Below are 90418 nucleotides of genomic sequence, written 5' to 3'. Positions count from 1 at the left end.
GACCTTGAGCGCGGCGAACCAGAACTCGAACTCGCCGAACTTCGTCACCGAGGCCAGGTTCGTCCCCAGGAACACCACCATGAACAGCGCCACCCAGGCCCACTCCGGGGTTCCCGGCAGCCAGCCCGTGACGATCTTCGCCGCGCCGATCCCCTCCAGGCCCACAAAGCGGCGGTTGGGGCGTTGGTGGGATTCTCACAAGGAGAGCCGCGCAATCATCGCGAGGCGTGATGCTTGTCACGGAGGTGAGAACGGATTCATCCGGGCCCGGCAGGGAAGGGACGCGAGGGCGGGACTGTGAACTCCCTCTAAACGCGCGGTACGTGACGCCGGCCCGTCGACCGCCGTCCCGTGGGCGCGCGGTGTGGACCCGGTGACCGTATAACGGACGATGGTTCCCGGTGACCGGGGCGCGTGGTCAGACTGGACGCAACCGCCCGTCTCACCGACCGAACAGAGTTCGTCCATGTCCCGGACCTCCGCGCCCTCCCCCACCGGCTCCCCGGCCACCGCGCCGGACACCGGCCCCGACTCGCCCCTGACGCACGGGCTCAAGCAGCGCCATCTCTCGATGATCGCCCTGGGCGGTGTCATCGGCGCCGGGCTCTTCGTCGGCTCCGGTGCCGGTATCGCCGCGGCGGGCCCCTCGATCGTCATCGCGTACGCGGTGTCGGGGCTGCTGGTCATGCTCGTGATGCGGATGCTGGGCGAGATGTCGGCGGCCAATCCGGCGTCCGGTTCGTTCTCCGTGCACGCCGAGCGGGCGATCGGGCCGTGGGCCGGGTTCACGGCGGGCTGGGCGTTCTGGGTGCTGCTGTGCGTGGCCGTGGGCCTGGAGGGGATCGGCGCGGCGAAGATCGTCACGGGCTGGCTGCCGGGAACCCCGGAGTGGGCCTGGGTGGCGCTGTTCATGGTGGTGTTCCTGGGGACGAACCTGGCCTCGGTGACGAAGTTCGGCGAGTTCGAGTTCTGGTTCGCCGCGCTCAAGGTCACCGCGATCACGCTGTTCCTGGTGCTGGGCGTGCTGGCGGTCCTCGGGGTGCTCCCGGGGACGGACGCGCCGGGTACCGCCAACCTGAGCGGCGCGGGCGGCTTCCTGCCGAACGGCCCGGACGGGCTGGTCATCGGACTGCTCGCCTCCGTCTTCGCGTACGGCGGTCTGGAGACCGTCACCATCGCCGCCGCCGAGTCCGAGGACCCGGTGGGAGGCGTCGCGCGGGCGGTGCGGACGGCGATGTGGCGGATCGCGCTGTTCTACGTGGGCTCGATGGCGGTCGTCGTCACGCTGGTCCCGTGGAGCGACCCGAAGGTCGTGGAGGTGGGCCCGTTCTACGCGGCGCTGGACCACCTCGGCGTCGGCGAGGCGGCGCAGATCATGAACGTGGTCATCCTGGTCGCCCTGCTCTCCGCGATGAACGCCAACATTTACGGCGCCTCGCGCATGGCCTGCTCGCTGGTGGCGCGCGGCCAGGGCCCGAAGCGGCTGGGCCGGGTCTCCGGCGGGGTGCCGCGCACGGCGGTCCTGGTCTCCTCCGTCTTCGGGTTCCTGTGCGTGCTGCTGAGCTACTGGCGCCCGGACGACGTCTTCCCCTGGCTGCTCAACATGACCGGCGCGGTGATCCTGGTCGTCTGGATCTTCATCGCCGTCTCCCAGCTGATCCTGCGCGCCCGTCTGGAGCGCGCGGCGCCCGAGAAGCTGGTGGTGCGGATGTGGCTGTTCCCGGGCCTGACGGTGGCGGCGCTGCTCGCCATGGCCGGCATCTTCGTGCTCATGCTCCGCCAGCCCGGCACCCGCGACCAGCTCCTGGCGTCGGGCGCGCTGACGCTCGTCCTGGCGGCGGTCGGGGCGGTACGGCAGCGCAGGCGCTCGGCGGCCTGAACCAAACCCTCGTAAAGCCGTACGAAACACCGGGTCCTAAGCCGAAGGGCTGACCCGGTGTTTCGCATTCCTGCTGTTAGCCTGCTCTTGCATAGAGGTCGCAATAACAACTTGTCAGCAGTTGGAGGGTTCGAAACCAATGGCCACGTACACGCTCCCGGAACTCCCGTACGACTACGCCGCGCTCGAACCGGTCATCAACCCGCAGATCATCGAGCTCCACCACGACAAGCACCACGCGGCCTACGTGAAGGGCGCCAACGACACCCTGGAGCAGCTGGAGGAAGCCCGCGACAAGGAGGCCTGGGGGGCGATCAACGGCCTCCAGAAGAACCTCGCCTTCCATCTTTCCGGCCACATCCTGCACTCGATCTACTGGCACAACATGACCGGTGACGGCGGCGGCGAGCCCCTCGCCGCGGACGGTGTCGGCGACCTCGCGGACGCGATCACCGAGTCCTTCGGCTCCTTCGCGGGCTTCAAGTCCCAGCTGACGAAGGCCGCCGCCACCACGCAGGGCTCCGGCTGGGGCGTCCTCGCGTACGAGCCGGTCAGCGGCAAGCTGATCGTCGAGCAGGTCTACGACCACCAGGGCAACGTGGGCCAGGGCTCGGTCCCGGTCCTCGTCTTCGACGCCTGGGAGCACGCCTTCTACCTCCAGTACAAGAACCAGAAGGTCGACTTCATCGAAGCGATGTGGGCCGTCGTCAACTGGCAGGACGTGGCCAAGCGCTACGCCGCCGCCAAGGAGCGCGCGGACGTCCTGCTGCTCGCGCCCTGAGCCGGCGCCCCGCACCGGGGCGCGCCGAACGTCCTGCCTCGTGATCGTCTTCTCAACCTTCACCGGGCGGGCGGATGAAGGGGAGGCCCCCGCCTGGACGTGACAGGCGGGGGCCTCTCTGTCGCATGCCCCGGCTGCCATGATGGCCGCCATGAGGAGCACATCATGACGATCACCGTCCACGCGCTGGTGTACTACCCGGTCAAGGGGTGCGCCGGGACCACGGTCGACTCCGCGCGGGTCACCGTCACCGGCCTCGAACACGACCGGATGTTCATGGTGGTCGACGCGGCCGACGGCGCCTTCCGCAGCCAGCGCACCCACCCCGCGATGGCGGCGGTCGGCGTCCGGGTCCTGGACGCCGGGGCCGCTCTCGCCCTGTCCGCCGAGGGTGCCGGGCCGCTGCGCCTGGAGGTGGCGCCGGACGGGCCGCGCCGCGAGGTCAGCATGTTCGGCCGGGACCTCGGCGAGGCCGTCGACCAGGGGGACGAGGCCGCGCAGTGGTTCTCCGAGGTGCTGGGAGCGGCGTCCCGGCTGGTACGGGTGCGGCCCGGCTTCGACCGCGACGGCTGGGGCGAGACCCCCGGCAAGGTCAACTTCGGCGACGCGCACGCGCTCCTGGTCACCTCGACGGCCTCGCTGGCCGGTCTCAACGCCCGCATCGCGGCCCGGGGCGACGCCGCGCCCGTGCCCATGGACCGCTTCCGCGCGAACATCGTGCTGACCGGTGACGACGAGCCGCACTTCGAGGACCGGGTGGCGCGGATGACCGTGGGCACCGCCGAACTCGCCCACTCGGTAAAGGCGATCCGGTGCAACGTCCCGCTCATCGACCAGCGGACCGGGCGCCGCGCCGGCCCGGAGCCGGTGCGCACGCTGGCCACGTACCGCAGGGAGCCGGAATTCGGCAACAAGCTCAGCTTCGGCGCGAAGAACGCCGTGGTCCGCGAGGGCGTGGTGCGAGTCGGCGATCCCGTCTCCGTCCACAGCCCGTGGGCGGCTGAACGCCCGTAAAATTGGCTGCCCCTGGCGGGCCGCTCTCCTATCGTCGACGTGAGGTGTGCCCGGAACGGGACGACGACGTGGAGGATGACTGTGCGCTACCGCGAGCTGGGACGCAGCGGACTTTCGGTGTCCGAGATCGGCTACGGGGCCTGGGGCATCGGTGAGTCCAGCTGGGTGGGGGCGACACGGGACGAGTCGCTGCGCGCCCTGCACCGGGCCATCGACCTCGGTGTGAACCTCATCGACACCGCGCGTGGCTACGGCGAGAGCGAGCGCATCGTCGGGGAAGTCGTACGGGAACGGGCCGGTGACGGGGTGCTGGTCGCGACCAAGGTGCCGCCGCTGAACGGGCAGTGGCCGGCGGCGGACGGCACGGACCCGGCGGAGACGTTCCCCGGCGAGCACATCCGCAGCAGCCTGGAGACCAGCCTCGCCGCCTCCGGCCTGGACCACTTCGACGTGCTCCAGTTCCATGTCTGGAACGACGAGTGGCTGGGGCGCGGGGACTGGCTGGAGACGGTCGCGGCGCTCAAGCAGGAGGGCAAGATCCGCCTGTTCGGGGTGTCCGTCAACGACCACGCGCCCGGGAGCGCCGTCGCGCTGGTGCGCAGCGGCGCGGTGGACAGCGTGCAGGTCATCTACAACGTGTTCGACCAGACGCCGGCCGACGAACTGCTGCCCGCCTGTACGGAGCACGGGGTCGGGGTGATCGTGCGGGTCGCGCTGGACGAGGGCGGGCTGACCGGCCGGATCACCGCGGACACGACGTTCCCCGAGGGCGACTTCCGCAACCGCTACTTCCGCGACGACCGCCCGGCGCAGGTCGAGCGGCGCGTCGCGGCGATCGTCGCCGACCTGGGCATCGGGCAGGACGCGCTCGCGGAGCACGCGCTGCGGTTCGTCCTGAGCCACCCGGCGGTCTCCACGGTCATCCCGGGCATGCGCAGCGTCCGCAACGTGGAGCGCAACGCGGCCGTCAGCGACGGGAAGCCGCTCACCGAAGCTCAGCTGGCGGTGCTGGCCGCGCACCGGTGGCCGCGCAACTTCTACTCCTGACCGGCACCCGCCGGGGTCTTCGTCCACGGGCCGACGCCGAGCCGGCCCGTGGTCCCGAGGTCGAGCTCCGGGGTGACCGTCACGGGCTTCGCGCCGGGCTTCGCGGTGACCTCGACGTACGGGGCGTTCACCGGGTCGCCCTCGGTGGTGGTGTTGCGCCAGGCGAGGTTGGCATACGCGCTCTCGCCCGGGTGCAGCGTGACGGGGCGGGGCGCGGCGTCGCCCCCGATGCCGGTGGAGATCGCGGTGGTGCCGTCCAGGATCTTCACCCCGGTCACCACGTGCCGGTCCTCGTCGAGGAGCCGGAGCGCCGGGTAGCCGTCGAGGCGGTAGTCGGCGGCCCCGCAGTTCTCGAGGTGGATGCCCACGACGCGCAGTCCCATCGCGGCGTCGCCCCGGTCGTTGGTGATGCGGACGCCCGAGGACGGGCAGTCGCCGCCCGTCCCGTCCGCCGGGACGGCCCGCACCTTCATGAGCCGGGCCCGGTACGCACGTGCCGAGCCCGGTCCGTCCGCCGCGTCCAGGGGCCGCCGTACGGTCTGGCCGGGCTTCACCGCCTCCACGGTGCGCGTGATGGTGTCCATCGCCTCACCGAAGCCGTTGACCAGGCTGAACGTGAGGGTGAAGGTGAGCGGTTCCTTGTCGGTGTTGGTGACCTCGTACCCGGTGGACGGGGCACCCGAGGGACCGCACTTGCCGCTGACGACCCGGACGTTGTCCCAGGTCCGCCCGTCGGGGTCCACGACCGGCTCGTCGGGCGCGCAGGTCGCCCCGGGCGAGGCCGGGGCCCCGGCCGTCTCCTTCCCGCATCCGGTGAGCAGCGCGGTGCTCGCGAGGGCGGCACACAGGGCGAGGGCGGTGGCGGGACGCATCCGCCCAGAAGATCAAAGGGCGCCGGGGCCGGGCTGTGCTCCAGGTCACATATCGCGTCACAGCGGCGTCACAGACGGCGGCGGGGAGCCCTCCCCGCCGCCGGGGCGTGCGCTCAGTCGAAGATCGGGCCCTGGGTGCGGGTGCGCTTGATCTCGTAGAAGCCGGGGATCGAGGCGACCATCAGGGTGCCGTCCCAGAGCTTCGCGGCCTCCTCCCCCTTGGGGGCGGGGGTGACGACCGGGCCGAAGAAGGCGATCTGCTCGCCGTCGGAGCCGGGGACGGCGATGACCGGGGTGCCGACCTCCTGGCCCACCTTGTCGATGCCCTCCTTGTGGGAGGCGCGCAGCTCGGTGTCGTAGGTGTCGGAGTCCGCGTGGTCCGCCAGCTCGACGGGCAGGCCGACGTCCTTCAGCGCGGCCTCGACGGCCTCGCGGGTGACGCCCTCGCCCCGGTTGTGGAAGCGGGTGCCGAGCGCGGTGTAGAGGGGGCCGACGACCTCGTCGCCGTGGAGCTGCTGGGCGGCGACCACCACCCGCACCGGGCCCCACGCCTTGTTCTCCAGCATGTCGCGGTACTCGACGGGCAGGTCGTCGAGCCGGTCCTCGTTGAGCACGGACAGGCTCATCACGTGCCAGCGGACCTCGACGTCGCGGACCTTCTCCACCTCCAGCATCCAGCGGGAGGTCATCCAGGCCCAGGGGCAGACCGGGTCGAACCAGAAGTCGACGGGGGTCCTGCCGGTCGTGCTGTTGTCAGACATGTCTCTCCTAGAACGGACGATCGCATCGGTACGCACGTCTGTGCGCGAGAACACCGGACGACGCTCCGGCCATTCCCGCCCGCGGGTCCCGGAGACGGCATGGGAGGATCAAACTATTCGAACGTGACACAAAGGAGTGTGCCGTGCCCGGCGAGAACCTGTCCCGAGACGAGGCCCGCGAGCGGGCGGAACTGCTGTCCGTCGACGGTTACGACGTAGAACTCGACGTCCGTTCCGCGATCGGCGAGCCCGGCCGGGACAACCGGGAGGACGGTCCGCTGACCTTCCGCTCGGTGACGACGATCCGGTTCCGCACGGCGCGCGGCGGCGCGTCGACCTTCGCGGACCTGATCGCCCCGTCCGTGAACGCGGTGACGCTGGACGGTGCGGAGCTGGACCCGGCGGCCGTCTTCGACGGGGCCCGGATCGCGCTGGCGAACCTGCCGGAGGGCGAGCACGTCCTGGTGGTCGACGCGCAGTGCGCGTACAGCCGCACCGGCGAGGGCATGCACCGCTTCGTCGACCCGGAGGACGGCGAGGTCTACCTCTACACGCAGTACGAGCCGGCCGACGCCCGCCGTGTCTTCGCCAACTTCGAGCAGCCCGACCTCAAGGCCCCCTACCGCTTCCGGGTGACGGCGCCCGCGGAGTGGACGGTGTGGAGCAACGGGGCGGAGGAGTCCCGCGAGGGCGGGGTGTGGCGGTTCGCGGAGACCGAGCCGATCTCCACGTACATCACGGCGGTCGTCGCCGGCCCGTACCACTACGTCACCGACTCCTACAGCCGGACCTTCGACGACGGCACGACGCTGGAGATCCCGCTCGGCGCGATGTGCCGCAAGGGGCTCGCCAAGCACTTCGACGCCGACGACATCTTCCTGATCACCAAGCAGGGCCTGGACTTCTTCCACGACAACTTCGACTACCCGTACCCGTTCGGGAAGTACGACCAGGCGTTCGTGCCGGAGTACAACCTCGGCGCGATGGAGAACCCGGGCTGTGTCACGTTCCGCGAGGAGTACATCTTCCGCGGCAAGGTGACGCAGGCGGCGTACGAGGGCCGGGCCAACGTCATCCTGCACGAGATGGCGCACATGTGGTTCGGGGACCTCGTCACCATGCAGTGGTGGGACGACCTGTGGCTCAAGGAGTCCTTCGCGGACTTCATGGGCGTCTTCGCGATGGTGGGGGCGACCCGTTTCGAGGACGGCTGGATCACCTTCGCCAACAACCGCAAGTCCTGGGCGTACCGCGCCGACCAGCTGCCGTCCACCCACCCGGTCACGGCCGACATCCGTGACCTGGAGGACGCCAAGCTGAACTTCGACGGCATCACGTACGCCAAGGGCGCCTCGGTGCTCAAGCAGCTGGTGGCGTACGTGGGACGGGACGCGTTCCTGGAGGGCGCCCGGCGCTACTTCAAGAAGCACGCCTACGGCAACACCCGGCTCGGGGACCTGCTGTCGGTGCTGTCCGAGACGTCCGGCCGGGACATGACCGCGTGGTCGCGCTCCTGGCTCCAGACCGCGGGCGTCAACTCGCTGACCCCGGTGGCGACGTACGACGCGGCCGGCCGGATCACCGAACTGGCCGTCCTCCAGGAGGCCGCCGAGTCCCACCCGGAGCTGCGGCCCCACCGCGTCGCCGTGGGCCTGTACCGGCGCGACACCGAGGGCGCGCTCGTGCGTTACGCGCGCGCCGAGGCGGACGTGTCGGGTCCGCGCACGGTGATCGGGGAGCTGGCCGGCGCCGAGCGCCCCGAGCTGATCCTCGTCAACGACGACGACCTGACGTACTGCAAGGTCCGCTTCGACGAGGTCTCCCTCGCCACCCTGCGGGCGCACCTGGGCGACATCACGGACCCGCTGGCCCGCGCCCTGTGCTGGTCCGCGCTGTGGAACCTCACCCGCGACGGGCTGATGCCGGCCCGCGACTTCGTCTCGCTGGTCCTGGCCTTCGCCGGGCGCGAGACGGACATCGGGGTGCTCCAGATGCTGCACGCCTGGACACGCGGCGCGCTCGTCCACTACGCCGCTCCCGCGTGGCGCGAGGAGGGCGGCCTGGCGCTGGCCGAGGGCGCGCTCGGCGAACTGCGGCTCGCCGAGCCGGGCAGTGAGCACCAGCTCGCCTGGGCCCGGTTCTTCGCGTCGGTCGCCGCGTCGGACACCGACTTCCAGCTGCTGTCCGGGCTGCTCGACGGCACGGCCAGGATCGACGGGCTCGACGTCGACCAGGAGCTGCGCTGGGCGTTCCTGTCCCCGCTGGTCGCGCACCTCGCGGCCGACGAGGCGGCCGTGGACGCGGAGCTGGCCCGGGACGACACGGCGTCCGGCAAGCGGCACCAGGTGCGGTGCCTGGCCTCCCGGCCGTCCGCCGAGGTCAAGGAGCGGGCGTGGGCGGACGTCGTGGAGTCCGACGCGCTGTCCAACGCCCTGGTGGAAGCGACGATCGCGGGCTTCGCGCAGTCCTCCCAGCGGGAGCTGCTGGCGCCGTACACCTCGCGGTACTTCGAGGCGATCGAGCGGGTCTGGTCCGAGCGGTCGATCCAGATCGGGATGGCCGTGGTGAAGGGACTGTTCCCGTCGCTCCAGGACGACCCGGCGACGCTGGAGGCGACCGACGCGTGGCTGGAGGCCCGGCCCGACGCGGCGCCGGCGCTGCGGCGACTGGTGCTGGAGGCCCGGGACGACCTGGCTCGGGGGCTGCGGGCGCAGGCCGCGGACTCGGTGGCCTGACCGGCCGGGAGCCCTTGCCCAGTTGACCCGGTCCCGGGCAGGGGTTCCGTCCTCACACGCCGGACGGGCTGGATCGTGGGGCGGACCCGGCCTTTTCGGAAGCCGAACGTCCGTGCTTTAGGACGGCGTTGTCCGGGTATGTCGACGGGCCTGTAACAAGGGTTAAGGTCCCGGCTTTCGGCGGGATACACCGGAGCATGACCCAGAACACCCCGCTCCCGCCCTGCCACTCCGCCACCACCCGTATCCACCAACGCGTGCTGTCCGCGACCCAGTTGAAGGTGATGGGGGTGACCTCCGGGCAGGCCGCCGAGCGGTGCCGGGACGGTGGTCCGTGGCAGCAGCCCTTGCCCGGTGTCTTCGTCCTGCACCCCGGGCCGCTCAGCGGCCCGGAGCGGCTTCGGTCCGCGCTGCTGTACGCCGGCCGGCCGCCCGCCTCCGGGCGGCGGCAGGCCCCCTCCCGGGTCGCCGACCCCGCGTACGGCGAGGCGATGCTCACCGGGCTCGCCGCGCTCGCGCTCTACGGCTTCGCCTCCGCACCGCCCGCCGCCGCCGTGGACCGGGTCGACGTGCTGGTCCCCCGGGTGCGGCGGCTGCGCTCGGCCGGGTACGCCCGGCTGCTGCGGACCGCCGAACTGCCGCGCCCGGAGCGGGTGGACGGGCTGCCGGTCGCCCCGGTGGCGCGGGCGCTGGCGGACGCGGTGGCCGGACTCGGGGACGCGGTCACCGTGCGCCGGCTGCTGACCGAGGCGGTGCGCGGCGGCCACTGCGAACCGGCCGTGGTGGTCGGCGAGCTGAACCGCGCCAAGGTGCTCGGCCGGCCCCAGGTGGTGCACGCGGTCGACACCCTGCTGGCCGAGGGCCGGGCCATGGCGGAGGAGCGGCTGTACGACATGGTGCGCGCGTACGGGCTCAAGGAGCCGCTGTGGAACGTGGACCTGCGGCTGCCCGGCGGGCCGCACCTCGGCGGGGTGGACGCCTACTGGCCCGACGAGGCGGTCGCCGTGGAGCTGGACACCAGGGCCCCGCGCCACAGCCGGCTCGACGGGGGCCGGCGCCAGGAGGAGCACGAGGCGGAGTGGTCCGCGTACGCCGCGCGGCGCGAACACCTGGAGCGGCTCGGCGTCACCGTCGTCCACCTCACGCCGAAGAAGCTGCGCGACGCCCGCGAGCAGCAGGCGGCCGTGGTCCGGACAGCGCTGATGGCCGCGGCGGACCGGGAGCCGGCGGCGTATGTGATGATCCTTCCCCGCTGAACCGGGCCCACACTCCCCCGGTGCTCCCGAACGGCCGGATTTACGTGCCGTATCAGCCCGTTCGTCCCCTCTGACGCTTCGGCCCCCGTGGCGGAATTCCGCCATGTCCGCAACAAGCCCCCCACAACTCTCCACAAACCCCTGGCATTTACGAAAGGGTGAGCGGTCATCCGGTACCGATTTCCGGACTCTCTCTTTCACATACAGGGATGCTGATGACCTCCGAATCCCCCGGTTCCATATCCGGAGCGAGACGAGCGGCCCGGGTGGCTGCCGCCGCCGGTCTGGTGGCCGCGCTGGCCGCCACCGGTGTGGCCCCCGTCTTCGCCGCCGACGACCCGGCCACCGCACCCGTCAAGGCCGCCGGCACCGCTCCGGCGGACAAGCTGGGCACCGCCGACGCCGACGTCCTGACCAAGGCCAAGGCCAAGGGCGAGAAGAACATCACCATGATGGTCGCGACCGCCCCGGGCGCGACCGAGCAGGTCACCAAGCAGCTGGACGCCGTCAAGGGCTCCGTGCTGGGGCGCGCGTACGACAAGCTCGGCTACGTCCGCGCGACCGTGCCGACCTCGGCCGCCGAGGCCACCATCAAGGCGGCGTCGAAGCTCAGCTCCGTCCACGGCATCGATCTCAAGCAGGAGATCATGCTGGACGACCCGACCCCCGCGGCCGACCGGGCGACCGGCAGCAAGGCCAAGGTGAAGTCGACCGGCAGCTACGCGGCACCCGGGAAGAAGACCCCGGCGAAGAACCCGTACAACCCGTCCTTCGAGACCGGTGCGGTCGACTTCGTCAAGCAGCACCCGAAGGCCGACGGACGCGGGATCACCATCGGGGTCCTGGACGCGGGCGTCGACATCGCGCACCCGGCGCTGCAGAAGACCACCACCGGTGAGCGCAAGATCACCGACTGGGTGACCGCCACCGACCCGGTCAGCGACGGCGACGGCACCTGGCTGCGGATGACGGACGCCGTGTCCGGTCCGGTGTTCACGTACAAGGACCGTACGTACAACGCACCCAAGGGCGCGTACCGGATCAGCCTGTTCGCCGAGGCCGCCACCAAGGGCGGCGACATGGCGGGCGACCTGAACCGCGACGGCGACACCACCGACACCTGGGCCGTCCTGTACGACCCGGTCACCGGTACCACCCGCGTCGATCTGAACAACAACGCGGACTTCTCCGACGACACCGCCCTCAAGCCGTACAAGGAGAAGCACCAGGTCTCCTACTTCGGCGAGGACGACCCGCGCACCGATGTGGTGGAGCGCATCCCGTTCGTCGTCGAGAACCGCAAGAACGTTGTCTACAACGCGGCCGGCGACACCTCCGACTACGTGTCCATCGGCGTCATCGAGTCCGAGCACGGCACCCACGTCGCGGGCATCACCGCCGCCAACGGCCTGTTCGGCGGCAAGATGAACGGTGCCGCGCCCGGCGCGAAGATCGTCTCCTCGCGCGCCTGCACCTGGTCCGGCGGCTGCACCAACATCGCGCTCACCGAGGGCATGATCGACCTCGTCGTGAACCGCGGCGTCGACGTCGTCAACATGTCGATCGGCGGCCTGCCGCCGCTGAACGACGGCAACAACGCCCGCGCCGAGCTGTACAAGCGGCTCGTCGACATCTACGGCGTCCAGCTGGTCATCTCGGCCGGCAACGACGGCCCCGGCGTCAACACCATCGGTGACCCCGGCCTCGCCGACCACGTCATCTCGGTCGGCGCGTCCATCTCCAAGGAGACCTGGGCCGCCAACTACGGCTCGAACGTCACCAAGAAGTACGACATGCTGCCCTTCTCCTCGCGCGGTCCGCGTGAGGACGGCGGCTTCGCGCCGACCCTGACGGCGCCCGGCGCGTCGATCAACTCGACGCAGACCTGGCTGCCCGGTTCACCGGTCAAGGAGGCGGGCTACTCGCTGCCGGCCGGCTACTCCATGCTCCAGGGCACGTCGATGGCCTCCCCGCAGGCCGCCGGCGCCACCGCGCTGCTGCTGTCCGCCGCGAAGCAGAAGCACATCGAGCTGCCCCCGGCCGACCTGCGCACCGCGCTGACCAGCACCGCGACCAAGATCAAGGACGTGCCCGCGCACGCCCAGGGCGCCGGTCTGATCAACATCGTCGACGCCTGGAAGCTGATCGCGAAGCAGGGCGCCCCGGCGCACGAGTACTCCGTCAAGGCGCCCGTCGACACCGCGATCGACTTCGCGCTGAAGACCCCGGGCTTCGGCACCGGCCTGTACGACCGCGAGGGCGGCCTCGGGGCGGGCCAGAAGAAGACCTACGACGTCACGGTCACCCGCACCACGGGCCCGGACAAGAAGGTCGAGCACAAGCTCTCCTGGAAGTACAACGACGGCACCTTCAAGCTCGTCGGCTCCGACAAGGTCTCGCTGCCGCTGGGCAAGCCGGTGACGGTCAAGGTCCAGGCGAAGCCGGGCAGCGCGGGCGTGCACAGCGCGATCCTGCAGCTCGACGACAAGAAGACCGCCGGGACGGACCAGCAGATCCTCACCACGGTCGTCGTCTCCAAGGAGCTGGCGAAGCCGTCCTACGCGTTCAAGGCGTCCGGCTCGGTGCAGCGCAACGGCACCACGTCGTACTTCGTGACCGTGCCGGAGGGCGCCAAGACCCTTGAGGTCGCGATGAGCGCCCTGCGCTCGGGCAGCCAGACCCGCTTCATCTCGATCCACCCGTACGGGGTGCAGATGGAGGACAGCGGTACGCCGTTCTGCTACCCGAACTACGAGAACCCGGCCAACACCTGCCGCCCGGACGCGCGTTCCTACGCCGACCCGCAGCCCGGTGTCTGGGAGATCGAGGTCGAGGCCCGGCGCACCTCGCCGCTGCTGGACAACCCGTACAAGCTCGACGTGGCGCTGCTCGGCGCGACCTTCGACCCGGCGGTGCGGACCATCCCCGAGGCGAAGATCGGCACCCCGGCGGCGGTCGACTGGAAGGTCACCAACAACGCGGGTCCCCTGGAGGCCCGGCTCAAGGGCGGCTCGCTGGGCTCGGCCGACGTCGAGCGTCCGTCGATCTCCACGGGCGGCGAGTACGTCAAGGAGGTCACCATCGGTGCGGGCGTCGAGAAGCTGGACGTCGCCATCGGCGGTACGAGCGACGCCAACGCCGACCTCGACCTGTACGTCTACAAGGGCAGCACCGAGGTGGGCGCCTCCACCACGGCGGGCTCCGAGGAGTCCGTCAGCCTGGTGAAGCCGGCCGCCGGCACGTACACGGTCGTCATCGACGGCTACTCCGTCCCGGCCGGGACCACCGAGTACGACTACCGGGACGTGTACTACTCGGCGTCGCTCGGCACGCTCTCCGTCGACGAGTCGAAGGCCGTGAACCTGGCCCCCGGCGCGTCGGCCACGGTCGGTGCCCAGGTGAAGGTGGCCGGCGCGGCCCCCGAGGGCCGGCAGTTCTTCGGCGAGGTGAGCCTGGTGAACGCCCGGGGCACCGCGGCGGGCACCGGCAGCGTCGTGATCGAGAAGGTCACGCCGTAGTCACACCGCGCTGAACATGTGATCCGTACGACAGCGGGGGCGGGCGCTCACGGAGCGCCCGCCCCCGCTGCGCTGCGCGCACGCCGTCCGCAGGTCGGACAATGGATTGGACAAGGCGGCCGTGGACATACGCATCATGGAGCGGCAACCGTGCCCGTTCGTACGTCTGAGGGAGTTCCTGTGAAGGTCGGAATCGTCGGCGCCACCGGTCAGGTCGGCACAGTCATGCGCAGCATCCTGGCCGAGCGGAAGTTCCCGGCCGACGAGCTGCGGCTGTTCGCCTCCGCGCGCTCGGCGGGCTCCGTCATCGAGTGGCAGGGACGCGAGATCACCGTCGAGGACGCCGCCACGGCCGACTACACGGGCCTGGACATCGTGCTGTTCTCCGCCGGCGGCGCCACCTCCAAGGCGCTGGCCGAGAAGGTCGCCTCGCAGGGCGCCGTCGTGATCGACAACTCCTCCGCCTGGCGCAAGGACCCCCAGGTCCCGCTGGTCGTCTCCGAGGTCAACCCGCACGCGATCACCGACCGCCCCAAGGGCATCATCGCCAACCCGAACTGCACCACGATGGCCGCCATGCCCGTGCTGCGCCCGCTGCACGAGGAGGCGGGGCTCGAAGCGCTGACCGTCGCCACGTACCAGGCGGTCTCCGGCTCCGGTCTGGCCGGCGTCGCCGAGCTGCACGGCCAGGCGTCCAAGGTCGTCGCCGACGCGGACAAGCTGACGCACGACGGCTCGGCCGTGGACTTCCCGGAGCCCGGTGTCTACAAGCGCCCCATCGCCTTCAACGTGCTGCCGCTGGCCGGCTCGATCGTCGACGACGGCTCCTTCGAGACGGACGAGGAGCAGAAGCTCCGCAACGAGTCCCGCAAGATCCTGGAGATCCCGGAGCTGAAGGTCTCCGGCACATGTGTCCGGGTGCCGGTCTTCTCGGGCCACTCGCTCCAGGTCAACGCCCGCTTCGCCCGCCCGATCGGCGTGGAGCGCGCGTACGAGCTGCTGAAGGACGCGCCGGGCGTCGAGCTGTCCGAGATCCCGACGCCGCTGCAGGCCGCGGGGAAGGACGCGTCCTTCGTGGGGCGCATCCGCGACGACGAGACCGTGGAGCACGGGCTGGCGCTGTTCGTCTCCAACGACAACCTGCGCAAGGGCGCGGCGCTGAACGCGGTCCAGATCGCGGAGCTCGTCGCGGCGGAGCTTGCCGGCTGAAGCCGGGGTGCCGTGGGGTTCGGGGGCGCTGCCCCCGGACCCCCGCTCCTCAATCGCCGGAGGGGCTTGATTTACGCACCTCGAAGTGCCAGCAGCCGTACTCCACCGCGCGTACGTGGACCAGGGCCACTGCCGGGTCCGTGAAGGCCTCCGCGAAGGCCTCGTCGTAGCCGTGCTCCTCGTCCTCGGGGATCTCCAGGAGGCGGCCTCCCACGATATGACCGTCCGCGTCGTAGCGCCGGACCGTGCGCAGGGCGCCCGCGCGCGAGAACGGGTAGCCGTTCCGGGCGGGGTCCGGGCCCTCGCACTCCTCGGCGTGGATGAAGACCGGGCCCTGTTCGTCGTACGCCCCCGGGCGGGCCCAGGTCTCCGCCGCCCAGCGGCGCAGCGGGGCGTACGAGACGAGCGCGATGCGCTCCCCCGGTTCGCTGCCGCGCAGGCAGCACCGCAGCGGGTCGCCCGCCTCGGTGGCGGTGTACGGGACACAGGGGCGGCCGGCGTCGTCGGTCTCCCGGAGTTCCTTCAGCGCGTCCGGTTCGATCGCGCGGGCCTCGTAAGTGGTCATGGTCCGAGCGTCCCGCGCCCCGACGCCGTGGTCCGGCGGAAAACGGACATCGCCCTGGGCGCAGGTCCCGTGGAAGGATGACGGGAAACATCACAGAGCAAGGAGATGACCGCGTGCCTGGCACGAATCTGACCCGCGAAGAGGCACAGGAGCGGGCGCGCCTGCTGACCGTGGACGCGTACGAGATCGATCTCGACCTCTCCGGAGCGCAGGAGGGCGGGACCTACCGGTCCATCACCGTCGTGCGCTTCGACTCCGCCGAAGCCGGTGCGGAGACCTTCATCGACCTGGTCGCCCCCGCGGTGCACGAGGTCGAGCTGAACGGCCGGGCGCTGGACGTCGCGGCGGTGTTCCGCGACTCACGCATCGCCCTGCCGCACCTGCAGGCCGGCGCCAACGAGCTGAAGGTCGTCGCCGACTGCGCGTACACCAACACCGGTGAGGGGCTGCACCGCTTCGTCGACCCGGTCGACGAGCAGGCGTACCTGTACACCCAGTTCGAGGTCCCGGACGCGCGCCGCGTCTTCGCGAGCTTCGAGCAGCCGGACCTGAAGGCGACCTTCCGGTTCACCGTGAAGGCCCCGTCCGGCTGGACCGTGATCTCCAACTCGCCGACGCCGGAGCCGAAGGACGACGTCTGGTCGTTCGAGCCGACGCCGCGCATCTCCTCGTACATCACCGCGCTGATCGTGGGTCCGTACCACTCGGTGCACAGCAGCTACGAGAAGGACGGCCGGACCGTCCCGCTGGGCATCTACTGCCGGCCCTCGCTCGCGGAGTACCTGGACGCGGACGCGATCTTCGACGTGACCCGGATGGGCTTCGACTGGTTCCAGGAGAAGTTCGACTACGACTACCCGTTCGCCAAGTACGACCAGCTCTTCGTCCCGGAGTTCAACGCGGGCGCGATGGAGAACGCGGGCGCGGTCACCATCCGCGACCAGTACGTCTTCCGCTCCAAGGTGACGGACGCGGCGTACGAGACGCGGGCCGAGACCATCCTGCACGAGCTGGCCCACATGTGGTTCGGCGACCTCGTCACGATGGAGTGGTGGAACGACCTCTGGCTGAACGAGTCGTTCGCCACCTACACCTCGATCGCCTGCCTGGCGTACGCCGAGGGCTCGGGGTGGCCGCACTCCTGGACCACGTTCGCCAACTCCATGAAGACGTGGGCCTACCGGCAGGACCAGCTGCCCTCGACCCACCCGATCATGGCCGACATCCGCGACCTGGACGACGTCCTGGTCAACTTCGACGGCATCACGTACGCCAAGGGCGCATCCGTCCTGAAGCAGCTGGTGGCGTACGTCGGCATGGACGAGTTCTTCAAGGGCGTCCAGGCGTACTTCAAGGCGCACGCCTTCGGCAACACCCGGCTCTCCGACCTCCTCGGCGCGCTGGAGGAGACCTCCGGCCGCGACCTGAAGACCTGGTCGAAGGCGTGGCTGGAGACGGCCGGCATCAACATTCTGCGCCCGGAGATCGAGACCGACGAGAACGGTCACATCACCTCGTTCACCGTGCTCCAGGAGGCGCCCGCGCTGCCCGCCGGCGCGAAGGGCGAGCCGACGCTGCGCCCGCACCGCATCGCCATCGGTTTCTACGACCTCGACGAGGCCGGGAAGCTGGTGCGTACGGACCGCATCGAGCTGGACGTCGACGGCGAGCGCACCACCGTGCCGTTCCCGGCCGGCACCGCGCGGCCGGCCGTCATCCTGCTCAACGACGACGACCTCTCGTACGCGAAGGTCCGCCTCGACGAGGAGTCGCTGCGGGTCGTCACGGAGCACCTGGGCGACTTCGCCGAGTCGATGCCGCGCGCCCTGTGCTGGGCGTCGGCCTGGGACATGACCCGCGACGGCGAACTGGCCACCCGCGACTACCTGGCGCTGGTCCTGTCCGGGATCGGCAAGGAGTCGGACATCGGCGTCGTGCAGTCGCTGCACCGCCAGGTCAAGACGGCGCTGGACCTGTACGCGACGCCGGAGTGGCGCGAGGCGGGGCTGACGCAGTGGACCGAGGCGACGCTCGCGCACCTGCGTGCGTCGGAGCCGGGCAGTGACCACCAGCTGGCCTGGGCGCGTGCCTTCGCGGCCACCGCCCGCACCCCGCAGCAGCTGGACCTGGTGCGCGCGCTGCTCGACGGCACCGAGGCGATCGAGGGGCTGGCCGTCGACACCGAGCTGCGCTGGGCGCTCGTCCAGCGGCTCGCGGCCACCGGGCTGATCGACGAGGACGAGATCGACGCCGAGTACGCGCGCGACCGCACGGCGGCGGGCGAGCGGCACGCGGCCTCCGCCCGTGCGGCGCGGCCGACCGAGGAGGCGAAGGCCGAGGCGTGGGCGTCGGTCGTCGAGTCCGACAAGCTGCCGAACTCCCTCCAGGAGGCGGTCATCGCCGGCTTCGTGCAGACGGACCAGCGCGAGCTGCTGGCCCCGTACACGGAGAAGTTCTTCGCCTCGGTGAAGGGCGTGTGGGACTCGCGGAGCCATGAGATGGCCCAGCAGGTCGCCATCGGCCTGTACCCGGTGCTCCAGGTCTCGCAGGAGACCCTGGACGCCACGGACGCCTGGCTGGCCTCGGCCGAGCCGGGCGCGGGTCTGCGCCGGCTGATCTCGGAGTCCCGCTCGGGCGTGGAGCGCGCGCTGCGGGCGCGGACGGCCGACGCGGCGGCCGCGACCGCGTAACGGAACGGCGCTGGGGGGCGTCCCACGATGGGGCGCCCCCTTCGTGACGCCGTCCCGGCTGCTTCAGTCGAGGCGGGCGGCGAGAAGGGCGATGTCGTCCGTCTTGCCCTGGCCGAAGGACGCCAGCAGCCGGTCGCACAGCTCCTCGATCCCGGCCGGTGCCCGGGAGAGGGTGTCGCTCAGCGACCGCAGGCTGGTGTCCAGATCCTCGCCGACCACCTCGATCAGGCCGTCCGTGACCAGCAGCAGCGTGGAGCCCTCCGGTACGTCGTGGGTGACGGCAGGCGGATGCGGGAGGTTGAGCCCCAGGAGGGGGCCGTGCTCGGTGAGATAGCGGGTGGTGCCGTCCGGGTGCCGGAGCAGGGGCGGGATGTGGCCGGCGTTGGCCACCTGGATGCGGCGTGCCCCGGGTTCGACCAGGACGAGGCAGACCGTGACCGTCATCGACGGGCGCAGGCGCACCAACAGCGCGTCGAGGTGCTTCAGCAGGGACTGCGGGTCGTGGCCCTCGATGGCGTAGGCGCGCAGCGCGTGCCGCACCTCGCCCATGATCATCGCGGCCTTGAGCGAGTGTCCCGCCACGTCCCCGATGGCGAGCAGCAGGCCGTCCGGGGTCTGGATGGCCTCGTAGAAGTCGCCGCCGATCTCGGCATCGTCGGCGGCTGGTTCGTAGCGCACGGCCAGGCCCACGCCCGGTATCTCGGGCAGCCGGTCCGGCAGGAAGGTGCGCTGGAGGGTGAGGACGAGCGCGTGCTCCTCGCTGCGGGTGCGCAGCGCTTCGAGGGCCAGCGCGCCCGCCTGGGCCAGCTGCGAGAGCAGTTCGCGGTCGTCCGCGCCGGCGAGGGCGTCGGCCCTGACCGCGAAGGCGACGGGCGGCCGCCCCCGCTTGGTGCGGGCGAGCACGAGGGCGACGTCCCCGGGGAAGACGTCCGCGCAACCGTCCTCACGGCAGGTGAGGGCCCGCCATTCGGCGCCGGTCAGCACGGCGGTCTCCGTCCCGGCCCGGTCACCGAGAACCTTTTCGGCGAGCAGGTCCAGCAGCCGCTCCTCCGGCTGTACCGTGCTGGTCCGGCCGCCGCTGAGGTCCGGCGCGGCGGCCACGTGCAGCACGCGGTTGTCGGGGCTGAGGCCGATGGCGACGGCGGGCGACTGCATGAGCGTCGCGGCCCCGGCCGCCGCGGCCTCGGTGAACGTCCCCCCGTCCTTCGCCGCATAGACGGCCAGGGTGCTGCTGTTGAGGGCCGCGACGCGGACGGCGAGCCGCTCGGCACGGCGGCGGGCGCGGGCGTAGCGCAGCGCGGCGGTGACGGTGGCCAGCAGCTCGTCCGGGGCGATCGGTTCGGTGAGGTAGGCGTCGGCGCCCCGGTGGAGGCCCTGCGTGCGATCGCTCAGCTCGATGGCGGTGGCCGAGACGTGGATGACTGGCAGCGAGGCGGTACGCGGGTCGGCCTTGATCTGCTCGCACACCTCGAAGCCGCTCATGTCGGGCAGTTTGACGTCCACGACGGCGAGCTCGGGCAGCTTCCCGTCGGGAGCCGCGGCCAGCAGGGCGAGCCCTTCGGTGCCATCGGCGGCCTCCACCACCGTGTGGCCCGCCCGGCGCAGCCAGCTGCCGACGATGTAGCGGTTCGTCTCGTTGTCGTCGAGCACCAGTACGGTCGCGGCGGCGCTGTCGTGATGCAGATGCGAGGTCATGCGGTGTCTCCCTTCCCGCTCGCCCGCGAGGGAGCGGACGGCCCGAAGCCGGAGAGCACGCCCGCCAGCACCGTCGCGTTCAGCGCGGACTTGTCCAGGACCGCCCGCGCGTGCGTGAGCCGGTTCCGGTCCAGCTCCGCGGCGGGCGTCGAGGTGAGGACGACGACGGGTACGGCGGCCAGCGACGGGTCCGACGCGAGTTCCGCGAGTACGGCGTACCCGTCGAGGTCGGGCAGGTGCAGGTCGAGGAGGACCGCGTCGGGTCGCTCGCGGCGCACCGTGGCGCTCGCCTGCCCGCCCTCGGCCACCTCGATCACGCGCCCGGCGATCCGTTCCAGGAGCGGCCGGATCGACGCGCGAAAGGCGTCGTCGTCGTCCACGGTGACCAGGACGGCCAGGCCCGGTGTGCCCGGTTCGCCCGGCTCGGGCCGGGCGTCGGGCCGTCCGTCGGCGGGCAGCATCACGGTAACCACGGTCCCTGCCCCCGGCTCGCTCCTCAGCGTGAGGCTGCCGCCGAGCAGCTCGGTGAGCCGGCGCGCGTAGGGCAGGCCGAGGCCGGTGCCGCTCCGGCCTCGCTGGTGGGTGCCGCGTACCTGGTAGAACTCCTCGAAGACCTGCTGCTGCTCCGCCTCCGGGATGCCGATCCCGGTGTCCGACACGGTGAATACGACCTGGTCGCGGCCGTCCGCCCGGTCCGCCGCCACGTCGAGGCGCACCGTCCCGGAGGGCGTGAACTTGAGGGCGTTGGACAGGAGGTTGCGCAGGACGCGGGTGAGCATGACCTCGTCGCTGACGATGCTCAGCCCGGACTCGTTCACGATCAGTTCGGCGGCACCCGGGGACTCGTAGCCCCGCAGGGTGCCGCGCAGCTGGCCGAGGGCGGCGCGCAGGTCCACGGGTGCCCAGTGGGGTTCCAGGCGGCCGGATTCCGCCTTGGCGACGTCCAGGAGCTCGTCGACCAGGGCGAGCAGGGTCGCGCCCGACGCGGAGATGAGCCCGATCTGACGGCGCTGCTCCTCGTCCAGCCCGTCCCCGTCGAATTCCAGGAGCAGCCGGGCCAGGCCGACGACCGAGTTGACCGGGGTGCGCAGCTCGTGGCTGACGTTGGCCCAGAACCTGGTCTTGGCCTCGCTGGCCTCGCGCAGCAGGCGGGACTTCTCCTCCAGCTCCGCGTAGAGGGCCACGACGCCCCGGTTGGTCTCCTCCAGCTCCTCCGACAGCTCGGAGTAGAGCGCCACGACGCCCCGGTTGGTCTCCTCCAGTTCCGCGTTCAGGCGACGCAGTTCCTCTCGCTGCGCCCGGGATTCGACCAGCGCGGCGATCAGGTCGCTGGTCTGGGCCCTGGTGTCGTCCAGTACGCCGGACTCCGTGTGGGCGAGTACGGCTTCGCGTGCCTGCTCGATCGCCTCGGCCGTCCTGCCGTCCGCGGTGAGCGGCTGCTCGACGGTCACCGCGTGCTCGGACGGGTTGTAGTGCACGGAGACGAGCCGGGACGCGGCCTTGACCGCCTCGCCGCCGAGGGCCCGGTCCTCCGTCCAGTCCATGCCGACGAGCAGCAGCGGAAGCGGCCGCCGGGCCACCCCGAAGACGACGGTGAGCCCGTCGGAGCCCAGCAGGTCCCGGCCGAGCTCGCTCAGCGCGGTCGCCAGCCGGATCTGGTCCTGCTTCTCCACTCCGAGCGCCTCGGCGGCCGACTTGCCGCTACGACGCAGCAGGAAGACGTCCTGCTCCGTGCTGAGGGGGAAGGACACGAGAGGGTCCGCGCCGAGGGCGGTGAAGCTGTTCACCAGAGGCCTTTCGCCACCACGACGCCGGCATCGTCCCTGCGTACGCCTGCCTCGCGCAGCAGCTGGGCGGCCGCGACCAGCGGGGCCCGGTCGAGGAAGCCGGGCATGGCGTCCGCCCGCCAGCGTTCCGTCAGGCCGTCGGAGTGCATGACCACCGCACTCTTCGGGGGCAGACCCTGGCGTACGGTCCGCAGGGTCGGCAGCTGGTGGCCCACGATGCCGGGCGCCGACGGCAGCGAGCGGCGGGTGCCGGTGGCGGGGTCCACCACGAAGGTGCTGACGTTGCCGACGCCGCAGAACGTGAGGGTTCCGGCGTCCGGTTCGACGCGGACGACGGACACGGCACCGCCCCGGCTCCCGCGCAGGGCCTGGTGGATCTCCCGCATGATCGCTTCGGGCGTCTGTGCGCGCGTGTCCCGGAACGCGGTCACCGCCGCCTGCGCGGCGCGCCCGGCGAGGGGGCCGTGGCCCAGGCCGTCGCAGAGGAGCACCAGCAGCGCCCGGCCGTCCGGGCCCTGCTGCCCGGACGCACCGTCCACGTGTTCCGGGCCGGTGGGAACCGGCCTGCGGTAGCCGGTGAGCTGGGCCCAGCCGAAGCGCTCGTCCGGCCCCGGGTGCGTCGCCGCGGGAGCCGGCGTGCGGCCGGGCCCCGTGGGCAGGCCGCCGGACGTGGGACGGGCGGCCCACGCGTCTCCGCACACCTCTTCCCCGGTGATGGTCCTGGTGAGCCCCTCGACCACGGGACGGCCCAGGGCGGCCATCCGGTCGGCGGCCTCCCGCCGCCAGAACCGGGCGGTCAGCACGGTGCCCCGGCCGGGCAAGGAGTGCAGGTCGAAGGAGTCGGCGAGGCGGGAGATGGTGCCGAGGCCGATGCCGAGCGTGCCGGCGGTGGAGGTGCCGTCGGAGAGGGCGTGCGCGATGTCCGCCATGCCGGGCCCTTCGTCCAGGGTGACGAATTCGAGCCCCGCGTCGCTGGGCGTGCGTACGGCGCGCAGCAGGAAGGAGCCCTCCACCGCGTGCTTGCGCAGATTGGAGGCCGCCTCGCTCACCGCGAGGGCGGCCTCGGCGCACCGCTGCTCGTCGAGGCCGATGCGCCGGGCCAGCGCCACGGCGGCGACACGGGCCGCCGCTGGTAGCGCTTCCTGGTCCCGGAGCCAGACGACGTCCTCGGCATCCGGGAGAGGCAGGTTCAGCGCGCCCATTTGGTCACCGCGACCTGGGTGCCGCGGCCGGGCTCGGTGTCCAGGGCGAAGTGGTCCACCAACCGGCGAGCGCCGCTGAGCCCGAGGCCCAGACCGCCGCCGGAGGTCCATCCGTCGACCAGTGCCTGTTCGATGTCCGGAATGCCGGGGCCGGAGTCCTCGAAGACCGCCGTCACACCGGTCCTGCCGTCCTGGCTCACGACTCCCGCGCGCATGACTCCACCGCCGCCGTACACCAGGGTGTTGCGGGCCAGTTCGCTCGCCGCGGTGACGAGCTTGGTCTGGTCGACCAGGGAGAGCTTGCAGCGCTGGGCGAGCGTGCGCACCAGCTGCCGGGCCCGGACCACGTCGTCATTGGTGACGATCGGGACGGTCTCGTGCTCGGCATCGGGGACGGGCGCGAAGCCGTTCATCGTCCAGCCGGACTGACGTCGTCGCGCCGGGCCAGGATTTCCAGACCCTTCTCCAGGGTGAGGGCCGTGCGCACGCCGCCCAGGGAGAGTCCCAGTTCCACGAGAGTGATGGCTACGGCAGGCCGCATGCCGACGACGACGGTTTGCGCATCGAGCAGGCGGGAGATGGACGCCGTGGTCGCCAGCATGCGGCCGACGAAGGAGTCGACGATCTCCACGGCGGTGATGTCGATGATCACACCGGTGGCGCCGGACTCCACGATCCGCGCGGCCAGGTCGTCCTGGAGCTCCAGAACGACCTGGTCCTCAAGCTCGACCTGGATGGAGACGAGGAGGACGTCTCCGATCTTCAGTACGGGTACACGCTCGCTCACGCCGCGCCGCCGGACAGCGTGACGTCCGCGCCGGTCCGGCGCAGAGCGTGCTTGAGGGCGTCGGCCAGCGACGACTTGGTGACGATGTCGCCGAACTGGATACCGAGGGCCACGATGGTCTGGGCGATCTGCGGGCTGATGCCGGAGATGATGCAGTCGGCGCCCATCAGCCGGGCGGCGACCACGGTCTTGAGCAGGTGCTGGGCCACCTCGGTGTCCACGGCGGGAACGCCGGTGATGTCGATGATGGCCTGGTCGGAGCCGGTGTCGACGAGGGCCTGGAGCAGCTTCTCCATCACCACCTGGGTGCGGGCCGAGTCGAGGGTTCCGACCAGCGGCACGGCGACGACGCCGTCCCAGAGCTTCACCACCGGGGTGGAGAGCTCCATCAGCTGTTCGGCCTGCGCGCTGATGACCTCTTCGCGGGTCTTCGCGTAGACCTCCAGCGTGAAGAGCCCGAGGGCGTCGATCACCTTGCTGAGCTGGAGGTAGGACTTGATGTCGTCGGACGGGGTGTCGTCGGTGGGCGCGAGGACGTCCTTGACCGCAAGGACGCTGGTGGCGGTCTCGGTCGGGGTGAACCCCTGGCGGGCCCGCGCCCGGGACAGCTCCGCGAGCAGCGCGCGCAGTTCGCCGTAGGCGTCGCCGTGCCAGTCCAGCCCGTCCCCGCGCAGGCCCTGGATGAGCGCTGTATAGAGCTCGCGCAGCTCCCGGTCGACTTCGGCGAGCGAGATGCGTCCGCGCAGGGTGCGCGCGACCGCCTCCACCCAGGCCCCGCCGAGCGTTTCCTGCTGTGTCGACAGCAGCTCGACCAGCCTGGCCGATATGTCTTGTTCAGTCACGGGTTGGCTCCCTCTGCCTCAGGCCCTTGGCTGTGATCAGTCGCAGCGTATGCCATCAGCTGAATGCTCCCCGCGCGGTACGCGGAAGGCGGCCGGAGGCGCCACGAGGAGCGTTCCGGGCCGGGCAAGGGGGGGCCGGGTGAGAGATGGTCGAAGGCACGAACACCCCTTTGCCCGTTCACCAGCTCTTCACACCAGGCAGTTTTCCCGGTGGGCGGTGGCGGGAGGAAGGAGATGGAAACCGCCCGGCGGACAGGCGCTGAAGCGCAGCCGTCCGCCGGGCGGGAGCAGGGGTTACGAGGCCGAGGCCTCGTATCGGGCGGTCAGTTCGGCGGCTCCGGACGCGGTCAGGGAGCCGTGCAGGCGCATCCGGGCGACCCCGCCGTCGGGGAAGGCGTCGAGCCGTACGTGGGTGACCACGGCCTCGGCCGGCAGCGGGAAGCGGTGCAGGGTGTCGGGCTGGAGCCGGGTGCGCGGGATGATCTCGAACCACTCGCCGCTCTCGCCGTCGCGGCCGTGCAGGGCGATCCAGCCGGCCGCGTTGCCCTTGAGGTAGGCGGTGTCGATCTCGACCGCGCGGACGGCGCCCTGGGCGGGCAGCCGGAAGCGGACCCAGTCGTTGGTGTCGCGGACCCGGCGGCGGCGGTTCTCCCAGCCGTCGTCCATCTTGCGGGAGGTGCCGGGCAGGATGATCTGGGTCGGCGAGGAGTAGAAGCGGTCCGAGGCGTCCTCGTAACTGCCGCCGTTCAGGACCGAGATCAGGTCGAACGTGCCGAGGGTGGCCAGCCAGGACGGGTCGGGGACGACCTCGCCGTGCACGCGCAGGCGGGCGATGCCGCCGTCGGGGTGCTGGCAGAGGCGGATGTGGGTGTAGCGGCGTCCGCCGGTGATCTCGAAGCCGTTGGCGGCGTGGCCGCGTACGGGGGTCGGGGGGACGATCTCCTCCCACTTCACGTCGTCGGCGAGGAGCTGCTCCGGGCCGGGCGAGCCCGGGACGCACGCGGCCTGGACCGAGACGCGCTGCGGGTAGTTGCCGCGGAAGTGGGCGGTGTCGACGACGATGCCCCGGATGACGCCGGGCGCGCCGAGGCGGATCAGCGCCCAATCGTGCTCGTCGACGGCCGGGAAGGGGTGTTCGGCGTCGGCGCCGCGCCGGCGGCGGGTCTCCCAGCCGTCCATGATCTTGCCCTTGTGGCCGAAGTGCTCGGGGTCGAAGACCGCGCGCTCCCGGACGAGGAGGTTCTCGCGCTGGGCGAAGAACTCGTCGTTGGCGGCGATGACGCCCGCGCCGAGGCGGCGGTCGGCGAGGTCGACGAGCTCGGTGAAGGGGAGGTCGGCGGTGCGGTAGTCGGCGTAGGGGTCGCCGCCGCCGTACGGGGCCGCGTCGTTGGCGTGGGGATCGTCGTTCCGGATCTCATTCTGTTCGGTGGTCATGCGTTCACTGTCGTACGACGGAAGCCGGTAGGTCCATCGAAAGTTTCCGCACGAATTGTTCAGCTGAACTGAACGGTCGCGTTCTCCCCGTACGGCTCCGCCGCCTCGCGCAGCGCCGTGAGGACCCGGGCCAGCGCCGGGGCGTCCTCGCTTCCGCGCCGGACGGCGGCGACGACATGGCGCCGGGGCCGGTCCGCGTCCAGGACCCGCATCACCACGCCGTCCCGGCCTTGCCGCTCCGCCGAGGCCATGCGCGGCACCAGGGCGATGCCCAGATCGGCGGCGACCATGGCGAGGATCGCGGTCCAGCCGGACGCGCTGTGCGCCTGCTCGGGGACGAAGCCCGCGGCCCGGCACGCGGAGACGGTGATCTCCGACCAGGGCTCCGAACCGCCGAAGATCCACGGCTCGGCGGACAGATCGGCCAGCCGCAGCCCCGGCGCGTCCGCGAGCCGGTGACCGGCCGGCAGCGCCACGTCGAGCGGGTCGGCCAGCAGCGGCAGTACGGCGAACCGGGGGTCGCGGGCCGTCGGGGCATGGGCGGCCAGCGACAGGGCGAGGTCCACCTCGGCGGCGGCCAGCAGTTCGAACGCGAGGGCGGCCTCCGCCTCCCGGACCCGGACGCCGGGGCCGGGGCGGCCGTCGGCGCGCAGCCGCTGCACCGCCGGGACGACGAGGGCGGGTACGGCGGTGGCGAAGGCGGCGACGCGCACCTCGCCGGCCTCGCCGCGCAGATAGCCGGTCAGTTCGGCGTCGGCGCGCTCCAGTTGGGCGAAGACGGCCTCGGCGTGGCGCAGGACGAGATGGGCGGCGTCGGTCAGGCGGACGCGCCGGCCCTGGGCCTCCAGGAGGGGCACGCCGAGCTGTTTCGCCAGGTTGGAGAGCTGCTGGGAGACGGCCGACGGGGTCATCAGCAGGGCCTCGGCGGTCGCGGTGACCGTGCCCCGGTCGCGCAGGGTGCGCAGGATGCGGAGCTTCTTGACGTCCCACTCGGTCATGGCCGCAACCTACCGCCGTGCCCCGCCCCGGACATGCGTGTGCGCCGCGCGGTAGTGACTACCGTGCGGCGCACCCGTGCTGCGCGGAGCGGGACCGGGGCGGGGCCCCGGCCGCCGGCCAGGTGGGTCAGGCCTGCTTCTTGGACTTGTCGAGCACCATGACCAGGCCCGCGATGACCGCGAACAGGACGAGGGGCGCCAGGACGAACAGGCCGAGCGTGTCGAGCACGCTCAGGCCGGGACCCGGGTCGTCGCCGTCGTCGCGGGTGAGCGCGAGCGCAGGGGACGACATGAGCAGCATCATCAGCGTCGTTCCGGCGGCGACGGCGCCGGCGCGCATAGCGTTCTTCTTGTCCACGGTGCAAACGTAGCGAACGCCCACGCGGGCCGCGCGCCCGGGGGTGCCGTACGGGGTCCGCCGGACAGGCCCTAAGGCGCTTCCCGCACCTCCGGGCGCTCCCCGGGGTTGCGCAGGACGTCCATCAGGCGGTGCAGCCGGGGCGAGGCGGCCAGCTGCTCCAGCGTCACCGGAACGCCCTCCGCGTCGGCGATGGGCAGCCGCCAGTTGGGATACTGGTCCCAGGTGCCCGGCAGGTTCTGCGGGCGGCGGTCGCCGATGGTGTCGGGCAGCCACACCCCGGCCATCCGGGCGGGGGTGCGCAGCAGGAAGCGGTGGACGGCCCGGACGGCCGCCTCCTCGTCCTCGGCGCCCTCCGGGAGCATGCCCAGCCGGGTCAGCAGGGCCAGCCACTCGGCGGTGTCCGCGCCGTCCTCCCTCAGCTCCTCGTCGAGCGGGCGGGTGAGCAGGCCGAGGCGGTGGCGCAGCGTCACATGGTCGCCGGTCAGCCGGGCAGCGGTGGAGGGCAGGTCGTGGGTGGTGGCGGTGGCCAGGCAGTCCTCGCGCCACCGCTCGGGGGCGAGGGGGCGCCCGTCGCCCGCCCAGTCGCGCTCGAACCAGAGCACCGAGGTGCCGAGGACGCCGCGACGGGCCAGTGCTTCGCGGACGCCGGGCTCGACGGTGCCCAGGTCCTCCCCCATGACGACGGTGCCGGCCCGGTGCGCCTCCAGGACCAGCACGGCGAGCATCGCCTCCGCGTCGTGCGTGACGTAGGTGCCCTCGGTGGGCGGGCGGCCCTCGGGCACCCACCAGAGCCGGAACAGGCCCATGACGTGGTCGATGCGCAGGGCGCCGGCGTGGGCGAGGAGGCCGCGCAGGAGGCCGCGGTACGGGGCGTAGCCGAGGGCGGCGAGCGCGTCGGGGCGCCAGGGCGGCAGGCCCCAGTCCTGGCCGCGCGCGTTGAAGGCGTCCGGGGGCGCGCCGACGGACATGCCCCGGGCGAAGGCGTCCTGCTGGGCCCAGGTGTCGGCGCCGCCGGGGTGCACGCCGACCGCGAGGTCGTGGACGATGCCGACGGCCATCCCGGCGTCCTGGGCGGCGCGCTGGGCCTCGGCGAGCTGGGTGTCGGTCAGCCAGGCGAGCCGGCAGTGGAAGTCGACCCGGTCCAGCAGTTCGGTGCGGGCGCGGGCGGTGGCGTCGGATCGGGGGTCGCGCAGGTCCTGGGGCCAGCCGTGCCAGTCGGGACCGTGCACCTCGGCGAGGGCGCACCACAGGGCGTGGTCCTCCAGGGCCCGGCCCTGGGCGGCGAGGAAGTCGCAGTAGGCGGCGTGCCGGCCGGGGGTGAGGGGGACGGCTACGAGCAGGTCGAGGGCCTGCCGCTTGAGGGCCCGGACGGCGTCCCGGTCGATGAGAGCGCCCTTGTCCAGGACGGCTTCGCGCAGTTCGGCACCCTTGCGGCGCAACGCGTCCAGGGCCACCGGGTCGGGGACGTGGCCGTACTCCGGGACGGACTCGATCCGCAGGTGCACCGGGTCCGGGAAGCGGCGGGAGGACGGGCGGTAGGGCGAGGGGTCGGTCGGGTCGCCGGGCACCGCCGCGTGCAGCGGGTTGATCTGGACGAAGCCGGTGCCCAGCCGGCGGCCGGACCAGGAGGCGAGGTCGGCGAGGTCACCGAGGTCGCCCATGCCCCAGGAGCGGGCGGAGAGCAGGGAGTACAGCTGGACGAGGAAGCCGTGGGTGCGGCCGGGCGGCTGCGGGACGCGGTCCGGGGCGACGACGAGCGTGCAGTCCTGCGGCTCGCGGCCCGGCGCGTGGGCGGTGAGCCGGTGGACCCCGAGCGGGGGCCCGGACCACCAGGCGCTTCCCGGTCCGGCCGGATCCGGCTCCCCGGCGGGCACCCGCAGCAGGACCGGCTCGTCCGTCTCGTCGGCCTCCTCCAGCCGGACGGCCAGCTCCGTGCCGGGCGGCAGGGCGCTCAGCGCCGGCGGCAGCGGCTCGCCGGACCACGCCACCAGCGTGGCCGGGAGCAGCCGGGCGCGGGCCGCCGATTCGGCGGCGGCGAGCGCGTCCCGTACCGCTTCGGGCGTGGTGGCGTCGATGCCGAGCGCACCGAGCACGGCGACGACCGTGGTCTCGGGGACGGACTGAGTGACGCCGGCGGACGGGGAGAAGGAGGTGGCGACGCCGTGCAGTGCGGCGAGCCGGGACAAGCCCATTCAGACTCCTGGGGACTCCGGGCCCCACGCGCTGCCGGACGCGGCCGGTTCGCTGGTCAGCGGGGCGAGGACGGCGAGCGGCGGCTCGCTGGTCAGGGGGGTGGCCTCGGCGAGCGGGGGCTCGCTGGTCAGGGGTATGGCGTCGGCGAGCGGCGGCTCGCTCGTGAGCGYGCCGGGCAGGGTGGCGGGGGACGCGCTGATCAGCGGGGCGGGACCGGATGCCTGTTTGGAGAGGGCGGAGAGCGGAAGCTGCGCGGTGGCGGGCATGGTGGCCTCCTGGCCGTGGAGAACAGGACAGAGACGGCCTACCCAGCGGGCGCCGCCGCAGACGTAGGCGTTACAACAACGAGTTCAACGTGCTCCGGGTCACAATCCGTTCCCGGAGGGCCGGTTGTCCGCAAGACGTTCGCCTTTTTCGGCCATTCGGCGCTGTCTTTCGCGTATCACCCCGTCGCACGCATCCCGTTCATCACACCGGTCACAACCGGGCATTTCCGCACCGATCGGCCCGCGCATTGACACTCTCGCGCGCGGGGTGGTGGGCTCGGAACCCACTGGTGGGAGCGAGGGGAGAGACCGGGATGCGGCTCAGTGGCAGGACGCGGGCGACAGCCGTCGCCGTGGCCGCGCTCGGCGGGCTGCTCGCCGCCGCCCCGCCCGCACCCGCCGCTCCCCCGGACCCGGCGTCGCGGTCCGCSGCGGACCGGGAGCGCGCCGCCGACCCCGCTCCCCCCGCCGTGTGGCCGCGCCCGCAGAGCCTGAAGGCGGCCGGACCGGCCGTGGCGCTGACCGGCGAGGTCACCCTGCTCGCGGACGCTCGGGCCGATCCGTACGCCGTGGACGCGCTGCGCAGGGTCCTGCGGGAGGCCGGGGTGCGTACGGTCCACGAGACGCTGCCGGGCGCCGGGCCGGTGATCCGGGTGGGCGGCGAAGGGGCTGGGGACGCGCTGCGTGCCCTGGGCGCGGCGGACCGGGCGGACCTGCCTGCGGGCGGCTACCGGCTCTCGGCGGGCCGGGCCGGGAAGCGGGACACCGTGGCCCTGGAGGGCGTCGGTGAGGACGGCCTGTTCCATGCGGTGCAGACGCTGGGCCAGTTGGTCCGGGGCGGAAAGGTCGCCGGGGTCACGGTCCGGGACTGGCCCTCGACCGCGGTGCGCGGGCTGACCGAGGGCTTCTACGGGCAGCCGTGGAGCCAGGAGGACCGGCTCGCGCAGATCGACTTCCTGGGGCGCACCAAGCAGAACCGCTATCTCTACGCGGCGGGCGACGACCCGTACCGGCAGGCCCGCTGGCGCGACCCGTATCCGGCGGCGCGGCGCGCCGGTTTCCGGGCGCTGGCCGAGCGCGCCGCGGCCTCGCATGTGACGCTCGGCTGGGCGGTGGCGCCGGGGCAGTCCATGTGCCTGTCCTCGGAGCGCGACCGGAAGGCGCTCAACCGGAAGATCGACGCGATGTGGGACCTGGGGGTACGGGTCTTCCAGGTGCAGTTCCAGGACGTCAGCTACAGCGAGTGGCACTGCGCGGCCGACGCGGACACCTTCGGCAGCGGCCCCGGGGCGGCGGCCCGCGCCCAGGCCCGTGTCGTGAACGGAGTGGCCCGGCACCTGGCGGAACGCCACCCGGACGCCGCGCCGCTGTCGGTGATGCCGACGGAGTTCTACCAGGACGGCGCCACGGAGTACCGCACGGCGCTCGCCGCGGAGCTGGCCGACGGGGTGGAGGTCGCCTGGACCGGGGTCGGGGTCGTGCCGAGGACCATCACCGGCGCCGAACTGGCCGCGGCACGCGCCGCGTTCGGCCACCCGCTGGTCACCATGGACAATTACCCGGTCAACGACTACGCCCAGGACCGGATCTTCCTCGGCCCGTACACCGGCCGGGACCCGGCGGTGGCGGTCGGCTCGGCGGCGCTGCTGGCCAACGCGATGGAGCAGCCCGCCGCCTCCCGCATCCCGCTGTTCACGGCCGCCGACTTCGCGTGGAATCCCAGGGGCTACGACTCCGAGGAGTCCTGGCGGGCCGCCGTCGACGACCTCGCGGGCCCCGCCGACGGCAGCGGCGACGCGCTGCGGGCCCTGGCGGGCAACAGCGCGGGCTCCGTCCTCGGCTCCACCGAGTCCGCGTATCTGCGGCCGCTGATCGCCGCGTTCTGGGCGGAGTACGCGGGCGACGACGGCAAGGCGCTCGACGCCGCGGCGGACCGGCTGCGGGCCGCGTTCGCTGAGATGCGCGGGGCCCCGGGGCGGCTCGCGGGCGCGGCCGGCGGCCGGCTCGGCGACGAGGTACGCCCGTGGACCGTGCAGCTTTCGCGCTACGGCTACGCGGGCGAGCTGGCCGTCGACCTGCTGCGCGCCCAGGCCCGGGGCGACGGGGCCGCCGCCTGGCGGACGTCGCTGGCGCTGGAACCGGTCCGCGCGGACATCGCGGCGGGCGGGGCGAAGGTCGGCGAGGGCGTCCTCGGTCCGTTCCTCGACCGGGTCCGTAAGGAGGCCCGCTCCTGGACCGGAACGGACCGGTCCGGCGGCGAGGTGACCGAGGCACCGGGCAGCTACACGGTCCGGCTCGACCGGGCCCGTCCGCTGGAGGCCGTCACCGCGACGACCGTGCCGGGAGCCGAGGCGGCGGCGGGCGCGACCGTCCAGGCGCACGTGCCGGGCGAGGGCTGGCGGACGCTCGGCCCGCTGTCGGCGAGCGGCTGGACGCAGGCGGCGGGCGAGGGGGTGCGGGCCGACGCCGTCCGGATCAGCTGGCCGGCCGCGACCCCGGTGGTGGCCGGATCGCCGCCCCTGATCATCCCGCCGCTGGCCGGCGCGTCGGTCGGCTCCGGGACCGCCCCGGACGTGCGCTCGCTGGTGCCGTGGTTCGGCGACGAGCCCGCCGCACGGCTGGACCTGGCACGCGGCGAGACGGACGCGGTGATCGGCGGCAGGGCCCAGGAGGTCCGGGCCCGGCTCTCCGGACGCCGGCCGGCCGAGGTGCGCGGCAGGCTGACCGCGAAGGCGCCCGAGGGCATCGAGGTCCGGGTGCCGAAGCGTACGACCGTGCCGCGCGGGACACGGACCGAGGTCCCGGTGGAGATCACCGTCCCGAAGGACACCCCGGCCGGGGAGTACGAGGTGCCGTTCTCCTTCGGCGACGAGAAGACCACGCTGACTGTCCGGGCCTACCCGCGCGCCGCCGGGCCCGACCTGCTGCGCGGGGCCACCGCCTCCTCGTCGGGCGACGAGACCGCGGGCTTCCCGGCGTCCGCCGCGTCCGACGGCGACCCGGAGACCCGCTGGTCCTCACCGGCCGAGGACGGGGCGTGGTGGCAGGCGGAACTGCCCGCCCCGGTCCGCCTCGGCAAGGTCGACCTGAGCTGGCAGGACGCGTACGCCTCCCGCTACCGCGTCCAGGTCTCCGCCGACGGCCGCACCTGGCGCACCGCCGCGACCGTCCGCGAGGGCGCGGGCGGCCGCGAGTCGGTGCGGATGGACGCGAAGGACACCCGGTTCATCCGCGTCACGGGCGACGAGCGGGCCACGAAGTACGGCATCTCGCTGTGGTCGGTCCGGGCGTACGCGGTGGCGAAGGGCGACTGACGGGGCCGGGGCGCGGCAGGCCGGGGCCCCGGACCGCGGGGACCGCCGCCGGGCACACCGGTTCGCCTCCCGGCGCGGCATACCGGCCCCGGAAAGCACACAGGCCCGGTCTCAGGCTGAGATGCCGTCGATCCGGGCCATCGCGTCGTCCGCGCCGAACGGTTGCAGATAAGGCAGCCAGCGCGGGTCGCGGTGGCCCGTGCCGATGATCCGCCAGGCCAGCCCGGTCGGCGGGGCGGGCTGCTGGTGCAGCCGCCAGCCCAGCTCCGGCAGATGGCGGTCGGCCTTGACGTGGTTGCAGCGGCGGCAGGCCGCCACCACGTTGTCCCAGGCGTGCTGTCCGCCGCGGCTGCGCGGAATGACGTGGTCGACGCTGGTCGCGGCGGCCCCGCAGTACATGCAGCGCCCGCCGTCCCTGGCGAACAGCGCCCGCCGGGTCAGCGGCACCGGACCCCGGTAGGGGACGCGGACGAAGCGCTTGAGACGGACGACGCTCGGGGCCGGGACGACCCGGGTGGCACTGTGCATGAGGGCGCCGGATTCCTCAAGACAGATGGCCTTGTTCTCGAGGACGAGGACGAGCGCGCGGCGGAGCGGTACGACGCCGAGCGGCTCGTACGACGCGTTGAGAACCAGGACATGCGGCACGGATGCCTCCTTGTACGCCGGCGGCGCGTGGCTCGCGCCGGGACGATCTCCGCTCTCAGTCTCCCCTCACGCCTGGTCGAAGCGCCACCACGTGCGGGTAACGGGCGGGAACGAATTTCCCCGCCGGAGCGGTCCGGGGGCGTGCCGGGGCGCCTTCGGCCCTTATCCGTTCCGTATCTCCGGGTGAGCCGCGTCTCTCCCCCCGGTCACGGCAACGGAGCACGGGTGATGCCCCGTTAGTGTGGTTGTTCAGCGCTCTTCCGCTCAGCGCCCGCCCCTGGAGGTTTCGCCGTGTCCCTGTCCGCCCTGTTGGCCGCAGCTCCGTCACCCGAGCCGGGGGGCTCGCTGGACGAGGCCGCGAAGCAGGCCGGCAACGCCGCGGGCTGGGTGGAGGAGAACTGGTCCACCTGGCTGAACACCAGCCTGCGGATCGTCCTCATCGCCGCGATCGCGCTCTTCCTGCGCATCGCGGTCCGCCGCGCCCTGACCAAGCTCATAGAACGGATGAACCGCAGCGCCCAGGCGGTGGAGGGCACCGCGCTCGGCGGCCTCCTGGTCAACGCGGAGCGCCGCCGCCAGCGCTCGGAGGCGATCGGCTCGGTGCTGCGTTCGGTGGCCTCGTTCCTGATCCTGGGCACCGCGGCGCTGATGATCCTGGGCGCGTTCCAGATCAACCTGGCCCCGCTGCTCGCCTCCGCCGGGGTCGCCGGTGTGGCGCTGGGCTTCGGCGCCCGCAACCTGGTCACCGACTTCCTGTCCGGGGTCTTCATGATCCTGGAGGACCAGTACGGCGTGGGCGACCAGATCGACGCGGGCGTCGCCTCCGGCGAGGTCATCGAGGTCGGCCTGCGCGTGACGAAGCTGCGCGGCGAGAACGGCGCGATCTGGTACGTCCGCAACGGCGAGGTGAAGCGGATCGGCAACCTCAGCCAGGGCTGGTCCACGGCCGGCGTCGATGTCCAGGTCCGCCCCACCGAGGACCTGGAGAAGATCCGCGCGGTGATCACCGAGGCCGCCCAGGAGATGGCCAAGGAGGACCCCTGGACCGAGCGCCTGTGGGGCCCGGTGGAGATCCTGGGGCTGGACACGGTGCTGCTGGAGTCCATGACGGTCCGGGTCAGCGCCAAGACGATGCCGGGCCAGGCGGTCGGTGTGGAGCGCGAGCTGCGCTGGCGCATCAAGGTGGCCCTGGACGCGGCGGGCATCAGCATGGTGACCGGTACCCCGGAGGAGGCTCCGGAGGGCGCCGACCCCACGGCCGGCGTGGCCGCCCCGTCCGCGTACGCCTCGGCGACCTCCCCGCAGTCCCTCGCGACGACCCCGATCCCGCCGCCGAGCACCACGAAGTAGGCCACCCGGCCGGGGACCCGCGCGGTCCCCGGCCGTTGTCGTTTCCGGCCAGGTAACGCTTTGGTTGCCACCGGCGGTCAGGTCATTGACGCCCCGGCGGCGCGGGACCTACCTTCCTCTCACCGAATAGGAAACTTTCCTAACAGAGGGGCAGGTGCCGAGCTCATGGCCGGAAACACGCCGGGCACACCCAGCGTTCTGCGCGCCATGAACGACCGGGCCGCGCTGGATCTGCTCCTGGAGCACGGCCCCCTCTCGCGGACCCGGATCGGGAAGCTCACCGGGCTCTCCAAGCCCACCGCCTCCCAGCTCCTGGCCCGCCTCGAAGCCGCCGGACTCGTCGTGGCCACCGGGACCGCGGCCGGGCGCCCCGGCCCAAACGCCCAGCTCTACGCCGTCAACGCCTCCGCCGCCCATGTCGCCGGGCTCGACGTGAACGCCCACCGGATCGTCGCCGCCGTCGCCGATGTGACCGGCGGGACGGTCGGGGAGTTCGAGCTGCGGACCCCCGGACGGCGCGCCGACAGCGTGGTGCGGCAGGTGACCGAGGCACTGGACGGGGCGGTCGCCGACGCCGGACTGACCCGGGCCGACCTGCACCGCGTGGTCATCGGCACGCCGGGCGCCTTCGACCCGAACACGGGCCGGCTGCGCTACGCCTCGCACCTGCCCGGCTGGCACTCCCCCGCACTGCTGGACGAGCTGGCGGCCCTGCTGCCGATGCCCGTGGAGTACGAGAACGACGTCAACCTCGTCGCCGTCGCCGAGCAGCGGAGCGGGGCGGCCCGGGGCCACGACGACTTCGTCCTGTTGTGGAACGAGGAGGGCCTCGGCGCCGCCCTCGTGATCAACGGCCGGCTGCACCGCGGCTTCACCGGGGGCGCCGGCGAGGTCGGCTTCCTGCCGGTGCCGGGCGCGCCGCTGGTCCGCCAGGTCGCCAAGGCCAACGCGGGCGGCTTCCAGGAGCTGGCGGGCGCCCAGGTGCTCGCGCGGCTGGCCCGGGAACTCGGCATCGAGGACGCGCCCGGCTCCGGCACCCATCAGGAGATCGGCGCCGCCCTGGTCGGCCGGGCCGTGGAAGCGGTGGAGGACGGGGAGGCGGACGGTCCGTACGGCCGGCTGCTCGACCGGTTCGCCACCGGCCTCGCGACCGGCCTCGCCTCCCTGGTCGCGGTCCTGGACCCCGAGATCGTCGTGCTCTCCGGCGAGCTGTTCTCGCGCGGCGGGGAGCCGCTGCGCGCCCGGGTCGCGGCCGAGCTGGCCGAGCTCGCCGCGTCCAGGCCCCGGCTGCTCGCCGGGGACGTCACCCACCGGCCCGTACTGCGCGGCGCGCTGGAGAGCGCGCTCGCCACCACCCGCGACGAAGTGTTCGACACCTCGCGCTGACACCCCTGCCCCTTCCGCTTCCCCGTAGACGTTCCGCCCTTCCCTGCCCACCCCTTCACCGGGAGACACCACCATGTCCGGAAACCGCCGGAAGCCGGCCGCCGCACTCGCCGCGACCGCCGCGATAGCCCTGTTCGCCTCCGCCTGTACCGGGCAGAGCAGTTCCGGGGCCAACGATGACGCGTCCAAGGAGACGACCATCACCTTCTGGCACGGCTGGAGCGCGCCGGGCGAGGTGAAGGGCATCCAGGACACGGTCGACGCCTTCGAGAAGGCGCACCCCAACATCCATGTGAAGGTCGTCGGCAACATGACCGACGACAAGATCAACCAGGCGCTGCGGGCCGGCGGTTCCAAGGCGCCGGACGTGGTCTCGTCGTTCACCACGAACAACGTGGGCAAGTTCTGCTCCTCGAAGGCGTTCGTCGACCTCAACCCGTTCCTGAAGAAGGACGGCATCGACCCCGAGGCCACCTTCCCGAAGGCGATGAACGAGTACACCCAGTTCGACGGGGTGCGCTGCACGGTGCCGCTGCTGGGCGACGCGTACGGGCTGTACTACAACAAGGACGCGTTCGAGAAGGCCGGGATCGCGAACCCGCCGAAGACGTGGTCCGAGTTCGCCGCCGACGCGAAGAAGCTGACGAAGACCAAGGGCGACTCGTACGAGCAGCTGGGCTTCATGCCGAACTACCACGGCTACGAGTCGACGACCGAGCACTACCTGGGCGGCTGGAACCCCACGTACTTCGACGCCGACGGCAAGTCGAACATCGCGAAGGACCCGGCGTTCGCCGCGATGCTCACCCAGCAGAAGAAGCTGGTCGACTCGCTCGGCGGCTACGCGAAGCTGGAGAAGTTCCGTACCGGCTTCGGTGACGAGTGGGGCGCCAAGCACCCGTTCCACACCGGCCAGGTGGCGATGCAGCTGGACGGCGAGTGGCGGCTCGGCATGGCCGAGGACACCAAACCGAAGTTCGAGATCGGGGTGGCCCCGATGCCCGTCGCGGACGACGAGGCCGACACGTACGGCAAGGGCTATCTGACCGGCACCATCGCGGGCATCGCCGCCACCTCCGGCAAGCAGAACGCGGCCTGGGAGCTGGTCAAGTTCATGACGACCGACACCGACGCGGTCGTGAACTTCGCCAACGCCATCCACAACGTGCCGTCCACCCTGGCGGCGCTGAAGTCGCCGAAGCTGAAGTACGACCCGCGCTTCAAGACCTTCCTGGACATCGCGGCCAACCCGAAGTCCACCACCACCCCGCCCTCGGTGAACGGCGGCGCGTACCTGGTGTCCCTGCAGAACCTCGGCTTCGACGTCGAGAAGGGCAAGCAGACGGACATCAAGGCGGGTCTGGAGAAGACCGCCAAGGAGATCGACGCGGCGATCGCCCAGGCGAAGTAGGACCGGCGCGATGAGCACGTACACACTCCGTTCGAAGCGCCGCAGGTCGGCGCTTCGGACGGCGGCCTTCATGTCGCCGTGGCTGATCGGGTTCTGCGTCTTCTTCGCCTACCCGCTGATCTCCACGGTCTACTTCTCCTTCACCAGCTACGACGGGTTCGCCGCCCCTCAGTTCAGCGGCTTCAAGAACTGGTCGTTCGTCTTCAACGACTACCCGCTGTTCTGGCCGGCGCTGCGCAACACGCTCTGGCTGGTCGTGGTGATGGTGGCCTGCCGGGTGGTGTTCGGGCTCGGTGTCGGGCTGCTGATCACCAAGATCAAGACGGGTACGGGTGTCTTCCGGACGCTGTTCTACCTGCCGTACCTGGCTCCGCCGGTCGCCGCCACGCTGGGCTTCGTCTTTCTGCTCAACCCCGGTACCGGGCCGGTCAATTCGATCCTCGGGGACCTGGGGATGGGGACGCCCGGCTGGTTCACCGACGCCACCTGGTCCAAGCCCGCGCTGACCGCGCTCGCGGTGTGGGGGGTGGGCGACCTGATGGTGATCTTCATGGCCGCGCTGCTCGACGTACCGAAGGAGCAGTACGAGGCTGCGGAGCTGGACGGGGCGACCGCGTACCACCGGTTCCGGTACGTCACGCTGCCGAACATCTCGCCGATCATCATGTTCGCCGTGGTCACCGGCATCATCCAGACGATGCAGTACTACACCCAGCCCCTGGTGGCCGGGAAGGTCGCGTCCGGTGTCATGGGCGGCTCGGGCCAGCAGTTCGAACCCGGCTATCCCGACAAGTCGACACTGACGCTTCCGCAGCTGGTCTACAACCTCGGTTTCCAGCGCTTCGACTACGGCTCCGCCTGTGTGGTCGCGCTCGTTCTCTTCGTCCTCGCCATGGCGTTCACCGCACTGCTGATGCGGCGCCGCAGCGGACTGATCCAGGCAGGTGAGTGACATGGCGCAGGTTCTCGACCACCCGAAGGCCGCCGGACCGGTGAGTGACCCCGTCACCCCGGCCCAGCGCGTGGCGCGCCGCAAGGCGCTGCTGCACTGGATCGCCGTCCACTCGCTCGGCGTGGCCGCCGCGCTCTTCTTCGTGCTGCCGTTCGTCTTCCTCGTGCTCACCTCGCTGATGAGCGACCAGCAGGCCCTCACCCGGGACCTGTGGCCGCACCCCTTCGAGTGGGCCAACTACAAGAAGGTGTTCGACACCCCGGGCTTCCTGACCTGGTGGAAGAACACCCTGCTGTACGCGGGTCTGGGCACCGTCCTGACGGTGGTGTCCTCGCTGCCCGTGGCGTACGCGCTCGCCAAGTTCCGCTTCCGCGGCCGGCATCTGTCGCTGATGCTCGTCATCTCGATGATGATGCTGCCGCCGCAGGTCGTGGTCATCCCGATGTACCTGTTCTGGGCCAAGCAGCTGGACCTGTCCGGCACGCTGTGGCCGCTGATCATCCCGATGGCCTTCGGCGACGCGTTCTCCATCTTCCTGCTGCGGCAGTTCCTGCTGACCATCCCCGACGAGTACCTCGACGCGGCGAAGGTCGACGGCTGCGGCGAACTGCGCACCCTGCTGCGCGTGGTGGTGCCGATGGCCAAACCGGGCATCGCCGCCGTCGCCCTCTTCCAGTTCTTCTGTGCCTGGAACGACTACTTCGGCCCCCAGATCTACGCCTCGGAGAACCCGGGCGCCTGGACGCTGAGTTACGGACTGGAGTCCTTCAAGGGCGCACACCACACCGACTGGAACCTGACCATGGCCGCGACCGTTCTGGTCATGGCCCCTGTGATCGTCGTCTTCTTCTTCGCACAGAAGGCCTTTGTCGAGGGCGTCACACTGACCGGAGTAAAGGGCTGAACCATGAAGCTCGCTGTAGTGGGTGGCGGGTCCACCTACACCCCCGAACTGATCGACGGATTCGCCCGGCTGCGTGACACGCTGCCGGTCGAGGAGCTGGTCCTCGTCGACCCGGCCGCCGACCGGCTCGACCTTGTGGGCGGCCTCGCCCGGCGGATCTTCGCCAAGCAGGGCCACCCGGGCCGCATCGTCACCACCTCGGACGTCGACGCGGGCGTCGCCGGGGCGGACGCCGTCCTGCTCCAGCTGCGCGTCGGCGGCCAGGCCGCCCGCAACCAGGACGAGACCTGGCCGCTGGAGTGCGGCTGCGTCGGCCAGGAGACCACCGGGGCCGGCGGCCTCGCCAAGGCCCTGCGCACCGTCCCGGTCGTCCTGGACATCGCCGAACGCGTCCGGCGCACCAACCCGGACGCCTGGATCATCGACTTCACCAACCCGGTCGGCATCGTCACCCGCGCCCTCCTCCAGGCCGGACACAAGGCGGTCGGCCTGTGCAACGTGGCGATCGGCTTCCAGCGCAAGTTCGCCCGGCTGCTGGACGTGGCCCCCGGCGAGGTGCACCTCGACCACGTCGGGCTGAACCACCTCACCTGGGAGACGGGGATGCGCCTCGGCGGCCCGCAGGGCGAGGACGTGCTGCCCCGGCTGATCGCCGAGCACGGCGACGCCATCGCGGACGACCTGCACATGCCGCGCGCGATCGTGGACCGCCTCGGCGTCGTGCCCTCGTACTACCTGCGGTACTTCTACGCGCACGACGAGGTCGTCCGCGAGCTGGGCACCAAGCCCTCCCGGGCGGCCGAGGTCGCCGCGATGGAGAAGGAACTCCTCGCCATGTACGGCGACCCGGCGCTGGACGAGAAGCCCGCGCTGCTCGCCAAGCGCGGCGGCGCCTTCTACTCCGAGGCGGCCGTGGACCTGGCGGCGGCGCTGCTCGGCGGCGGCGGTTCGGCGCACCAGGTGGTCAACACGTACAACAACGGCACGCTGCCGTTCCTCCCGGACGACGCGGTGATCGAGGTCCAGGCGAAGGTCGACGGTTCCGGCGCCACGCCGCTCGCCGTGCCGGCCCTGGACCCGCTGTACGCGGGGCTCATCGCGAACGTCACGGCGTACGAGGACCTCGCCCTCCGGGCCGCGCTGCACGGCGGCCGGGACCGGGTGTTCAAGGCGCTGCTCGCGCACCCGCTGATCGGGCAGTTCGAGTACGCCGAGGCGCTGACCGACAAGCTGATCGCGCACAACCGGGAGCACCTGGCGTGGGCGTGAACGGTTCGGTCCTCGCGATCGACGCGGGGAACAGCAAGACCGATGTGGCGCTCATCGGTGCGGACGGCACGGTGCTGTCCACGGCCAGGGGCGGCGGGTTCCAGCCGCCGGTGGTCGGTGTGGAGACGGCCGTCGACGTGCTCGGCGCGGCCGTGGAGAAGGCGCTGTCCCAGGCCGGCACCGACGCCGGGCAGGTCTCCCATGTGTCCGCCTGCCTCGCCAACGCGGACCTGCCCGTCGAGGAGGAGCAGCTGACCGAGGCGCTGGCCGCGCGCGGCTGGGGCCGCACGGTCGAGGTCCGCAACGACACCTTCGCGATCCTGCGGGCCGGGGTCGACGAGCCGCGCGGCGTGGCCGTGGTGTGCGGCGCGGGGATCAACTGCGTCGGCATGGTCCCGGACGGGCGCACCGCGCGCTTCCCCGCGATAGGCCGGATCTCCGGTGACTGGGGCGGCGGTTCGGGCCTGTCCGAGGAGGCGATGTGGTTCGCCGCACGCGCCGAGGACGGCCGGGGCGAGCCGACCGAGCTGGCCCGGACGCTCCCCGCGCACTTCGGGCTCGGTTCGATGTACGCGCTGATCGAGGCGCTGCACCTGGGCCGCATCGCGCCGGAGCGCCGGCACGAGCTGTCCCCGGTGCTGTTCGCGACGAGCGCGGCCGGTGACCCGGTGGCGCGGGCCCTGGTGGACCGGCTGGCCGAGGAGGTCGTGGCGCTGGCGGCCGTCGCGCTGACCCGCCTCGGGCTGCTCGGCGAGGAGGCGCCGGTGCTGCTCGGCGGCAGCGTCCTGGCGGCGCGGCACCCGCAGTTGGACGACCGGATCGCCGCACTGCTCGCGGACCGGGCCCCGAAGGCCGTGGTGCGCGTGGTGCAGCAGTCGCCGGTGCTCGGCGCCGGGCTGCTGGGCCTGGACCACACGGGCGCGGCGCCACAGGTGCACGCGAGGCTGCGGGCGCAGTACGCCTGAGCACGGGACGGCCGGGTTCCGGACCGTCAGGGGCGTCCCGTAGCCTGCGGGTTGCGGGGCGCCTTTCGCGTGCGGGAACCGATCGGCCGCCCCGGACGTGTTGATGGTGGGGAGGACGGTGCGGCGGGGGATCGTGCCGTTCGCCTTGATCAACGGCGCTTGTCTTGATCGAATGCCGTTGACCGCGGCCGGTCATGACCTGCCGCTGCGTGGTCCGGTGCCCGATCCGGTCGTTCCGGATGTGTGTGCCGGTCCCTGAGGCCATACTTCTGGCCGGGCACCAGTCCCCCGATCGGCCGGGGGGCGGGCCGCCGTCAGTGACCGAGGGGGAGGTCAAGTGACACACCCGCCGAGTGTGCGCCAGGCGCCGCACCGCGCACCGGAGCAGCCGCCCGCACCGGTGGCCGTGCCCGTGCCGCCGCAGCCGAGTGCCCGCGCCGCCGCGATCGGGCGGCTGCGTGCCGCGGCGACCACCGAACCAGGGCGCCTCCGGATCATCGGCGCCGTCCTGGCGCTGCTCGTCCTCGCGTTCGGGGCGGTGACGGCCTTCGAGATCAGCGGCCGGGCGGCCTCGGCCGACGACGTGGTGGAGCGCAGCCAGCCGCTCAGCGCGGACGCGGCGGGCATCTACCGCTCGCTGGCCGACGCGGACGCGGCGGCGGCGAGCGGCTTCCTGGCCGGCCCGCAGGAGCCGCGCACGGTGCACGACCAGTACGTGAAGGACATCGAGGAGGCGTCCCGCCTGCTGGTGAAGGCCGCGGCGAACACGGACGCGGCCACGACGTCCGGCCGCGAGATCACCACGCTCAACGAGGGCCTCCCGCGCTACACCGGCCTGATCGAGCGCGCCCGCGCCGCCAACCGGCAGGGGCTCCCGCTGGGCGGCGCCTACCTGCGGTACGCGAACCAGCAGATGTCCGGCGAGCTGCTGCCGGCCGCCGAGCGGCTGTACGCGGCGGAGACCGGCCGGCTCGACCGGGACCACCGCGCGGCGCGCGCCTGGCCGTGGTTCTCGCTGGGTGTCGGCGTCATCGCGCTGGGGGTGCTGTTCTGGGCGCAGCGGCGCAACTACCGCCGTACGAACCGGGTGCTGAACCACGGTCTGGTGGCCGCGACGGCCGCCGCGGTGGTGCTGCTGCTCTGGCTGGCGGTGGGACACATGGTGGCCCGGTCCGACCTGGCCGAGGCCGATTCGCACGGGCAGCGGTCCATGGACGTGCTCAACCGGGCGCGCATCGATTCGCTGAAGGCGCGCGCCGACGAGAACCTCACGGTGGTCGCCCGGGGTGCGGTGCTGACCGCGGACGGCAAGAACGACAAGTACGAGACCGACTACACCGCGGGCATGAAGGCGCTGGGCGAGGAGCTGGCCGCGGCGGCGAAGCTCGCCGACGACACCGGGGACGCCGAGGGCGGCAAGCCGGTCGCCTCCGCGTCCAAGGCGGTCACCGAGTGGCAGGACCGCCACCGGACCGCCCGGAAGACCGACGACGCCGGTGACTACGAATCGGCTCTGGAGCAGATCATCGGCCAGGAGAATTCGACGGGCGAGTCGTTCAAGAAGGTGGACGACGCGCTGCGCGAGGCCCTGGCGCACGAGCAGAGCGACTTCACCCGGGCCGCGCGGGACGGCCGCGGCGCCCTGGGCGGCCTGCCCGTCGGCGCGGCGGTGCTGGCGCTGCTCGGCGCGGTCGCGGCGATTGTCGGGGTCAACCGCAGGCTCTCGGAGTTCCGGTGACAGGGGGAGCGATGACATCGAAGGACCCGAGGACGGGGCGCGGCCGACGGCGCCGGCTGCGCGGCTGGGGCGGGGTGAGCGCCATGGCCGCGGCCTGCGCGGTGACGGCGTCGCTGACCCTGCTGCCGCTGTCCCACGAGGGCGACGACGTCTTCGGCCCCCAGGTGACGGGGCCGGGCGCGGCACACGCCGTCCAGGCGCGGGCCGACTCCTGCACGGACCCCGAGGCGAGCCTGCGGCCGGACGCGGTGGACGGGGACGCGGTCAGGAAGATCAAGGAGCGCGGCAAGCTCATCGCGGGCGTCGACCAGAACAGCTTCCAGTGGGGCTTCCGCAACCCGGAGTCCGGGGACCTCGAAGGCTTCGACATCGACCTGGTGCGGGCCATCGCGAAGGACATCCTGGGCGACGGCGACAAGGTGATCTTCCGGGCGATCCCGACCAACCAGCGCATCGCCGCGCTGGAGAACGACAAGGTCGACGTCGTCGTGCGGACGATGACGATCAACTGCGCCCGGCTGAAGCAGGTCTCGTTCTCGACGGCCTACTTCCAGGCCGGTCAGCAGGTCCTCGCCGCGAAGGAGGACCACTCGATCACCGGGTTCAACTCCACGCTGGGCGGCAAGCGCGTCTGCACCGCCGAGGGCTCCACGGCGTACGAGGCGCTGGAGAAGGAGTCGTTCGGCTCGGTCTTCAAGGACGAGCACGACGGCACGGCGGCCGACGAGGACCAGCTCACGGTCCCCAACCAGCTGGACTGCCTGGTGCGGCTCCAGCTGGGCGAGGTCGACGCGGTCGTCACGGACAACGCGCTGGCCGCCGGCCAGGCCGCGCAGGACCCGGCCGTGGAGCTCAAGGGCGCCCCCTTCACCACCGAGTACTACGGCGTGGCCACGAAGAAGGGCGCGGACGACCTGGTGTCCCGGGTCAACAAGGTGCTGGTCGACTACCGGGCGGGCGGCGCGGACAGCCTCTGGATGAAGTCGTACCGCGAATGGCTGGAGGACGGCCTGCCGGGGATCAAGGCGCCGCCGGCGCCGAAGTACCGGGACTAGGCCCCCGCCCGCGGGCGGCACTGATCCTGCGGGGCCCCGGCCCGGCGGGGAGAGCGGAGAGGTGATCGATGGGCGTCGCTGGCCCCTTCCCCAGCTACGCGGCCCGGCCCCCCGGTCCGGTCATGGACCGGGACGAGGCCGACCGCGCGCTGGCCCGGCTCGGCGCGGAGCACGAGGCGATCGAGACCTCGCTCCTCGCCCTCCAGGACCACGCGGGCCGCCGGCTCCTGGAGGGCGCCGAGCTGTCCGGTGTCACCCGGGAGCGGTGGGCCGTCACGGAGCGGTCGGTCACGCTGCTGTGGAGCTACTTCGACGCGTACGCGGGTGTGCTGACCGAGGCGCGCGCGGTGCGGGCCAGACGCCGCCACCCCAACCGCGAGGACCTGGTGGCCCTGACCGAGCTGCTGCGCGGCCAGGGTGTCACCGTGGCGCACGGCGCCGCCGGGCACGACCCGTCGGTCTCCGGACCGGCCCGGCTCTCCGAGCGGTTCACGCTGGAGGAGCTGGTCTCCCGGATGAACGGGCTGTACGCGAGCGCCCTGGACATGGTCGTGGCGTCGGACTCCGTGTGGTCCGCGATGCCCGCGCGGATAGACCTCCTCGCCGCCGAACTGCGCCGCACGCACTCGCTGGCGCACTCGGTGGGCGTACGGCCCGGTGAGCATCCCGCGGGCGACGACCTGGAGGCGATCACCGAGGAGCTGGCCACGCTGCGGGCGCAGGTGATCGCGGACCCGCTGGCGTTCTGGCTGCCGGGGCCGGGGAGCGCGGCGCCCGGCGGCGGGCGCCCGGACACGACCCGCTACGACCGGGCGGCCCGCGCGCTGGACGAGGTGCGGCGCGAGGTCGAAGCGGTGCTCGCCGTGCGGCAGGACGCCGAGCAGCGGCTCGTGCACCTGCGCGACGTGCTCTCCCGGGCCGACCGCACACTGGCCGAGGCCCGGGTGGCGCGCGGCGAGGTCCTGGCCAAGATCGCCGCGTCCGAGGTGCCCGTGGTCAACGGCCCACCGACCGCGCTCCAGGAGCGTCTGGCCGCCGCGTCCGAGTACCGCAGGCACGCCCGCTGGCACCGCCTCTCGCCGCTCCTGGAGACCCTGGAGCGGGAGGCCGAGGAGGAGTTGCTGCGGGCCCGCGAGCAGTTGACGGCGGTCACCGCGCCGCTGGCCGTCCGGGCGGAGCTGCGCGGCCGGCTCGACGCGTACCGGGCGAAGGTGGCCCGCAACGGGCTGGCGGAGGACCCGGTGCTGATCGAGCGGTACGACGCGGCGCGCCGGATGCTGTGGAGCGCCCCGTGCGATCTGCGGGTGGCGGCGGGCGCCGTGCAGCGCTACCAGGACGCGGCGCTGGAACTGCTGGGCGGCCGGGGCGCACCCGGCCCGCAGGACCGGCGGGGGTATTCGTGAAAGGGCCCGGGGGGCGTACAGCGGGCATGAGCAGGAATGACGGAACGTCGAGGCCGCCGAGGCGGCGGGGCGAAGAGGGGGAACGAACATGAGTACGCAGTGCCAGCGCCCCGCGTGCGAGGGCAGTTACGAGGACATGGGCGGCGGTGAGCTGTACTGCGACACCTGCGGTCTGGCACCCGTGGTGTCGCCCAACGGCATGGTCAGCTCGCCGCCCACCGGCATCGCGGGCGGCGGCCGGGGCAGCCGGGGCAGCAACAGCGCCTCGGCGCGCAGCAGTTCACAGGCCTCGTCGCGGGCGTCCTCGCGGTCCTCGTCGCGTTCGTCGACCTCCCGGCGTTCGGTGTCGGGGCGGCTCTCGCGCTCGCTGTCGGGCACGACGACCTCGCATTCCGTCTCGGTGCGCTCCTCCGCCAAGTCGACCAACGCCTCGGGGCGCAACCGGCTGGGCGCGGGCCTGGTGCAGGTGCCGGACGTGCCGCGGCCCGATCCGCGTACGGCCGTGATGGAGAACCCGGAGGTGCCCGAGCGCAAGCGGTTCTGCTCGCGGTCGGACTGCGGGGCGCCGGTGGGCCGGTCCCGGGGCGAACGTCCCGGCCGCACCGAGGGGTTCTGCACGAAGTGCGGCCATCCGTACTCCTTCGTGCCCAAGCTCCAGGCGGGCGACGTCGTCCACGGGCAGTACGAGGTCGCGGGCTGTCTGGCCCACGGCGGTCTCGGCTGGGTCTACCTCGCGGTGGACAAGGCGGTCTCCGACCGGTGGGTGGTGCTCAAGGGCCTGCTGGACACGGGCGACCAGGACGCCATGGCGGCGGCGATCTCGGAACGGCGGTTCCTCGCCGAGATCGAGCACTCCAACATCGTCCGCATCTACAACTTCGTCGAGCACCTGGACCAGCGGACCGGTTCGCTCGACGGGTACATCGTCATGGAGTACGTCGGCGGCAAGGCGCTCAAGGAGATCGCCAACGAGCGCCGCACCCCGGCCGGGAAGCGCGACCCGCTGCCGGTCGAGCAGGCGTGCGCCTTCGGCATAGAGGCCCTGGAGGCGCTGGGTCACCTGCACAGCCGCAACCTGCTCTACTGCGACTTCAAGGTCGACAACGCGATCCAGACCGAGGACCAGCTGAAGCTGATCGACATGGGCGCGGTCCGCAGGATGGACGACGACGAGTCGGCCATCTACGGCACCGTCGGCTACCAGGCGCCGGAGGTCGCGGAGCTGGGCCCGTCGGTCGCCTCCGACCTGTACACGGTGGCCCGCACGCTCGCGGTGCTCACGTTCGACTTCCAGGGGTACACGAACGTCTTCGTGGACTCGCTGCCCGACCCGGACAACATCGAGGTGTTCCGGACCTACGAGTCGTTCTACCGGCTCCTGGTGCGGGCCACCGACCCCGACCCGGCCCGCCGGTTCGCCTCGGCGGCGGAGATGGCGGAGCAGCTGACGGGCGTGCTGCGCGAGGTGGTGTCCCTCCAGACGGGGCGTCCGCGTCCGGCGTTGTCGACGCTGTTCGGCGCGGAGCTGCGGGTCACCGACACGGAGCTGTTCGCCGACCAGGCGGACGAGGTGTCCCGGCTGGGCGCCCGGACCGCCGGCTCCGGCGGGCGCCTCGGCCGCCGGCGGGGCGGGCCGGACGCCCGGACGCCGTCCGCGCCCGCCGCGGTGACCCCGCCCGGGGGTGTGCCGGGGGCGCTGCCCGCCGGGCCTCCGCCCATGGCGCCCACCGGCGCGGCCCCGGTGCCCTCCGCCGCCACTCATGTCCGCAGCCCCGGCGGCGCGGGCACCGGCTCCGGGCCCCTGCCGTACGCACCCGCCGCGAGTGTCCCGGCTCCCCGGAGCCCGGTCCCCTCCCCCGGTGCCCCGCAGGCGCCGGCGGCCGGACGGGCGCCCCGGCTGGCCGGGCTCGACGTGCGGGTGACCTCGCTCGCGCTGCCCGTGCCCCGGGTCGACGCGAGCGACCCCAACGCCGGTTTCCTGGCCGGGGTGATGGCGTCGGCGCCGGCCGAGCTGATCTCCGCATTGCAGGCGGTGCCGGCCGCCTCGCTGGAGACCCGGCTGCGCGAGCTGCGCGCCTACCTGGAGATGCGGGACCTCGCCGCCGCCGCGAAGACGCTGGCCGCGCTGGAGGGGCAGCACGCGGACGACTGGCGCGTCGTCTGGTACCGGGGCCTCACCTCCCTGGTGACCGGCGACAACGAGAACGCGGCGCTGTCGTTCGACGCGGTGTACGACGCGTTCCCCGGGGAGCCCGCGCCCAAGCTGGCCCTCGGCATCTGCGCGGAGGTCCTGGGGCAGCTGGACAACGCCGCCGAGTACTACCGGCTGGTGTGGCTGACCGATCCGAGCTTCGTGAGCGCGGCGTTCGGCCTGGCCCGGGTGCAGATCGCGGCCGGCGACCGGAGCGCGGCCGTCCGGACGCTGGAGTCGGTGCCGGAGGCGTCGATCCACTTCACGGCGGCCCGGATCGCCGCCGTTCGCGCCCGGCTGCGTGAACGCGCCCCCGACGAGCCGCTGCTGGCGGACCTGATGGCCGCGTCGGCCCAGGTGTCGGGGCTCTCGGGGCTCGGGCTCGACGCGGTCCGGCGGGAGCGCCTGTCGGCCGAGGTGCTGGGCACGGCGCTCGACTGGGTACTCTCCGGTAGCCCTTCGGGGCCGCAGCCGGCCGCGCACGCCGGGCCGCACGGCCCGGGGACGCTGCTCGGCAGCGAGCTGGACGAGCGCGGACTGCGGTTCGGCCTGGAGCGTGCGTACCGGATGCTCGCCCGGCTCGCTGAGCCCGGCGCCGAGAGGATCGAACTGGTGGAGCGGGCCAACCGCTTCCGCCCCCGAACGTGGGTGTGAACATGTCGCAGAACCACCAGGAGACGGCCTTGCCGAGGTGCCCCGGCTGCGAGGAGCCGCTGGAGCAGGGCGACCTGTTCTGCGGTGCCTGCGGGTACGACCTGTCGGCCGTGCCCGAGCCGCCCCACGACCGCCCGACGGTCGCCATCGCCACGCCCGGCGCGGGTGCGCCGGACGCGGGCGCCCCTGCCGGGGTCCGCTACGACGGGCCGGACGCCGCCGGGGACTTCGAGCTCGCCGCTCCGGGTGCCGCGCCCGATCCCCGTACGTCCCCAGGGCCGGCGCCGGCCCAGGCGCCCGCCCCGGCCCCGGCGGCCGGGGGCAAGGTCTGCGTGGCCTGCAGGGCCGGGCGGGTCGACGGCGACGGTTACTGCGAGAACTGCGGCCACGCGCAGCCGCGCGAGCGCGACCACATGGAGAAGGAGCTGGGCGCGGTCGCCGCGGTCAGCGACCGGGGGCTGCGCCACCACCGCAACGAGGACGCGTTCGCGGTGTCGACGACCGCCCTGCCGGACGGCTCGGCGGCCGTCGTCGCGATCGTCTGCGACGGGGTCTCCTCGGCCAGCCGGCCCGACGAGGCGTCGGCGGCGGCGGCGAGCGCGGCCAACGCGGCCCTGCTGGAGTCCCTGCCGCGCGGCACGCATCCGCAGCAGGCGATGCACGAGGCGATCGTCGCGGCGTCGGAGTCGGTCAACCTGCTGGCCCAGCAGCCCGGTCAGAGCCCGGAGCGCCATCAGAACGCCCCGGCATGCACCCTGGTCGGCGCGGTCATGGCGAGCGGCCTGCTGGTCGTGGGCTGGGTCGGCGACAGCCGCGTGTACTGGGTGCCCGAGGACCGCGCCACCGCGCCCGCCCGGCTCACCGAGGACGACTCGTGGGCCGCGCAGATGGTCGCGACGGGCCTGATGAACGAGGCGGAGGCGTACGCGGACGAGCGCGCCCACGCCATCACGGGCTGGCTCGGCGCGGACGCCTACGAACTGGAGCCGCACACCGCCTCGTTCAAGCCGGACCGCCCCGGCCTGGTGGTGGTCTGCACGGACGGCCTGTGGAACTACGCGGAGTCCGCCGCCGAGATGGCGGCCGCCGTGCCCGAGGACGCCCACCAACGGCCGCTGCACGGCGCCCAGGTGCTGGTCGGCCACGCCCTCGACGGCGGCGGCCACGACAACGTAACAGTGGCCCTGCTGCCGTTCGCCGTGTCACCGCAAGGGGCAGGCTCCGCCTGATACGGGGCGGTTGATCCCTCCCCGACTTCGCTGCCTTTGTCCGTACCGCTGGCTCCGTCCGACGCGTGGAGCCTCAAGGAGCCGATCAGATGGCCAACTTCTCCAAGTCGAACGTGCCGCAGTTCTCCGTCGAGGTGTACCAGAACGAGTTCCTGCCCGAGGGCGGCCGTGAGGTCAACGGCATCATCACGGTCACCTCGACCGGGGGCGGCACCACCGGCGGCGTTCCGCTGGCGGGGTCGCCGGTGCCGGGGCAGGCGACCGGTGCCGCCGTGGTGATCATGGTGGACTGCTCGGGTTCGATGGACTATCCGCCGACCAAGATGCGCAACGCCCGTGACGCGACGGCGGCGGCCGTGGACACCCTGCGCGACGGCACCTCGTTCGCCGTGGTCGGCGGGACGCACGTGGCCAAGGAGGTCTACCCGGGCAACGGCCGGCTCGCCGTCGCCGACGCGCGGACCCGGGCCGAGGCCAAGCAGGCCCTGCGCCGGCTGAGCGCGGGCGGCGGTACGGCGATCGGGACCTGGCTGCGGCTGGCGGACCGGCTGCTCGGCGCCGCCGACGTGGACATCCGGCACGGCATCCTGCTCACCGACGGGCGCAACGAGCACGAGTCCCCGGAGGACCTGCGCGCCGCGCTGGACGCCTGTGCGGGGCGGTTCACCTGTGACGCCCGCGGGGTCGGCACCGACTGGGAGGTGAAAGAGGTCACAGCCATCGCCTCGGCGCTGCTCGGCACGGCCGACATCGTCGCCGACCCGGCCGGTCTCGCGGCGGACTTCACGCACATGATGGAGAACGCCATGGGCAAGGAGGTCGCGGACGTCGCGCTGCGGCTGTGGACCCCGGTCGGCGTGGAGATCATGTTCGTGAAGCAGGTCGCGCCGACGGTCGCCGATCTGACCGCCCGCCGCACCGAGGCGGGTCCCAGGGCCGGGGACTACCCCACCGGTTCCTGGGGCGACGAGTCCCGCGACTACCACGTGTGCGTCCGGGTGCCGGAGGCCGGCATCGGGCAGGAGATGCTCGCGGCCCGGGTCTCGCTGATCCTTCCCGACCCTGCGGGCGGGGCGCCGCAGACCCTCTCGCAGGGGCTGGTCCGGGCGGTGTGGACCGACGACATGGTGGCGTCGACCTCGATCAATCCGCAGGTCGCGCACTACACGGGTCAGGCCGAACTGGCACAAGTCATCCAGCAGGGGCTCGATGCCCGCAAGTCGGGAGACTTCGACGGCGCCACGGCCAAACTGGGCCGCGCGGTGCAGTTGGCGTCGGCGTCCGGGAACGAGGACACTGCGAAACTGCTTTCGAAGGTGGTAGACGTCGTCGACGCGGCGACGGGTACTGTGCGACTGAAGGCGAAGGTCGCGGAAGCGGACGAGATGACTCTCGAAACGCGCTCGACGAAGACGGTTCGCGTCAAGAAATAATCGGACAGTCACCACGATCAGCCACCCGCCGGTTCAGGTCCGCCGGGCGGCGGAGCACGACAAGTAACGGCCTGCGGGCCGGAGAAGGAGAGGGGGAAGCGCCGACATGCCGACCTGCCCGAACGGACACCAGTCGGGTTCCGAGGACTGGTGCGAGGTCTGCGGCCACCGCATGACCGGGGCGGGCGCGCCTGCGGGTGCGGTTCCCCCGCCGCCTCCCCGCCGCCCGCGCGCGGTTACGGATACCCCCAGCCGCACGACCCGGACGCGACGGCCCAGGCCGAGCTGTGCCCGCAGTGCCGCACGCCGCGTGAGGCGATGGCGCCGTTCTGCGAGGAGTGCCGCTGGAACTTCCTCACGAACACGGCCACGTCCTACACCCCGCTGGCCCCCCGGCACAACCTTCCGGGCGACCCCGGCCCCGCCGGCAGCCGGCCGCCGGGCTTCCCGGCCCAGCAGCCGCCGCCCCCGCAGCAGGCGCGCGACCCCTTCGACTACCAGGGCTCGCGGCCCTCGCAGATGAACCGGTCCGCCGAGCCCCTGTCCACGGGCCCGGGTCAGCCGGGTCCCCAGGGCCCGGGTCAGCCGCCGTTCGGGCAGGGCCCGCAGAGCACCCCGCCGCCGTTCCAGCAGGGCCCCCCGGGCCAGCAGCAGGGCCGGCAGGGACCGCCGCCTCCGCCCCCGTACCAGCAGGGGCCCCAGGGCGGCCCGCAGAGCCCGCCGCCGTTCCAGCAGCAGGGCGCGCCGCCCGCCTTCCAGCAGCAGACGGCTCCCCCGCCGGCCCCGCCGCGTTCCGACGGCGACGACTGGCTGCTGTCCCCGCCCTCGCAGCCCGCGCCGCAGCCGGACCGGGGCCCGCAGTCCCCGATGCAGCAGCCGCCGTTCCCGGGGCAGCAGGGTCCGGGTCCGCAGGGCCCCGGGCAGCCCGGTCCGGGACAGCAGCACGGGGGACCCGGTCCGCAGCACGGCCAGCACGGTCCCGGTGCGCACGACCCCGGTCAGCAGCACGGCCCGGGGCCCGGCCGGCCCCCGCTGTCCAACAACTGGACGGCGTTCATCGCGCCCGACCGTGAGTACTTCCTGGCGATGATGCAGCGCAGCGGCCCCGAGGCCACCGGGCTCAACCTGCCCGCGTACTCCCCGGAGCAGCAGCTCGCGCTCACCGGCAGCCAGATCACGATCGGCCGCCGCCGGCACAGCACGGGCGAGTCCCCGGACATCGACCTGTCGGTGCCGCCGGAGGACCCCGGCGTCTCCCACCAGCACGCCGTGCTGGTGCAGCAGCCCGACGGCAGCTGGGCCGTGGTCGACCAGAACTCCACGAACGGCACCACGGTCAACGGCTCCGAGGATCCGATCCAGCCCTACGTCCCCGTCCCGCTCCAGGACGGCGACCAGGTGCACGTAGGTGCGTGGACCACGATCACGGTCCGCCGGGACTGAGCACCGCGTACGGCGAAGCGGCCGGTGGAGGGGGTGCCCCCGCCACCGGCCGCTTCGGCGTACGGTAGTTCGTACCGCGAATCTCCCGTCCCGGCGGGCCCGCACCGCTCCCGGCTGCCATATTCTGTTCACATGCGAAAGGCAGAGGACGGCCAGATGGGGATCGCCACCGCATTGGTGCGCTCCGCATTCCTGGTGAATGCCGTGTACGCGGATTCCGGCCGCGAACACGGAATCACCGCCCAGCAGGGCCAGCTGCTCTGCGTGCTGATGCTGAAGCCGTACGGCATGCGCGAGCTGGGCACCGTACTCGGTCTGGCGAAGTCCAGCCTCACCGGCCTCGTGGACCGGTGCGTACAGCGCGGCCTGGTGCGCCGGGAGCCGGACCCGGAGGACGGGCGCGCGGTGCGGGTCGCGCCGACCGAGGCCGGGAGCGCGCTCGCCGAGGAGTTCTACGCGGAGACCTGCCGGCGGGTCGAGGCCCTGGCCGAGGGCCTCGACGACGCCGACCGCGAGGTGCTGACCGGGCTGCTGGGCCGCCTGGTCCTGGAGAACAAGGTGCCCATGGTCTTCCGCGAGTCCTGCGAGAACGCCCCCACGGCCACCCCCGGCTGCTGAGGGCGGCCCCGGCGCGGCCTCAGCGCGTGATGCCGAACAGCTCGGCGAAGCGCCCGGTGAACAGGTCCTTCCCCTTGTACGCGCTGACCTCCTCCGCGGACAGCAGCACCGGGCCGCCCGGCGCAGGCACCTGCCCCACCCCGCCGCCGGGCCCGAGCGGGAGCAGGGCGGAGCGGACCGGGGACGGCAGATAGACGGCCGCCGGCTCCTCCCCGCGGACCTGGGCGAGGACGTTGGCCGCCACCACCTCGGCGTGCTTCATGGCGTACCCGGCCATCTTGGCCTCGGCCAGGTCGGTGAGGTCGCCGAGGGCGTAGATGTGGTCGTGGCCCAAGACGTTGAGCCGCTCGTCGACCGGGACCCGGCCCTGCTCGTCGCGGACGGCGACCCGGCCGTCGGCGAGGTAGTCGCCGTTGGAGCGCACGCCGTAGCAGCGGAACCAGATGTCGGCCGCGATCCGCTCGCCGTCGGCGGTGGCCGCCGTGAACGGCTCCAGCCGCCCCGGGACGGCCTGCGGCTCCTCGGCGAGCGCGGTGCCGAGCCGCAGCTCGACGCCGAGCGCGTCGAGCTGGCGCAGCAGTTCCTCACGGACCTCGGGCAGGAAGCCCGGCAGCAGTTCGCCGGCCGGGTCGGTGATGACCACGTGCTTCTCGGGCCAGACCGCCTTGATCTCGCCGGACAGCTCCAGACCGACCGGTCCGGCGCCGGCGATCAGGACCCGCCGCGCGCCGGCGAGTTCCTTGTGCGCCTCGCGTATCCGGGCCAGCGCCTCGTCGGCCAGATCGGTGTCCGTCTTGGCGGGGAAGGGGTAGTCCGAGCCCGTGGCGAGCACCAGGTAGTCGGCGGCGACGTGCTCGCCGTTCGCCAGGGTGACCCCGCCCGGGTCCAGGGCGACGGCCCGCTCGCGGCGGACGGTGCCGCGCTTCAGCAGGGTGTCGTACGGGAAGAAGATGTTCTCCGCCCAGTCGGGCCTGACCAGCGCCCGCAGGGAGCCCGCCGCGTGGACGAATGCGTCCCGGGGGTCGACGAGCACCACATCGGTTTCCTCGTCGAGCGCCTTGGCGACGGCCGAGCCGCCGTATCCCCCGCCGATGACCACGACGGTGCGATTCACTGTTCCGTTTGCCATGCCGGCCTCTTTCCTGAATGACTCACACGCATTTACACATCACTTCATTCGTTGCACGAACCATAGTAGTTCGCACAACGAACTGACAAGACGGAATGAGGGGATGCGGAGAAGATCCCCGGCGCCCGGGGCGCGGCGCGTCTGCGACCATGGACGGGTGACTGAGAATCCGCGCGACACGGTGCAGGAGCTGACCTTCTACGAGCAGGTCGGCGGCGAGGAGACCTTCCGGCGCCTGGTCCACCGCTTCTACCAGGGCGTCGCCGACGATCCGCTGCTGCGGCCGATGTACCCGGAGGAGGACCTCGGGCCGGCCGAGGAGCGGTTCGCGCTGTTCCTCATGCAGTACTGGGGCGGTCCGCGGACCTACAGCGACCGGCGCGGGCACCCCCGCCTGCGGATGCGGCACGCGCCGTTCCGGGTGGACCGCGCCGCGCACGACGCCTGGCTGCACCACATGCGGACCGCCCTGGACGAGCTGGGCCTCGCGCCCGAGCACGAGCGGCAGCTGTGGGACTACCTCACCTACGCGGCCGCCTCAATGGTGAACACCGACGGCTGACCCGCGGTCACGGACTGCCGATATCCGTGCGGAATCCGGTACTCCACGGCCGGATACCGGTCACGAATGCATCAAGTTGTACCCGTAAGCGGTTTCCACGAGCACCGGCGGTCTGACAGCATCCAGGCAACGCCGGGGGGCGCGCATGGGGTGAGTGGGGACTGGGGGACAGGTGACGGGGTTCGTCTTTCTGCGGGTGAGGGCGCACCGGCTCCTGCTCGCCGCGGCCGTGCTGGCCGTGCTCCTGACCACCTCGGTCCTGGCCGCGCTCACCGCCTTCTCCGGCTCCATCGGCGACGCCGCGCTGCGCCACACGCTCACCCACCGCTCCGCCGTCCCCGCCTCGCTGGTGGTCTCCGCGCAGCTGGAGCCGGACGAGCGCGAGCCGGCCGACGCGGCGGCGCGCGAGGCCGCCCGCGACACGTTCGACGGCCTGCCGGTGACCGTACGGAAGCTGGAGGCGTCCGGCCCGTACGCGCTGCCGCGCAGCCTCCAGGCACCCGCCGCCCGGCGCGGTGACCCGGACCTCACGCACTTCGCCTCGCTGGACCGCAGCCGCGTCCGCCTCACCGCCGGCCGCATGCCCGCCGCCGGGGCGGGGAAGAGCGGCAGCCCCGTCGAGGTCGCCCTGCCCGCGACCGCCGCCGAGGCGCTGTCGCTGAAGCCCGGCGCCCGGCTCAAGGTCACCGACCGGCTGGGCGGCAAGCCGGTGACCATCGAGATCACCGGGCTCTACAAGGCCGCCGACCAGGCCGACCCGTACTGGCAGCTCGACGCGCTCGGCGGGCGCGGCGTCCGCAAGGTCGTCTTCACGACGTACGGTCCGCTGCTCACCGACCCCGCCGTTCTCGGCTCGGGGCGGACCAGCGCGGGCGAGGTGTCCTGGCTGGCGGTCGCCGACTTTAGTTCGGTCACCACGGACCGGATGGCGGACCTGCGGCACGCGGCGACCACCGGCCCGAAGAAGCTGCTGGCCGCCCCCGGGTTCGAGGACGGAGGCAGTGCGCAGACGTCGCTGCCCACCGTGCTCGAACAGATCGACCGCGCCCTGCTGGTCTCCCGCTCCACGCTCACGATCGTGGCCGTACAGCTGGTCCTGCTCGCCGGGTACGCCCTGCTGCTCGTTGCCCGGCTGCTCAGCAGCGAGCGCGCGGGCGAGACCGAACTGCTGCGGGCGCGCGGCGGTTCACGGGCCCGGATCACCTGGCTCGCCGCCGCCGAGGCACTGCTGCTCGCGCTGCCCGCGGCCGTCGTCGCGCCGCTGCTCGCGGGCCCGCTGACCCGGCTCCTGGCGAACCGCGGCGAACTCTCCCGGATCGGGCTCCGCCTGGACACCGGTGTCACCGGACAGTTGTGGCTGATCGCCGCCGTCACCGCGCTGGCCTGCGCCCTCGCCGTCGTGGCGCCCGCTCTGGCCGCCAGTGCCGGGAGCCGGCGCGCCACGCGTTCCGCCGCGCTGCCCGGCCCGGTGCGGGCGGGCGCCGACCTCGCGCTGCTGCTGGTGGCCGCGGTGGCGTACTGGCAGCTGGACCGGCAGACCAAGGGCTCGGGGGGCGGCGCGCTCAGCGGCGACCGCTCGGGCGGGCTCGGGATCGACCCGCTCCTCGTCGCCGCGCCCGCGCTGGCGCTGCTCGCCGGCACCGTACTGACGCTGCGTCTGCTGCCGCCCGCCGCGCGGCTGGCGGAGCGCCGGGCGGCGGGCGGCCGGGGCCTGGCGACCGCGCTGGCGGGCTGGCAGTTCAGCCGCCGGCCGCTGCGGGGGGCCGGACCGGTGCTGCTGCTGGTCCTCTCGGTGGCGATGGGCATGCTCGCGATCGGGCAGAGCGCGTCGTGGAACCGCTCGCAGAGCGACCAGGCCGACTTCAGGTCCGGTGCCTCGGTCCGGATGACCGGCGGTATCAACGGGGACCCGGAGAAGTCGGGGGCGTACGGTCAGCTGCCGGGCGTGCGGGACGCGGCGCCCGCCTTCCGCACGACGCTCGACCTCTCCGGCGGGCGCACCGCCGACATCCTCGCGCTGGACACCGCGCACGCCGGCGAGCGGATGCTGATGCGCGACGACCTCGGCGCCGGCGCCACCGCCCGGCTGTTCGACTCCCTCGCCCCGAAGGAGGCCGCGCGCCCCGGGCTCACGCTGCCGGCGAAGAGCACCCGGCTCCGGTTCGACCTGGCCCTCTCCGCGCCCGCCGCCCCGCACAAGGCCTCGCCCTCGGGCATGGGCCCGCAGCTCACCGTCCTGCTGGAGGACCGCTACGGCCTCCCGTACCAGGTCGTCGCGGGTGCCGTGCCGGTGGACGGGAGGAAGCGGCCGTTCGAGATCAAGGTCGCCGCGGCCGGCGGTCTCGCCGTGACCGGCTTCGAGCTGGACGACAAGCAGCCCGTGGACGACGGCGAATCGCATCGGCTGGCCGTGACCCGTCTGCGCACCGTCACCGAGGGCGGCGCCGAGCAGCCGGTCCCGGTGCCCGGCGGCTTCCGCTGGCGCGCCGCCGTCTCGGCCGACTCGCTCGGCGAGGTCCGGCCCGGCGCCGCCGCCTTCCCCACCGCATCGGACGCCACCCCGCTCGGCCTGGACTACCTCACCGGCTCGGTCACCTCCGAGGACGCGGTGTACTCCATCCCCGGCCTCAACGTGCGGATCACCGCGGAACGGCCCAAGGCACCGGCCGTGATCCGGGCGGTCGCCACGGACGCCTACCTCAAGGCGACCGGGGCGCGGACCGGGCAGACCGTCGACGTCACCCTGGCCGGCGAGCGGGTCCGGGTGAGGATCGCCCGGACCGTGCACCGGCTGTCGACGACCGGACCCGGCGGCTCCGCCGAGACCACCACGGAGTACCGGCGGGCCAAGGACGGCGGGGCGCTGCTGCTCGACCTCCGGTCGCTGGGCCAGGTGTTCGCCGACCGTCCCACCGCCCGGCTCTCGGTGACCGAGTGGTGGCTGAGCACCGCGCCCGGCCGCACCGCCGAGGTCGCCGCCGCGCTGCGCGCCCTGCCGGACACCGACCCGGCCCAGGTGCTGGTGCGCGACGAGGTCGCCGACGAACTGGTCAGCGACCCGCTGGGGGCCGGCCCGCAGTCCGCGCTCCTGGCGGTCGCCGTGATCGCCGCGGCCCTGGCGGCGGTCGGCTTCGCGGTGGCGGCGGTCGGCTCGCAGCGGGAACGTTCCGCCGAGTTCGCCGTGCTGCGGGCGCTCGGCACCCCGCGCCGCCAGCTGGCCCGGATGACCGCGGCCGAGCAGGGCGTCCTGATCGCCATCGCGCTGCTCGTCGGCGGCCTGCTCGGGGCGCTGCTCACCCGGGCCGTCGTCCCGCTGATCGTGCTGACCGGGCAGGCGGCCCAGCCGGTGCCCCCGGTCCTCACGCACCTGCCGGCCGGGCAGGTCGCCCTGCTGCTGGCCGGGGTCGCCGCGCTGCCTCTGCTCATCGTCGCGGCCCTCGCCCTGCGCCGGGCCGACCCCGCGATATCGCTGCGCCACCAGGGGGACCACTGACATGAGCCCGCGTACGAGAACCCCCCGCGTGTCGGCCGCCTGCGCCCCCTGGGTGCGCACCCGGCTGCGGACCGCGCCCGGCGCGTCGGCCGCGTTCGCGCTGCTGGTGCTGGTGACGGCGTTCCTGGCCGCCGCCTTCCCCCGGGCCGTCGACCGCTACGAGGGCCAGGGGCTGCGCCACGACCTGGGCGTCGTCGAACCGAGGCGCGACGTCCTGGAGGTGAGCGGCCCGCAGCCCGGCCTCGAACTCCCCGTCCGGGCCCGCGAGAAGGCGGTGCGCGGCGCCACGATGGGCGCGGCCCAGCGCCGCATCCTGCGCACGCTTCCCGACCCGGTACGGGCCGACGCCGCCCAGTCCGCGTATGGGGTCAGGACCTCGAAGGGCATCCCGGCGTCGGAGACGTGGTTCCCCCGCCCCTACGGCCTCGACCCCTCGCTCACCTATGTCACCCAGTCCGGGCTCGCCGACCACGCCGTCCTGCGCACGGGCTCCTGGCCGAAGGTCCACGGCAAGGTGACCATGCGGACCCGCGAGGTCGAGGCGGCCGTCACCGAGGCGACCGCGAAGGCCCTGCACATCGAGCGGGGCGCGACCGTCGCCGTCCCGACCCGGGGCGGCGGGACGCTGACCGTACGCGTCACCGGCATCGTCGCCCCGAAGCAGCCCGAGGCGTCCTACTGGTCGGCCGAGCAGCTGCTGCGCACCCCCTCGCTGGTGCCGATCCCCACCAAGGAGACCCCGCGCTACTACTGGACGGCCGCGCTGCTGCTGCCGCCGGACGCCGCGCCCGCCCTGCTCTCCACCACCGGGCAGCCCGAGGTCTACTGGCGGCTCGCGCCGGACGGCTCCGGCCTCACCTCCCGTGACGTGCCCCGGCTCCGCACGGCGATCGCGTCCCTGGAGGGAGGACCCGGGCTGCTCGCCATGCGCGAACTGGCCGGGGACACGGTCACCGTCACCACCGACCTGGACGAGGTCCTGGCCGCGTACGAGGACATGCGCGCGGCGATCGAGCCGGTCGTCACGGTCGCCGCCGTCGGCATCGGGGCCGTCGCCGCCGTCGTGCTGCTGATGACGGGCGGCCTCGTCGCCGGCCGCCGGCACGCCGAACTCGCCCTGCTGCGGGCCCGGGGCGCGTCCCTGACCGGCATCGGGGGCCGGCTGCTCGCCGAGACCGCGGTGACGGCCGTGCCCGCCGGCGCCCTGGGGCTGCTGCTCGCGGTCCTCGCGGTGGGCGAGGCCCGGCTGTGGCCGGCCACGGTAGGGGCCGGCGCGGTCGTCGTGCTGGTCTGCGCCGCGCTTCCGCTGCGCACGGCCCTGCTGCACCGCAGGCACCGGGCGCACGGGGAGCGCGACGACCTCGCGACCGCCCGCCCCTCGCGGCGGCGCACCGTCGCCGAACTGACCCTTCTGGTGCTGGCCGTGGGCGCCGTCGTGGCGCTGCGCCGGCGCGGTACGGACAGCGAGGGCGGCACCGACCTGCTGGTCAGCGCCGCACCCGTGCTGGTCGCCCTGATCGCCGCCGTCGTCCTGGTCCGGCTCTACCCACTGCCGCTGCGGCTCGCGCTGCGCTCGGTGTCCCGGCTGCGCGGTGCGGTCGGCTTCCTGTCGCTGGCCCGCGCCGGCCGCTCGTCCGCCGCCGGCACCCTGCCCCTGCTCGCCCTGCTGGTCGCCCTGACGACGGCGGCGTTCGGCGGCTCGGTGCTCGCCGGGGTCGCGGACGCCCGGGACGACGCGGCCGTGCTCGCCACCGGCGCCGACGCCCGGATCAGCGGCCAGGGGGACGCCGTACCGTTGCCCGCAGGACTGATCCGCGCGGCCGGGGAGGCGGACGGCGTACGCGAGGTGGTGCGGGCCCAGATCGAGTACGGGGTGGCGCTGCCACCTGCGGCGGACGGGGCCGAGGACGCCAAGGGCGCCACGCTGATCGGCGTCGACCCGGAGGCGTACGCCCGGCTGGCCCGTACCGTCGGCCTCGGCACCTTCCCGGCGGACCGGCTGAAGGCCACCGGCGCGCGGCCCGTGAAGGGCGAACCGGCCGACAGGGAACGGGTTCTGCCCGTGCTCGCCTCGCCGTCCGTCGCCCAGCGGCTCGGCAGCCGGCCGCAGGACCTCCAGTCGCTGGCCGGGGACTTCCGGGTGCGGCTGGCCGGCACGGTGACGCGCACCCCTGCCGTCACCGACTCCTCGTTCATGATCGTCGACGCCTCCGCCCTCACCCACCGGCAGACCACCGCGCTGCTGCTCACCGGCGACCACCTGGACGCCCGCGCGCTGCGGGCGGCGGCCACGAAGGCCGGCGAGCACTTCTCCGTACAGCTGCGCTCCGAGGAGCGTGCCGCGTACGTCGACACCCCGATGCAGAACGGCGCCGAGCAGATCTATCTGGCGGCGATCGCGGCCGGCGCCGGGTACGCCCTGCTCGCCGTCCTCCTCTCGCTGCTGCGGACCGCGCCGGAGCGCACCACGCTGCTGGCCCGGCTGCGCACCATGGGCCTCACCTCCCGGCAGGGCGGGCGGCTGCTCGGCTTCGAGGCCATGCCGCAGGCGCTGCTCGCCGCCGTGGGCGGGCTGCTCGTCGGCCGGGCCACCATCGCGCTGCTCGCGCCGGGCATCGACCTGACGCACCTCGCGCTCTCGACCGGTCCCGGCTCCGGTCTGCTGGACACCGCACCGCTGCGGACCGACCCGTGGTCCCTGGTCCTGCCGGCGCTGGGCGTGATCGTGCTCGCCGCCGCGGTGGCCGGTGTGCAGGCCTGGTGGACCGGCCGCCGCGGATCGATCACCGAACTCAGGGCAGGAGACTCCCGATGACGACGCCGTCGACCGATTCCACGCTGGCGGAGCTCGAACAGCGGGCCACCGCCCGGCGCGACCGGCCCTCCTACGGGCACGACGCACTCATCGCCTGCGACCGCCTGGTCCGCATCTTCACCACGGACGGGGTGGAGGTGCAGGCCCTCCAGGGCCTCGATCTGCTGGTTCAGGAGGGCGAGTTGCTGGCCCTGGTGGGCGCCTCCGGCAGCGGCAAGTCCACGCTGATGAACATCCTGGCGGGGCTGGACGAGCCCACGGCCGGGGCGGCGAAGGTGGCGGGCTGCGATCTGCTGTCCATGGGCCAGAAGGAACGGCTCCGCTACCGCCGGGACGTCGTCGGCTTCGTCTGGCAGCAGACCGCCCGCAACCTCCTGCCGTATCTCACGGCGATCCAGAACATCACGCTGCCCATGCAGCTGCGTGGGCGCGGCCGGAGCCGCGAACGGGCCGCGCGCGCCGAGGCGTTGCTGAAGATGCTGGAGGTCGAGGACTGCCGCGACCGGCGTCCGCAGCAGATGTCGGGCGGCCAGCAGCAGCGGGTGGCCATCGCCGTCTCGCTCGCCAACTCCCCCTCGGTGCTGCTCGCCGACGAGCCGACCGGCGAGCTGGACTCGGCCACCGGCGAGCAGGTCTTCGCCGCGTTCCGCCGTGCCAACGAGGAGCTGGGCACAACCATCGTGATCGTCACCCACGACCAGGCCGTCGCCGATGAGGTGCGCCGTACGGTCGCGATCCGCGACGGCCGCACGTCCTTCGAGGTGCTGCGCCGCACCGAGGTCGACGCGGCGACCGGCCAGGAGTCCCAGGTGGCCCGCGAGTACGCGATGCTCGACCGCGCCGGCCGGCTCCAGCTGCCCGCCGACTACACGGAGGCGCTGGGCATGGAGCACCGCGTGATGCTGGAGCTGGAGCAGGACCACATCGGGGTCTGGCCGGACGGGCGCGGTCCCGGGACGGAATGACGGCCCCCGGGATCCGTCCGTGACCCCCCGTTAGGATCCGGCCATGACGACGTTCGAACGCGAGATCACCGAGCCGGTCGACCTGTGCCTGCCCGACGGCCGCCTCGACCCGGCGGCGGCCGGCTGGTCCCGGGTGCCGCTGCACCGCGCCAATCTGCGCGGCTGGGGCCGCACGAAGCGGTGGGAGTACTGGTGCGTGACGACGCCCACCCATCTGGTGGCACTGACCGTCAGCGATCTCGACTTCCTCGCGCTGAACAGCGTCTACCTGCTCGAATACGCGCCGGGCGGGCTGGAGATGGAGCGTACGGCGATCATCCCCGGCGGCCTCGGTGTCCACCTGCCCGACACCGTGGCCGGTGCCCCCGGCTCCCCGGACGTGGTGACCGGGCCCGCGCGCCCCACGGGCGGCAAGGTGCGCGTGGAGATCCGCGACGAGCCCGGCGGCACCCGGCTCAGGGCGCGCTGTCTGACCCCGGAGCGGGTGCCGGTGGAAGTGGACCTCCTGGTCGCCCGGCCGGCGGGCCACGAATCGCTCTCCGTGGTCGTCCCGTGGAACAGCCGGTGCTTCCAGTACACCTCCAAGCAGACCGCGCTGCCCGCCTCCGGCCAGGTCAGGATCGGCGGGGAGTTCCTGGACTTCGACGGGGACGACACCTGGGCCGTCCTGGACCACGGCCGGGGCCGCTGGCCGCGTACGGTCGACTGGAACTGGGGCGCCGCGTCCGGCCGCACCGACGGGCACACGGTGGGGCTCCAGCTCGGCGGGCGGTGGACGCTGGGCACCGGGTCCACGGAGAACGCCCTGTGCGTGGACGGCCGGCTCAGCAAGGTCGGCGAGGAGCTGGACTGGCGCTGGTCGGCATCGGACCCGATGGCCCCCTGGACGATCCGCACCCCGCTGACCGGTCAGATCGACCTGACCTTCACCCCGTTCCACAACCGCCGCACCCGCACCGAGGCCGGGCTGCTCGCCAACCGCACCGACCAGTGCTTCGGCCACTACGACGGCCGTGTCCGCGCCGACGACGGCACGGAGATCGCGGTGGAGCGGCTGCTGGGCTGGGCGGAGGACGTGCGCATGCGGTGGTGAGGGGCGCGCGGGGTCTCAGCCGTTGACGGAGACCGCGAGGTTCCCCAGGCCGCCCGCCGCGCCGGCCCGGCGCAGGGCGATGGAGCCGTACGGGGTGCGCAGGCGCAGCCAGCTGCCCGCCGTCAGGAGGGCCACCGGGAAGTCGGGGGCGGCGCGCAGGAAGCCGAGGGACTGCGCGGCGTGGACGGCGCGCAAAGGGAGTTCGGTGTCCGCGAGGGTCCGCGACCAGATGTCGTGGCCGATGCGGTCCCGCTCGGCCCGGGTGCGCCGCTCCTCGGGCAGGGCCTCGTCGCGGGCCCGGAATTCCGTGACGGCCGCGGTCAGCGCGGCGCGCAGGGCGGCGGGGCCGGGCAGCCCCGGCCGTTCGGTCCAGCCGCCGCGCGGCGGGAGGACGCCCGCCCAGGGCGGCCCGGTCACCGGTGAGGGCAGCGTGCCCGTAGCGGCGTCCGGCCCCTCGGCGGGCAGGGTCTCCAGGAGATCGCCGGCCGACACCGTGACGTCGATGTCGTGCGCACCGGCCAGCCGCACCGCGCGGATCGCCAGCACGTCGAAGGACGGCGGCCTGCCGAACACGGCGAGCGCGCCGCCGCCCGCCTGGAGGCGTACGGCGGCGGCACGGTCGTAGTGGAGCAGCCGTCCGAGGAAGGCCGCGAGATCCGCGGCCTCCCTCGCGTCGGCGAACCGCAGCGACTGCACGGACACGGTCATACCGCGGCGGGCTCCTCGGCCAGGTACTCCTGGAGGAACAGCTTCTCCTCGGCGGAGATCCGCCGGGGGCGCTCCGCCGCCAGGTCGTAGGGCACGACGACGGTCGAGGCCCGTACGTAGACCTGGTCGGGGTCCTTGATCTCGTAGGCGATCGTCAGCGACGCGGCGCCTATCTTCGTGACCCAGGACTCGACGGTCACCGGCCGGTGCCGGTGGACCAGCGGCCGCACGTAGTCGATCTCGTGCCGCGCCACCACGGAGCCGCCCGCGAAGGACGGCGAGCCGTCCCCCGGCGCCAGCCGGAACATGAAGTCGATGCGCGCCTCCTCCAGGTAGCGGAGGAAGACCACGTTGTTGACGTGGCCGAAGGCATCCATGTCCGACCAGCGCAGCGGGCAGCTGTAGATATGACGAGCCAAGACGATCAGCCTCGCGTGAGCTTCTTGTACGTGGCGCGGTGCGGGCGGGCCGCGTCGGCGCCGAGACGGTCGATCTTGTTCTTCTCGTACGACTCGAAGTTGCCCTCGAACCAGTACCACTTGGAGTCGCCCTCGTACGCCAGGATGTGCGTGGCGACGCGGTCCAGGAACCAGCGGTCGTGGGAGATGACCACGGCCGCACCGGGGAACTCCAGGAGGGCGTTCTCCAGGGAGGACAGGGTCTCGACGTCGAGGTCGTTGGTGGGCTCGTCGAGGAGCAGCAGGTTGCCGCCCTCCTTGAGCGTCAGCGCCAGGTTGAGGCGGTTGCGCTCACCACCGGAGAGGACACCGGCCGGCTTCTGCTGGTCCGGGCCCTTGAAGCCGAACGCGGAGACGTACGCCCGCGAAGGCATCTCGACCTGGCCGACGTTGATGTAGTCCAGCTCGTCCGAGACGACGGCCCAGAGGGTCTTCTTCGGGTCGATGTTGGCGCGGGACTGGTCGACGTAGGAGATCTTGACCGTGTCGCCGACCTTGATGGAGCCGCTGTCCGGCGTCTCCAGGCCCTGGATCATCTTGAACAGCGTGGTCTTGCCCGCGCCGTTCGGACCGATGACGCCGACGATGCCGTTGCGGGGCAGCGTGAACGACAGGTCGTCGATGAGGACCTTGTCGCCGAAGGCCTTCGAGAGGTTCTCGACCTCGACGACGATGGAACCGAGCCGCGGCCCCGGCGGGATCTGGATCTCCTCGAAGTCCAGCTTCCGCATCTTGTCCGCCTCGGCGGCCATCTCCTCGTAACGGGCGAGGCGCGCCTTGGACTTGGTCTGGCGCCCCTTGGCGTTCGACCGCACCCACTCCAGCTCTTCCTTGAGCCGCTTCTGGCGCTTCTCGTCCTTGCGGCCCTCGACCTTGAGGCGGGCGGCCTTCTTGTCGAGGTACGTGGAGTAGTTGCCCTCGTAGGGCAGCGCGCGGCCGCGGTCCAGTTCGAGGATCCACTCGGCGACGTTGTTCAGGAAGTAGCGGTCGTGGGTGACGGCGACCACGGCGCCCGCGTACTTCGAGAGGTGCTGCTCCAGCCAGTTCACCGACTCGGCGTCGAGGTGGTTGGTGGGCTCGTCGAGGAGCAGGAGGTCGGGCGCCTCGATGAGGAGCTTGCAGAGCGCGACGCGGCGCTTCTCACCACCGGAGAGGTTGGTGACGGGCCAGTCGCCGGGCGGGCAGCCCAGGGCGTCCATGGCCTGCTCCAGCTGGGCGTCCAGGTCCCACGCGTTGGCGTGGTCCAGGTCCTCCTGGAGCTTGCCCATCTCGTCCATGAGCGCGTCCGAGTAGTCGGTCGCCATCAGCTCGGCGACCTCGTTGAAGCGCTTGAGCTTGCCCATGACCTCGGCGGCGCCGTCCTGGACGTTCTCCAGGACCGTCTTCGACTCGTCGAGCTTCGGCTCCTGCATGAGGATGCCGACGCTGAAGCCGGGAGACAGGAACGCGTCACCGTTCGACGGCTGCTCCAGGCCCGCCATGATCTTCAGCACCGTGGACTTACCGGCGCCGTTGGGCCCCACGACACCGATCTTCGCGCCGGGCAGGAAGTTCAGGGTGACGTCATCGAGGATCACCTTGTCGCCGTGCGCCTTGCGCGTCTTGCGCATGGTGTAGATGAACTCAGCCAAGAGAAACCGTCCGGCAATCGATGTGTGGGCAGATACACCCCATCTTGCCTGACGGCCGCCTCTTGACGGAAACCGGTCCGGTGCGCGATACGCGCGATCCCGGGTCGCGGTACGCGCGGGCGGGACGGGGTGGTGCGGCCGGGGTACGCGAAGGCCCCGGCGGGCCGAAGCCCGCCGGGGCCTTGATCAGTGCGTGTGACGGTGTGCTACCGCTGGTCACTCACTGGCGGTGCGGCCCTTGCGCCGCAGGAGGACGACGGCGCCGCCGCCGACGACGACCAGGGCGATGGCGATGCCCGCGATCATCGGGGTGGCGCTGGAGCTGCCGGTCTCGGCGAGGTTGGTGTCGCCGCCCGTGCTGCCGCCGGCCGTGGCCGTGGTCGTGGTGGGCTTGTCGCCACCGGTCTGGGTGTCGGTGCCACCGGTGCTGCTGCCGCCGGTGCTGCTCCCCGTGGTCTTGCAGTCCAGGACGCCCTTGAACGTCTTGGAGAAGCCGCCGGGGCCGGTGACCGTGACGTCGTACGCCTGGTCCTCGGCGACGGGCACGGTGACGGTCACGGTCTTGCCGGCCTCGACGGTGTTCTCCTTGCCGGCGAGGTTGAAGGTGAACGCCTCGTCGCCCTGGTTGCCGACGGTGATGTCGACGCCGCCCTTGGAGCAGTTCTTCTCGGCGGTGGCCGTCGGGATCGGGCCCTTCTTGGCCCAGCCGGCGGTCGCGGTCGCGGAGACCGTGGAGTCGCTGGAGCCGGCCAGGATCTGGGTCTGGCTCTTGGTGACCCCGGCGAAGGCGCGGCCGACCGGGACGGAGGTGGTGGCCTGGACGCTCAGCGCGGCGGTGCCCTCCTCGGAGCCGGCGGGCACGTCGAAGTAGAGCTGGTCGCCGTCGGACGCCGTGGTGACGGGCTTGCCCGCCTTGTCGGTGACCTTCACGCCGCTGGCGAGGTCCGCCGGCGGGGTCACCGTGGCCTGGCCGGCGTTGGTGTGGACGGTGACCGGGCCGAGGCGCTCACCGGAGCGGCCGGAGACCGCGACCGGGTCGAGCGCCAGGGACGCCTTGGGCTCGGCGGTGACGGTGGCGGACTTCTCCAGCCAGTCCGCGAGCTTCTCCGCCTGCTCGTCCTGGGCGGTCACGTCGGCGTGGTCGGAGAAGCGCCAGATCGCGACCTGGGTGCCGGCCGCCGCGGTCTTCTCGGTGAGCGTGCCGGTGCCGGCCGCCTCGGCGAGCTTCGAGAGGTCGTTCACCTGCGGGTAGGAGTGCTGGAGGATCCAGAGGATCTTGCCGGCGTCGTTGTTGCCGCCGAGCGAGGTCTGGCCCCAGGGGGTCTCCAGGTACTTCGCCCGGTCCTGGGTCGGGTTGTGAATGTCGATGCAGTACGTCTTGAGCGTGCCGCCGCCGTCGACGTTCATCTCGAACAGGCCCGCCGACACCTTGCGCTGCTTGCCGTTGTCATTCAGGAGCGCGGTGTCGTAGGTCTTCAGGCCGTCCAGCACGGCGGTCGCACCGCCCTGGTGCGCGGGCACCTCGTCGGCCGCCGCGCTGCCCGCGCCGACGAGCGCGCCGGCCATAACCAGGCCGGACGCCAGCGCCGAGGCGGTCAGCCGGGCTATGCGCCCACGCCGTGCGCCAGGGGCCGTCGTCGTGGATGACGAAATGGTCGCTGAAGAAGCAGAAAACACTGATGTCCCCTCCGGGCGAGACCCTCGCGCCCGGTACGCGTGTGGGGATTGTCCCGCCTGCTTACTCAAGTGCCTTGTGAGTACGGGGAGATCCTATGGAGCAAGCCAAGGAGAGTCCCCCGTCATACCATCCGACAACCATTCCGAATCGCAATCGTTATCACGGGCCACTCCCGCCCCGGTGTGAGCACCGGCCACCGGCACGCCTCGTCATCACGCGGTCACCAGACCGGAGTCGGTCTTCCGGGGCGCTGCTCCGCCTTTCTGACGCACCGTCCGCCGCCGGGCGGCCGGGCGCTCCGGCGCCGGCTCCTCCCGCTGCGACGGCCGCTCCCCCGAGCGCACCGCTCCGTCCGCCGCGCCCCCGTCGTCCACCGCCTCCTCGCTCACGCCCCGCGCCTCCGGCGCGTCCCGCACCGCCCAGGGGTCCTCCCCCGCGCCGACCGGCGCCGGGCCGTACCGCGACGTCAGCCCCGGCTCGCCCCTGACCACCCGGCGGAACGCCGCCGTCCCCCGCGTCAGGTCGTGGCCCACCGCAACCGCCTCGATGTCCACGAACGTCCGGCGCTGCCCCTCCAGCTCCTCCTCGCGCACCTTCAGCCTGCCGTGCACCACCAGCGGCTCCCCCACCGCGACCGAACCCGTCAGATTGGCGGCCAGCGTGCGCCACGCCCACACGGTGTAGAAGCTCGTGTGCCCGTCGGCCCACACCTCCTTCACCCGGTCCCAGCGCCGGGGCGTCACCGCGAACCTGAACCGGGCCATACCCCCGGTCGTCGTGTCCCGGAACTCCACCGCCGTCGCCGCGTTGCCCACCAGCGTCACCAAGGTCTCGTTCATGACTCCGCCTCCCCTTCGCCAGGTCTCCGTGGCCGCACGGTGCGTGCGGTCACTGATCCCATGCTGGAGGGGAGGCGGATATCCCGCTGGGGGCTGTGGACTAACGGCCCGTTGTGGAGAACTCCGTCACCGCCACGTACCGTTCGCGCACTTCGCGGTAGCGCACCAGCTCGGCCGAGACCGGGTCGAGCACCCTGGCCCGTCCGCAGGCCGCCGCCGCCTCGCGCAGCCGCCGTTCGGCCTCCTGGCCGTACCGCCGCGCGGGCCCCCGGGCCGCCGCCGCGCACGACCACTCCACCAACGGGCCGCCGACGATGCCCGCCAGCATCACCAGGGAGGGCGTCAGCAGCCCCGGTTCCAGCACCCCGATGATCTGGCCCGCCAGCCACAGGCCCCCGAAGATCTGCAGCAGCGTCATCGCGACCTGAGCCAGCACGGCCGCCGGCCACCAGGCGGGACGCGGCGGTTTCCCGGCTGCCCGCCCGCCCCGGCCCTCACCCGCGCCACCGGCCGCCGGGCGACCACACCCCGCTCGCCGCTCCGCCCGAGGAACGGATCACGGCACGTCAGCGCGTGGAGCAGGCCGTGCGCACGGTGGCGGACGACGCCGCCGCCCACCCGGCCCGCCAGTTCGTCGAGCGCGTCGGGCAGCCCCTGCGCGCCGTGCACCGCCGCCTCGCGCACCGCCTGCGCCCAGGGCCCCGGCAGCCCGGCGGCGGCGTCGTCCGCCACCGTGCGCACGGCCTGCTCCACGCGCTGACGTGCCGTGATCCGTTCCTCGGGCGGAGCGGCGAGCGGGGTGTGGTCGCGGCTTCCGGGCTGCCGGGCGGACTCGTACCAGCGCCACAGCCGCAGCCACGGCGTGCCGCAGGCGCGCCCGGCGTTGCGGCGCCACTCGCGCTCCGCCGCCTGTCCCGCCGCCGCCGCGCCCACCGCCTCCGCGAGGCGGTCGGTGAACTCCTCCCGGGCCTGCTCCCCCAGCCCCGGCCGCCCCTCGGCGACGTACACCGGGCGCAGCCTGGCCGCCGCCGCGTCCACATCGGCGGAGAGGCGCCGGGTGGCCGCGGTGCGGTCCTGGACGAACCGGCCGAGCAGTTCGCGCAGTTCGCCGACGCCCTCACCGGTGAGCGCGGACAGGGGCAGCACGGTGGCTCCGGGCTCGCCGTGTTCGCCGAGGGCCATGCCGTCCTCGTCGAGCAGCCGGCGCAGGTCGTCGAGGACCAGATCGGCCGCCTCGCCCGGCAGCCGGTCGATCTGGTTGAGGACGACGAAGGTGACCTCGGCGTGGCCGGCCAGCGGGCGCAGGTAGCGCTCGTGCAGCGCGGCGTCCGCGTACTTCTCCGGGTCCACCACCCAGATCACGGCGTCGACCAGCGCCAGCACCCGGTCGACCTGGTCACGGTGGCCCCGCGCGGCCGAGTCGTGGTCGGGCAGGTCGACGAGGACCAGGCCCTGGAGCGCCTCGTCGGCGGCCGCCCCGGGCTGCGGCCTGCGCCGGAGCCTGCCGGGCACGGCCAGCCGGTCGAGCAGCCCGGCGGCTCCGTCGGTCCAGGAGCAGGCGAGGGGGGACGAGGTGGTGGGCCTGCGCAGGCCGGTCTCGGAGAGCTGGGCGCCCGCGAGCGCGTTGAAGAGGGCCGATTTGCCGCTGCCGCTGGCTCCGGCGATGGCGACGACGGTGTGCCGCGAGGAGAGCCGCTGCCGGGCGGCCGCCTCGTCCAGCACCCGGCCCGCCTCGGCGAGGGCGGCCCGGTCCAGGCGGGCCCTGGACAGCCCGACGAGTTCGCGCAGGGCGTCCAGGCGCGGCCGGAGCGGGCTGCCGGATTCGGTGTCCACGTAGGCCTCGACCGGAGGCGGCCCGTCGTCCTCCGGGGGGATCTCGTCCGGGGTCTGCTCGGCCTCCGCGCGGGCGGCCTGCGCGCGGCGGGCGATCAGACCGTCGTCCCAGCCGCCGGAACCGGCCGTCTCCCGGGGGCTCGCGGCCTCGTCGGCCCCGCCCCGTCCCTGTCCCGGATTCTCGTCAGTGACGGCAGTCATCGCTGCCACCTCTCCTTCTGCAGTAGGGACAGCGCTGCGATCAGTTCGGCCTGCGGTTCGGGGGCGACGTCGAGGGCGTCCAGAGGTGCGAGCCGCCGGTCGCGTTCCCCGTTGAGCACGTGGTCGAGGTACGTGGTGAGCAGCGCGCCGCCCTTGTCACGCAGCCGCAGCGCGCCCTGCGCCCCCATGCGTTCGGCGAGTTGTTCGCCCGCCGTACGGGCACGGCGTCCGCCGAGCAGGGCGGCGGCCAGCAGGGCGGCGACGGTCTCGGGGTCCGGGGGGGTGTTGCGCTCCATCAGGCGCAGCTCCTCCTCGGCCAGTTCCTCCAGGATCCGGCGCCACCTGCGTACGGTCATGTCGATCCGGCCCCGGATGTCCTCGGCCGGTCCCCAGCCGCCTTCCTCGCGGCCCGCCGCCTCGAAGGCGAAGGCCGCGGCGGCGGGTTCACGCCGCCAGACCGTGCGGATCTGCTCGTCGGCGGCGGCGACCGCGCACTCCAGGAGCGCGGCCAGGCTCTCGACGAGCGCGTCGAGGACCTCCTCGGAGGTGCTGTACGTGGGGTAGCCGCGCCACCGGGTCCGGGCGTCGCCCGCGAGCGCGCCGCCGTTCTTCAGCCTGCGGCGGACCCGGGCCCCCTCCTTCCCGTACGCGTCCTCGACGACACCGGTCAGCCGTACGGCGGCGGCGTACTGGGCGGCGACGGCCCCGGCGAGCGCGGGCATCCGGACGTCCAGGGAGTCGATGACCCCGGCGGCGGTCCGGCCGACCGCCTGCTGACGGGCCGCCGGGTCCTGGGCGCGGTGGGCGAGCCAGGCGCGCAGCGGGGCGACCGCGGTGGTGGGCAGCAGTCCGCGCCCGCCGCCGGCGGACTCGGGTAGTTCGGGGATGGTGAACCGGGGCACCTCGCCGAGGCCGGCCTTGGTGAGCAGGGCCCCGTACTGCCGGGAGACCTCGGCGATCACCTGGTGCGGGACGCGGTCGAGGACGGTGACGAGCGAGGCGTTGTACTCCTTGGCGGTCCGCAGCAGGTGCCAGGGCACGGCGTCGGCGTACCGGGAGGCCGTGGTGACCATGACCCAGATGTCGGCGGCGCAGATGAGTTCGGCGGCCAGGACGCGGTTGCGCACGACGAGGGAGTCGATGTCGGGGGCGTCCAGCAGGGCGAGCCCGCGCGGCAGCCCGGTGGCGGTCTCGACGCGCAGCGCGGTGCCTTCCTCGGCCGCGTGCCCGTCGGGGCCGTCGAGGTCGTCGCACTGGCCGGGGTCGGCGTACTCCTCGGGCGACAGCCAGACCCGGGTGAGCTGCGGCAGCACCCGTACGCCCGCGAACCAGTGCTGGTCGTCCGGGTGGCAGACGAGGACGGGTGTACGGGTGGTCGGCCGGAGCACTCCGGCCTCGCTGACCCGGCGCCCCACCAGGGAGTTGACGAGCGTCGACTTGCCGGCACCGGTCGATCCGCCGATGACGGCGAGCAGCGGCGCCTCGGGGTCCTTCAGCCGCGGCAGCAGGTAGTCGTCGAGCTGGGCGAGCAGCTCGGTCCTGGTCTGCCTGGCGCGGGGGGCCCCTGGGAGCGGAAGTGGGAGACGCACGGCAGCGACACGGTCGCGCAGGGCGGAAAGTGCGTCGATGAGCTGAGGCCGTACGTCCAAGGTCACCACATGCGAAGAATGCCCAATTTTGGAGCCTTTTTGAAGCGTATAGCCACCTCTGCGCGCCGGTTCCCCCGTCCGGGCAGAGGGGATGAGTGGGGCGCAGGCATAACGAGTGCACAACACCCGGTGCGCGAAGCGCCAAAAGCGGTGCGTGATCCGCACCTACCTGCGATTATCGTCTCGCTTCACCGAACCTCCACATCGTGCCACGCAGGTGAAGCAACGAGGTCGAGCCAATCGGAGCCCTATCCTTGTCCCGGCAAGGTCACGGACCGCCCGGGACCCGGGGCTCCGGATCACCGCAGCCACTACCCGGCCCCCGTAGCTCAGTGGATAGAGCAGGCGCCTTCTAAGCGCTTGGCCGCAGGTTCGAGTCCTGCCGGGGGCGCCTCAGCCCGGATCAGGCCCTCCCCAGGGAGGGCCTTTTCTCATGGAGCACAGCACGCTAGCGCGGACCATGTAGTGACCGTGTAAACACGGCCCCTCGCCGGGCTCCTTCAGACCGCCGCCACCACCAGCAGGACGAAGGCCGCCAGCGACAGCACGGTACGCACGCGGTGCAAGGCGTTCCAGCGCGCCTCGAACGCGGTGCGGGCCGCCGTGTCGTCGCCGCCGTCGGAGGCGGCGAGCGCGTTGTTCAGCGGGATGTTGCCCGCGACCGTGATCAGGTGCGAGACGACGGCGCAGGCCAGGGCGGCGATCAGCAGCGGCCAGGTCTTCTCGCCGGCCTCCGTGAACACCGGGACGGCCGGGAACGCGATGACGCCCAGGAAGAGCACCAGGAAGACCGGGCCGGGGACCTTCTCGTTGAAGCGGCGCATCGCCGCGGTGAAGCCGTCGTCGGGCAGAGCCGCCAGGCCGGGCATCACCGCGATCAGGAACGTCAGCAGGAAACCGGCGTAGAGGCCGGTCGTGATCACGGCGAGGGCGAGGAACAGGGAGGCCATGGGGTCATCATGGCCTGCGGGGAGCGGGCGCACAGCCGGATTTCGCAGACGTGTGCGAACCCGCTCCCCCAGGCTCCGGTCAGTCCATCTCGCCCTCGCGGGCGGTGTCCTCGGTCTGCCGGTCCCCGCCCTTCAGCCGGTCCGCGCGGCCGATCGCGTCGGCCAGCTTGGTGACCGAGGCGTCCTCCGTGCTCGCGGCCAGCTTCTCGGCCCGGTCGGCGAGTTCACCGAGGCCCGGCGCGCCGGGCAGACCGGTGCCGCGCAGGTTCTCCGCGAAGTAGGCGGCCACCGCGGTGACCTGGAGCCGGGTGCTCCGGCCGCCCCACAGCTTGCCGGTGATCGCGCCGGTCGCCACCGAGCCGGTCTTCTCGTGCGGCTTGCGGGTCTTCGGGTCGAGCCAGCGCACGGTCGCGGTGGCGACATGACCGGAGGCGCCGTCGCGCAGGTGCACCGCGTACAGGGCGGTGACGGTGTGACCGGGGCCCACCTCGCCGCCGTCCACGGTGTCGTCGCGGAAGTCCTCGTCGGCGACCTTGCGGTCCTCGTAGCCGATGAGCTTGAACTTCTCGACGGTCTTCGGGTCGAAGGCGACCTGCGCCTTGGCGTCCCGGGCGGTCAGTTCGAGGTGGGCGGGGAGCTGGTCGACGAAGACCTTGCGGGCCTGCTCCTCGTCGGCGATGTACGTGGTGTGGCCGTCGCCCTTGTTGGTCAGCTCCTCCATGAAGGCATCGCCGTAGTCACTGCCGACGCCCACGCCGAACAGGGTGATGCCGTACTCGCGGCGGGCCTTCTCGATCCGTTCGAGGATGTCGTCGGCCTCGGTGTCGCCGGTGTTGGCCAGCGCGTCGGAGAGCAGGACGACGCGGTTGTTGGCGCCCTTGCGGCGGCCCTCCACCGCTTCCTCGTAACCGCGCTCGACGCCCGCCCCGACATTGGTGGAGGCGGCGGGTTCCATGGAGTCGACCGCCTCGCGGATCTTGCTGCGGTGCCCGCTCAGCCGAGTCATGGGCAGGACGGTCTCCGCCTCGTCGCTGAAGGTGACCAGGCTGATGGAGTCGTCGTCGCGCAGTTCGTCGGTGAGGATGCCGAGCGAGGTCTTGACCAGGCCGAGGCGGTCGGGCGAGTTCATCGAACCGGAGATGTCGACCACGAAGGTGAGGGCGGCCGGGGGCCGTTCGGTGTTGCTGGGGGCGGCCCTGGTGGCGAGGCCGACCCGGACCAGCGACCAGTCGCCGTCCTGCGCACCGGCCCCGGCCCCGTCCATGGAGACCGAGAAGCCGTTGCCCTCGGGGCGGTGGTAGCCCTGGCGGAAGCTGTTGACGAACTCCTCGGGCCGTACGGTCTCCGGACCGGGCAGCCGGCCCTCGTCGAGGGTGCGGCGGGCGTAGCCGTACGAGGCGGTGTCCACGTCCAGCGCGAAGGTGGACAGGTAGTCGGGCGGAGCGGACTCCTTCAGCCGGTCCGCCTCGTCGCCGTTCTTCGCCCCGTCCTTGTCCGCACCCTGCGCGTCGCCCTTCGCCCCGCCGGTGTAGGCCGGTGCGGGCGCCCCCGCGCGCCGCTGGTCGGAGGTCGTTTTGCCCCCGCTGTCCTCCCCCGAGCAGCCGGTGAGCAGTACGCCTGTCGCAAGCAGGAGCCCGACGGCTCCTCGGTACTTCCGTGTGCGGTGTTCCATTCCGTTACCCCCTGTGTCGTCACGTCAGCACTTGTGAATGTGACGTGCGAGCAGGCGATCCGGACCGGCCGAAAGCGTTGCGGAACGATCTCGATGCGGCAACAACGAGCGCTTCGGCGGCGGAATGTCAAGGTCAGGACACGATGTCCTTACGGCTGAACCCACGGAAGGCGAAAGCGAACAGGATCAGGGCATAGGTCACCGATACGGCCGCGCCCTTGGCCATGCCGCCCCACTCGATAGAGGGCTGGAGCGCGTCGGCCCAGGCGAACTGCCAGTGGGCCGGGAGGAAGTCGCGCCAGGAGCCGAGCGCGGTCACGGCGTCGAGCACATTGCCGACGATGGTCAGCCCGACCGCGCCGCCCACCGCGCCGAGCGGGGCGTCGGTCTTCGTCGACAGCCAGAACGCCAGCCCCGCGGTCACCAGTTGGGACACGAAGACGAACGCCACCACGAGCGCGAGGCGCGGCACCGCGTCCCCGGCCGCCAGCGCTCCCCCGGTCGGCAGTTCCAGCGGCCCCCAGCCGTAGGCCGCCGCCCCCGCCGCGAGCGCGACGAGCGGCAGCAGGACCATCGCGGCGAGGCTGAAGCCCAGCGCGACGACGAGCTTGCTCCACAGCAGCCTGGCCCGGGGCACGGGCGCGGCGAGCAGGTAGCGCAGCGAGGACCAGCTCGCCTCGGAGGCCACGGTGTCGCCGCAGAACAGCGCGACCGGGACGACGAGCAGGAAGCCCGCCGAGACGAACAGGCAGGTCGCGGCGAAGTTCGCGGCGGACGCGGTCGCCGTGTCCATCAGCGTGATCCGGTCGTTGCCGCCGCGCCCGCCGTCCGGGGTGCCGCCGATCGCGAACGCGATGATCAGGATGAACGGCAGCGCGGCCAGCACCCCGCCCATCAGCAGGGTCCGGCGCCGGCGCAGCTGCCGTACCGCCTCGACGCGCAGCGGCAGGGTGTGGCGGGCGCGGTAGCCGGGCGCCTCGGGGGCCGCGGCGAGGTCGGCTGCGGTGCTCATGCGGAGCCTCCGGAGATCAGGGTGAGGAAGGCGTCCTCCAGGCGGCGGTGCGGGCCGACACCCGTCAGCGGCACGTCGAGGCGGACCAGTTCGGCGATCAGCTGCGGCGAGTTCGCCCCGTCGAGCCGGACGAGCAGCCCGTGCCCGTCGTCGGTGCGGACGGCGGAGCCGATGCCCGGCAGGGCGGCGATCTTCTCCACGAGGGGTTCGGCGAGCGGATCGGCGGCGGTGACCAGGAGCATGTCGCCGGAGCCGGTCATCTCCGCGACGGGGCCCGCCTGGACGAGCCGGCCGCGGTCCATGACGACCAGGTGCGTGCAGGACTGCTCCACCTCGGACAGGAGGTGGCTGGAGACGATCACGGTGCGGCCGCCGGCCGCGTACCGGATCATCACGTCCCGCATCTCGCGGATCTGCGGCGGGTCCAGCCCGTTGGTCGGCTCGTCGAGGATGAGCAGGTCCGGCATGCCGAGCATGGCCTGCGCGATGGCGAGCCGCTGCCGCATGCCCTGCGAGTACGTGCGCACGGCGCGGGCCAGGGCGTCGCCGAGGCCGGCGATCTCCAGCGCCTCGTCGATGCGCGCGTCCTCGTCGGGGCGTCCGGTGGCCTTCCAGTACAGCTCCAGGTTGGCGCGGCCGGACAGGTGCGGGAGGAAGCCCGCGCCCTCGACGAAGCAGCCGACCCGGGAGAGCACGGGCGCGCCGGGGCGGATGGCCCGCCCGAAGACGCGGATCTCGCCGTCGTCGGGGGTGATGAGCCCCATGAGCATGCGCAGGGTGGTGGTCTTGCCGGCGCCGTTGGGCCCGAGGAGGCCGAGCACCTGGCCCTTCTCGACGCGGAAGGAGAGGTCGCGGACCGCGTACCGGTCGGAGGACTTGGCGTACTTCTTGGACAGGCCGGTGATCTGGAGCGGTACGTCGGAGAGTGCGGGATCGGGTGCGGGCGTCGCGGTACGGCGGCGGGCGGTGAGCAGCAGGGCTGCGGCGATCACCAGGGCGGCGGCGGGCAGGGCCCAGGTCCACCAGGGCAGCGCGGCCGAGGCGGTTTCGAGGCCGGGCGCGGTGGGAAGCGTGAGGGGCCCGTCGAGGGAGACGGTGTACGTGGCCGGCTCGGCCGGGGACGCGTAGCCGAGGTCGGTCGAGGCGAGGACGAGGCGCAGGCGGTGGCCCGCGTCGAGTTCGTGGTCGACGGCGGGCAGCGTCAGCTCGACCGGCTTGCCCTGCTGCGCGGGCGTGATCCGGTAGGGGGCGACGAGCTGGGCGGGGAGCACCTGCCGCTTGCCGTCCGGGGAGACGTCGTACACCTTGCCGAACAGAACCGCGTCGCCGTGGTCGGCCTTCACGGTCACCCGTACGGTCGGGGCGCCGGTGATGCGGCGTGCGGTGGCCAGCGGGGTGGAGTCGAAGCGGGCGTACTGGCCGGGGAAGTCGAGGGAGAGGCCGACGCCGAGGGTGGAGAGCTGGGCGAGGGAGCCGCCGGCTCCGGGGACGGCGGAGATGGACGGCGGGTTGGCCCCGGCGGGGTTGGTGACCTTCTGGGTGCCGCCGCGCAGGGCGACGGCCCTGCCGCCGCTGTGCAGGCCCGGGTAGGTGTCGCTGCTCGCGCCCCGGGTGAGGGCGGCGCCGTCGGTGGAGTCGATGCCGCCGGTGCGGGTGACGCGGAAGGCGGGGCCGGTGCCGGCGCCCTCTTCCCCCTTCAGATAGCGGTCGAACCAGGAGCCGATCCTCTTCTGTACCCGCCCGGTCTCCATGTCACCCCCGTCGTGCCCGCCGGCCGTCCAGTCGACGGAGACGGGCGCGCCGTTGGCGGCGATGGCCTTCGCCATGGCGTCGGCCTGGCCGAGGGGGAAGAGGGAGTCGGTCTGGCCCTGCACGATGAGCGCGGGGGCCTTGATGCGGTCGGCGACGGCGCTCGGGGAGCGTGCGGTGAGCAGGTCGCGCGCGGCGGCGTCCGGCTTGCCGCTGACGGCGACCCGTTCGTACAGCTCGCACAGCTCCTTCTCGAAGTGGTCGCAGCCGCCGCCGGAGTTGACGAAGATCCCGGCCCAGAGTTTCTTGAACACCCCGTCCGGGAAGAGCGCGTCGGCGAGGTTCCAGTAGGTGATCTGCGGGGCGATCGCGTCCACGCGGTGGTCGTAACCGGCCGCGAGGAGCGAGACGGCACCGCCGTAGGACGCCCCGGTGATGCCCACCCTCGGGTCGCCCTCGGCGTCGAGCCGTACCTCGGGGCGCGCGGCGAGCCAGTCGATCAGCCGGGACACGTCCTTGACCTCGTGGTCCGGGGCGTTGAGCCCGATCGTGCCGCCCGACTTCCCGAAGCCGCGCGCGGACCAGGTGAGCACGGCGTACCCGTCGCGGGCCAGTTGCTCGGCCTGTGCCCGGGTCTCCGCCTTGCTGCCGCCGAATCCGTGGCCGATGAGCACGGCGGGCCGGCGCCCGCTGCCGCCGGCCGTGAAGTAGGAGGTGTCCAGGGACACGCCGTCGACGCGCATCATCCGGTCCTGGCGGTGCACGGCGGGACCGCTGTCGTCGGCCACCGCCGTCCAGGTGCCCGCACCGGCCAGCACGAGGAGCGCGGCACCGGCCGCCGCCCACCGGCCTCGGGTGCGGGGCAGCAGGCGCCGCCACCGGGACGTACGCGCGTCAGGGGAATCCATGCCGTCGAGCCTATGCGGCCGCGCACCCCGTCCCGCCTGCCGCCGGGCGGAACTCCCGGGCATCCTCAAGGCGTACGGGGCCGGCCCCGCGTACTGCGCACGCGGTATGCGCCGGGCCCGCAATTGCGTCGCGCACGGCCGCCCCGCCCTGGGACGCTGCCGTCATGGACCAACCGGAAGTACTGCTGATCGGCGGGCGCGCGGGCGTGGGGAAGACAACGGTGGCCTGGGAGGTGTCGGCGCGGCTGCGCGAGGCCGGGGCGGCGCACGCGGTGATCGACGGCGACTTCATGGGCGCCGTGCATCCCGCGCCGGACGACGACCCGCACCGCTCCCTGATCACCGAACGCAATCTGGCGGCGGTCTGGGCCAACTACGCGGACCTGGGCCTGCGCCGCCTCGTCTACACGAACACGGTGAGTGTGCTGGCCGGCTCGGCGCCCATGTTCGAGCGGGCGATGGGGGACGGGGTGCGGTGCGTACGGGTCCTGCTGACCGCGTCCGACGCCACGACCGCCCAGCGGCTCACCGGCCGCGAGATCGGTTCCGAGCTGGAGCACGAGCTGCGCAGCAGCATGCGCAAGGCCCGGATGCTCGACGAACACGCCCCGGCGGACACCGTGCGGGTGGCGACGGACGGGCGGACGGTCGTGGACATCGCGTCCGAGATCGTGAAGCTGACGGGGTGGGCCGGGGTCTAGACGGCGGCGGTCCGGGGCGCGGGAAGCGGGGTGCCCTGCGGCAGCGGGTAGGGCGACTCGGCGGGCAGCAGCGCCGTCGCGGCCTCCGTTTCGCCCGCCCGGACCAGCGCGTGGATCTCCCGGGCGAGCGGGGTGACATCGCGGATCGCGACGGTCCACTCGTCCGCGTACCGCCGTGACGCCTCCCCCGCCAGGCCGAGCTGGAGCGAGCGGTGCGGCAGCCGGTTCAGGTGCAGGTCGCGCTCGGGGTCCCACTGGACGCGGGCGGGGGCGCGGCGCAGATCGCGCTGCCAGGTGGCGCGGTCCGGGTGCACACCGCTCTCGTAGTGCGAGAGTTCGGCGTGCGCGAGGGCCCAGTCGAAGCCCTCGCGGCTGATCTCGACGGCGAGGACGGTCTCCTGGGCCTCCTTCGTCCCCCAGCCGCAGCGGTACATCATCCACAGGAAGCTCGGCTTGATCCACGTCATGCGATCGCGCTTCCAGGCGGCCGGGAAGCGCCCGTCGCGGGCGGCCGGCAGACCGAGTGACGGCGTGTACGCCTGGTAGACGGTCACGGTGCCGGCCGTGTGGAGTGCGCGGATCTGATGCTGGGGCGTGGTGGTCGCGGATGCGGTCATACATGCATCACAGCACCGTGCGGCGGGGGACGGCGAACGGGTTTTCTACCGCGCGTGCATCACGCGGACGCCCGACCACACGATGACGTGGTCCCCGGTCGACGCCTTCGCACCGGCGGTGGAGTTGCCGTAGTAGTTCCAGCGCCAGGTCCCCGACTTGGCGGCCTTCACCGTGGTCTTGAGCGAGCCCGTCGAACCGGACGTCACCTTCTTGACCGTCGTGTACGAGGACGCGCCGTCCGCCTTGAACTGCAGGCTGACCGTGCGGCCGGCGTAACCCTGGTACGAGTGCGTCTCCCAGTTGGCCCGGGTGACCTTGCCGGTCACGGTGATCGTCTTCCCGGTGACGACCGGCTCGGGCGCGGCGTTGACCGTGACGCGGGTGGCGCGCTGGACCTGGACCGGGTGGTTCAGGTCGGTGAAGAGGTCCTCGCCGGGGATGTGGAGCAGGGCGGAGCTCTTCCAGGTGCCGGCGTAACCGTTCCCCTTGATGTCGCCCTTCGGGTCGATGTCCAGCACCCCGTCGTCGACGACGCAACTGCCCCTCCCCTCGGTCGGGCAGGCGTCATCGGAATAGCCGAACCCGCTGTACAGATTGTTCGGGCCCAAATCGCCGAGCTCTCCCCGGTAGAGCAGGAACAGCGGCGGCCCGTCCCAGGTCCGTGTGGTCGTCATCCGGAAGGTCACGGGCACCGAGACCACTTCCTGGATACCGATCACAATCGGCTTCCCGCCGTTCACCGAGACCTGGGAGTACGAGACCCCGCCCGTCGCCGCCCCGGCCGGAGCCGCCGTCGTCGCGGTGACCACGGCCACCGCTCCCGCGGCGACCACCGCGTTCCACATTGTCTTCGCCATCAGTGTGAGCTCGCTGCTTCCCTCGACGACCGAACCGTCTGTGGGACCGCGAAGGGCCGTCGGCGGTTGTACGCCGCACGGCAACGATCCGGTCACGCGCTCGGAGCCGTACGACCGCATGCGAAGGCAATGACATTCGTCATGCGGAGGTCAGTACACGCGGCTCTGCCGGGGAGGGGGCCCGGATCGGCACTCTGGACGTGTCGAGAGCGGGAGCCGCGAGGGCGCCGCCGCAGCGGGAGGAACCGACATGAGCAGCCCGGCCGCCACACTCAACGCCCCCGTCGTCGACGCCCCGGCGGCCGCCGCCCCGATCGCGCCCCGCAAGGCGCTCGTGGACAGCCTGAAGCCGCTGCTGGTGGACGTCGGTCTGCCGCTCGCGTCCTACTACGTGCTGAAGGCGGCGGGGCTCGGCACATTCGGCGCGCTGGCCTGGAGCAGCGTGGTGCCGGCGGTGCGCACGCTGTGGGGTGCGGTGCGCGAGCGCCGGCTCAACGGCCTTGCGGCGCTGATGGTGTCGGTCAACGCGATCTCGCTGCTGCTGGGCCTGGTGGCGGGTGACCCGCGGGTGATGCTCCTCAAGGACAGCGCGGTGAGCAGCACCATCGGGCTGGCGTTCCTGGTGACCGCACTGCGGGGGCGGCCGATGCTGTCGGCGGGCCTGCGGCCGTGGCTGACCCGGGGCGAGGCCGCCAAGACGGCGGCCTGGCAGCGGCTGTCGGCCGGTTCGCCGTCGTTCCGCCGGGCCGAGACGCGGTTCTCGGCGGTGTGGGGCCTGGCGCTGCTCACCGAGTGCGCGGTGCGGGCCGTGGGCGCGTACACCGTGCCGGTCGAGACGATGGTGTGGGCCGGGACCGTGATCATGATCGTCTCGATGGTGCTGGCGTTCCTCGTCTCGGGGCGCGTCGCGGTCGCCCCGATGGAGCGGATGATCGAGGCCGAGACCGAGGCCGGCGCCACGGAGCGCTGAAGCTCCCTCGAAACTCCGCAGGGCCACTCCGGGGGAGTGGCCCTGCGGTTGCGTTCCGTCCGCCCCGAAAAGCGTTTGACCACGCCGTTTACCGTTTCCGCATGACTACTTCACTGAGGCTGGCCGAGGTCACCGCCGAGAACGTCGACGCCGCGATCGGCCTCAGGGTCCGGCCCGACCAGGAGCATCTGGTGGCGCCGGTGGTGAAGTCCCTCGCCGAGGCGTATGTGCACCCGGAGGCCGCCTGGCCCCGGCTCATACACGACGGTGACCGGCTCGTCGGCTTCCTGATGGCCTTCCTGGACATCGACTTCGCGGGTGACGGCACGGGGCGCGACATCCGCTCGGGGCTGTGGCGCCTCAACATCGCGGCGGACGAACAGGGGCGCGGCTGCGGCCGGTTCGCGGTCGAGTCCGTGGCCGCCGAGATCCGCCGGCGCGGCGGCGACCGGATGTACGTCACCTGGCACCCGGGCGACGACGGCCCCGAGGGCTTCTATCTGGGGCTCGGCTTCCGGGCCACTGGCGAGACGAGCGGGGACCAGACGGTCGGGGTGCTGGAGCTGGGCTGACGTACGGGCCGGGACCGGGTGGCCCCGGCCTGTACGCGGGCCGTGGGTGGCGGGTCAGTGGTTCCTGGGGAAGCCCAGGTCCACGCCCGCCGGGGCGTCCGCCGGGTCGGGCCAGCGGGTCGTGGTGACCTTGCCTCGGGTGTAGAAGTGCACGCCGTCGTTGCCGTAGATGTGGTGGTCGCCGAAGAGGGAGTCCTTCCAGCCGCCGAAGGAGTGGTAGCCGACCGGCACCGGGATCGGCACGTTGACGCCGACCATGCCGGCCTCGATCTCCAGCTGGAAGCGGCGGGCCGCGCCGCCGTCGCGGGTGAAGATCGCGGTGCCGTTGCCGTACGGCGAGGCGTTCATGAGGGCGACGCCCTCCTCGTACGTCTCCACCCGCAGCACGCACAGGACCGGGCCGAAGATCTCGTCCCGGTACGCGTCGGAGTCGGTGGAGACGTGGTCGAGGAGCGAGAGGCCGATCCAGTGGCCGTCCTCGAAGCCCTCGACGGTGAACCCGGTCCCGTCGAGGACGACTTCGGCGCCCTGGGCTGCGGCGCCGGTGACGTAGGAGGCGACCTTGTCGCGGTGGGCGGCGGTGATCAGCGGGCCCATCTCGGAGTCCGGGTCGGTGCCGGGGCCGATCGTGATCCGCTCGGCCCGCTCCTTGATCCGGGCGACCAGCTCGTCGCCGATCGCGCCGACGGCGACCACGGCGGAGATCGCCATGCAGCGTTCACCGGCCGAGCCGTACGCGGCGGAGACGGCGGCGTCGGCGGCGGCGTCCAGGTCCGCGTCGGGCAGCACCAGCATGTGGTTCTTCGCGCCGCCGAGCGCCTGCACGCGCTTGCCGTTGGCCGAGGCGGTGGCGTGGATGTGGCGGGCGATGGGCGTCGAGCCGACGAACGACACGGCTGCCACGTCCGGGTGGGTCAGCAGGGCGTCGACGGCGACGCGGTCCCCGTGCAGCACGTTCAGCACCCCGTCCGGCAGCCCGGCCTCGGCGGCCAGCTCGGCGAGGAGGTTCGCGGCGGACGGGTCCTTCTCGCTGGGCTTGAGCACGAAGGTGTTGCCGCAGGCGACGGCCAGCGGGAACATCCACATCGGCACCATGGCCGGGAAGTTGAACGGGGTGATCCCGGCGACCACACCGAGCGGCTGGCGGATCGAGGAGACGTCGACCCGGCTGGAGACCTGGGTGGACAGCTCGCCCTTGAGCTGGGTGGTGATCCCGCAGGCCAGCTCGACGATCTCCAGGCCCCGGGCGACCTCGCCCAGCGCGTCGGAGTGCACCTTGCCGTGCTCGGCGGTGATGAGCGCGGCGATCTCGTCCCGGTGGGCGTCCAGCAGCGCGCGGTAGCGGAACAGGACCGCCGTGCGGGCGGACAGCGAGGAGTCGCGCCACGTCGTGTACGCGTCCTTCGCGGCGGCCACCGCCGCGTCGGCCTCCTCCGCCGAGGCGAACGCGACCCGGGTGGTGACGGCGCCGGTGGCGGGATCGGTGACCTCGCCGTAGTTGCCCGAGGTGCCCTCGACGGTCTTGCCGCCGATCCAGTGGTTCAGGGTCTTCATGCTGCGGCTCCTTCAGAGGTGACGGCGTCGGTCGGCGCTGTGGCGTTCGTACTCTTTCCGTGCTGCGACCGCCGCGGGGCGGGTGGCCGTCTCGGCCACGGGGACATCCCACCACGCCTGTGCCTCCGGCGGCCCCTGTCCGGCGCCGGGTGTTTCGGTCTCCACGTGCACGCAGACGGGCCCGTCCGCCGCACGGGCCTCGGCAAGGGCCTCGCGCAGCTCGCCCACCGTCCCGGCGCGCAGCACCCGCATGCCGAGCGAGGCGGCGTTGGCGGCGAGGTCCACGGGGAGCGGGGGGCCGGTGAAGTCTCCGTCCGCCGACCGGTGGCGGTAGTCCGTGCCGAAGCGCTCGCCGCCGGTGGCCTCGGAGAGCCCGCCGATCGAGGCGTAGCCGTGGTTCTGCAGGACGACGAGCTTGACGGGGACGTTCTCCTGGACGGCGGTGACGATCTCGGTGGGGTTCATCAGGTACGTGCCGTCGCCGACGAGCGCCCAGACGGGACGGTCCGGGGCCGCCATCCGCACGCCGATCGCGGCCGGGATCTCGTAGCCCATGCAGGAGTACCCGTACTCCACGTGGTACTGGCGCGGGGAGCGGGCGCGCCAGAGCTTGTGCAGGTCACCGGGGAGTGAACCGGCCGCGTTGATGAGGATGTCCTCGTCGGTGACCAGCTCGTCCAGGAGGCCCAGGACCTGGGTCTGGGTGGGGCGGGCGTGCGGGTCGGGGGCGGCGTACGCGGCGTCCACGCGCCGCTCCCAACGGGCCTTCTCCTCCGTGTACTCCGCCTCGTACGCGGGCTCCGTGCGGCGGCCGGCCAGGGCGTCGGTGAGGGCTTCGAGGGCGGTGCGGGCATCGGCGACGAGCGGAAGAGCGGCGAGCTTGTGGGCGTCGAAGCCGGTGATGTTGATGTTGAGGAAGCGGACGCCGGGGTTCTGGAAGAGGGTCGCGGACGCCGTGGTGAAGTCGGTGTGGCGGGTGCCGATGCCGATGACGAGGTCGGCGGTGCGGGCGAGGCCGTCGGCGGTGGCGGTCCCGGTGTGGCCGATGCCGCCGACGTCGGCGGGGTGGTCGTGGCGCAGGGAGCCCTTGCCGGCCTGAGTGGAGGCGACGGGGATGCCGGTGGCTTCGGCGAACGCGGCGAGAGCGCCCTCGGCGCCGCTGTGGCGGACCCCGCCGCCCGCGACGACCAGAGGGCGGCGGGCGGCGCGCACCGCCCGTACCGCTTGGTCGAGTTCGTACGGGTCGGGGGCGGGGCGGCGTACGTGCCAGACGCGCTCCGCGAAGAACTCCGCCGGCCAGTCGTACGCCTCCGCCTGCACGTCCTGCGGCAGCGCGAGCGTGACCGCGCCGGTCTCCGCCGGGCCGGCGAGGACCCGCATGGCCTGGAGCACGGCCGGGATCAGGGCCTCGGGGCGGGTGATCCGGTCGAAAAAGCGGGAGACGGGGCGCAGGCAGTCGTTGACGGAGACATCGCCCGCGTACGGCACCTCCAGCTGCTGGAGCACGGGATCGGCGGGGCGGGTCGCGAAGGTGTCGCCGGGCAGCAGCAGGACGGGGAGGTGGTTGACGGTGGCGAGGGCGGCGCCGGTGACAAGGTTGGTGGCACCGGGGCCGATGGAGGTGGTGACGGCCTGGGCGGACAGCCGGCCGGACTGGCGGGCGTAACCGACGGCCGCGTGCACCATGGCCTGTTCGTTGCGGCCCTGGAGGTAGGGCATGGCCGGTCCGGTCTCCAGGAGCGCCTGGCCGACGCCCGCTACGTTGCCGTGGCCGAAGATGCCCCAGGTGGCGGCGATCAGCCGGTGGCGCTCGCCGTCGCGTTCGGTGTACTGGCGGGCGAGGAAGGCGACGAGCGCCTGGGCGGTCGTGAGGCGGGTGGTCCCCCCGGTCCTGCCGGACGTCGTGGTCATGCGGGGTCCTCCGGTCCGTGGAACGGCAGCCGGGGGTCGACCGGCTGGGACGGCCAGGTGTCGCGGACCCAGGTGTGGTCGGGGTGGTCGCGGATCAGCCACTCCCGCGTCTCACCGGGGCCCGCCATGACGTTGAGGTAGTACAGCGTGCGGCCGGGCGGGGCGATGGAGGGGCCGTGCCAGCCGTCCGGGATGAGGACCGTGTCACCGCTGCGGACCTCGGCCAGCACGTCCGTACCGCCGGGTCGGGACGGGGTGACCCGGTGGTAGCCGAGGCCGTCGTCCTCGACCTCGAAGTAGTAGATCTCCTCCAGGACGGATTCCTCGCCGGGGTGGTGCTCGTCGTGCTTGTGCGGCGGGTAGGAGGACCAGTTGCCCCCGGGAGTGAGGACCTCGACGGTGATGAGCCGGTCGCAGTCGAAGGCGTCGGCGGCGGCGAAGTTGTGCACCTGGCGGGAGCAGACGCCGGCGCCGCGCAGTTCCACACGAACCTCCGGCGCGGGGCCGTAGCGAGCGGGGAGTCGTCGCTCGCACTTCGCTCCTGCCAGGGCGAAGCGGCCTCCTGCGCCGGAGGCGATCTGTGCACGGGCGTCGCGCGGTACATAGGCGAAATCGGAAACGCCGCTGAACACGCTCTTACGGCCCAGCAGTTCAAAGATCTCATCTGAGATGTGCACCGTACAGCTGCCGGTCAACGGCAGTACGATCCACTCGCTCTCCCCGGTGACAAGTGTGTGAACTCCTCCCGGCTCCAGCTCCAGCACGCGCAGGCTCGACCGCTCCCAGCCGGCCCGTTCCGGCCCGATGTCCAGGGCGTAGGGGCCGCGCGCGGTGTGGCCGGCGGGCAGGTGGTACGTGGGTTCGCCTCGCATGCTCAGGCCCTTTCGCTGTGTGCGGTGACCGCGCCCTCGCCGAGGGCGGCCTCGACCTCGTGCGGGAACGGCATGGCGGAGGAGCAGGCGAGCCGGGCGGCGACGATGGCTCCGGCGGCGTTGGCGTAGCGCATGGTGCGGGCGGTGTCCCAGCCGCTCAGCAGCCCGTGGCAGAGCGCTCCTCCGAACGCGTCTCCCGCGCCGAGGCCGTTGACCACGTCCACGGGGAGCGGCGGCACGTCGGCGCTGGTCCCGTCCCGGTGGACGGCGAGGACGCCCGCCGGGCCCTGCTTGACCACGGCCAGTTCGACACCGGCCTCGATGAGGGCGCGGGCCGCCGCGTACGGTTCGCGCTCGCCGGTGGCGACCTCGCACTCGTCGAGGTTGCCGACGGCGACGGTCGCGTACGCCAGGGCCTCGCGGTAGCGCGCGGCCGGGCTCGGTCCGGAGGCGTCGGAGGGCCAGAACATCGGGCGCCAGTCGAGGTCGAAGACGGTGATGCCGGAGCGGTCGCGGGCGCGCAGCGCGGCGAGTGTGGCCGTACGGCTCGGCTCGGCGCACAGGCCGGTGCCGGTCATCCAGAACACCCGGGCGGCCCCGACCGCGTCCAGGTCGAGTTCGGAGGCGTGGATCTCCAGGTCGGGGGCCTTGGGCTGCCGGTAGAAGTAGAGTGGGAAGTCGTCGGGCGGGAAGATCTCGCAGAAGGTCACCGGGGTCGGATAGGCGGCGACGGGCGTCACCCACCGGTCGTCCACCCCGAACTCCCGCAACTGCTCGCGCAGGTAGTCGCCGAAGGGGTCCCGGCCGGTGCGGGTCACCACGGCGGTGCGCCGGCCGAGGCGGGCCGCGGCGACGGCGACGTTGGACGGGGAACCGCCGAGGAACTTCCCGAAGGTGTCGACCCGGGCCAGTGGCACGCCCGTCCGCAACGGGTAGAGGTCCACCCCGATCCGTCCCATGGTGATCACGTCGTACGGCTGCTCAGGCATTCGGCTTCCCTTCCGCTGGGCGCCCTTCGGGCCACCGGCGAGAGCGGCCGCCGCGGCGGCGACCGGCCTCCCGCCTACTCTTCCCCGTCCCTTCCTCCCCGTCCCCCTCTTCTCCGCGATCACCTTCCCCACTTGTACGGACATACGGACCTATCCTTGACACCCGTCCCCCCGCGTGATGAGGGTGGACGCATGATGTCCTCCTCCCCCTCCGCACCGGCCGGCATCCGTATCGGCTCAGCGCCCGACTCCTGGGGGGTGTGGTTCCCCGACGATCCGCGGCAGGTGCCCTGGCGGCGCTTCCTGGACGAGGTCTCCGCCGCGGGCTACGAGTGGATCGAGCTGGGCCCGTACGGCTACCTCCCGACCGATCCGGCCCGCCTCGCGGACGAGACGGCGCGCCGCGGGCTGTCCGTCTCGGCGGGCACCGTTTTCACGGGATTGCACCACGGCCCGGACGTCTGGGACCGGACCTGGGCGCATGTCGCCGACATCGCGGCCCTCACCCGGGCGATGGGCGCCGGCCATCTTGTGGTGATCCCCTCGTTCTGGCGGGACGACAAGACGGGCGAGGTGCTGGAGGACCGCACCCTCACCGCCGGGCAGTGGCGTCATCTCACCACCCAGACCGAGCGGCTGGCCCGCGAGGTCCAGGACCGCTACGGGCTGCGCGTCGTCGTCCACCCGCACGCCGACACCCACATCGACACCGAGGAGAACGTCGCCCGCTTCCTCGACGCCACCGACCCCGGCCTGGTCTCGCTCTGCCTCGACACGGGCCATTACGCGTACTGCGGCGGCGACAGCGTCAAGCTGATCGAGACCTACGGCGAGCGGATCGGCTACCTCCACCTCAAGCAGGTGGATCCGGAGATCCTCGCCGAAGTGGTCGCCGGCGAGGTGCCGTTCGGGCCCGCCGTGGCACGCGGCGTCATGTGCGAGCCGCCGGGCGGCGTCCCGGCCCTGGAACCCGTCCTCGCCGCCGCCCGCCGGCTGGACGTCGACCTCTTCGCCATCGTCGAGCAGGACATGTACCCCTGCCCGCCCGACCGCCCCTTCCCGATCGCCCGGCGCACCCGCGACTACCTCCGCTCCTGCGGGGCGCCCCGGGCGGGGCGCTGAGGGGGCGAGGCCCGAGCGCCCGTGGGCTCGGGGCTCCCGGGGGCCCGTCCCCCGGTCTTCCGCCGGTTCTGGCGGCTTGGCCGGGATCCGGCAGTGACGTGACGCCGGTGCGAGCTGTTGTCCTCGGTGAGACCGGGCCCACGGGCCCGCCCCCCTGACCTCACCGCTAGGAGCGAGCCCCATGCCCCGAATCCCTCTCACCCCGCGCCGCAGCCTCGCCGCCGGGGCGCTGGCCGGCCTCGCGCTGACGGCCACCCTCGCCGCGGCCCCGGGCGCCGCCGCCGACGCCGAGAACGTGCCGCCGGCCGGCTCCAGCCCCGTGTGCGCCTTCTACGACGGTGACGGGCTCACCGTCTTCGGTGACCAGGGCGAACGGGCCTTCCAGGTGCAGTGCATGCTGGCCAACCGGCAGTACCTGCCGTGGGACGCGGTCGACGGGGCTTTCGGCCTGCGCACCCTCGACGCCGTCCAGCGCTTCCAGGCCGCCCACCCGCCGCTCCTGGCCAGCGGCGTGGTCGACGCGGACACCTGGGCCGCGCTCTGGCGCGGCGACGCGCCGGTTGCCCCAACCGCGTGACCGGCGTTCCCCGTTGACCGTCGGGCAGGCCGGGCGGGCGCGGCGGGTCTGGCGGGCGCGACGGCTCTGGCGGGCGCCCCGCGAAGATCACCCCCTTGTCACGCATATCTCCGTTACGCGGGTCTTCCGTCACAGGCGCTCAACAGGCCCGCCCGGTGCCGGCCGCTGCCGGTCACCCCGCCGAGGCTGAGTGATCGTCAGTGACCGCGGCGCAGCTCCCCCGACGGCTTCCAGGCCGCCGCCGCGGTGCAGAGAGGTGGCACCATGACGGACACAAGGCTCTGGTCCTACAAGGACATCGCCGCGCACATCCGGGTTCAGCCGGACACGGTCCGCTCCTATCGCAAGCACGGCCTCCTCCCGGCCCCCGACCACGTGGAGAGCGGCAAGCCCTACTGGTACGCGGACACCGTCCGGGCCTGGGTGGCGGCCCGGCCGGGGCACCGTCCGGGCCTGGGTGGCGGCCCGGCCGGGG

Annotated in this window: 66 protein-coding genes, 1 tRNA gene and 4 pseudogenes; 37 read left to right on the top strand and 34 right to left on the bottom strand. The window is 72.9% G+C overall.

Annotated features, from left to right (window positions below):
• Positions 1 to 165 (bottom strand): annotated as a pseudogene (locus EAO73_RS37330) (amino acid transporter); the annotation flags it as partial.
• A 301-nt stretch (positions 166 to 466) separates the two neighbouring features.
• On the opposite strand from EAO73_RS37330, the gene EAO73_RS17520 reads away from it, so the two are divergent.
• The 4 genes from EAO73_RS17520 (at position 467) to EAO73_RS17505 (ending at position 4721) form a co-directional block, all read left to right on the top strand.
• Positions 467 to 1879, top strand: a complete 1413-nt coding sequence (locus tag EAO73_RS17520; RefSeq protein ID WP_147972489.1) for an amino acid permease — start codon at positions 467 to 469, stop codon at positions 1877 to 1879.
• Between the two features lie 139 nt (positions 1880 to 2018).
• Positions 2019 to 2660 carry a superoxide dismutase gene (locus EAO73_RS17515; RefSeq protein ID WP_018103172.1) on the top strand — a complete coding sequence of 214 codons (642 nt, stop codon included), beginning with the start codon at positions 2019 to 2021 and terminating at the stop codon, positions 2658 to 2660.
• Between the two features lie 165 nt (positions 2661 to 2825).
• Positions 2826 to 3674 carry an MOSC domain-containing protein gene (locus tag EAO73_RS17510; RefSeq protein ID WP_147972488.1) on the top strand — a complete coding sequence of 283 codons (849 nt, stop codon included), beginning with the start codon at positions 2826 to 2828 and terminating at the stop codon, positions 3672 to 3674.
• Between the two features lie 81 nt (positions 3675 to 3755).
• Positions 3756 to 4721, top strand: a complete 966-nt coding sequence (locus tag EAO73_RS17505; protein ID WP_147973500.1) for an aldo/keto reductase — start codon at positions 3756 to 3758, stop codon at positions 4719 to 4721.
• Here the strand turns inward: EAO73_RS17505 and EAO73_RS17500 are convergent.
• Entirely contained in the window at positions 4712 to 5593 is an 882-nt protein-coding gene (locus tag EAO73_RS17500; RefSeq protein ID WP_147972487.1) for a DUF4232 domain-containing protein, read from the bottom strand. The two genes, EAO73_RS17505 and EAO73_RS17500, sit on opposite strands and share 10 nt — an antisense overlap.
• Before the next feature lie 113 nt (positions 5594 to 5706).
• Positions 5707 to 6354 carry a DsbA family protein gene (locus EAO73_RS17495; RefSeq protein WP_147972486.1) on the bottom strand — a complete coding sequence of 216 codons (648 nt, stop codon included), beginning with the start codon at positions 6352 to 6354 and terminating at the stop codon, positions 5707 to 5709.
• Between the two features lie 143 nt (positions 6355 to 6497).
• Between EAO73_RS17495 and pepN (EAO73_RS17490) the strand changes: the two genes are divergently transcribed.
• The 4 genes from pepN (EAO73_RS17490) (at position 6498) to EAO73_RS17475 (ending at position 15072) form a co-directional block, all read left to right on the top strand.
• Positions 6498 to 9089 carry an aminopeptidase N gene (pepN, locus tag EAO73_RS17490; RefSeq protein WP_147972485.1) on the top strand — a complete coding sequence of 864 codons (2592 nt, stop codon included), beginning with the start codon at positions 6498 to 6500 and terminating at the stop codon, positions 9087 to 9089.
• Between the two features lie 197 nt (positions 9090 to 9286).
• Positions 9287 to 10345: a hypothetical protein gene (locus tag EAO73_RS17485; RefSeq protein ID WP_147972484.1), complete on the top strand. Its 1059-nt coding sequence runs from the start codon at positions 9287 to 9289 to the stop codon at positions 10343 to 10345.
• Between the two features lie 209 nt (positions 10346 to 10554).
• Positions 10555 to 13863 (top strand): S8 family serine peptidase, encoded by a 3309-nt coding sequence (locus EAO73_RS17480; protein ID WP_191134121.1) that lies wholly within the window; start codon positions 10555 to 10557, stop codon positions 13861 to 13863.
• 180 nt (positions 13864 to 14043) lie between these two features.
• Positions 14044 to 15072: an aspartate-semialdehyde dehydrogenase gene (locus tag EAO73_RS17475; RefSeq protein WP_147972482.1), complete on the top strand. Its 1029-nt coding sequence runs from the start codon at positions 14044 to 14046 to the stop codon at positions 15070 to 15072.
• Positions 15073 to 15121: 49 nt separating this feature from the next.
• Here EAO73_RS17475 and EAO73_RS17470 read toward each other — a convergent pair whose 3' ends face one another.
• A complete protein-coding gene (locus EAO73_RS17470) occupies positions 15122 to 15637 on the bottom strand; it encodes a DUF1203 domain-containing protein (RefSeq protein WP_147972481.1) in 516 nt (171 codons plus the stop codon).
• A gap of 113 nt (positions 15638 to 15750) precedes the next feature.
• On the opposite strand from EAO73_RS17470, the gene pepN (EAO73_RS17465) reads away from it, so the two are divergent.
• Positions 15751 to 18327, top strand: a complete 2577-nt coding sequence (gene pepN, locus EAO73_RS17465; protein WP_147972480.1) for an aminopeptidase N — start codon at positions 15751 to 15753, stop codon at positions 18325 to 18327.
• Positions 18328 to 18390: 63 nt separating this feature from the next.
• Here pepN (EAO73_RS17465) and EAO73_RS17460 read toward each other — a convergent pair whose 3' ends face one another.
• From EAO73_RS17460 to EAO73_RS17410, 11 genes are all read right to left on the bottom strand, one after another.
• Entirely contained in the window at positions 18391 to 20022 is a 1632-nt protein-coding gene (locus tag EAO73_RS17460; RefSeq protein ID WP_147972479.1) for a fused response regulator/phosphatase, read from the bottom strand.
• Positions 20019 to 21809 (bottom strand): hybrid sensor histidine kinase/response regulator, encoded by a 1791-nt coding sequence (locus EAO73_RS17455; RefSeq protein ID WP_147972478.1) that lies wholly within the window; start codon positions 21807 to 21809, stop codon positions 20019 to 20021. Before EAO73_RS17455 ends, EAO73_RS17460 begins: the two co-directional genes overlap by 4 nt.
• Complete coding sequence (locus tag EAO73_RS17450; RefSeq protein WP_147972477.1) at positions 21806 to 23011, bottom strand: ATP-binding SpoIIE family protein phosphatase; 1206 nt, start codon at positions 23009 to 23011, stop codon at positions 21806 to 21808. Before EAO73_RS17450 ends, EAO73_RS17455 begins: the two co-directional genes overlap by 4 nt.
• Complete coding sequence (locus EAO73_RS17445) at positions 22999 to 23424, bottom strand: anti-sigma regulatory factor (RefSeq protein WP_147972476.1); 426 nt, start codon at positions 23422 to 23424, stop codon at positions 22999 to 23001. The genes EAO73_RS17450 and EAO73_RS17445 overlap by 13 nt, the downstream gene beginning before the upstream one ends.
• Positions 23421 to 23798, bottom strand: a complete 378-nt coding sequence (locus EAO73_RS17440) for an STAS domain-containing protein (RefSeq protein ID WP_147972475.1) — start codon at positions 23796 to 23798, stop codon at positions 23421 to 23423. Before EAO73_RS17440 ends, EAO73_RS17445 begins: the two co-directional genes overlap by 4 nt.
• A complete protein-coding gene (locus tag EAO73_RS17435; protein ID WP_147972474.1) occupies positions 23795 to 24640 on the bottom strand; it encodes an STAS domain-containing protein in 846 nt (281 codons plus the stop codon). Before EAO73_RS17435 ends, EAO73_RS17440 begins: the two co-directional genes overlap by 4 nt.
• A 294-nt stretch (positions 24641 to 24934) precedes the next feature.
• Entirely contained in the window at positions 24935 to 26074 is a 1140-nt protein-coding gene (gene alc, locus EAO73_RS17430; RefSeq protein WP_147972473.1) for an allantoicase, read from the bottom strand.
• 59 nt (positions 26075 to 26133) lie between these two features.
• Positions 26134 to 27072, bottom strand: coding sequence for a LysR substrate-binding domain-containing protein (locus EAO73_RS17425; protein WP_147972472.1), 939 nt, complete (start codon positions 27070 to 27072; stop codon positions 26134 to 26136).
• A gap of 127 nt (positions 27073 to 27199) precedes the next feature.
• Entirely contained in the window at positions 27200 to 27430 is a 231-nt protein-coding gene (locus tag EAO73_RS17420) for a hypothetical protein (RefSeq protein WP_147972471.1), read from the bottom strand.
• A 71-nt stretch (positions 27431 to 27501) separates the two neighbouring features.
• Complete coding sequence (malQ, locus tag EAO73_RS17415; protein ID WP_147972470.1) at positions 27502 to 29625, bottom strand: 4-alpha-glucanotransferase; 2124 nt, start codon at positions 29623 to 29625, stop codon at positions 27502 to 27504.
• Entirely contained in the window at positions 29626 to 29892 is a 267-nt protein-coding gene (locus EAO73_RS17410) for a hypothetical protein (protein ID WP_147972469.1), read from the bottom strand.
• A 314-nt stretch (positions 29893 to 30206) separates the two neighbouring features.
• Between EAO73_RS17410 and EAO73_RS17405 the strand changes: the two genes are divergently transcribed.
• Entirely contained in the window at positions 30207 to 33206 is a 3000-nt protein-coding gene (locus EAO73_RS17405) for a beta-N-acetylglucosaminidase domain-containing protein (protein ID WP_147972468.1), read from the top strand.
• A gap of 111 nt (positions 33207 to 33317) precedes the next feature.
• Here the strand turns inward: EAO73_RS17405 and EAO73_RS17400 are convergent, their stop codons facing one another.
• Positions 33318 to 33854: an HNH endonuclease gene (locus EAO73_RS17400; RefSeq protein WP_018518134.1), complete on the bottom strand. Its 537-nt coding sequence runs from the start codon at positions 33852 to 33854 to the stop codon at positions 33318 to 33320.
• A gap of 291 nt (positions 33855 to 34145) precedes the next feature.
• Here EAO73_RS17400 and EAO73_RS17395 point away from each other — a divergent pair, with 291 nt between their 5' ends.
• The 15 genes and pseudogenes from EAO73_RS17395 to EAO73_RS17325 all read left to right on the top strand — a co-directional run bounded on the left by EAO73_RS17395 (position 34146) and on the right by EAO73_RS17325 (position 53855).
• Positions 34146 to 35204 carry a mechanosensitive ion channel family protein gene (locus tag EAO73_RS17395; RefSeq protein ID WP_147972467.1) on the top strand — a complete coding sequence of 353 codons (1059 nt, stop codon included), beginning with the start codon at positions 34146 to 34148 and terminating at the stop codon, positions 35202 to 35204.
• 165 nt (positions 35205 to 35369) lie between these two features.
• The gene (locus EAO73_RS17390) at positions 35370 to 36590 is read left to right on the top strand and encodes an ROK family transcriptional regulator (protein ID WP_147972466.1); all 1221 of its coding nucleotides are present in this window, start codon (positions 35370 to 35372) and stop codon (positions 36588 to 36590) included.
• Positions 36591 to 36663: 73 nt separating this feature from the next.
• Positions 36664 to 38001, top strand: coding sequence for an ABC transporter substrate-binding protein (locus EAO73_RS17385; protein ID WP_147972465.1), 1338 nt, complete (start codon positions 36664 to 36666; stop codon positions 37999 to 38001).
• Between the two features lie 10 nt (positions 38002 to 38011).
• Positions 38012 to 38953, top strand: coding sequence for a carbohydrate ABC transporter permease (locus tag EAO73_RS17380; protein ID WP_147972464.1), 942 nt, complete (start codon positions 38012 to 38014; stop codon positions 38951 to 38953).
• 1 nt (position 38954) lies between these two features.
• Entirely contained in the window at positions 38955 to 39857 is a 903-nt protein-coding gene (locus EAO73_RS17375) for a carbohydrate ABC transporter permease (protein WP_147972463.1), read from the top strand.
• 3 nt (positions 39858 to 39860) lie between these two features.
• Entirely contained in the window at positions 39861 to 41126 is a 1266-nt protein-coding gene (locus tag EAO73_RS17370; RefSeq protein WP_147972462.1) for a 6-phospho-beta-glucosidase, read from the top strand.
• Positions 41117 to 42091 carry an N-acetylglucosamine kinase gene (locus tag EAO73_RS17365; RefSeq protein WP_147972461.1) on the top strand — a complete coding sequence of 325 codons (975 nt, stop codon included), beginning with the start codon at positions 41117 to 41119 and terminating at the stop codon, positions 42089 to 42091. Before EAO73_RS17370 ends, EAO73_RS17365 begins: the two co-directional genes overlap by 10 nt.
• 337 nt (positions 42092 to 42428) lie before the next feature.
• Positions 42429 to 43829: a hypothetical protein gene (locus EAO73_RS17360; protein ID WP_412074613.1), complete on the top strand. Its 1401-nt coding sequence runs from the start codon at positions 42429 to 42431 to the stop codon at positions 43827 to 43829.
• 83 nt (positions 43830 to 43912) lie between these two features.
• Positions 43913 to 44884 carry a glutamate ABC transporter substrate-binding protein gene (locus EAO73_RS17355; RefSeq protein ID WP_147973498.1) on the top strand — a complete coding sequence of 324 codons (972 nt, stop codon included), beginning with the start codon at positions 43913 to 43915 and terminating at the stop codon, positions 44882 to 44884.
• Positions 44885 to 44952: 68 nt separating this feature from the next.
• Complete coding sequence (locus EAO73_RS17350; protein ID WP_147972460.1) at positions 44953 to 46287, top strand: hypothetical protein; 1335 nt, start codon at positions 44953 to 44955, stop codon at positions 46285 to 46287.
• Between the two features lie 88 nt (positions 46288 to 46375).
• The gene (locus EAO73_RS17345; RefSeq protein ID WP_147972459.1) at positions 46376 to 49132 is read left to right on the top strand and encodes a tetratricopeptide repeat protein; all 2757 of its coding nucleotides are present in this window, start codon (positions 46376 to 46378) and stop codon (positions 49130 to 49132) included.
• 2 nt (positions 49133 to 49134) lie between these two features.
• Complete coding sequence (locus EAO73_RS17340) at positions 49135 to 50361, top strand: PP2C family protein-serine/threonine phosphatase (protein WP_191134119.1); 1227 nt, start codon at positions 49135 to 49137, stop codon at positions 50359 to 50361.
• A gap of 89 nt (positions 50362 to 50450) precedes the next feature.
• Entirely contained in the window at positions 50451 to 51794 is a 1344-nt protein-coding gene (locus tag EAO73_RS17335; RefSeq protein ID WP_147972457.1) for a vWA domain-containing protein, read from the top strand.
• Positions 51795 to 51900: 106 nt separating this feature from the next.
• Positions 51901 to 53237, top strand: a pseudogene (locus EAO73_RS17330) (FHA domain-containing protein).
• 156 nt (positions 53238 to 53393) lie between these two features.
• On the top strand, positions 53394 to 53855 hold the full coding sequence (locus EAO73_RS17325) for a MarR family winged helix-turn-helix transcriptional regulator (RefSeq protein WP_147973497.1): 462 nt from the start codon (positions 53394 to 53396) through the stop codon (positions 53853 to 53855).
• Between the two features lie 19 nt (positions 53856 to 53874).
• On the opposite strand, the gene EAO73_RS17320 is transcribed toward EAO73_RS17325, so the two are convergent.
• Positions 53875 to 54984 carry an NAD(P)/FAD-dependent oxidoreductase gene (locus tag EAO73_RS17320; protein ID WP_147972456.1) on the bottom strand — a complete coding sequence of 370 codons (1110 nt, stop codon included), beginning with the start codon at positions 54982 to 54984 and terminating at the stop codon, positions 53875 to 53877.
• A gap of 157 nt (positions 54985 to 55141) precedes the next feature.
• Between EAO73_RS17320 and EAO73_RS17315 the strand changes: the two genes are divergently transcribed.
• The 5 genes from EAO73_RS17315 (at position 55142) to EAO73_RS17295 (ending at position 63912) form a co-directional block, all read left to right on the top strand.
• Positions 55142 to 55546, top strand: coding sequence for a globin (locus tag EAO73_RS17315; protein WP_147972455.1), 405 nt, complete (start codon positions 55142 to 55144; stop codon positions 55544 to 55546).
• A gap of 172 nt (positions 55547 to 55718) precedes the next feature.
• Entirely contained in the window at positions 55719 to 59039 is a 3321-nt protein-coding gene (locus EAO73_RS17310; protein WP_147972454.1) for an FtsX-like permease family protein, read from the top strand.
• Between the two features lies 1 nt (position 59040).
• Positions 59041 to 61854, top strand: coding sequence for an FtsX-like permease family protein (locus EAO73_RS17305; protein ID WP_147972453.1), 2814 nt, complete (start codon positions 59041 to 59043; stop codon positions 61852 to 61854).
• Positions 61851 to 62819 (top strand): ABC transporter ATP-binding protein, encoded by a 969-nt coding sequence (locus tag EAO73_RS17300; protein ID WP_147972452.1) that lies wholly within the window; start codon positions 61851 to 61853, stop codon positions 62817 to 62819. Before EAO73_RS17305 ends, EAO73_RS17300 begins: the two co-directional genes overlap by 4 nt.
• Positions 62820 to 62862: 43 nt before the next feature.
• Positions 62863 to 63912 (top strand): DUF2804 domain-containing protein, encoded by a 1050-nt coding sequence (locus EAO73_RS17295; RefSeq protein WP_147972451.1) that lies wholly within the window; start codon positions 62863 to 62865, stop codon positions 63910 to 63912.
• A gap of 15 nt (positions 63913 to 63927) precedes the next feature.
• On the opposite strand, the gene EAO73_RS17290 is transcribed toward EAO73_RS17295, so the two are convergent.
• The 7 genes and pseudogenes from EAO73_RS17290 to EAO73_RS17260 all read right to left on the bottom strand — a co-directional run bounded on the left by EAO73_RS17290 (position 63928) and on the right by EAO73_RS17260 (position 72909).
• The gene (locus tag EAO73_RS17290; protein ID WP_147972450.1) at positions 63928 to 64620 is read right to left on the bottom strand and encodes a hypothetical protein; all 693 of its coding nucleotides are present in this window, start codon (positions 64618 to 64620) and stop codon (positions 63928 to 63930) included.
• The gene (locus EAO73_RS17285) at positions 64617 to 65039 is read right to left on the bottom strand and encodes an acyl-CoA thioesterase (protein ID WP_026242659.1); all 423 of its coding nucleotides are present in this window, start codon (positions 65037 to 65039) and stop codon (positions 64617 to 64619) included. The genes EAO73_RS17290 and EAO73_RS17285 overlap by 4 nt, the downstream gene beginning before the upstream one ends.
• Before the next feature lie 5 nt (positions 65040 to 65044).
• On the bottom strand, positions 65045 to 66709 hold the full coding sequence (gene ettA / locus EAO73_RS17280; RefSeq protein WP_018518113.1) for an energy-dependent translational throttle protein EttA: 1665 nt from the start codon (positions 66707 to 66709) through the stop codon (positions 65045 to 65047).
• A 216-nt stretch (positions 66710 to 66925) separates the two neighbouring features.
• Positions 66926 to 68386, bottom strand: coding sequence for an LAETG motif-containing sortase-dependent surface protein (locus tag EAO73_RS17275; RefSeq protein ID WP_191134118.1), 1461 nt, complete (start codon positions 68384 to 68386; stop codon positions 66926 to 66928).
• A gap of 396 nt (positions 68387 to 68782) precedes the next feature.
• Positions 68783 to 69226: pseudogene (locus EAO73_RS17270) on the bottom strand (single-stranded DNA-binding protein); the annotation flags it as partial.
• A 100-nt stretch (positions 69227 to 69326) separates the two neighbouring features.
• A pseudogene (locus tag EAO73_RS17265) lies at positions 69327 to 71260 on the bottom strand (GTPase).
• Positions 71257 to 72909, bottom strand: a complete 1653-nt coding sequence (locus EAO73_RS17260; RefSeq protein ID WP_147973495.1) for a dynamin family protein — start codon at positions 72907 to 72909, stop codon at positions 71257 to 71259. The pseudogene EAO73_RS17265 and the gene EAO73_RS17260 overlap by 4 nt, the downstream one beginning before the upstream one ends.
• Positions 72910 to 73227: 318 nt before the next feature.
• On the opposite strand from EAO73_RS17260, the gene EAO73_RS17255 reads away from it, so the two are divergent.
• Positions 73228 to 73300: transfer RNA gene (locus tag EAO73_RS17255), tRNA-Arg, on the top strand.
• A 109-nt stretch (positions 73301 to 73409) separates the two neighbouring features.
• On the opposite strand, the gene EAO73_RS17250 is transcribed toward EAO73_RS17255, so the two are convergent.
• From EAO73_RS17250 to EAO73_RS17235, 4 genes are all read right to left on the bottom strand, one after another.
• A complete protein-coding gene (locus EAO73_RS17250; RefSeq protein WP_147972448.1) occupies positions 73410 to 73859 on the bottom strand; it encodes a DUF1772 domain-containing protein in 450 nt (149 codons plus the stop codon).
• A 79-nt stretch (positions 73860 to 73938) separates the two neighbouring features.
• Positions 73939 to 75531, bottom strand: a complete 1593-nt coding sequence (locus EAO73_RS17245; RefSeq protein WP_147972447.1) for a vWA domain-containing protein — start codon at positions 75529 to 75531, stop codon at positions 73939 to 73941.
• A 133-nt stretch (positions 75532 to 75664) separates the two neighbouring features.
• Positions 75665 to 76543 (bottom strand): ABC transporter permease, encoded by an 879-nt coding sequence (locus EAO73_RS17240; protein ID WP_147972446.1) that lies wholly within the window; start codon positions 76541 to 76543, stop codon positions 75665 to 75667.
• Positions 76540 to 79200 (bottom strand): alpha/beta fold hydrolase, encoded by a 2661-nt coding sequence (locus tag EAO73_RS17235; RefSeq protein ID WP_191134117.1) that lies wholly within the window; start codon positions 79198 to 79200, stop codon positions 76540 to 76542. The genes EAO73_RS17240 and EAO73_RS17235 overlap by 4 nt, the downstream gene beginning before the upstream one ends.
• Before the next feature lie 164 nt (positions 79201 to 79364).
• On the opposite strand from EAO73_RS17235, the gene EAO73_RS17230 reads away from it, so the two are divergent.
• Positions 79365 to 79901 (top strand): hypothetical protein, encoded by a 537-nt coding sequence (locus tag EAO73_RS17230; RefSeq protein ID WP_147972445.1) that lies wholly within the window; start codon positions 79365 to 79367, stop codon positions 79899 to 79901.
• On the opposite strand, the gene EAO73_RS17225 is transcribed toward EAO73_RS17230, so the two are convergent.
• Positions 79898 to 80518, bottom strand: coding sequence for a DUF4291 domain-containing protein (locus tag EAO73_RS17225; protein WP_147972444.1), 621 nt, complete (start codon positions 80516 to 80518; stop codon positions 79898 to 79900). The two genes, EAO73_RS17230 and EAO73_RS17225, sit on opposite strands and share 4 nt — an antisense overlap.
• Before the next feature lie 45 nt (positions 80519 to 80563).
• Positions 80564 to 81376: a hypothetical protein gene (locus tag EAO73_RS17220; protein ID WP_147972443.1), complete on the bottom strand. Its 813-nt coding sequence runs from the start codon at positions 81374 to 81376 to the stop codon at positions 80564 to 80566.
• A gap of 250 nt (positions 81377 to 81626) precedes the next feature.
• Here EAO73_RS17220 and EAO73_RS17215 point away from each other — a divergent pair, with 250 nt between their 5' ends.
• Both EAO73_RS17215 and EAO73_RS17210 read left to right on the top strand, forming a co-directional pair.
• A complete protein-coding gene (locus EAO73_RS17215) occupies positions 81627 to 82346 on the top strand; it encodes a VC0807 family protein (protein WP_147972442.1) in 720 nt (239 codons plus the stop codon).
• Positions 82347 to 82447: 101 nt separating this feature from the next.
• A complete protein-coding gene (locus tag EAO73_RS17210; RefSeq protein WP_147972441.1) occupies positions 82448 to 82918 on the top strand; it encodes a GNAT family N-acetyltransferase in 471 nt (156 codons plus the stop codon).
• A gap of 54 nt (positions 82919 to 82972) precedes the next feature.
• Here EAO73_RS17210 and EAO73_RS17205 read toward each other — a convergent pair whose 3' ends face one another.
• From EAO73_RS17205 to iolC, 4 genes are read right to left on the bottom strand one after another with little or no spacing between them, the layout of a single operon-like run.
• Positions 82973 to 84472, bottom strand: a complete 1500-nt coding sequence (locus tag EAO73_RS17205; protein WP_147972440.1) for a CoA-acylating methylmalonate-semialdehyde dehydrogenase — start codon at positions 84470 to 84472, stop codon at positions 82973 to 82975.
• Between the two features lie 12 nt (positions 84473 to 84484).
• On the bottom strand, positions 84485 to 86383 hold the full coding sequence (gene iolD / locus EAO73_RS17200) for a 3D-(3,5/4)-trihydroxycyclohexane-1,2-dione acylhydrolase (decyclizing) (RefSeq protein ID WP_147972439.1): 1899 nt from the start codon (positions 86381 to 86383) through the stop codon (positions 84485 to 84487).
• Positions 86380 to 87255 (bottom strand): 5-deoxy-glucuronate isomerase, encoded by an 876-nt coding sequence (gene iolB, locus EAO73_RS17195; protein WP_147972438.1) that lies wholly within the window; start codon positions 87253 to 87255, stop codon positions 86380 to 86382. The genes iolD and iolB overlap by 4 nt, the downstream gene beginning before the upstream one ends.
• Before the next feature lie 2 nt (positions 87256 to 87257).
• Positions 87258 to 88244, bottom strand: coding sequence for a 5-dehydro-2-deoxygluconokinase (gene iolC / locus EAO73_RS17190; protein WP_147972437.1), 987 nt, complete (start codon positions 88242 to 88244; stop codon positions 87258 to 87260).
• A 192-nt stretch (positions 88245 to 88436) separates the two neighbouring features.
• On the opposite strand from iolC, the gene EAO73_RS17185 reads away from it, so the two are divergent.
• The 3 genes from EAO73_RS17185 to EAO73_RS36005 form a co-directional block, all read left to right on the top strand.
• Complete coding sequence (locus EAO73_RS17185; RefSeq protein WP_412074606.1) at positions 88437 to 89366, top strand: sugar phosphate isomerase/epimerase family protein; 930 nt, start codon at positions 88437 to 88439, stop codon at positions 89364 to 89366.
• A gap of 181 nt (positions 89367 to 89547) precedes the next feature.
• On the top strand, positions 89548 to 89943 hold the full coding sequence (locus EAO73_RS17180) for a peptidoglycan-binding domain-containing protein (protein WP_147972436.1): 396 nt from the start codon (positions 89548 to 89550) through the stop codon (positions 89941 to 89943).
• Positions 89944 to 90207: 264 nt separating this feature from the next.
• Positions 90208 to 90418, top strand: a 211-nt coding sequence (locus EAO73_RS36005) for a helix-turn-helix transcriptional regulator (RefSeq protein WP_191134116.1), incomplete at its 3' end; no start/stop codon positions are given.

Origin of the sequence: Streptomyces sp. col6, assembly GCF_008042035.1 — a bacterium.
Classification (GTDB): domain Bacteria; phylum Actinomycetota; class Actinomycetes; order Streptomycetales; family Streptomycetaceae; genus Streptomyces.
This window is presented reverse-complemented; position numbering and strand designations above follow the sequence as displayed.

Excerpts from the sequence above, each read along its gene's own strand:
- EAO73_RS17520 (WP_147972489.1), top strand. The coding sequence starts at position 467 with ATGTCCCGGACCTCCGCGCCCTCCCCCACCGGCTCCCCGGCCACCGCG.
- EAO73_RS17185 (WP_412074606.1), top strand. The coding sequence starts at position 88,437 with ATGATGTCCTCCTCCCCCTCCGCACCGGCCGGCATCCGTATCGGCTCA.
- EAO73_RS17245 (WP_147972447.1), bottom strand. The coding sequence starts at position 75,531 with ATGGAACACCGCACACGGAAGTACCGAGGAGCCGTCGGGCTCCTGCTT.
- EAO73_RS17235 (WP_191134117.1), bottom strand. The coding sequence starts at position 79,200 with ATGGATTCCCCTGACGCGCGTACGTCCCGGTGGCGGCGCCTGCTGCCC.
- EAO73_RS17460 (WP_147972479.1), bottom strand. The coding sequence starts at position 20,022 with ATGACCTCGCATCTGCATCACGACAGCGCCGCCGCGACCGTACTGGTG.
- EAO73_RS17305 (WP_147972453.1), top strand. The coding sequence starts at position 59,041 with ATGAGCCCGCGTACGAGAACCCCCCGCGTGTCGGCCGCCTGCGCCCCC.
- EAO73_RS17375 (WP_147972463.1), top strand. The coding sequence starts at position 38,955 with ATGGCGCAGGTTCTCGACCACCCGAAGGCCGCCGGACCGGTGAGTGAC.
- EAO73_RS17230 (WP_147972445.1), top strand. The coding sequence starts at position 79,365 with ATGGACCAACCGGAAGTACTGCTGATCGGCGGGCGCGCGGGCGTGGGG.
- iolD (WP_147972439.1), bottom strand. The coding sequence starts at position 86,383 with ATGACCACGACGTCCGGCAGGACCGGGGGGACCACCCGCCTCACGACC.
- EAO73_RS17450 (WP_147972477.1), bottom strand. The coding sequence starts at position 23,011 with ATGGGCGCGCTGAACCTGCCTCTCCCGGATGCCGAGGACGTCGTCTGG.
- iolB (WP_147972438.1), bottom strand. The coding sequence starts at position 87,255 with ATGCGAGGCGAACCCACGTACCACCTGCCCGCCGGCCACACCGCGCGC.
- EAO73_RS17215 (WP_147972442.1), top strand. The coding sequence starts at position 81,627 with ATGAGCAGCCCGGCCGCCACACTCAACGCCCCCGTCGTCGACGCCCCG.
- EAO73_RS17380 (WP_147972464.1), top strand. The coding sequence starts at position 38,012 with ATGAGCACGTACACACTCCGTTCGAAGCGCCGCAGGTCGGCGCTTCGG.
- EAO73_RS17180 (WP_147972436.1), top strand. The coding sequence starts at position 89,548 with ATGCCCCGAATCCCTCTCACCCCGCGCCGCAGCCTCGCCGCCGGGGCG.
- EAO73_RS17300 (WP_147972452.1), top strand. The coding sequence starts at position 61,851 with ATGACGACGCCGTCGACCGATTCCACGCTGGCGGAGCTCGAACAGCGG.
- malQ (WP_147972470.1), bottom strand. The coding sequence starts at position 29,625 with ATGGGCTTGTCCCGGCTCGCCGCACTGCACGGCGTCGCCACCTCCTTC.
- EAO73_RS17325 (WP_147973497.1), top strand. The coding sequence starts at position 53,394 with ATGGGGATCGCCACCGCATTGGTGCGCTCCGCATTCCTGGTGAATGCC.
- EAO73_RS17425 (WP_147972472.1), bottom strand. The coding sequence starts at position 27,072 with ATGACCGAGTGGGACGTCAAGAAGCTCCGCATCCTGCGCACCCTGCGC.
- EAO73_RS17320 (WP_147972456.1), bottom strand. The coding sequence starts at position 54,984 with ATGGCAAACGGAACAGTGAATCGCACCGTCGTGGTCATCGGCGGGGGA.
- EAO73_RS17220 (WP_147972443.1), bottom strand. The coding sequence starts at position 81,376 with ATGGCGAAGACAATGTGGAACGCGGTGGTCGCCGCGGGAGCGGTGGCC.
- EAO73_RS17370 (WP_147972462.1), top strand. The coding sequence starts at position 39,861 with ATGAAGCTCGCTGTAGTGGGTGGCGGGTCCACCTACACCCCCGAACTG.
- EAO73_RS17515 (WP_018103172.1), top strand. The coding sequence starts at position 2,019 with ATGGCCACGTACACGCTCCCGGAACTCCCGTACGACTACGCCGCGCTC.
- EAO73_RS17355 (WP_147973498.1), top strand. The coding sequence starts at position 43,913 with ATGGCCGCGGCCTGCGCGGTGACGGCGTCGCTGACCCTGCTGCCGCTG.
- iolC (WP_147972437.1), bottom strand. The coding sequence starts at position 88,244 with ATGCCTGAGCAGCCGTACGACGTGATCACCATGGGACGGATCGGGGTG.
- EAO73_RS17390 (WP_147972466.1), top strand. The coding sequence starts at position 35,370 with ATGGCCGGAAACACGCCGGGCACACCCAGCGTTCTGCGCGCCATGAAC.
- EAO73_RS17350 (WP_147972460.1), top strand. The coding sequence starts at position 44,953 with ATGGGCGTCGCTGGCCCCTTCCCCAGCTACGCGGCCCGGCCCCCCGGT.
- EAO73_RS17290 (WP_147972450.1), bottom strand. The coding sequence starts at position 64,620 with ATGACCGTGTCCGTGCAGTCGCTGCGGTTCGCCGACGCGAGGGAGGCC.
- EAO73_RS17480 (WP_191134121.1), top strand. The coding sequence starts at position 10,555 with ATGCTGATGACCTCCGAATCCCCCGGTTCCATATCCGGAGCGAGACGA.
- EAO73_RS17445 (WP_147972476.1), bottom strand. The coding sequence starts at position 23,424 with ATGAACGGCTTCGCGCCCGTCCCCGATGCCGAGCACGAGACCGTCCCG.
- EAO73_RS17240 (WP_147972446.1), bottom strand. The coding sequence starts at position 76,543 with ATGAGCACCGCAGCCGACCTCGCCGCGGCCCCCGAGGCGCCCGGCTAC.
- EAO73_RS17485 (WP_147972484.1), top strand. The coding sequence starts at position 9,287 with ATGACCCAGAACACCCCGCTCCCGCCCTGCCACTCCGCCACCACCCGT.
- EAO73_RS17295 (WP_147972451.1), top strand. The coding sequence starts at position 62,863 with ATGACGACGTTCGAACGCGAGATCACCGAGCCGGTCGACCTGTGCCTG.
- alc (WP_147972473.1), bottom strand. The coding sequence starts at position 26,074 with ATGACCACCGAACAGAATGAGATCCGGAACGACGATCCCCACGCCAAC.
- EAO73_RS17495 (WP_147972486.1), bottom strand. The coding sequence starts at position 6,354 with ATGTCTGACAACAGCACGACCGGCAGGACCCCCGTCGACTTCTGGTTC.
- EAO73_RS17385 (WP_147972465.1), top strand. The coding sequence starts at position 36,664 with ATGTCCGGAAACCGCCGGAAGCCGGCCGCCGCACTCGCCGCGACCGCC.
- EAO73_RS17210 (WP_147972441.1), top strand. The coding sequence starts at position 82,448 with ATGACTACTTCACTGAGGCTGGCCGAGGTCACCGCCGAGAACGTCGAC.
- EAO73_RS17225 (WP_147972444.1), bottom strand. The coding sequence starts at position 80,518 with ATGACCGCATCCGCGACCACCACGCCCCAGCATCAGATCCGCGCACTC.
- EAO73_RS17250 (WP_147972448.1), bottom strand. The coding sequence starts at position 73,859 with ATGGCCTCCCTGTTCCTCGCCCTCGCCGTGATCACGACCGGCCTCTAC.
- EAO73_RS17470 (WP_147972481.1), bottom strand. The coding sequence starts at position 15,637 with ATGACCACTTACGAGGCCCGCGCGATCGAACCGGACGCGCTGAAGGAA.
- EAO73_RS17500 (WP_147972487.1), bottom strand. The coding sequence starts at position 5,593 with ATGCGTCCCGCCACCGCCCTCGCCCTGTGTGCCGCCCTCGCGAGCACC.
- EAO73_RS17340 (WP_191134119.1), top strand. The coding sequence starts at position 49,135 with ATGTCGCAGAACCACCAGGAGACGGCCTTGCCGAGGTGCCCCGGCTGC.
- EAO73_RS17510 (WP_147972488.1), top strand. The coding sequence starts at position 2,826 with ATGACGATCACCGTCCACGCGCTGGTGTACTACCCGGTCAAGGGGTGC.
- EAO73_RS17205 (WP_147972440.1), bottom strand. The coding sequence starts at position 84,472 with ATGAAGACCCTGAACCACTGGATCGGCGGCAAGACCGTCGAGGGCACC.
- EAO73_RS17335 (WP_147972457.1), top strand. The coding sequence starts at position 50,451 with ATGGCCAACTTCTCCAAGTCGAACGTGCCGCAGTTCTCCGTCGAGGTG.
- EAO73_RS17345 (WP_147972459.1), top strand. The coding sequence starts at position 46,376 with ATGAGTACGCAGTGCCAGCGCCCCGCGTGCGAGGGCAGTTACGAGGAC.